Raw genomic sequence first — 110570 nt, forward strand, 5'->3', positions numbered from 1 at the left:
GCGACGGAAGCCGCCACGGTCACCACGGTCGTCACGGTTGAAGCCACCCGACGGACGCTCGTCCCGACGGAAACCACCCGACGGACGGTCATCGCGGCGGAAGCCACCCGACGGACGGTCATCGCGACGGAAGCCGCCACGGTCACCACGGTCGTCACGGTTGAAGCCACCCGACGGACGCTCGTCCCGACGGAAACCACCCGACGGACGGTCATCGCGACGGAACCCACCGGACGGACGGTCATCGCGACGGAAGCCGCCACGGTCACCACGGTCACCGCGGTCGCCCCGGTCGTCGCGGCGGTTGTCGCGACGCTCGAAGTTGCCCCGGTCGTCGCGGCGCTCGGAGGAGCGCTGCTCCTGGGCGGCGGCCTGCGCGGCCTGCTCGGCCACGGCGGCGGCCAGCTCGGCCTCGGCGGCCTCGACGACCTCGGCGACGGCGGCCTCCGGGTCCTCACCGCGCTCGCGGGCGGAGCGGGCGACGAGGCGGTCGGCCTCCTCGCGGAGCTCGGCGGCGCGACGGGTGGCGCGCTCCAGCTGCTTGGTCAGGTCGGCGACCTCGCGCTCGGCCTGCTTGGCGGCGTTGTTCGCGGAGTCGGCCTGGACCTCGGTGAGCGAGCGCGCACCGGTGATCTCGGCGACCTCCGGGTCGAAGGCGCCGGCGCCGCCGACGATGTGGCGCGAGGCGTCGACGCCCGCGTCCTCCATCAGGCGGAAGATCTGGCGGCGCTGGTGCGGCAGGGCGAGGGAGACCACGACGCCCGACTTGCCGGCGCGGGCGGTACGGCCCGAGCGGTGCAGGTAGTCCTTGTGGTCGCCGGCCGGGTCCACGTTGAGGACCAGGTCGATGCCGTCGACGTGGATGCCGCGGGCGGCGACGTCGGTGGCGACGAGCGCGTTGACGTAGCCGTCCTTGAAGTCGGCGAGGACGCGGGTACGGGCGCCCTGCGTCATGCCGCCGTGCAGCGCGTCGGCCTTCACGCCGGCCTCGACGAGCTGCTCGGCGATGCGGTCGGCGCCCAGCTGGGTGCGGACGAAGATGATGGTGCGGCCCTTGCGGGCGGCGATGGCGGCCGTGACCGGGGCCTTGTCCTTCGGCTTCACGACGAGGACGTGGTGGGTCATGGTCGTGACGTTGCCCTGGGCGCTGTCGACCTCGTGGCTGACCGGGTTCGACAGGTAGCGCTTGACCAGGGTGCCGATCTCGTTCTCCATCGTGGCGGAGAAGAGCATGCGCTGGCCGCCGGCCGGGACCTGGTCGAGCAGCTCGGTGACCTCGGGCAGGAAGCCCAGGTCGGCCATCTGGTCGGCCTCGTCGAGGACCGCGACCTCGACGTTCTCCAGGGAGCAGGCGCCGCGGTTGATGATGTCGCGCAGACGGCCGGGGGTGGCGACGAGGACGTCGACACCGCGCTCCAGGGCGTAGATCTGGTTGCCCATGGAGGTACCGCCGCAGACGACCTTCATCTTCAGGCCGAGGACGTCGCCGTAGGGCTGGAGGGCGTCCGCGACCTGCATCGCGAGCTCGCGGGTCGGGGTGAGGATGACGGCGCGGGGCTTCTTCTTCTCCGTGTGGCCGTCGGCCAGGCGGGCCAGGGTCGGCAGACCGAAGGAGAGGGTCTTGCCGGAGCCGGTGCGGCCGCGGCCGAGGATGTCCTTGCCGGCCAGGGCGTCCGGGATGGTCGCGGCCTGGATCGGGAACGGGGAGGTGACGCCGTTCTGCGCGAGCTTGCGCACGACGCCCTCGGGCAGACCGAGGTCCGCGAAGGTGACCGTGGGCTCGGCGTCGGCGGCGTCCTCGTCGGAGTCGACGTCGGCACCGGCCGTCACGTCGGCTTCGAGCGCCTCGATGATCTCGTTCGCCTCCGCGGCCTCCATGGCCTCGGTGACCACAAGGGCCTCTACGGCGTCGACGATCTCGTGGGAGTCGTTCTCGGGCATGACGGAACGGTCAGAACTGGAAATGGACATGCGAAATGCGAAACCTTCCGGAGTCTCGGCACGCGCCCAAACTCCGTGAATCGCAAATCGACCGCCTCAATGCGGTCAGCCACGGCTAGGGAGAGTACGCGCCACACGGCGCTCTTCGGATTCGGCGCCGGGCAATGGGATCAAACGATCTATAACCATACGCACCCTCCCGGGGGTCTGGCAAGTCGTTCCTGCAAAACCCCCTCCGACCTGCGACGACCCGCGACGGCCCGGGGCCGGGCGGCGACGCAGCCCCCGCGTCCGCCCTCAGGCGACGCTCGGCCCCGGGGACGCCGGGGGCGTCTCGCTCGGTGTGGGTTGCGTCACAGGGGGCGGGGTCTCCCCGCCGGGGGTCGACCCTCCGGATCCGCCCGCCCCGGACCCGCCGGAGCCGGACCCTCCGGACCCGGCGGCCCCACCCGCACCACCGGACCCCGACCCGGAACCGGACCCCCCGGCTCCCGACCCCGAGCCCGAACCGGACCCCGATCCGGAGCCGCCCGCCCCGGACCCCGAGCCCGACCCGGAGCCGCCCCCGGACGGCACCTGACCCCCTTGCCCGCCGGCCCCGCCCCCGGGGCCGGCCGACGGGGAGGGCTGGCCCGGCTTGCCGGCGGGCGCGCCAGGGCCGGGGGAGGCCCCGGTCGCCCCGGAGGCCTTCCCGGGCTCGCCCGACTTCCCGTCCGGGTGCGTGCCGTCCTTGACCCCGTGCCCGGCGCCGTGGGCCCCGGAGCCGTGCCCGGCGCCCGCGGCCGCACCGGCCCCGCCGGCCTCCTTGCCGCCCACCGAGGCGGCCGGCCCCGGCTTCGCGGCGTCCTCGCCGACGCTCATGCAGCCCGCCGTCGCCGCGACCGCGAGGGCGGAGACGGCCAGTCTGAGAGTGGTTGACAGGGAAGCGGGCAACGGGCGCACGGGGGCACCTCCGGGGCGCGGGACGGGGTCCGCGATGAGCGGGTCAATGAACCCAACTCCCTTTACCCCGTAAGAGACACGCCCCTTGCGCGAGTTGCGCCGACGGCCCGCGGTTCACACGAACAGCTGCCGCGCCACCTGCGAACCCAGCGTCACGGCCCCGAGGCCGACCAGCACCGAAGCCGCCACGTTCGCCGCGGCGAGGAACTTCCAGCCGCGCTCGGCCAGCCGCAGCGTCTCGTACGAGAACGTCGAGTACGTGCTCAGCGCCCCGCACAGCCCCGTCCCCAGCAGCAGCGTCAGCCGCGAGGAGCCCGCGCCGGCCAGGACGGCCCCGGTGAGCACCCCCAGCACCAGGCAGGCGCCCGCGTTGACCACGAAGGTCCCCCACGGGAAGACGGAGTCGTGCCGGGCCTGGACGAACCGGTCGGTCAGGTACCGCAGCGGCGCCCCGACGACCGCCCCCGCCACGACCAGCAGCCAGTTCACGCGGCCCCCCGCCCGCGCAGCGCCAGCCGCGTCAGCGCCGCCGCCGCCCACACCGCGCCCAGCGCACCCACGACGGTCACCCCGGCGTACGCCAGCGCGAGCCCGGCCCGGCCCGCGTCCAGCAGCCGGGAGAAGTCCACGGCGTAGGTCGAGAAGGTGGTGAACCCGCCGAGCACCCCGGTGCCCGCGAAGGGGCGCAGCAGCGGGTGCGGGGAACGCCGGCCGCCCTCGCTGATCAGCGCCATCAGCACGCCGATCAGCGCGCATCCGGAGACGTTGGTCCAGAAGGTCGCCCACGGGAAGCCCGCCGGCGGGACCGGCCACAGCAGGGCCAGCCCGTAGCGGGCCGTCGCTCCGAGGGCACCGCCCGCGGCCACCGCCGCGAGGACGCGGGCCTGCGGTTCGGCGCGCTGGGCGGGGACGTGGAGGTCGACGTCGGGGTCGATGGCCTCCGCGCCCGGCGCGGGCCGGGTCATCCGTAGCCCAGGGCGTGCAGGCGTTCGTCGTCGATCCCGAAGTGGTGGGCGATCTCGTGGACCACGGTCACCTCGGTCTCGGCGACCACGCTCTCCCGGTCCTCGCACATCCGCAGCGTGGGGTTCCGGTAGATCGTGATGCGGTCGGGGAGCACTCCGGCGTACCACTCGCCGCGCTCGGTGAGCGGGGTGCCCTCGTACAGGCCGAGCAGGTCGGGGTCCCCGGCCGGCGGCTCGTCCTCGACGAAGACCGCGACGTTGTCCATCAGCCGGGTCAGCTCCGGGGGGATCCGGTCCAGCGCCTCTGCGACGAGCTCCTCGAACTCCTCGCGCGTCATCTCCAGCACCCGGCCATTGTCGCCCGGCCGGAGGCGGTTCCCGCGCTCGGGTGGAAACCGTTTTGGCGATACCTCCTCCGATCCCATATGCTTCTCACGTCCCCGACGCGCTGAAAAGTGCCCGGCGGGCCTTTAGCCCTCATCGTCTAGTGGCCCAGGACGCCGCCCTTTCAAGGCGGTAGCACGGGTTCGAATCCCGTTGGGGGTACGCAACACCATGTGCAAGACTTGTTCTTGCACACACCAGGTCCTGTGGAGCAGTTGGTTAGCTCGCCACCCTGTCAAGGTGGAGGTCGCGGGTTCAAGTCCCGTCAGGATCGCTGAGGCTGGAAACAGTCTCGTGGCTGGGTAGCTCAGTTGGTACGAGCGATCGCCTGAAAAGCGATAGGTCGCCGGTTCGACCCCGGCCCCAGCCACAAAGAGAAGGCCCCGTCTCCGGACGGGGCCTTCCGCGTTTCACTCCTCCTCGGTCCGCCCGGCCTCCTCCTCGCGGACCGTCCGCCGCCGGCGCAGCAGCCCGTAGGCCACCGCCCCGGCGGCGACCACCCCGAGCAGCGCCCAGTCCGGGACGGCGTCCGCGACGGCGCCCACCTTCTCCTCGACCGCGTACGAGTCGTCCACGTCCAGCAGCCCGGGCAGCGCGCTCGCCCCGTCGTAGACCAGGAGCAGCGCGCCCAGGGTGATGAAGAACAGCCCGGACAGCAGCGAGGTCGTGTGCAGTTCGAGCCGGCCCGCCCGCAGGGCGCGGCCGCGCAGCCAGCGCCGCCGGCCCAGGTCGAAGCGCTCCCAGAGCAGGGCCAGCACGAACAGCGGTACGGCCATCCCCAGCGCGTACACCGCCAGCAGCAGACCGCCGTAGACCGGGCTGCCGCTGACCGCCGCCACCGTCAGGACGCTGCCCAGGATCGGGCCGGCGCAGAACCCGGCCAGCCCGTAGACCGCGCCGAGCGCGTACACGGACAGGGCGGTGGTCGGACGGATCCGGCCCGAGAGCTCGGAGAGCCGCCTGGGGGCGAAGCCGAGGCCGAGGATCTGCGCCAGGCCCAGGGCGATGATCAGCCAGCCGCCGGCCAGCACCAGCTGGTCGCGGTGGGAGTGGAAGAACCGGCCCGCGTACGAGCCGGCCGCGCCCAGCGGTACGAGGGTGGTGGCGAGGCCCGCGTAGAAGATCCCGGTGCGCGCGAGGAGCCGGGTGCGGGAGTCGATGGAGTAGGCGAAGAAGGCCGGCAGGAGCAGGGCGCTGCACGGGCTGAGCAGGGCGAGGAGACCGCCGAGCAGGGCGGCGGCGTAGCCGATGCCGGTCACCGGCCGGCCTTCCCCTTCGCCTGCGCCTTGGCCCGGTCGATGGCCGTGGTGAAGGCGTCGAGGGGCTGGGCGCCCGCGAGGGGCCGCCCGTTGACGAGGAAGGAGGGGGTGGACTGGACGCCGATGCGGTAGCCCTCCTCCTGGTCGCGGCGCAGGGCGGCGGCGGCCTGTTCGCCGGCCATGTCGGCCTTGAAGCGCTCCAGGTCGGGGACGCCGGCCTCGCGGGCCAGCTCGACCAGCCGGTCCTCGCCGAACCCCTTGGCCTTGGCGCCCTCGGCGTACGCGGCGGCGTGGAAGGCGGTGAAGCGGTCCTGCTGCCCGGCCGCCCAGGCGGCCTTCGCGGCGGCCTCGGACTCGGCGCCGAAGATCGGGAAGTTGCGCCACTCGATGCGCAGGGTGCCGTCCTGGACGTAGGTGCGCACCAGTTCGGGCTCGGTGTCGCGGGCGAACTTGGCGCAGTAGCCGCACTTGAAGTCGGAGTACTCGATGAGGACGACGGGGGCGTCGGTGCGGCCCACGGCGAGCTTGTCGCCGCCTTCGCGGCGGGCGAGCGCCTTCAGCTCGGCGAAGGCGCCGGTGTCGGAATCGGTGCCGGAATCGGTGTCGGGCGTGCCGGACGCGGAGGCGCTGGCGGCCGGGCGGCGGTGCTCCTCGTCCCGGGGCGCGGTGGCCTGCCAGGAGACGAGGCCGAGGGTGACCGCGGCGAGGGCGACGCCGACGGCGTACAGGAGGGGCTTGCGGGAGGTCTTGCGGGACGTGGACATACGGGTGCTCCAGAGCGGGACGAAGGGGGAACCGGCGGACCGGCTCCCCTACACCCGCATCACGTTCAGCTCCACCGGTCCGGGCGCCCGCCGGTCGGATCCGCGCACGGGGACCCGTACGCACTCGGCCCGGTACGGGCGCACCCCCTCGGGCACGGCCCGCGCGGCGAGGACGGAGCCGTGCTCGTGCCCGGCCCGCGCCGGCACGGCGGGCTCGGTCCCGGCCCCGCCGGACCCCGGCGCACAGGAGGGCCCCCGTTCGGGCGCGGCATCCACGACGCCCGCCCACGCGCCGGAACCGGCTCCCGGCCCGTACCCCGCGGCCACGGCCGGGACCGGGGCCGGGACCGGGGTGACGGCGACGGCCGGGGCCGGGGCGGCGGTCAGGGCGAGGCCCAGCAGGGCCGCCACCACCGCGAACACGGCGGCGGCCGACGGGCGGATGCGGCGGCGGCAGGACAAGGGTGGGCTGCCTCTCACACGCGGGACTGGGGGACTCGTCCCGAAATGGTACGGGGAGGGGCACAAATGCGTTCGCCACCCGCCGGGCCCAGGTGAGATCCTCGATCAGGTATGTCTACTTCCTTCGCCGCCCTGCAGACGCTTCTCGGTGAGATCTCCCTCCGGGACGCGCACCGCCTCGGCCGCCGCCTAGAGGGCGCCCGCCGCATCCGCAAGCCCGAGGCCCAGCAGGCCGTGCTCGACGAGATCGCCGCGGAGGCCGAGAAGGCCGCCGCGCGACTGGCCGGCCGCGCCTCGCGCATGCCGGAGGTCACGTATCCCGAAAACCTGCCCGTCAGCCAGAAGAAGGACGAGATCGCCGAGGCGATACGCGACCACCAGGTCGTGATCGTCGCGGGCGAGACCGGCTCCGGGAAGACCACGCAGATCCCCAAGATCTGCATGGAGCTGGGGCGCGGCGTCCGGGGCATGATCGGGCACACCCAGCCCCGCCGGATCGCCGCCCGCACGGTCGCGGAGCGCATCGCCGAGGAGCTGAAGTCCGAGATCGGGCAGACGGTCGGCTGGAAGGTCCGCTTCACCGACCAGGTGAACCCGGACGCGACCTTCGTGAAGCTGATGACGGACGGCATCCTGCTCGCCGAGATCCAGACGGACCGCGAGCTGCGCGCCTACGACACGATCATCATCGACGAGGCCCACGAGCGCAGCCTCAACATCGACTTCCTGCTCGGCTACCTGGCCCAGCTGCTCCCCAAGCGTCCCGACCTCAAGGTCGTGATCACCTCCGCGACCATCGACCCGGAGCGCTTCTCCCGCCACTTCGGCGACGCCCCGATCGTCGAGGTCAGTGGCCGTACGTACCCGGTCGAGGTCCGCTACCGGCCGCTGCTGGAGGAGGACAGCGAGGAGAGCGACCGCGACCAGATCACCGCGATCTGCGACGCCGTCGACGAGCTCCAGGGCGAGGGCCCGGGCGACATCCTGGTCTTCCTCTCCGGAGAGCGGGAGATCCGCGACACCGCCGACGCCCTGATCAAGAAGAAGCTCCGCTTCACCGAGGTCCTGCCCCTGTACGCCCGCCTCTCGCACGCCGAGCAGCACCGGGTGTTCCAGCAGCACACCGGCCGCCGGATCGTGCTGGCGACCAACGTCGCGGAGACCTCCCTGACGGTCCCCGGCATCAAGTACGTGATCGACCCGGGCACGGCCCGCATCTCCCGCTACAGCCACCGCACGAAGGTGCAGCGGCTGCCGATCGAGCGGATCAGCCAGGCCAGCGCCAACCAGCGCAAGGGCCGCTGCGGCCGTACCAGCGACGGCATCTGCATCCGGCTGTACTCCGAGGACGACTTCAACGCGCGCCCGGAGTTCACGGACGCGGAGATCCTGCGGACAAACCTGGCCTCCGTCATCCTGCAGATGACCGCCGCCGGCCTCGGCGAGATCGAGAAGTTCCCCTTCATCGACCCGCCGGACCACCGCAACATCCGCGACGGCGTGCAGCTACTCCAGGAGCTCGGCGCGCTCGACCCCGCCGAGAAGGACCCCAAGAAGCGGCTCACCCCGATGGGCCGCCAGCTCTCCCAGCTGCCGGTCGACCCGCGTCTGGCCCGCATGGTGGTGGAGGCGGACAAGAACAACTGCGTCCGCGAGGTCATGGTCATCGCGGCGGCCCTGTCGATCCAGGACCCGCGCGAGCGCCCGTCGGACAAGCAGACCCAGGCGGACCAGAACCACGCCCGGTTCAAGGACGAGACGAGCGACTTCCTCTCCTTCCTGAACATGTGGCGCTACGTCCGCGAGCAGCAGAAGGAGCGCGGCTCGTCCTCCTTCCGCCGGATGTGCAAGCAGGAGTACCTGAACTTCCTGCGGATCCGGGAGTGGCAGGACATCTACGCCCAGCTGCGCTCGGTCGCCAAGACGATGGGCATCCACGTCAACGAGGCCGACGCCGCCGAGACGAACATCCACGTGTCCCTGCTGGCCGGTCTGCTGTCGCACATCGGCCTGAAGGACACCGACAAGAACGAGTACCTGGGCGCGCGGTCGGCGAAGTTCGCGATCTTCCCCGGGTCGGCGCTGTTCAAGAAGCAGCCGAAGTTCGTGATGTCGGCGGAGCTGGTGGAGACCTCGCGGCTGTGGGCGCGGGTCAACGCCAAGGTGGAGCCCGAGTGGGTGGAGCCCCTCGCGCAGCACCTGATCAAGCGCACGTACAGCGAGCCGCATTGGGAGAAGGACCAGGCGGCGGTGATGGCCTACGAGAAGGTCACCCTGTACGGAGTGCCGATCGTCGCCCAGCGGAAGATCAACTACGGCCGGATCGACCCCGAGGTCTCGCGCGAGCTGTTCATCCGCAACGCGCTGGTCGAGGGCGACTGGCGCACCCACCACAAGTTCTACGCCGACAACCGCAAGCTGCTGACCGAGGTCGAGGAGCTGGAGAACCGGGCGCGGCGCCGCGACATCGTCGTGGACGACGAGACCCTGTTCGACTTCTACGACCAGCGGATCCCCGAGCACGTGGTGTCCGGCGCGCACTTCGACTCCTGGTGGAAGCACAAGCGGCGCGAGGAGCCCGAACTCCTCGACTTCGAGCGCGAGATGCTGCTGACGGAGAAGGCGGCCGGGGTCACCAAGGCCGACTATCCGGACTCCTGGCGGCAGGGGCAGCTGAAGTTCCGGGTGACGTACCAGTTCGAGCCGGGCGCGGACGCGGACGGCGTGACCGTGCACATCCCGCTCCAGGTGCTGAACCAGGTCACCGAGGAGGGCTTCGACTGGCAGATCCCGGGTCTGCGCGAGGAGGTCGTCACCGAGCTGATCCGTTCGCTGCCCAAGCCCATCCGCCGGCACTACGTGCCCGCGCCGAACTACGCGTCCCGCTTCCTGGAGAAGCAGCCGGTGCTCCAGGAGCCGCTGCCGGTGGTGCTGGCGCGCGAGCTCCAGCGGATGGTCGGGGTGCCGGTGTCGGCGGAGGACTTCGACCTCTCCCGGATCCCGGACCACCTGAAGATCACCTTCCGGATCGTGGACGAGCGGCGGCGCAAGCTCGCCGAGGCCAAGGACCTGGAGGCCCTGCGGCTCCAGCTGAAGCCCAAGGCCCGCCAGGCCCTCTCCAAGGCCGCGGCCGCCACCGCCGAGCGGGCGGGCGGGGAGTCGGTGGAGCGCACCGGGCTGACCGACTGGACGATCGGCTCCCTGGTGCGGGTCTTCGAGACCCGGCGGGCCGGCCAGCCGGTGAAGGCCTACCCGGCCCTGGTGGACGAGGGGACGAGCGTCTCGGTGCGCCTCTTCGACTCCGAGGCCGAGCAGCAGCGGGCGATGTGGCTGGGCACCCGGCGGCTGATCCTGCTCAACATCCCGGTGAACCCGGCGAAGTTCGCCTCGGACAAGCTGACCAACCAGCAGAAGCTGGCCCTCTCCCGCAATCCGCACGGCTCCATCCAGGCGCTGTTCGACGACTGCGCGACCGCGGCCACCGACAAGCTGATCGCCGACCACGGCGGTCCGGCCTGGGACGAGGCGGCCTTCCGGCGGCTCTTCGACGCGGTGCGGGCCGACCTGGTGGACACCACCGTGCGGACGGTGGGGCAGGTCCAGCAGGTCCTGGCGGCCTGGCAGGCCTGCGAGCGGCGGCTGAAGGCCACGAACAGCCTGGCCCTGATGGCGAACGTCGCGGACGTGAAGGCGCAGCTGGCGGCCCTGATGCCGGCCGGTTTCGTGACGCTGACAGGGCTGAAGCGGCTGCCGGACCTGATGCGCTACCTGGTGGCGATCGACCGGCGGCTCCAGCAGATGCCGACGGGCGCCCAGCGCGACACCACGCGCATGGAGAAGGTCCACGAGATGCGCGACGAGTACCTGTGGCTGCTGGAGCAGTTGCCGAAGGGCCGGCCCGTGCCGGAGGCGGTCACCGAGATCCGCTGGATGATCGAGGAACTGCGGGTCAGCTACTTCGCGCACGCGCTGGGGACGGCGTACCCGATCTCCGACAAGCGCATCGTGAAGGCGGTCGACGCCCTCGCCCCGTGATCCGGTTCGACCGCACCCCCTGACCTGCTGTACAGTCTGACTCGCAGCCGAGCGATCGGCAGCGATTCGAGGACCTGTGGAGCAGTTGGTTAGCTCGCCACCCTGTCAAGGTGGAGGTCGCGGGTTCAAGTCCCGTCAGGTTCGCAGAAACGTCAGGGCCCGTATCCCGCAAGGGATACGGGCCCTGACGCGTTGTCGGGCCCCGTGACCTGGCCGGCGTGGACGCGCTCCGCCACCTCATGATCACGCGGGGCTCACGAAGGCCCTGGAAGCCCCTCAGGGGGCCTCGTCCACCCACCCCGACCTCCTGGGGCCGCCCCCGCCGTCCACGGCCCCTCCGGGGCCCCTCCGCGGGCTCGCGGCGCGCATCGCCCAGAGGGGAGAAATCCCCCGTTCGCGAGAGGAGCTCTGCGCGGGACATCCCTATACGGGGTGCATTGCCGGATGTACAAGAGTCGTCAGCTGTGACGGGAGTCACCACATGAGTTTTTGAGACTCGCACATTTATCGGAGCCCTACGCCCGCTCGATTTAATATGTGCAATGGCACTTGCTGCGACCGACCGTCCCCGGGGACAAAAAAATCGCGCTGGACCCGGCGGAGTCCAGCGCGATCGACGGCAGTGCCTGTTGGGGCAGGCCCCGCCGCATGAAGCTGTGTGGGTTCATCGGATTGGGGGATCCGATACGCACCCTTTAAAGCGGTGGTGCTGCGGGACCTCAGGCCTCGCTGCGCTGCTGCGGAATTCCCGCGAGCAGTGCGCGGACCTCGGCCTCGCGGTAACGGCGGTGTCCACCCAGGGTGCGGATGGACGTGAGCTTGCCGGCCTTGGCCCAGCGGGTAACCGTCTTCGGGTCCACGCGGAACATGGTGGCAACCTCAGCCGGGGTCAGCAGCGGCTCGGCATCAGGGGTGCGAGCGGTCATGAGCGGCCTCCTCGGGAGAACCGAACCATCTCGGTTCTTTCCTCTAAATTCTGCACCTTGGCCCGCGTTGCCCGAAATGGACATACGCAGGCCGAGTCGGTTATAGGACGAACGGCTTGTCCTCGGCACTACAACTACACCATCCGTCCAGCCTCGACGGCCAAACCGATGGAATTGCCCTCCGAGGTGTTCATCAGCGGCGGAAGCCGATGGACCGCCCTATAACGGACAGTCACCCCACTGTGACGATCAGTCACAGAGCGATCGGGAGTCGTCAGACCCCCCATAGAGTGCAATACCGAGCATTCCGCCCGTAGTTGGGCGGAAGGAACCCTCCCCGGACTCCTTGTCCTATTTTGGCATGAGGATAGGGGATGGGCGCAAGGGTGTGGATAGTGCGGTCCGTCACGCTTGGGCCAATGGCCCGGATCGGGACGTAGGTCCTGGAACAAAGACCCTAATACCGTGATCAAGCCCCTGATCTGCGACTTGTGGGCCATTCGGCCGATCGTGACCGATACGGGCGATACGGGTGGCGTCCGAACGGGTTCCGAACAGGTACGTCCATGATCTACGCAGACCCCGGCCCCGGAAAGGGTCAAGGCTGCCTCTAGTTCGCGAAAAGTCTGTCCCTCACCGCCCTCCAGCGCCGGGCCAGTTCCTCGTGGACCGCCACGGCCCCCTCGTGGTCCCCCTCCCGCAGGGCCGCGATCCCCTCCGCGAGGTCGCGGGCCGAGCGGTCGGCGGCCAGTCCGTCAGCCGGGAGCGCGTGGAGCAGCCCGCCGTAGTCCAGTTCGACCATCGACCGCGGGTGGAACTCCTCCAGCCAGCGCCCGACCTCCGCCAGCCCCTCGGCGAGCGGCCCGTACCCCGGCCGCCCCCGCCCCTCCGCCTCCCGCAGGGTCCGCAGCCCCCGGGCCAGCCGGCGCCGGGCCTGCACCATCGGCGTCCGGTACCGCAGCCGCTCCCCCGGCAGGTACTCCCGCTCCTCGTCCGCCACCAGCACGAACCAGCGCAGCGGCACCTGCCACACCCCGGTGCGGATCCACGGCCGCGCGTCGGGGTTCCGCTCCCGCCAGGCCTCGTACTCGGCGGCGGCCCGCCGGCGCGCGGACGGGGGCAGCGCCGCGTCCAGCACCGGCGCCGGGAAGTTCGCCGCCAGCTCCTCCAGGGCCAGCCAGCCGCGCAGCCGCGTCCGCCACGGGCAGACCAGCAGCACCCCGTCCAGCTCCGCCGTGAAGGCGTCCCCGCTCTCGTGCGCCGGCACCCCGACGACGGGCACCCGGACCAAGTCGGACAGGGAGCGGCGCAGTTCGTCCTGGGCGGTCGGCGCGGGGGCGCGCCGGGCATACGCCGCCCAGTGCGTGCGCTCCGGCTCCGGGAAGGCGGTCAGGGGCTCGTAGATCCTCAGGTAGGAGGCGTACGGGACCATCGGCGCGGGCCGCGCGGACGGCGGCCGGAGGTCGGGGGATTCGCTCACCCCCTCGTCCTCCCCGCTTTCGGGGCCCGGTTCACCTCCAACTCGCGGACCGGAAAGGGAATCCGCCGGCCGGCCACGCGCCCGCTCCGGACCCCGTGGCGGTCCGATCCCCGGACAAGGACCACCCGCGCCCGCCTCAGGTCTTACTCTGCTCCCAGCGCGCCCTCCCCCACCCGCAGGGCGGGCGTCTTTCCGCCGCATCTCTTCCATGGGAGTCACCACCGTGACCGAAATGACCGACGGCGTCCTGCACACCCTGTTCCGCAGTGAGCAGGGCGGCCACGAGCAAGTCGTGCTGTGCCAGGACCGGGCCACCGGACTCAAGGCCGTCATCGCCATCCACTCCACCGCCCTGGGCCCCGCCCTCGGCGGCACGCGCTTCCACGCGTACGCCTCGGACGAGGAGGCCGTCCGTGACGCGCTGAACCTCTCGCGCGGCATGTCGTACAAGAACGCCCTCGCCGGTCTCGACCTCGGCGGCGGCAAGGCCGTGATCATCGGTGACCCCTCCGTCCTGAAGACCGAGGAACTGCTGCTGGCCTACGGCCGCTTCGTCGAGTCGCTGGGCGGCCGCTACGTCACCGCGTGCGACGTCGGCACGTACGTCGCCGACATGGACGTCGTCGCCCGTGAGACCCGCTGGGCCACCGGCCGCTCCCCCGAGAACGGCGGCGCCGGCGACTCCTCCGTCCTCACCGCGTTCGGTGTCTTCCAGGGCATGCGCGCCAGCGCCCAGCACCTGTGGGGCGACCCGACCCTGCGCGGCCGCAAGGTCGGCGTCGCGGGCGTCGGCAAGGTCGGCAAGCACCTGGTGCGGCACCTGCTGGAGGACGGTGCCGAGGTCGTGATCACGGACGTCCGCGAGGAGTCCGTGCGCGAGCTCCTCGACCTCCACCCGGACGCGAAGCTCACCGCCGTCGCCGACACCGAGGCCCTGATCCGCACCGAGGGGCTCGACATCTACGCCCCCTGCGCCCTGGGCGGCGCCCTCAACGACGCCTCCGTCCCGGTGCTCACGGCCTCGGTCGTGTGCGGCGCGGCCAACAACCAGCTGGCCCACCCGGGCGTGGAGAAGGACCTCGCGGACCGCGGGATCCTCTACGCCCCGGACTACGTGGTCAACGCGGGCGGCGTGATCCAGGTCGCCGACGAGCTGCACGGCTTCGACTTCGACCGCTGCAAGGCCAAGGCCTCGAAGATCTTCGACACCACCCTGGCCATATTCGCACGTGCGAAGGAGGACGGGATCCCGCCGGCCGCCGCGGCCGACCGGATCGCCGAGCAGCGGATGTCCGACGCCCTCGCCCAGCGCGCGGCGGCCCGCAAGGCATAGCACCGCCGGGGTCCGGGCAGACGCCTGCCGGACCCTGGCCGGTGACCCGCCGGAGCGCGGCGAGACGGAACTCACTGCGCTTCGGCGGGTCGGCGGCCAGGAAAGCGTTAATATCGCAGCTGACCAGCGAGTACGGGGTGTCCCGTTGGTTCTGTGGAGAGGCACGTCATGCGGGCGGCGTACCGTATGGCCGCGGAAGCAGGTACCGTTAAACCCCTACGGACGGTCTCTCCACGGAGAGCCCGCTCCGAACCATGAACGCGTGTCAGACTCTGGGGCCGTCGAGCCCCGTCACCGAGGGGGTCGAGCCATGGGGCGCGGCCGGGCCAAGGCCAAGCAGACAAAGGTCGCCCGCCAGCTGAAGTACAACAGCGGCGGGACTGACCTCTCGCGTCTGGCCAATGAGCTGGGCGCATCGCCGACAGAGCCGCTGCCTATCAGCGCGCCGGTCGAAGTCGATGACGATCTGGACGACGACGACCCGTACGCGAAGTACGCGGATCTGTACAACGACGACGACGAGGACGAGGACGAAGAGTCCGGTCCGACGTCGCACCGTCGCGGGGCTTGACGCACAGCACCTCTGCCGTGAGCGCCTGCACAGCCCGGCTCTCGCCGGCTGACATCTGAAGAACGCCGAAACCCGGTCCAGGGCCTCCGCCCCGGACCGGGTTTCCGTGCTGCTCAGACGGCGTAGTCGCCGGTCAGGGTCGCGCCTTCGGTGTGGTCGCCCCGCTCCAGGATCTCGCCGGCGACCCAGGCCTCGACGCCCCGGTCGGCCAGCGCGGTGAGCGCCACGTCCACGGACTCCTGCGGGACCACGGCCATCATGCCGACGCCCATGTTCAGGGTCTTCTCCAGCTCCAGCCGCTCCACGTTCCCGGCCTTGCCGACCAGGTCGAAGACCGCGCCCGGGGTCCAGGTCGAACGGTCGACCGTGGCGTGCAGGTGGTCGGGGATGACCCGGGCCAGGTTCGCGGCGAGGCCGCCGCCGGTGATGTGCGAGTACGCGTGGACCTCGGCCGTACGGGTGAGGGCCATGCAGTCCAGCGAGTAGATCTTGGTGGGCTCCAGCAGCTCCTCGCCGAGGGTCCGGCCGAGCTCCTCGACGTGCTGGTCGAGGGACATCCCGGCGCGGTCGAAGAGGACGTGCCGGACGAGCGAGTACCCGTTCGAGTGAAGGCCGGACGACGCCATGGCGATGACGGCGTCCCCCGTACGGATGCGATCGGCGCCCAGGAGGCGGTCGTACTCGACCACGCCGGTGCCGGCGCCCGCGACGTCGAAGTCGTCCGGTCCGAGGAGGCCCGGGTGCTCGGCGGTCTCGCCGCCGACGAGGGCGCAGCCGGCGAGGACGCAGCCTTCGGCGATGCCCTTGACGATGGCGGCGACGCGCTCGGGGTGGACCTTGCCGACGCAGATGTAGTCCGTCATGAAGAGCGGCTCGGCGCCGCAGACGACGATGTCGTCCATGACCATGGCGACCAGGTCGTGGCCGATGGTGTCGTACACGCCCATCTGGCGGGCGATGTCCACCTTGGTGCCGACGCCGTCCGTGGCCGAGGCCAGCAGGGGGCGCTCGTAGCGCTTGAGGGCGGAGGCGTCGAAGAGGCCGGCGAAGCCGCCCAGGCCGCCGAGGACCTCGGGGCGCTGCGTCTTCTTCACCCACTCCTTCATCAGCTCGACGGCGCGGTCGCCCGCTTCGATGTCGACGCCGGCGGCTGCGTAGCTGGCCCCGGTGGTCTTCTCTGTCATGACAGGCGAGAGCTTTCGTGTCGTTGCTGCGTGTGGTGCCGGGCCCCGGGAGAAGCCTCAAAGACAGGGCGCGGCGCAGGTGGAGCCGGGCCGGCCCGGAGGGGGGCCGGCCCACGGGCCCACGGGTCTACGGGCGGCGGAGCGCGTCGGCGGCGTCGGTGCCGCCCGCGAGCTCGTTCTCCAGGAGCTGCTTGCCCAGGAGCTGCGGGTCGGGCAGCTCCATGGGGTACTCGCCGTCGAAGCAGGCACGGCAGAGGTTGGGCTTCTGGATGGTCGTCGCCTCGATCATCGAGTCGAGCGAGATGTACGAGAGGGAGTCCGCGCCCAGCGACGTGGCGATCTCGTCGACCGTCATGCCGTTGGCGATCAGCTCGGCCCGGGTGGCGAAGTCGATGCCGAAGAAGCACGGCCACTTGACCGGCGGCGAGGAGATCCGGATGTGGACCTCGGCCGCGCCGGCCTCGCGGAGCATCTTCACGAGGGCGCGCTGGGTGTTGCCGCGGACGATCGAGTCGTCGACGACGACGAGGCGCTTGCCCCGGATGACTTCCTTGAGCGGGTTGAGCTTGAGGCGGATGCCGAGCTGGCGGATCGTCTGCGAGGGCTGGATGAAGGTCCGGCCGACGTAGGCGTTCTTGACCAGGCCGGAGCCGTACGGGATCCCGCTGGCCTCGGCGTAGCCGACGGCGGCGGGCGTGCCGGATTCCGGCGTCGCTATCACCAGGTCGGCGTCGACCGGGGCTTCCTTGGCGAGGCGCCGGCCCATCTCGACGCGCGAGAGGTAGACGTTGCGGCCGGCGATGTCGGTGTCCGGGCGCGCCAGGTAGACGTACTCGAACACACAGCCCTTGGGCTTCGCTTCCGCGAAGCGCGAGGTGCGCAGGCCGTTCTCGTCGATCGCGATGAGCTCGCCCGGCTCGACCTCGCGGACGAAGCTGGCGCCGCAGATGTCGAGGGCGGCGGTCTCGCTCGCGACCACCCAGCCGCGCTCCAGGCGGCCGAGGACCAGCGGGCGGATGCCCTGCGGGTCACGGGCGGTGTAGAGCGTTCCCTCGTCCATGAAGACCAGCGAGAAGGCGCCCTTGACCTGCGGGAGGACCTTGGCGGCCGACTCCTCGATGGTCAGGGGCTTGCCCTCGTCGTCGGTCTGGCCGGCGAGGAGGGCCGTCACCAGGTCGGTGTCGTTGGTGGCCGCCACCTGGGTGGCGCGGCCGTCCTGACGGGGGAGGTCGGCGACCATCTCGGCGAGCTCGGCGGTGTTCACCAGGTTGCCGTTGTGACCCAGGGCAATGGAGCCGTGGGCGGTCGCCCTGAAAGTGGGCTGAGCGTTCTCCCAGACGGAGGCTCCGGTGGTCGAATAGCGGGCGTGACCGACCGCGATATGACCCTGGAGCGAGCCGAGAGAGGTTTCGTCGAAGACTTGGGAAACGAGGCCCATGTCCTTGAAGACGAGGATCTGGGAACCGTTGCTCACAGCGATTCCCGCGGACTCTTGTCCACGGTGCTGCAGGGCATACAGTCCGAAGTAGGTGAGCTTGGCGACCTCTTCACCCGGAGCCCAGACACCGAAGACGCCGCAAGCGTCCTGGGGGCCCTTCTCGCCGGGGAGCAGGTCGTGGTTGAGTCGTCCATCACCACGAGGCACGTCCCCGAGTGTAGGCGAGATCGACCACTGGTCCGAATTGGGGATGGCCGGGAAATGTCACAGCACAGAGGGTGACGGGACGCTTCCGTCTCGCTCTTCGATCCTTTGTTGACATCTACGAGTCGACTCGTGGAGGCTCTCGCCCCATGCAGCCCCTCGGTGACCGTGCCGTCACCCTCGTCGAGCGCCGACACGTGGACCTGGTCCGTGTCGCGAGCGCCATGTGTCGTTGCTGCGCGTAGCCACAACTCTTCCTCCCTTTTCCTGATTTCGCTCCGCCGCGCCCAGCCCCGCCGTGTCGCGCGCCGTCCCGTGCGCGCCCGGGCCGAGGGCCGCCGAGCCGTGTCTTGGAGTATTCGTGTCTTCGTACAAGAGCAAGCTGTCCCGTCGTGCCTTCGGGGGTGCCGTCGGAGCGACCGCGGCGACCGCCGCCGTGGGGCTGGGCGCCGGTCCGGCGCAGGCCGCGGAGGGCCCCGGAGGGGGTCCGCGGGAGCGTGAGTTCCGGGCCGCGCGCGGCCGCGGCTCGCGCCGCCCGAACATCCTGTTCATCCTGGGCGACGACCTCGGCTGGGCCGACCTGTCCTCGTACGGCTCCCCGCACATCAAGACCCCGAACCTGGACCGGCTCGCCCGCCAGGGCGTCCGGTTCACCGACGCCTACTCGGGTTCGGCGACCTGCTCCCCGACCCGGTTCAGCCTCTACACCGGGCGCTACCCGGCCCGTACCAAGGGCGGGCTGGCCGAGCCGATCGCGGACCGTTCGGTGGGCCTGGACCCGACGCACCCGACGCTGGCCTCGCTGCTGCGGGAGGCCGGGTACGCCACCGCGCTGATCGGCAAGTGGCACGCGGGCTACCTGCCCGACTACAGCCCGACGAAGTCCGGCTGGGACACGTTCTTCGGGAACTTCGGCGGGGCCCTGGAGTACTACTCCAAGCTCGGCCTGGGCGGCGAGTACGACCTCTACGAGGGCGACGCCGAGTACAAGGACCTGCGCTACTACACGCGGATCATCACGGAGCGGGCGAGCGAGTACGTCTCCCGCGACCACCACGGCAAGCCGTGGCTGCTGAACCTGAACTTCACCACCCCGCACTGGCCGTGGATCGCCGACGGGGACACCGCGGAGAGCGCCGAGATCGTCCGGCGGATCAAGGCGGGCGACCCGCGGGCGCTGTGGCACCAGGACGGCGGCTCGGTGGAGAAGTACAAGCAGATGGTGGAGGACCTGGACCGCTCGGTCGGCCGGGTCCTGGACGCCCTGAAGCGCTCGGGCCAGGAGGAGGACACCCTGGTCGTCTTCGGCAGCGACAACGGCGGCGAGCGGTTCTCGTACAACTGGCCGCTGTCGGGCAACAAGGCCTCGCTCCAGGAGGGCGGCATCCGGGTGCCGAACATCCTGCGCTGGCCCGCCCGGATCGACGGCGGCCAGGTCAGCCGGGTCCCGGTGTTCAGCCCGGACTGGACGGCGACCCTGCTGGAGCTGGCCGGGACCCGGCCGCACCCGGCGTACCCGCTGGACGGCGTGAGCCTGGCCGGGTACCTGCTGCGGGGGGAGGAGCCGGCGGAGCGGGACCTGTTCTGGCGGGTGCGCGGGGAGCGGGCGCTGCGGCGGGGGAACTGGAAGTACTACCGGGGCAAGTCGGGCCGCGACCAGCTGTTCGACCTGGCCGGGGACCTGCGCGAGCAGGCCGACAGGGCGGCGGCCGAACCGGCCCGGCTGGCGGAGCTCCGGGCGGCCTGGGAGCGCACGGACGCGGGGCTGCTCCCGTACCCGTCCTGACCCCCCCCCTTCACTCGGCCGCCGAGCCGCCCTCGGCGGTCAGGGTCCGGCCGTCGGGGGCGGTGAGGGTGAGGGTCCGCCCCTGGACCTTCCAGGTGAGGGGTCCCGCGCCGAACAGCCCGGTGAGCGCCCGCTCGACCTCGCCGGCCGGGCCCTCGCAGGCCATGCGGGTGCTGGTGAGCGGGCCGAAGGTGACGGTGGCGCCCTCGACGGCGGCGGGGGCGCCGAACCGGTTGCAGCCGAGGCTGCCGCCGGCGGTGCCGTCCGGGGCCAGGGCGAACCGGGCCCGGCCGGCCGCGGCGGCGGGGACCGGGGCGCCGGACAGGGCGGTGACGGTCCACTCGGTCACGGTCAGCGGGGCGTCCGCTACCGGGGGCGTGGCGGAGGCCGGTACGGGCCTGGGGGTGTCGCTCCCGTGCGGGGTCCCGGCGCAGCCGGCCAGGGCCAGTACGAGGGCCAGTGCGCCGGCGGCGGGCCCCGGGGAGTGCCTGACGATACGCATGCCCTTGGGACGGCCCGGCCCCCCGTCGGGTTCCCCTCTGCCCCCTCAGCTCATCAGCGGGAGCAGCCCGGACAGGTCGGCCCGCTCCCCGCTGGCGCTGACCCGGGCGGCGTCCAGGGCCTCGGCCCAGCCGGTACGGCCGGTGGCCAGCCGGAGCCAGGTCAGCGGGTCGGTCTCCACCACGTTGGGCGGGGTGCCGCGGGTGTGCCGGGGCCCCTCCACGCACTGGACCACGGCGAACGGCGGGATCCGCACCTCCACGGACCCGCCGGGGGCCTTCACGGCGAGGGCGTCGGCGAGCAGCCGGGTGCAGACGGCGAGGGCCTGGCGCTCCAGGGGGATGTCCAGGCCGGTGGCGCGGTTGAGGTCGTCGGTGTGGACCACGAGCTCCACGGTCCGGGTGACCAGGAAGTCGGCGAGGGTCATGTCCCCGATCCACAGCTGCATCACCCGGCTTCCGGGGGTCGCCTCCAGGGCCGCGGCCATCCGCGCGCCCGCCCGCTCGAACAGCTCGGCGACCGGGGCGCCGGTGAGGGTCTCCCGGGCGGCCTCGGAGATCTTCCCGGCGAGGGAGGCGGTGGCGAAGGGCCACTCGACGGCGCTCAGCTCGGCAACGGCGGCCGGCGGCCGCGCCAGCCCGCCGGCCAGCGAGTCCGCGATCCAGGCGACGTGCGCGGCGAGCTCCCCGACGCTCCACTCCCCGACCCCACTGGGCCGCGCGAACTCCTCTTCCCCCAAGTCCCGCACGGCGGCGGCGACATGCCCGAACTGGGCGATGACGGCCGCACGGACCTTCGCATGGTCGTAGGTACGCGGCTTCTTCCTGACGGGCGGCATGGCCCGACCTTACTGGGGGACCGTCAGGGCCGCACGGTCCCACCGGGCGGTGGGAGCGCCGGACGGCGGGAACGCCGGACGGCGGGAACGCGACGGGGCCCCGTCCACATGCCGTGGACGGGGCCCCGTACAGCCGGAGGGCGGTCAGGCCAGGAGGGACGGGATCGTGGCCTCGTGGGCTTCGCGGAGTTCCGTCAGGGGGAGGGTGAACTCGCCCTGGACCTCGATCTCCTCGCCGTCCACCACGCCGATGCGGGTGGCCGGCAGGCCCCGCGCGCCGCACATGTCGGTGAAGCGGAGCTCCTCGCTGCGCGGGACCGCCACGATGGCGCGGCCCGCGGACTCGGAGAAGAGGAAGGTGAACGCGTCCAGGCCCTCGGGGACGACGACCCGGGCGCCGTTGCCGCCCTTGAGGCAGGACTCGGCGAGCGCCTGGATGACGCCGCCGTCCGAGAGGTCGTGCGCCGCGTCGATCATGCCGTCGCGGGAGGCGGAGATCAGGATCTCGCCGAGCAGCTTCTCCCGGCCCAGGTCCACCTTGGGCGGCAGGCCGCCGAGGTGGTTGTGGACGACCTGCGACCACGCCGAGCCGCCGAACTCCTCGGCGGTGTCGCCCAGCAGGTAGAGCAGCTGGCCGGCCTCGGTGAAGGCCATCGGCGTGCGGCGGTTGACGTCGTCGATGACGCCGAGGACCGCCACGACCGGCGTCGGGTGGATCGCGACGTCGCCCGTCTGGTTGTAGAGGGAGACGTTGCCGCCGGTCACCGGGGTGCCCAGCTCCAGGCAGCCGTCCGCGAGGCCGCGGCAGGCCTCCGCGAACTGCCACATGACGTCCGGGTCCTCGGGGGAGCCGAAGTTCAGGCAGTCGGAGATCGCGAGCGGCTTGGCGCCGGTCGCGGCCACGTTGCGGTAGGACTCCGCCAGCGCCAGCTGCGCGCCCGCGTACGGGTCGAGCTTGGCGTAGCGGCCGTTGCCGTCGGTGGACAGGGCGACGCCGAGGTTGGATTCCTCGTCGATGCGGACCATGCCCGCGTCCTCGGGCTGCGACAGGACGGTGTTGCCCTGCACGAAGCGGTCGTACTGGTCGGTGACCCAGGACTTCGAGGCCTGGTTCGGGGAGGAGACCAGGGCCAGGACCTGCGCGCGGAGCTCCTCGGAGGTCTGCGGGCGGGGCAGCAGGCCGGCGTCGTCGGCCTGGAGGGCGTCCTGCCAGGAGGGGCGGGCGTACGGGCGCTGGTAGACCGGGCCCTCGTGGGCGACGGTGCCCGGGGGCACGTCGACGATCTGCTCGCCGTGCCAGAAGATCTCCAGGCGCTCGCCCTCGGTCACCTCACCGATGACGGTGGCGATGACGTCCCACTTCTCGCAGATCTCCATGAAGCGGTCGACGTGCTGCGGCTCGACGATCGCGCACATGCGCTCCTGCGACTCGCTCATGAGGATCTCCTCGGGCGAGAGCGTCGCGTCGCGCAGCGGCACGGTGTCCAGCTCGACGCGCATGCCGCCGGAGCCGGCCGAGGCCAGCTCGGACGTGGCGCAGGAGAGCCCGGCGCCGCCGAGGTCCTGGATGCCGGCGACCAGCTTCTCCTTGAAGATCTCCAGGGTGCACTCGATGAGGAGCTTCTCCTGGAAGGGGTCGCCGACCTGGACCGCCGGACGCTTGGTCGGCTTGGTGTCGTCGAAGGTCTCGGACGCGAGGACCGAGACGCCGCCGATGCCGTCGCCGCCGGTGCGGGCGCCGTAGAGGATGACCTTGTTGCCGGGGCCGGAGGCCTTGGCGAGGTGGATGTCCTCGTGCTTCATCACGCCGATGCAGCCGGCGTTGACCAGCGGGTTGCCCTGGTAGCACGCGTCGAAGACGACCTCGCCGCCGATGTTCGGCAGGCCCAGGCAGTTGCCGTAGCCGCCGATGCCGGCGACGACGCCCGGCAGGACGCGCTTGGTGTCGGGGTGGTCGGCCGCGCCGAAGCGCAGCGGGTCCACGACCGCGACCGGGCGGGCACCCATGGCCAGGATGTCGCGGACGATGCCGCCGATACCGGTGGCCGCGCCCTGGTAGGGCTCGATGTACGAGGGGTGGTTGTGCGACTCGACCTTGAAGGTGACCGCGTAGCCCTGGCCGACGTCGACGACGCCGGCGTTCTCGCCGATGCCGACGAGCATGGCGTCGTTCTCCGGGACCTTCTCGCCGAACTGGCGCAGGTGGACCTTGCTGCTCTTGTACGAGCAGTGCTCGGACCACATGACGGAGTACATGGCGAGCTCGGCGCCGGTGGGGCGGCGGCCGAGGATCTCGCGGATCCGGGCGTACTCGTCCTCCTTGAGGCCGAGCTCCTTCCAGGGCTGGGAGGCGTCCGGCGTCTCGGTGGCGTTCTTTACGGTGTCGAGGCTCATGCGCTGACCAGCTTCTTCAGGACCGACGTGAAGAACGGGAGGCCGTCGGTGCCGCCGGTCCCGATCAGCGGCTCGACCGCGTGCTCGGGGTGCGGCATGAGGCCGACGACGTTGCCCGCGGCGTTGGTGATGCCGGCGATGTCGCGGAGCGAGCCGTTGGGGTTCACGTCCAGGTACCGGAAGGCCACGCGGCCTTCGGCCTCCAGTTCGTCGAGCGTGCGCTCGTCGGCGACGTACCGGCCGTCCATGTTCTTGAGCGGGACCGAGATCTCCTGGCCCTGCTCGTAGTCGCCGGTCCAGGCGGTCTGCGCGTTCTCCACGCGCAGCTTCTGGTCGCGGCAGATGAAGTGGAGGTGGTTGTTGCGGAGCATCGCCCCCGGCAGCAGGTGGGCCTCGGTGAGGACCTGGAAGCCGTTGCAGATGCCGAGGACCGGCATGCCGGCCCTGGCCTGCTCGATGATGGTCTCCATCACCGGCGAGAAGCGGGAGATGGCCCCGGCGCGCAGGTAGTCCCCGTAGGAGAAGCCGCCCGCGAGGACGACCGCGTCGACCTGGTGCAGGTCCTTGTCGCGGTGCCACAGCGAGACCGGCTCGGCCCCGGCGAGGCGCACGGCGCGCAGCGAGTCACGGTCGTCGAGCGTTCCGGGGAACGTGACGACACCGATGCGAGTGGTCACCGTCAGGCCTCGACCTTCACGGTGAAGTCTTCGATGACGGTGTTGGCGAGGAACGTTTCGGCCATCTTGTGGATGCGGTCGAGGGCGGCCTGGTCGACCGGTCCCTCCACTTCCAGTTCGAAGCGCTTCCCCTGGCGGACGTCGGCGATCCCCTCGAAGCCCAGGCGCGGCAGTGCACGCTGCACCGCCTGGCCCTGGGGGTCGAGGATCTCCGGCTTGAGCATGACGTCGACTACGACGCGTGCCACTGGCACTCCCGATGAGGTGGTTGGTGCAAGGCGGTTCCCTCAGCGTACCCGGCCGAAATTTCTACGCGGGTAGATATCGGGCGGTGGTGAGCGGCGCGCGGTTTCGGCTTCACCAACGCTTCGCAAAATCCACCGGAAAACCACTCGCCCGGGATTGCGGCGGGACACGCGGGAGGAATTAACTGGGCTTCGCAATTCAATGAGAATCGCGGTACAAAGGAATCAGCCGGGATTCCTACGGTTTGACGTATTCCACCGAAACATCCACACAGGCGACATCACCGCACGTCAGCACGCGCGGCGAGGCGCACGAAGGGACCGATATCCGTGGCGCAGCGCGTAGTAGTCACGATCTCCGACGACCTCGACGGCGGAGAAGCGGCGGAAACGGTCACGTTCGCCCTGGACGGGAAGTCCTACGAGATCGACCTCAATGTGGCGAACGCAAAGAAACTGCGGAAGGGCCTGGCCCCCTTCGTCGCCGCCGGCCGGCGCCAGTCCCGCTCGGGCAAGGTGTTCAAGCACACGGCCGTCGCCCCGGACCCGGCGGTCGTCCGGGCCTGGGCGCGCTCCAACGGGCACGACGTGCCTCCGCGCGGCCGCATCCCCAAGGCGGTCTACGCGGCCTACAACGAAGCCCACTGACCCCGGATTTGCCAGGCACCCCCTCCGATCGGCTAGTGTGTGGATCACGCCGAGGGGCCGGGCCGGAAGGCCGGGAACCGAAGTCGTGCGGGTGTAGTTCAGTAGCAGAACACCCCCCTTCCAGGGGGGAGGCGCAGTGTGCAATCCCTGTCACCCGCTCTGCAGCGCTTTACCGACCACGGTCGTGGATCAGGTAGAGTGAGGCACACAGTGAACGGCCCACAAGCCGTCGCTGGGTATGCGGACGTAGCTCAGTTGGTAGAGCACCACCTTGCCAAGGTGGATGTCGCGCGTTCGAGTCGCGTCGTCCGCTCAGATGACAAAGGCCCCGATCTCCGATCGGGGCCTTTGTCGTTGTGCCGCCGCCCGGCCGTTGTGTCGCAGCTCACTTTCCGATGACAAATGTCATCGGCGGTCATGACAGCGCGCACCGCTCCCCCGCCCCGCTGGCCCGGATCATGGTCACGGTGTTTGCTGACGTCGGCGGTTCCGCCGGGAACCGCGACGTCAGGCAGAGGGAAGCCGGGGGGACGGGCCGTGTCGAAGCTGACCGGGTGGTGGAAGAACCGCAGCAGTGCGGGCAAGGTCGAGGTGTACACGCGCTGGTCGTTCCACTTCTTCGTGCTCGTGGAGATCTTCTCCTTCGGGTCGATGAGCTTCACGGTCCGCGACCCGGCCGCCCCGAGGCCGTTGACCGGGGCGGTGACGGCGTTCCTGGTGGTCTGCGCGCACTCCGTGCTCGTCGGGTTCCTCTCCTCCCGCGCCCTGGACGGCGTGACCGGCCGCCGCGAACGGCCGGTGCGGCCGGCGGTGGTGACGGCCGCCGTCACCACCGCGGTCGTCCTGCTCTTCCTCTGCATGCGCCGCTTCGGCGCGCTCGACCCCGCCGCGACGCCCGGCCTGGTGATGGGGGTGAGCTGCTTCGGCTGCGGCTCCCTCGTGCTGACCATGGAGAAGGTCCGGCACATGAAGTACGTGCCGCCGGCCGCCGCGGCCGGGACCGCGGCGGCCGTCGCCGCGCTCGGCCTGTCGCCGAAGGAGGTCTTCGGATACTTCCTCGGGGTGCTGGTGACCTGCGCCTTCCTCGCCTTCACCTGCGGTTTCTCCGGCTGGCTGCTGCGGACCGTCTACGAGCTCGACCACGCCCGGGAGATCCAGGCCCGGCTGGCCGTCGCGGAGGAGCGGCTGCGGTTCGGGCGGGACCTGCACGACGTGATGGGCCGCAACCTGGCGGTCATCGCCCTCAAGAGCGAGCTGGCGGTGCAGCTGGCGCGGCGCGAACGCCCCGAGGCCGTCGACCAGATGATCGAGGTGCAGCGGATCGCGCGCGAGTCGCAGCGGGAGGTGCGCGACGTGGTGCGCGGCTACCGGGAGGCGGACCTCTCCGTGGAGCTGGAGGGTGCCCGCGGGGTACTGAGCGCGGCCGGGATGGACTGCCGGGTCGACTGCGTGACGGCCGCGCGGGAGCTGCCGGCCGAGGTGCAGTCGGCGCTCGGCTGGGTGGTCCGGGAGGCGACCACGAACGTCCTGCGGCACGGGGACGCCCGCAGTTGCCTGATCCGGCTGACGGACCGGGAGGCCCGGGGCACCCTGACCCTGCTGGTGGAGAACGACGGGGTGCCCGAGGTCCCCGCCGGGCCGCCCGGATCCGGGCTCGCGGGGCTGCGGGAGCGGCTCGCGGCCGTGGACGGGACCCTGCACGCGGGACCGGCCGGGGACGGCCGGTTCCGGCTGCGGGCCGAGATACCCCTGGAAGCACGACGAGTGGAGGTGCGGGCGTGAGCCCTGTACGGGTACTGCTGGCCGACGACGAACACCTGATCCGGGGCGCGCTGGCCGCCCTGCTGGGCCTGGAGGACGATCTGGTGGTCGTCGCCGAGGCGGCCTCCGGGCCGGAGGCGCTGGCCATGGCACGGGCGCACCGGCCCGACGTGGCGGTGCTGGACCTCCAGATGCCGGGGGCCGACGGTGTGAGCGTGGCCACATCGCTGCGGGCCGAACTGCCCGACTGCAAGGTCATGATCGTGACCAGTCACGGCCGTCCCGGACACCTGAAGCGGGCCCTCGCGGCGGGGGTGCGGGCCTTCGCGCCGAAGACGGTCTCGGCGCAGCGGCTGGCCGAGCTGATCCGGACCGTGCACGGCGGAGGCCGGTACGTGGACCCGGAATTGGCGGCCGACGCGATCAGCGCCGGGGACTCCCCGCTGACCGCCCGCGAGGCCGAGGTGCTGGAACTCGCGGCGGACGGGGCACCCATCGCGGAGATCGCGGAGCGGGCCTCGCTGTCGCAGGGGACCGTACGGAACTACCTGTCCTCGGCCGCGACGAAGCTGGGCGCCGAGAACCGGCACACGGCAGTGCGTCTCGCCCGGTCCCGGGGTTGGGTATAGTAGGTGTCGCGCCAAGGCGCACAGGCGGACATAGCTCAGTTGGTAGAGCACCACCTTGCCAAGGTGGATGTCGCGCGTTCGAGTCGCGTTGTCCGCTCAGCGAACGAAGGCCCCGATCGGTTGATCGGGGCCTTCGTCGTATCAGCTCCAGGTCTGGCCGGTCAGGCGCTCGTAGGCCTCGACGTACTTGGCGCGGGTCTGCGCCACGACCTCCTGCGGAAGGACCGGCGGCGGGAGCTCGCCCTTGGAGTCCCAGCCGGAGGCCGGGGAGGCCAGCCAGTCGCGGACGTACTGCTTGTCGAACGAGGGCTGCGTGCGGCCCGGCTGCCACTGGTCGGCGGGCCAGAAGCGGGAGGAGTCCGGGGTCAGGACCTCGTCGGCGGCGACGAGCGTGCCGTCCTTGTCGAAGCCGAACTCGAACTTGGTGTCCGCGAGGATGATGCCGCGCTCGCGGGCGATGTCGCGGGCCCGCCCGTACACGGCGAGGGTGGTCTGGCGCAGCAGCGCGGCCGTCTCGGCGCCGGTGGTGCGGGCGACCTCCTCGTAGGAGACGTTCTCGTCGTGGTCGCCGACCTCGGCCTTGGCGGCCGGGGTGAAGATCGGGGCGGGCAGCTCGGAGCCGTCCACCAGGCCCTCGGGGAGGGCGAGCCCGCAGACCGTGCGGGACTGGACGTACTCCTTGAGGCCGGAGCCGGTGAGGTAGCCGCGGGCCACGCACTCGACGGGCACCATGTCGAGGCTCTTGCAGACCAGCGTGCGGCCCTCCCAGTCGGCGGGGGCGCCGGCGGGCAGGTCCGTGCCGATGACGTGGTTCGGGACCAGGTCCTTGAGCTGCTCGAACCACCAGAGGGAGAGCTGCGTGAGGATGCGGCCCTTCTCCGGGATCTCGGTGGGCAGCACCCAGTCGGCGGCGGAGATGCGGTCGCTGGCGACCATGACGAGGTTGCCGTCCTCGTCGCGGTAGAGGTCGCGGACCTTGCCGGTGTGGAGGTGGACGAGGCCGGGCACCTGCACCGGCTCGGGCTTTTCGACGAATCCGGGCACGGGGTCTCCCTGTGGTTCTGTACGAGCGCGGGGCGCTGGACCATTCTCCCGCACGGGATGCCGTGCCCCGGGCAGGGGGTGCGCCGGTCCCGGCCGGGGGTGGCCCGGCTGCCTCAGTCGCGCTTGCAGATCCGGTCGAGGAGGTTGGCGGTCGCCCGCTGGATCCGTTCGTCCACGTGGCCGGGGCGGTCCAGGGCGGGGGACCAGGCGAAGGTGCCGGAGGCGAAGACGAGGGCCCCGCTGGGGGCGCGGTAGAGGGAGGTCTCCTGGTGGCGCTTGGCGCCCTCGCCGTCGAGGTAGGGGGAGTGGGCGAGCAGGATCCGGTCCTGGTGCTCGGGCAGCTGGGTGCGCGGGAAGTAGCGGTCGGCCTCGCCCGCCACCAGCCCGTCCAGCTCGTCGTTCTCGGCGGCGCCGGTGGAGTCCCAGAGCCAGTGCGTGGCGTTGCGGACGACCAGGGGCGCGGGCTCGGGGACGCGGCCCGCGTACTGGATGCCGAGCAGTTGCTGTTCCGGGCGGTCGACCTCCCGCCACAGGCTGGGGCGGCCGGGGCCGCGACGTTTTCGGCAGGTCAGGAGCCGGTCGGGGACTCCTGAGGCGGAGGGGGCCAGCTCGACCTGCCAGTACATGGTGTTGGCGGAGAGGAAGACGAGCGAGGTGCCGTGGTCCCGGGCGCGCTCGGCGGTGCGGCGCATGGGCAGGGACCAGTACTCGTCGTGGCCGGGGAAGACCAGGCCGCGGTAGCGGGTGGGGTCGACGCGGCCGGCGTGCAGGTCGCGGGTGTCGGCGTAGGCGAGGTCGTAGCCGTAGCGCTCGGCCCAGCGGATGAAGTCGTAGGCGTGGCCCACGTGCAGGGGGAGGCCGGCGCCGGCGTAGGGGCGGTCGAAGGAGACGGTGATGGCGGCGTCCTGCTCGCCGAGGAGCCGGCCCTCCTCGTCCCAGGCGTGGTAGAGGCTGGCGCCGGTGCGGCCGTCCTCGGGGTAGAGGTTGTAGGCCTGCCAGGTGATGTCCGGGAGCAGGAGCAGGAGGTCCGCGCGGTGGTCGTCGCGGACGGTGAAGGGGATGTGGGAGCGGTAGCCGTCGGCGGTGGTGAGGACGGCCACGTAGGCGCCGATGCTCCAGTACGAGGGGACCTGGAGCCGCCAGGACTGCCACCAGTGGTGGCAGGAGACCGTGCGGTCGGCGGTGAGCGGGGGCGGCTGGACGATGCCGGACAGCCGGGGGCTGGTGGTGATCTTGGAGGCGCCGTCGCCGCCGTAGTGGCCGATGCGGTAGACGTCGACCTGGAACTGCTGGGGCGGGTCGACGGTGATGTGGAAGTCGATGGCCTCGCCCGGGGCGACGGCTCCGGTGGAGGCGAAGCCCTTGATCTGCCGGTGGACGTCGTCGGCGGTGCGGGGGCCGCCCCCTCGGGTGGGGGAGGCCCGGCCGGGGGCCAGGGCCGGGTCCACGTACCAGGGGACGACCTGGCCCGTGTCGTCGAAGTAGACCTCGCTGCCCCGGAACCAGGGCAGCGGGCCCTGGCCGAAGGGGTCGTTCACGGCGTGCGCGAGCGCACCCGATTCCCACCGCCGGATCTGTTCCGGACCCATTGCGCTCCCCTCCCTCGCGCCCCCCGAACGCGTTCTCGACACGGTGGCGCGGCGGGATTCGGACACCCGCGTCGCGACCGGTCCCAGCACATCACATAACGCACGCACTCCGTCACCGTTCGTCGCGAATTGACGGGAACGGAACCCGACACGCCGCTTTGTGCGGCTGCGGGCGGGCCGCGCCGGGGGGGGTTCCCAGGGGCCGGGGGGCCGGGGGCCCGGGTCGGGGGCTCAGAGCAGGCGGACGGGCTTCTCCGGGCGGACGCCCAGTTCCGCCAGCCAGTCGCGGAGGGGGGCCGGGTCTCCGTCCTCGACGAGGGAGAGGACCCTGGGGGCCAGGTCCGCCCGGCGTTCGCCGCCGACCAGCAGGACCGGGCCGTCGAGCCAGTCCAGGCCGGGGTCGGCGCCCGCCGAGTCCACGGCCGCGCAGCAGACCAGGGCGGTCACGTGGTCGGCGAGCAGGTCCCGGCCGCTGCGCGGGGGCTGGAGCGGGAACAGCGGGAGGGTGTCGGCGCCCCTGCCGGGGCCGGCCCGGTGGGTGCCGGCGGTACGTTCCTCCCGCGCGAGGTCCCCGCTGAGCCGGCCCGCCAGGGCCTCCCCGGCGGCTCCGTCCCCGGCGGGGTCCGTGAGGTAGCCGAGCACCCGCTCCAGCGTCGGCCCGCCGAAGGCGTCGCAGAGGGGCAGGGGCCCGGGGTCGGCGGTGGCGACGCCCTGGGCGCCGGCGGATGCCACCGCGTGGGGGCCGCCCTGTACCGCCTGGGCGAGGGCGGCGGCCCGGGCGGTCGCTGCGCCGTGGGCGAGGGCGGGGGCGGCGGCCTGGGCCTCGGCGTCGGCCTGGCCGGTGGCCGTCGCCGCCGAGGCCGGGGACTGCGCGGCCGGGGAGGCGGGGGAGGCGGGGGGCTGTGCGGCCGGGGTGGTCGGCGGGTGGGCGGAGTCACCGGCTGCGGGGCGCTCCGGGGCGGCCGGGTGGGCGGAGTCACGGGCCGCGGGGTGTTCCGGGGCGGCCGGGGACGCGGTGGGCGGGAGGGCGCCGGAGGGGACGGAGAGGGCGTCGAGGGCCGTGTGGAGGCGGGCGGCCTCCACGCGCCACTTGCGGTCGACGACCTCCTCCGGGTAGGCCGCCCAGTCCACCGGGGACCACTCCGGCCCGGCCTCGGCGGGCCCGCCGTGGAACAGCCGGGCCGCCAGCAGCGAGGCGGCCTCGTCGATCAGTCCGGGCTGCTCCAGCAGATCGCAAGCGGGGCGCTCGCCGAGCCGGGAGGCGAAACCGTCCGCCAGCCGGTCGCGCCTGGACAGCTCGGTCAGGGCGGAGACGACCCCCGCGTCGAGGTGCGCGGGCCAGCGGCCCATCCGCCAGGCCGGCAGCGCGACCCGGGTCAGCAGCCGGTCCCAGCCGGCGTACGCCAAGCCGACCTGCTCCTGCGCGGCGGTGCGCAGCGCCCGGTCCACACCCTGTGCGCGCTCCGAGGCGGCCGCGGCCACTCCGCGCTCCATCTCGGCGGCGTCCGTCCCGCACAGCCGCAGCAGCAGCCGGGCGGGCCGGGCGACGAGCCAGCCCAGGCCTGGCCTGCCGCCCACGTCCACCGCGGCGTCCAGCCCCCGGACGAAACCGCGGGCGTCGGCTATGTCCGGGTGCGCGGAGGGCCCCGTACCGGCGACGACGGGCGCGAGGAGGGCCCGTAGCTCCGCGACCCGCATCCACCACAGGAACGGCGAGCCGATGACCAGCACCGGCGCCGCGCCGGCCGCCGACTCGGGGCCGCCCGGCCCGGCTATGCCGGCGGACGTGTACCCGCCGCCCCGGCGGTGCGCGGCGTGGCTGCGGTCCTCCAGCCAGCTGTCGCAGTCCGGGGTCAGGGCTATCGCGGAGGGCGCGGGCACGCCCATGCGGTCGGCCAGGTCCCGTACGAGCCGGTACAGGTCGGGCGCGGCGGCCTCGGGCAACGGCACGGTGGGCGTCACGGCGGGGCTCGCCCGCAGCACCACGGCACCGAAGATCCCGCCCGCCAGCAGCACCAGCGCGGCCACCGCGCAGACCGCCAGGGTCACGGCGGGCCAGGGGTCACCGGCCAGCCGGCCCGTCATCCGGGCGGCGACCAGCACCACCGCGAGGGCGGCGGGCAGCAGCACGGCGGCCAGCGCCCTGCTGCGGACCCGCAGCACGGCGAGGGCCCGGGAGCGCGCGGACGGCACGCCCACTTCTGCGATCGAACCGGTTCCGGACACGGCCGGACCTCACCCCCTCTGCCCTGCGGCGGCTTTGCTCACTCCCCCACTGTGACACCCGCCACTGACATCGCAATGCCGGTGGGCCATGTGCCGGAATGCTTGCGCCGCACCCTAGTTGGGGCGCACGCGGCCGTCAGGCGGACAAGGGGACCATCACCCGATGGAATGGCTTTGGGCAAAGGTGGGTGCGCCGGAGAGCCTCCGGAGGCAGGCGCACGCGGGCGCACGCGAGGGCCCGGTGCGCGCTGTCGCGCCCCGGGCCCCCGGTGGTCACATGCCTGCCGGTCAGCGGCCCTCGGCCGCCTTGGCGGCGATGTCCGTACGGTGCTGGGAACCGTCGAGCCGGATCCGCGCGACGGCCTTATACGCCCTCTCGCGGGCCTGCGCCAGGTCGGACCCGGTCGCCGTCACCGACAGCACGCGGCCGCCCGCGCTGACGACGGTGTCGCCCTCCTGCCGGGTCCCGGCGTGCAGCACGTACGCCTCGGGGCCGTCCTCGGCGGCCACCTCGGCGAGGCCCTCGATCGGGTCGCCGGTGCGCGGGGTGCCGGGGTAGTTGTGCGAGGCGACGACGACCGTGACGGCGGCCTCGTCGCTCCAGGTCAGCGGCGGGAGCGTGTCCAGCGTGCCGTTCGCCGCGCCCAGCAGCACCGCCGCGAGGGGGGTGCGCAGCCGGGCGAGGACGACCTGGGTCTCGGGGTCGCCGAAGCGGGCGTTGAACTCGATCACCCGGGTGCCGCGGCCGGTGAGGGCGAGACCGGCGTAGAGCAGGCCGGAGAAGGGGGTGCCGCGGTGGCGGAGCTCGTCCACGGTCGGCTGGAGGACGGTCTCCATGACCTCGTCGACCAGCTTCGGGTCGGCCCACGGGAGCGGGGAGTACGCGCCCATGCCGCCGGTGTTGGGGCCCTGGTCGCCGTCGAGCGCGCGCTTGAAGTCCTGGGCCGGCTGGAGCGGCAGCACGGTGACGCCGTCGGTGATGGCGAAGAGGGAGACCTCGGGGCCGTCGAGGTACTCCTCGATGACCACGCGCTCGCAGGCGGCGGCGTGCTCGCGGGCGGCCTCGCGGTCGTCGGTGACCACGACGCCCTTGCCGGCGGCGAGGCCGTCGTCCTTGACCACGTACGGGGCGCCGAACGCGTCGAGGGCCGCGTCGACCTCCTCGGCGGTGGTGCAGACGTAGCTGCGGGCGGTCGGGACGCCGGCGGCGGCCATCACGTCCTTGGCGAAGGCCTTGGAGCCCTCCAGCCGTGCCGCCTCGCCGGAGGGGCCGAAGACGGGGATGCCGGCCGCGCGGACGGCGTCGCCGACCCCGGCGACCAGCGGCGCCTCCGGGCCGACGACGACCAGGTCGGCGCCGAGTTCCGTGGCGAGCGCGGTGACCGCGGCGCCGTCGAGGGCGTCGACCGGGCGCAGCTCCGCCACCTCGGCGATGCCGGCGTTGCCGGGGGCGCAGTACAGCGCGGAGACGTCGGGGTCGAGGGACAGAGAGCGGCACAGGGCGTGTTCGCGGGCGCCGCCGCCGATGACGAGGACCTTCACGCCGCCCAGGGTAGCCCGGACGGGGTGGCCGGTTTCGTGCGGCCACCCCAATACCGGGCCCCTACTCGTTCGTGTATTCCTCCACAACGGTCGCTCCGAGCTCGCGCACGATCAGCTCGTGCCCGGTCAGGGCGCTGTCGACGAGGTCCGGATCGTCCGCCTCGGGCACGTCGTCCTCGGGGGCGACCGGCGGGGGCGCCTGCCGGACGGGGGGCTGCGGTGCGGCCGACGCCTGCGGGGCCGGCGGTTGCGACGACTGCTGTTGCGGGGCGGGGGCCTGCGGGGACGGCGGCGGGCTGTGGGCGGGCGCCGGGGGCGGGCTGTAGGCCGGGGCGGGCGGGGCCCCGTACGAGGGCGCCGAGGGAGCGGGGCCCCCTCCGCCCACGACGGCGTCGATCTTCCAGTGCACCTGGAACTGCTCGGCGAGCACCGCCTTGAGGACGTCCTCGCTGCCGCTGCTGGCGAAGTTGTCGCGGGCTCCGGGATTGGGGAAGCCGAGCTGGAGGGTGGTCCCGTCGAAGCCGGTGACCTGGGCGTTCTGGCTGAGCAGGATCCAGGTGAAGCGCCGGCGGTTCTTGACGGCCTCCAGCACGCCGGGCCACATCGCCTGTACCTGTCCGGCACCGGCCGCCATCTCGGCGGAGGGCGCGCCGGAGCCGGCCGCGGCGGGCGCGGCCTGCGCCGCCGGGGCGGGTGCCGGCGCGGGTGTCCGTACCGGGCCGCCGCTGCCGGGCGCGGCGGCGGTCGGCCAGGCCCCGGCGGCGGGAGCGGCCGGGGCACCGGCGCCGGCGCCCGGCCAGGCACCGGGAGCGGGCGCGGATGCGGGCGTCGAAGCGGCGGGTGCGCCGACGCCGGGCTGGGCCGCCCCGGGCCAGGCGCCGGGCGCCTGCGCGGGGGCCCCGCCGCCCGGCTGGGCGGCGCCGGGCCAGGCACCGGCGGCCTGCGCCGGCGCGGCCTGGGCCTGTACGGGAGCGGCGGTCTCGGCGGCAGCGGGGGCGGGCGCGGGAGCCTGGACGGGCTCGCCAACCGGCGCCGGCACCGCCACGGGAGCGGGAGCGGGCGCCTGCGCCGGTCCGGCATCCGCCGCGGGACCCCGTACGGCGGCACGCGCGGCGGCGACCCCGCCACCGGGCCCGGCCGGGGCCATGCCGTGCGCGTCGGGCGCGGGCACGTAGCCCATGGCGGGCGGGGCGGCGGCGAAGGCGGCACCGGCGGGCGGACCGCTGCGCTCCAGCCGGTCGAGCCGGGCCTGCAGGGAGCGCTCGTCGTCGAAGGCGGCCGGGAGCAGCACGCGGGCGCAGATCAGCTCCAGCTGGAGGCGCGGCGAGGTGGCGCCGCGCATCTCCGTCAGCCCGGTGTTGACCAGGTCGGCGGCGCGGCTGAGCTCGGCGGCGCCGAACACCGACGCCTGGGCCTGCATCCGCTCCACCACGTCGGCGGGGGCGTCGATGAGCCCCTTCTCCGCAGCGTCGGGCACCGCGGCGAGAATCACCAGGTCGCGGAGCCGCTCCAGCAGGTCGGCGACGAACCGGCGCGGGTCGTTCCCGCCCTCGACCACCCGGTCGACGACCTCGAAGGCGGCGGCGCCGTCCCCGGCGGCGAAGGCGTCCACGACGGAGTCGAGCAGCGACCCCTCCGTGTAGCCGAGGAGGGACGTGGCCATGGCATACGTCACACCCTCCTCACCGGCACCGGCGAGGAGCTGGTCCATGACGGACATGGAGTCACGCACGGACCCGGCGCCCGCGCGCACCACCAGCGGCAGCACCCCGTCCTCGACCTGGGCGCCCTCGCGGCCGCACACCTCGCCGAGGTAGTCGCGCAGGGTGCCGGGCGGCACGAGCCGGAAGGGGTAGTGGTGGGTGCGCGACCGGATGGTCCCGATGACCTTCTCGGGTTCGGTGGTCGCGAAGATGAACTTGAGGTGCTCCGGCGGCTCCTCGACCACCTTCAGCAGGGCGTTGAAGCCCGCCGAGGTGACCATGTGGGCCTCGTCGATGATGTAGATCTTGTAGCGGCTGGACGCGGGGCCGAAGAAGGCCTTCTCGCGCAGGTCGCGGGCGTCGTCGACACCGCCGTGCGAAGCGGCGTCGATCTCGATCACGTCGATGGAGCCGGGGCCGTTGCGCGCCAGGTCCCGGCAGGACTGGCACACGCCGCAGGGGTCGGGAGTGGGACCCTGCTCACAGTTGAGGCAGCGGGCCAGGATGCGCGCGCTGGTCGTCTTTCCACATCCGCGCGGCCCGCTGAACAGGTACGCGTGATTGACCCGGTTGTTCCGCAGGGCCTGCATCAGCGGGACAGTGACATGCTCCTGCCCGATGACCTCGGCGAACGACTCGGGGCGATAGCGGCGGTACAGCGCAAGGGACGACACGTCTACGAGGTTATCCGGGCCCACCGACAACAGCCGCCCGCCGCCGCCCCCGGAACGCAAAGCGCCCCTCACGCACCCGCCAGAGCCCACTTACCCTTGCTGCCTTCCGGCCCTGGGGGAGTTGGGTGAGATAGCGCCACGTGAGGGGCTGGGCCCCACCCTAGCGGATGGAACCCCCCGGAATCGACCCCGCCCCGGCCGCGCTCCCCCGCCCCGACCCCCGATCCGGATCGTGTTCGCGAGCACCCCTCAACGTCTTGTATTGTTTGCGGCGGAGGATTCGCCTAGAGGCCTAGGGCGCACGCTTGGAAAGCGTGTTGGGGGCAACCCCTCACGAGTTCGAATCTCGTATCCTCCGCCAGCCCAGAGGGCCGGACCGCATCAGCGGCCCGGCCCTCTGGCGTTTCCCCGTCTCGGATTCCGTCGCGGTTTCCGTCGCGGTTTCCGTCTCAGTTCGCGCCTCGGCCCGCTTCCCGCTTCGCGTCCCGTTCCTTCAGGAGGAGGCGGCGGGTCGTCCAGGCCGCCGCCGCCAGGGCGAAGCCGTAGACGGACACCAGGCCGTGGCCGTTGTCCTGGGCAAGCCACATCGCGAGGCCGAGCAGCGGGACGCCGGCCGCCAGGGCGATCTCCTTGGGCCGGCGGGCCCGGGTGAGGAACGCGAGGGCGAGGGTGGCGCCGAGGAAGTAGGTGGCGCCGGAGCTGCCGGCGAAGTTGCGCGGGTCGGTGGCGGGGCCGTCGCCGAGGCCGAGCAGGGCGTCGATCCGGCCGGGCAGCAGGATGCCGGCGAGGAAGAAGCCGAGGGTGAGCCCACCGCCCCAGTACCACTGGGCGAGCGCGGCGACGGCGGCGAGGGTGAGGAGGTTCCACAGGCCGCCGAACAGGCCGCCGTTCTGCATGAACACCGAGGTGAACTCACGCCACCAGCCGGACTTGGCGGGGTCGGCGTCCAGCGCGTCCATGGCGCCGGGCCACACCAGCTGGAGCAGGACGCCGCCGACGGCCAGCCCGGTCAGGCCGAGGGCCGCCCACGGGAGGCGCCGTCCGCGCAGGGTGTCGCGGCCGAGCACGCCCAGACCGCAGTTGACCATCATGACCATCAGCGCGGCCGTGGTCGCGTTGAAGACGATCGCCTCCATGCCCGACCCTCCCCCCAGCTCGTTTCCAACACCGTTGGAAAAATCCGACGACGCCAAGCTAGCACGTTTTCCAACGGTGTTGGAAAACCTTGTACGGTGGAACGCATGAAGCTCACCAAGGAGCGCATCGTCGCCGCGGGCATGGCCGTCTTCGCAGAGGTCGGCTACCAGAACCTGTCCATGCGCCAGGTCGCCGACCGCCTGGACACCCACGCGGGCAGCCTCTACTACCACGTGCGCGGGAAGGAGGAACTGCTCGCCCTGATGGCCGACCGGGTCTGCTGCCAGGCCTACGACGCCGGCACCGAGGCCCTCGCCGCCCTCCCGCCCACCGCCGGCTGGCAGGACCGCGTCGAAGCCCAGGCCGCCACCCTGCGCCGGGTCATCGCACAGCACCCCGGCGGCGCCCAGCTGCTCGCCGAGAGCCCCGGCACGCTCAGCACCGGCGCCCTGTCCCTGATGGAACGCCTGCTGCGCACCCTCCTCGACGCCGGCCTGCCCGCCGACCGCTGCGGCATCGCCGCCGACACCCTGCTCAGCCACGTCACCGGGTTCGTGCTCCAGGAGCAGAACCAGCCGGCGGCGCCGCCGGCCGTCACCGCCGAGCTGTACGCCGACCTGCTCGCCCGGTTCCCCCTGGTCATGGGGACCTCCGTACAACGCCTGGGCCAGGACGAGAAGTTCGTCCGCAGCGTCCGCCTGCTCTGCGCCGGCTTCGCCGCACCGGTCTAGGCGGCCCTCGGCGGTGCGGCCTCCAGCGATGCTCGACGAGGAGTCCGGCGCCGGCGCCTACCGTCGGGACGGGATCGCGGTGTCCGCCGCGTCCATCGCCCTCAGGCGTCTCTCAATTAGGAGTCCGACCATGACCGTTCGCGTCCTCGCCCTCGTCGGCAGCCTCCGGGCCGGCTCGCACAACCGACAGCTCGCCGAGGCGGCCGTCAAGCACGCCCCCGGTCACGTCTCCGTCGACATTCACGAGGGCCTCGCCGAGATCCCGTTCTACAACGAGGACATCGACGTCGAAGGTTCCGTGCCCGCTCCGGCGGTGGCCCTGCGGGAGGCCGTGTCCGGTGCGGACGCGCTCCTGCTCGTCTCCCCCGAGTACAACGGCACCATCCCCGCCGTGCTGAAGAACGCGATCGACTGGCTGTCCCGCCCGTACGGGACCGGCGCCATCACCGGCAAGCCGGTCGCCGTCATCGGCACCGCCTTCGGCAGCTACGGCGGCGTGTGGGCGCAGGACGAGGCCCGCAAGTCCGCCGGTGTCGCCGGTGGCGCGGTGCTGGAGGACGTCCGTCTCTCCGTCGCCGGTTCCGTCACCCGTTTCGCCACCACCCACCCCGCCGACGACGCCGAGATCGCCACCGCGGTCCTGGAGGTCCTGGAGCAGCTGGCCACCAAGGCGAACGCCTGACGCACCCGCGCCGAAGCTCCGTAGGACCGCCACGCTGCGGCCGGGCCACCGGCCGGAAAGGAACACCGCCATGCTCACCCTGACTCCCCGCGAGGGCGCGGCCCCGAAGGTCTTCGGCCCGGCCCCGCACGGCCAGGGCTCCCAGATCTCCCCGATCATGCTGCAGGAGGAGCTGTGGGGGCGGATGCGGGCGCTGCCGTACGTGTACATGGCGCCCACCCTCGTCTCGGTCCCGCACGCCCGGGCGCTCTTCCTGCCCGAGGGCGTCGGCACGGGCCCCGCGGAGGCCTTCCAGCGCGGGAGGGAGTGGGCGCACATCCACCCCCACCACGACGGCTCGCTCCACCTCACGCTCCCGAAGGAGGCGGAGGAGGACGTGATCACCGCGGGCTGGGGCGTGCACCACCCGGTCCAGGCGGTGACGCTCGTGTACGGGCCGCGGAGCTATGCGGAACTGGAGACGGTCTGGAAGATCGTCCACTTCTCGTACCGGTACGCCGTCGGCATGAAGTGACCCTTCGGGAACCTCCGCCACGAGAGGGCCGGACCGCGACCGCGGTCCGGCCCTCTCGCGTCGGAGGGCGGGGGCTGCCGTCGCCGCATGGGAGCGGCCGGGGGGAGCCCCGGTACGCCGCCTGCCCGCACTGCGCCGGCCGGGTTGAGCTGCTCACCGACGACTGGGACCCCGTCGAGCACGGTTCGCCCGCGCGCTGGGTGGCCACCGCCTCGTGGTGGTGGGCGGCAAGTTCTGACGGGCCGGGCAGGATCCGGACGTCCTAGCCGAGTTGGCCGGCCGCCCAGGCCGCCCACTCACGCTTCATCTCATTGAGGCGCAGGCCGTACTCCAGGGCGATGCGGCCGTACACCGACAGCCGGTCGTCGCCCCAGTCGACGGACCGCTCCAGCGCGCGGAGGTCCTCGTACTCGCGCGCGGCCGTCTCCATCAGCCCGGTGAGGTACGCGCCCGCCTGGTCCGCCGGGAGCACGCCGAGGAAGAAGACCCGTAGGAGGACGTCACTGCGGGTGGTGCGCTGGGGCGTGGTCTCGGTGAGCCAGTGGCGCAGTTCGGCCAGGCCCTCGTCGGTGAGGGTGTACTCCTTGCGGCCGCGCGGCCCTTCCGCCGAGACGCCGATCAGCCCGGCGGCGGCGAGTTTGGCCAGCTCGCCGTACATCTGGCTCTGGGTGGCGGGCCAGACGTTGGCCAGCGAGGTCTCGAAGCGCTTCAGCAGGTCGTAGCCGCTGGCGGGGCGTTCGGAGAGGAGACCGAGGAGGGCGTGTCGAAGGCTCATACCCCTCACCTTACATTCCATCCTTGACATGTCACTCTTGGAAGGTCTACTTTCGACCTGTCAAGACAGGAATGTCAGAGCAGTGACCGGGGGTCTTCGAAATGTCGTACGTGCGCACCTTCCTCCCGTGGATCGTCTTCGCGGTGGTCCCGTCCGCCCAGTGGCAGTGGGGTGCGCTCGCCGCACTGGCGGCGGCCGTGGCCGTGGCCGCCCAGCAGCGCCGCGAGGGGGCCGGGTTCGACGCGCTGATCATCGAGACCGGGTCGGCGGCCTTCTTCGCGGCCCTGGCGGCCATCGCCTTCGCCGACCCGCACTCGCCCGTGCACGGCTACTCGGCCGCGCTCTCCTCGGCCGCCCTGGCCCTGGTCGCAGCCGTCTCTCTGCTGATCCGCCGACCCTTCACCCTCGGCATCGCCAAGCGCACCACCCCCCGCGAGGTCTGGGGGCTGCGCCCCTTCATCCGGGCCAACACCGTGATCACCGGGGTCTGGACGGCCGCCTTCGCCCTGACCGCCGGGGCCCTCGCGCTGCTCGCCCACGCCGGCCAGGGCCACTCGACGGCCGCCACCGCCGTCCAGGCCGCCGGCTTCGTGCTCCCGATGCTCTTCACCTCCCGCTACGTCGCCTCCCTCCAGGCGAAGGCCGGCGCGGCAGGGGTGCGGTAGGCGCCGGGGTGCTACGCCCGGCGCAGGGCCTCCTGGGAGGCGACGTACTTCACCATCAGGCGGGCGAGCTCCAGCCGGTCGTGGTCGCTCCAGTCGGCGGTGATGTACTCGTACGCCGAGCGCTGGTGGCGGCGGAAACGGGCCATCAGCTCCTCGCCCCCGGGGCTGAGGTGCAGGACGGTGCGGCGGCCGTCGCGCTGGGAGGCGGCGCGGACCAGGTAGCCGGCGGAGATGCAGTCGGACACCATGCGGCTGGCCACCGAGGGGTCGACGCCCAGGTGGGAGCCGACGGCGCCGACGGTGACCTCGCGGGTGCCGTCCTGGGCGATCTCCAGGACGACGTTGAGGACGAGGGTCCGGCTGAGGTCCTTCGGGGAGATCGGGTGCTCGACCTCCAGGAGCGAGGAGCGGCGCAGCTTCCCGAAGGCGGGACCGACGGCGTTCAGCAGTTCTTCGGCCACGGCGGCCTCGACGGCCGTCTCCGCCTCGTGATTCTCCATGCCGCCATCGTATCCACGTGACGCACCGCAAGCATGTGTTGACATGAAAACGTGTGCGTGTCAGCATGCATATGTCTTCAGTCAATGAAAAAGCGAACGGGGCTGCTACTCATGACCACCCTCATCACCGGTGCGCGCGGCAAGGTCGGCCAGGGCGTCCTCGTCCGTCTGCACGCCGCCGGCCACCGCGTCCGCGCCGCCAGCGCCCGACCGGCCGAACTGACCGTCCCGGCCGGCGTCGAGACCTTCGAGCTCGCCCTCGACCGGCCCGAGACCTTCGCCGCCGCACTCGACGGGGTCCGCCGGGTCTTCCTCTACCCCGAGCCCTCCGGGATCCAGGCGCTGATCCGGGCCGCCGAGGCCGCCGGCGTCGAGCACGTCGTACTGCTGTCGTCCTCGTCGGTCCTCGGCCCGGACGCCGGGACGGACCCGCTCGCCCGTCACAGCCTCCTGGTCGAGCGCGCCCTCACGGCCTCTTCGCTGACCTGCACCTTCCTGCGCCCGGACGCCTTCGCGAGCAACTCCTTGGGCTGGGCGCACCCCATCGGCCGGTCGATGCCGGTCCAGCTCGCCCACCCCGACGCGCAGATCGCGCCCATCCACCCCGAGGACCTCGCCGACATCGCCTTCGAGGCCCTGACCGGCGACTCCCTCACGGGCCGCTCCGTCACCCTCACGGGCCCCGAGTCGCTCACCTTCCGCGCGCAGCTCGCCGCCCTCTCCGGCGCCATCGGCCGGGAGATTCCGGTCGAGCACATATCCCGGGAGGCCGCCGAGCGGCAGATGTCGGCCTTCATGCCGGCGCCGGTGGCCGCCTCGCTGCTCGACCTGTGGGCCGCCGCGAGCCACGGCCCCGCGACCATCGCCGACACCACCGAGACCCTCCTCGGCCGCCCCGCCCGCACCTACGCGCAGTGGGCCGCCGAGAACGCCCCCGCCTTCACCGGGCAGTGATCCCCAGGAGAACCCCATGAAGCCCCTCGGCTACTGGCTCAACCGCACCGACCGAGCCCTGACCGCCACGATGGACGCCCTGCTGGCCGAGTACGGGCTCACCCGCCTCGGCTGGCAGGTCCTCAACGTCATCGAGGACGACCCCGGGGCCACCGACACCGCCGTGCGGACCTTCCTCGCGGCCAACGCCGACGCCGGGGCCCTGACCGCCGCCATCGGGGCGGTCCTCGCCGACGGCTGGGCGCTGCGCCCGGAGCCGGGCCGGCTGGCCCTCACCGAGGGCGGCCGGGCCCGGCTGGCCGAGGCCGGCCTGCGCGTGGCGGCTTTCCGGGAGCGGGCGGCGGCCGGCATATCCCCGGAGGAGTACCGGACCGCGGTGGACGTGCTGGAGCGGATGACCCTCAATCTGGAAGGGGCGGCGCTCTGAGCGTTCCGGTCCCGGCCGGTGCGCGGGGGGCCGCCGCTAGGGTGGGCGGGTGCCCTCGTACTCCATCGGTCAGGCCGCCGGTCTGCTGCGCGTGAGTCCCGAGACCGTCCGCCGCTGGGCCGACTCCGGGCGGCTGCCCGCGCTGCGCGCGCCCGACGGCACGCGCGCCGTCGACGGGCCGGCGCTCGCCTCCTTCGCCAAGGAACGCGCCGCCGGGCTGCACCCGGTGCCCGACCGGGCCGCCGCCACCTCCGTGCACAACTCCTTCGCGGGGATCGTCACCGCGGTACGGGTGGACGAGGTGGCCGCCCAGGTGGAGATCCAGTCGGGCCCGCACCGGATCGTCTCCGTGGTGACCCGGGAGTCGGTGGAGCAGCTCGGGATCGCCGTCGGGGTCAGCGTCACCGCCCGGGTGAAGTCCACCGAGGTGTACGTGGACGTCCCCGGCGGGCCCGCCGGGCCCTGACACCCGGGCCCGGCGGACCGTGACCCGGCGGACCGCGGGTCGGTGGGGGCGGCGGGGGCGGCGGGGGCGGCGGGTCAGCGGCAGCGGAGGGCCGCGTACAGGTCCAGCTTGTGGTCCAGGCGGGACAGGTCGCGGCCCGTCAGGACCTGGACCCGCTCCATCCGGTAGTGGACGGTGTTGACGTGCAGGTGGAGCGCCTGCGCGGTCCGGGCCCAGGAGCAGTTGTGGGCCAGGAACACCTCCAGGGTCTCCCGCAGCATCCCGTCCCCGAGCGCGCCCAGCACCCGCTCGCCGAACACCGCCCGGACCTCCTCCGGCACCCCCGCCATCAGCCCTCCCAGACTGTCCAGCTGCTCGACGCCCCGCACGGGGGCGGCCGCGTCGGCGGCGGTCAGGGCGAAGCGGGCCTGGGTGAGGGAGGCCCGCAGGTCCTCCGGTCCGACCGCGACCGCGCCCGCGCCGAGGCGCAGGTCGGCCTCCGGGCCCCCGCAAGCCTGGAGCAGCGGCCACACCGCGCGCAGCCCGGCCGCGGTGTCGGTCTCCGCGCGCGTGCCCTCGTACAGGCGCGTGCCCTCGTGCACGACGGCCACGGCCTCGCCGCCGGGCGCCTCGCCCAGCGCCCACGGCAGCCCGTCGAGGTGCGCGAGGGCCTCGGCCAGGGCCGGGACCGAGGTGGCCACCACCGCCCGGTACGGCCCCTGGGCCGGGAGTCCGGCGGCGGTGAGGGCCTCCTCCAGCACGGCCGGTTCGCAGTCCCCCGCCAGCAGCCCCACGAGCTCCCGCCCGGCCGCCCGCGCGGCGGCGGCGTCGCGGTGGGCGGGCCCGTCGCGGTGCTGGGCCAGCACCTCGGCGATCTCGTGCAGCACGCGCGGCGGCGCCGCGTCGGCGTCCGGGACGTGCAGCTGCCAGGCGTCGTACGGGGAGCCGTCGGCCTCGATCCGCAGCGTGAGCCCGCCGCGCGAGGGGGACGCCGCCCGCTGCGCGGGGACGGCCGGCGCCGAGGGCGTACGGGCCACGGTGCGCCCGCTCGCGCTCAGCAGGTAGCAGTCGACCCGGCCCAGGTGCGCGCAGGCCCGCTCCAGCAGTTCGCCGGGCCCCGCGCCGTTCTCCAGCAGCCGGCTCAGCTCGGCGCGCACGTTCGACGGGAGGGCGAAGGTCCGGGTCGGCCGGCGGCTGAGGTCCCCCCAGTGCCGCAGGTAGACGGCCTCGGTGACGGCCCGGAAGCTGGTTCGCGCCGGGACGGCCACGATCGGCACGCGGTGCGCCCGGCAGGCGTCCACGAGCGCCTGCGGCACCCGCCCGTGGGTCTCCTCCCCGGCCAGCAGGGCGGTGGCGCCGGCGTCGGCCAGCGCGGAGACGAAGCGGTCCGCCTTGCCCAGGTCGCCGTCCGCCCACCACACCAGCCCGCTCAGCACGATTTCGCCGGGCCCCAGGAAACGGCCCGGGTCCTCCAGGTCCGTGGCGGTGACCCCGCTGACCTCCTGGCCGAGAAGGGCTTCCTCGCCCCAGAGCAGGGTGAGGCCGAGACTGTCGGACTGGAGCAGGTCGAGGACGTGCATGGCAGGGTCTCCTTGCGGTGGGGGTCGCCCACATTCGCCAGGCGAATACGAGAAACATCATCGTAAATGCAAGGTGATCACCCGCCCATGTCCCATCTGCGCCCCTTGGTGAATCGACCAGGACACCCCTCCCCGGACTGGCTGGATTCCGTGGCCTGGACCAGTCGTTCCGCCCCCTTCGCCGTTGCTTCACTGAAGCGGACGCCCGGACGGCAGAGAGGCTGGTGGCGCGAAATGGACCTCAACACGGTGCTCGACGTACGCGACGGCCGCCGCCGCGAACCCTGGCGCCCCGGCGATGCCTTCCTCGGCGGGGGCACGTACCTCTTCTCCGAGCCGCAGCCCCACATCCGCCGCCTCGTCGACCTCTCCCGCATGGGCTGGCCACCCCTGTCCTGGCAGCCCGACGGCTCCCTCGACATCGCCGCGACCTGCACCATCACCGAGCTGTCCCGCTTCGGCCGAAGCCTGTCCGCCACCGCCGCCCCGCTCTTCGAGCAGTGCTGCCGGGCCTTCCTGGCCAGCTTCAAGATCTGGAACATGGCCACCGTCGGCGGGAACCTCTGCAACGGCCTCCCGGCCGGCCCGGTCATCTCCCTGACCGCCGCCCTCGACGGCACCGTCCTGCTCCAGGGCCAGGACGGCACCACCCGCCGGATGCCCGTCACCGACTTCATCCGCGGCGCCGGCGTCAAGGACCTGCGCGACGGCGAGATGCTCCGCTCGGTTCGTCTCCCCGCCCGCGCCCTGGAGTCCCGTACGGCCTTCCGCCAGGCCTCCCTCTACGGGCTCGGCCGCTCCGGCTCCCTGGTGATCGGCGCCGCCGACCCCCGGGACGGCTCCCTCGCCGTCACCGTCTCCGCCGCGACCACCCGCCCGTTCCGCTTCTGGTTCGCCCTGGCGCCCACCGCCGCCGAGCTGCGCGCCGCCATCGACGACGCCGTCCGCCCCGACGAGTGGTTCGACGACATCCACGGACTGCCCGCATGGCGGCGGCACATGGCCCTGCTCCAGGCCGAGCAGATCCGCCGCGAACTCCGCCCCGCTCCGGAGGGACCCCGATGAGCTACGAGATCGAGATCAACGAGCAGCGCTTCGTGGACGAGCCCCGCGCCGGCCAGTGCCTGCGCACCTACCTCCGCGAACGCGGCTGGTTCGGCGTGAAGAAGGGCTGCGACCAGGGCGACTGCGGGGCCTGCACCGTCCACGTCGACGGGCAGGCCGTGCACAGCTGCCTCTACCCCGCCGTCCGCGCCGAGGGCCGCTCCGTCACCACCGTCGAGGGCCTCGCCTCCCCCTGCGGCGACCTCCACCCGGCGCAGCGGCAGTTCCTGGAGGCCCAGGGCTTCCAGTGCGGGTTCTGCACGGCCGGGTTCCTGATGACCACCTCCGCCCTCCAGGCCGAGCGGGGCACCGCCCACGACGACGGCAAGCTCGACGACCTCCCGCGCGCCTTCAAGGGCAACCTCTGCCGCTGCACCGGCTACCGCGCCATCGAGGACGCCGTCCGCGGGGTCAGGCACGTCGAGGAACCCGGGGCCGGCCGGGCCGTCGGCCGCAGCCCGGGCGCCCCGGCCGGCCCCCAGGTCGTCACCGGCACCGCCCGCTACACCTTCGACGTCGAGGTCCCGGGGCTGCTGCACATGAAGCTGCTGCGCTCCCCGCACCCGCACGCCCGCATCGTCGCCGTCGACACCCGCGAGGCCCTCCAGGTCCCGGGCGTGCACGCGGTCTTCACCCACCACGACGCGCCGGAGCAGCTCTACTCCTCCGCCCGCCACGAGCACCCCACCGAGGACCCGAGGGACACCCGGGTCCTGGACGACGTGGTCCGCTTCGTCGGCCAGCGCGTGGCGGCCGTGGTCGCCGACAGCGAGCAGGCGGCCGAGGAGGGCTGCCGGCGCGTGGTCGTCACGTACGAGGAACTGCCGTACGTCATCGACCCGGAGGAGGCGATGCTGCCGGGCGCGCCGGTCCTGCACCCCAAGGGCCCCGAGTCGGGGATCTTCCGCGCCGGGAACAACGTGTGCGGCGAGGTCCACGGCACGATCGGCGACATGGAGCAGGGGTTCGCGGAGGCGGACGTCGTCCACGAGGAGACCTTCCGGACCCAGCGCGTGCAGCACGCGAGCCTGGAGACCCACGGCTGCGTGGCGTACTTCGAGCCCAAGGAGGAAGGCGACGGCGAGCGCATCACCGTCCGCACCTCCAGCCAGGCCCCCTTCCTGACCCGGCGGGGACTGTGCGCGCTCTACGGCCTGAACGAGGACGAGGTCCGCGTGGTCGCGGGCCGTGTGGGCGGCGGCTTCGGCGGCAAGCAGGAGATGCTGACCGAGGACATCGTGGTCCTCGCCGCCCTGAAGCTGCGCCGCCCGGTGAAGCTGGAGTTCACCCGGGCCGAGCAGTTCCACGGGGCGACCACCCGGCACCCGTTCAAGACCACCATCAGGATCGGGGCGAAGAAGGACGGCATGCTCACCGCGCTGCGCATCCGCATCGTCTCCAACACGGGCGCCTACGGGAACCACGGCCCGGCCGTCATGTTCCACAGCGCCGGCGAGTCCTTCGCGGTGTACAAGGCACCGAACAAGGAGGTGGAGGCGTACTCGGTCTACACCAACACCGTGCCCGCGGGCGCCTTCCGCGGCTACGGCCTGGGCCAGGTCCTGTTCGCCCTCGAATCGGTGATGGACGAACTCGCCCTGCGCCTGGGCATGGACCCCCTCGCACTGCGCGAGAAGAACGTCATCGGCCCGGGCGACCCCATGGTGACCCCGATCGGCCACGAGGAGGACCTCTTCATCGCCTCCTACGGGATGAAGCAGTGCATGGACATCGTCCGCAGGGCGGAGGCCGAGGACCGCAGCCACGAGGACGTCCCCGAGGGCTGGCTCACCGGCACCGGCGCGGCGGTCGCCATGATCGCGACCGGACCGCCCGGCGGTCACTTCGCCGACGCCCGGGTCAGCCTGCTGCGCTACGGCACGTACGACATCGCGGTGGGCACGGCCGAGTTCGGCAACGGCACACCACCGTCCACCAGCAGATCACCGCGGGCGCGCTGAACACCACGGTCGACCGGATCACCATCCGCCAGTCCGACACCGACGTGGTCCGCCACGACACCGGCGCCTTCGGCTCGGCCGGCACGGTGGTGGCGGGCAAGGCGGTCATGCTGGCGGCCGACTCGCTCGCGGAGCGTCTGAAGACCCTCGCCGCCCGCCACACGGGCGTGGCCCGGCACCTGTGCCGACTGGAGGCCGAGGCCTTCGACTGCGCGGGCCGCGTCGTCACCCTCAAGGAGCTCTACGAGGCCGCGCACGACAAGGGCGCCCTGGACGAGGTCGCCGCGGACGGCCACTGGCGCGGCTCCCCGCGCTCGGTGGCCTTCAACGCCCAGTGGTTCCGCCTCGCCGTCGACCCGGATTCGGGCGAGATGAGGATCCTGCGCAGCGTGCACGCGGCCGACGCCGGCAAGGTCATGAACCCGATGCAGTGCCGGGGCCAGGTGGAGGGCGGGGTGGCCCAGGCCCTGGGCGCCACCCTCTTCGAGACGGTACGGGTGGACGAGCGCGGGGAGGTCACCACGGCCGCCTTCCGCCGCTACCGGCTCCCGCAGTACGCGGACGTCCCGCGCACGGAGGTCCACTTCATGGAGACCTCGGACGCGATCGGCCCGCTGGGCGCCAAGTCCATGAGCGAGAGCCCCTTCAACCCGGTGGCCCCGGCCTTCACGAACGCCCTGCGGAACGCCACCGGCATCCGTTTCACGGAACTGCCCGTGACACGTGATGTGGTGTGGCGGGAGATCAACAGGAGACTGCAAGGTGAAAAGGACGATTGAGCGCACAGCTGCGGCCCATAGACCCTCTCAACCTGGCAGATGAGGTCCCGCAGCCCCTCCTGTGGACCGCAGCCGCTACCTGCTGGCGGTCAGCGGCGGCGACGGCCACCACACCGTCCTGTCCTGGGCCGAGCTGGACGAGGACTTCTGCGGGAGCCCGGTCCTGCTGGCCACCCGCCTCGACGGCGAGGACCTCGACGGCTCGGGCAGCCAGCTGGTGGTCCCGTCCGACCGGTGCGGGGCCCGCTACGTCAGCGCGGTGACGCGCGTCTGGTTCGGGACCCCGGTCGTCCCGGCGCTGACCGGCGCCTGAAACACGCGCCCCTCCTCCACCGCCGCGCACGCCGTCACACTGAGCCACCACTCGCTACCATCAGCGACGACAACAGCGGGTCGGGCGGGCCGAGAGGTGGACGGACGATGAGGCGAACGGTACGGCGCACGGGCAAGGCCCTGGGAGCGTGCGCGGCGGCCGCGCTGCTGGCGCTGGCCACCCCGGCGGGCGCGGCACAGGCGGCGACGGGGACCCTGATCATCGACGGGACGGAGCACGAGGACCCGTCAGGCTGCTACCGGCTGGGCGACTTCGCCCCGCCGAAGGTCGCGAACCACACGGACGGGGCGGCGTGGGTGTGGTCAGGGACCGACTGCGACGGTGAGGTGACGCAGCAGGTCGACCCGGGCACGGAGGCCGTCGGGCGCGGCCGGAGCCTGTTCATCGAGTGAGGTCCCGGCGCGGTCCCGGCGGGCCCTACGCGGCCTGGAGGGAGACCTCGGTCGCCTTGATCAGGGCGACGACGGAGGCGCCGGCGGCCAGGCCGAGGGCGTCGACCGCGTCGGCGGTGATCGCGGCGGTCAGGCCGCCGCCGTCCACGTCCACCTTGACGGAGGCCATGGCCGGACCGGTGGCGACGTCCACGACGGTGCCGGCGATCCGGTTGCGGATGGACAGCCCCTCGACGGGCCCGGTCGCCAGGGCCACCTCGGTGGCCTTGACCAGGGCCTTCACGGAGGAACCGGCGGCCAGGCCCAGCTCCTTGACGGCGTCGGCGGTGATCGCGGCGGTGATGTCCTGACCGCCTGCGAGGCGGACCTTGACCGCCGCCATGGCCTCACCGGTGGTGATGGCGGTGACGGTTCCGGCGAGCTGGTTGCGGATGCTCAGGCTCATGGGTGGTTCGACCTCTTACGTAGTCGCTTCGCGCGCTCCGGGAAGAACCGCGCGCGATCGACCGTAGGCCCGTGTGGATCATCGCGCAGGGAGCCCCTCGCATCCACGAACCCGATCCACCCGTGCGCCTCGTCCCTGCCGTGATCGACGCGGGGCGTCTCACGGCCGGAGACCGCTCCCGGGGGACCGGTGGGCGACGGCGACGGCGACGGCGGGCCGGCGTCCGGCCATGCGGCAGCCGAGGCACTCGGCGTGGCCCTCGCGCGCGCTGTGGTCGCGCGCCGCCATGGGCCAGTGCGCCTTCGGACGCGGGCCGGGGCCCTTGCCCCAGCCCGCCAGGTGCAGGACCCAGGTGAGCACGCCGGCCGCGGCCATCACCGCCGCCCCGGCCCCTATCCCCGGCGTCCAGCCGCACACCCCCAGGCCGATCACCGCGGCCCCCGCGGCGGCGACGGCGGTTCCCGCCCAGCCCGCGACCGTGTGGCCCTCGTCGTATCCGTGCGCGCTCATACGTCACCCCTGTCGACCTATGATGTCTTAGCCAGTAAGCAATTTATCTTAGGCACTAAGGGATTTTCAATGGAGGGCACCCCCCGCCCAGACGCCTCCGTTCCGGCGGCGATCAGCGCGATGGACGACCTGATCGCGACGAGCATGGTGGCCCAGCAGGAGTTCGCCCGGAACCTGGGCCTGAGCCCCACGGACCTGATCTGCTTCGCGTACGTCCTCCAGGCCGGGGACGCCCCCGTCACCGCCGGCGACCTCGCCGCCCGCGCGCACGTCACCACGGGCGCCGTGACCGGCATCGTCAACCGGCTGGAGCGCGGCGGGTTCGTGACCCGGCAGCCCGACCCCGCCGACAAGCGCCGGGTGCGCGTGGTCGCCGTACCCGAGGCCGCGCAGCGCGTCCGCGCCGTCTACGAGCCCTACTACGCGCTCCTCGCGCAGCTCTTCGCGACGTACGGCCCGCAGGAGGTGGCGGTGCTGAACGACTGGTTCACCCGTGCGGGCGCCCTGGCCGCCTCCTACCTCGCGGAGTCCTGCGGACCCTGAGCCGCGGCGGCGTGGCGTTCACGTTCATCTCATTGCAATGGGCGGCAGGAGTTCGTTGCGTTAAATTGCAGGCTCACTGCAACGATTTCCCGGGCTTGAGCTGGGCATATACAGCTTTCACGCAACTCCTACGTTGCCAACCCCATGAACGCAACATAGCGTTTCTCATGTCGGAAACACCGATGAACGAACGTCGAGTACAGGAGCCCGCCATGCAGAAGTTCGCCGCCACCGCCCCCTTCTCCGCCGTCCTCGACATCCCGGCGGGACGCATCCAGCTCATCGCCGCCGACCGCGCCGACGCCACCGTCGAGGTCCGTCCCGCCAACCCGGCCAAGAGCCGCGACGTGAAGGCGGCCGAGCAGATCACCGTCGACTTCCGTGACGGCGTCCTGCGGATCGCGGCCGCCCACGCCAAGAACCGCCTGCTCGGCAACTCCGGCTCCGTCGAGGTGACCGTCCAGCTGCCGGCCGGCTCCCGCGTCGAGGCGAAGGCGGCCGCCGCCGACCTCAGGGGCGTCGGGCGGCTGGGCGACGTCGTCTTCGACGGCGCGCAGGCCCAGGTCAAGCTCGACGAGACCGCCTCCGCCCGGGTGACCGTCCAGGCCGGCGACGTCGCCCTCGGCCGGGTCGGGGACCGGGCCGAGATCAGCACCCAGAAGGGCGCCATCACCATCGCCGAGGCCGTCCGGGGCACGGTCACCCTCACCACGCAGCACGGCGACATCACCGTCGGCACCGCCCCCGGGGTCTCCGCCACCCTCGACGCCGGGACCTCCTACGGCCGCGTCCACAACGCCCTCACCAACACCGACGGCGCGGCCGCGGCCCTGAACATCCACGCGACCACCTCCTACGGCGACATCACCGCCCGCAGCGTCTGACCGCGCCCGGCCCCGCCCCGCCGCCCCGGGAGCCCGCCACCCCACCCGGGGCCACTCGGGCGCCGTGCGCCCGCGCCCCGGCCGGGGGCCACGGGCGCACGGGGCGGTCCCTCAGCCGAACTTCGGCATCTCCCCGACCCGGGTGTCCATGTCGATGACCGCGAACACGGCGCCCTGCGGGTCGCCCAGCGCGGCGAAGCGGCCGAACGGGCTGTCCATCGGGCCGAAGTAGAGCTGCCCGCCGCGCGCCTTCGTCTTCTCCACCGCCACATCACAGTCCGGGACGCCGAAGTAGACCTGGACGTAGGACGGGACCTGCGGCGGGAACTCGTCCCCCATCTTCATCCGGCCCAGCACCGGGTGGTCGGCGCCGCCCACGCTGAAGACCTTGAAGTCCACCCCCGCCGCCCCGGGGTCGTCGCACTCGGCGCCACCGGTCTCCATCTGCTGCGAGCCGTACGGGAAGACCCGCTCCAGGAACGGGTCGGCCTTGTCCGGCTCACGGGTGTAGACCTCGGCCCAGGCGTACGAACCCGGCTCGCCGAGCTTCTCGAAGCCCTTGTGCTCGCCGGGCTGCCAGACGCCGAACACCGCGCCGCTGGGCTCCTGGGCGATCGCCATCGTGCCGAACGTGCCGACCTGCATCGGCTCCATCATCAGCGTGCCGCCCGCCGCCTTGATCTTCTCGGCGGTGGCGGCGGCGTCGTCCGAGGCGAAGTAGAGGCACCACTGCGAGGGCGCGTCGGCGCCCGGCATCGGCGGGACGACCGCCGCGACCGCCTTTCCGCCGGAGTAGGCCTGGGTGTAGTCGCCGTACTCGCTGGTGGCCTCACCGAAGGTCCAGCCCAGCACGTCGGCGTAGAACTCCTTGGCGGCCTCCACGTCGGTGAACATCGCGTCCACCCAGCAGGGGGTGCCTTCCGGGAACTCGGCCATGGTCGATCGACTCCTGTGTCGTCTGTCGTCTGCCGTCTCGCGAACGTTCCTCCCACGCTAGGACGGGGGTCTGACAATCGCGCGCCGAACGGGCGCGGGGGCCGGTCCCGGGGGAGGCTGGGGGCATGGACGAGATCACCATCCGGCTCGCGCAGGAACCCGAGGCCGACGCCCTGCTCGGACGCAGCCCGCTGGCGGCGCTCACCGGGATGCTGCTGGACCAGCAGGTGCCGATGGAGTGGGCGTTCTCCGGGCCGTGGACGATCGCGCGCCGCCTGGGCGCCGACGACCTGGACGCGCACACGATCGCCGCGTACGACCCGGAGGCGTTCGCGGCGCTGCTGTCGCAGAAGCCGGCGGTGCACCGGTACCCGGGGTCGATGGCGAAGCGGATCCAGCAGCTGTGCGCGTACCTGGTGGAGCACTACGAGGGGGACGCGGAGGCGGTCTGGTCGGACGCGGGCACGGGCGCGGAGCTGCTGGAACGGCTGAAGGCGCTGCCGGGGTTCGGCCAGCAGAAGGCGCAGATCTTCCTGGCCCTGCTGGGCAAGCGGTACGGGGTCCGCCCCAAGGGCTGGCGGGAGGCGGCCGGGAACTACGGACCGGCGAACGTCCACCGCTCGGCGGCGGACATCACGGGGCCGGAGTCGCTGGCGAAGGTCCGTGAGTACAAGCAGGCGGCGAAGGCCGCCGCCAAGGCCGCCGGTGGCGCCCAGACCGCGTAGACCCGTGTCCGCCCCGGCACCGGAGGGGAGTTGACGGACCGTCCGGCCGGGTGGGGCCGCCGCGCGGGGCGACGCGTAAGGTCGGCCGGATGACCGAGAACCTCACCCGCGCCACCACCGCCGAGCGGATCTCCGACGGCCCCGGCAGCGTCATCACCCTGCTCACCGACACCGCCGAACTCACCTGCAACACCGCCAGCTTCGAGGTCGGCGCGGCCGGCGCCCCGGTGCACTTCCACACCAAGGCCACCGAGTTCTTCCACGTCACCGCCGGAAAGCTCGACGTGCTCGTCGGAGACGAGGTCCACACCCTCTCCCAGGGCGACTTCCTCACCGTCGCCCCCGGCGTGAAGCACGCCTTCGCCCCGGCCCCCGGCCACACCGCCGAGGTGTTCGTCGGGTTCACCCCCGGCATGGCCCGGTTCGACTACTACCGCCTGCTCGGCCGGGTGCGCGCGGGCGAGGCCACCGTGCAGGACATCATCGACAGCCAGCCCACGTACGACAACCACTACGCCGAGAGCGAGGCCTGGGCCGGCCGCCTGCTGCGCAGCGCCGAGGCGTAGACCTCGTCGGCGTCCAGGCGCCGCAGCTCCTCCGCGATCAGCTCCGCCGTGCTGCGGATCTTGAGCGCGACCTTCCGGTCGGGCCAGCCCGGCAGGACCAGGGTGGCCAGGGAGCCGGTGGGCCGGTCCACCACGATCTCCCCGGCGGAGGTCTCCAGCCGGACCCGGGTGATGACCGGCCCGTCGGTGGCCACCCGGGTCACCGGAACGCCGAGGCGGTCCTCCAGCCAGCGCGCCAGCAGCTCGGCGCTGGCGTTGTCGGGCTCGCTCTCCACCGCCGCCCCGGTCACCGGCAGGGGCTTCTGGTCGAAGGCGCAGGCCAGCAGCGAGCGCCACGGCGTGAGCCGGGTCCAGGCCAGGTCGGTGTCGCCCGGGGCGTACGCGGCCGCGCGTTCGCCCAGGACGCCGACCGGGTCCACCGCCGCCTGCGCGTCGGTGATCCGGCGCTGCGCCAGCGCGCCCAGGTCGTCGCGGGCGGGGTCGGCGGGGGCGTCGGCCGGCCACCAGGCGACCACCGGCGCGTCCGGCACCAGGAGCGGCAGCACGATCGAGCCGGCCTGGGTGGTGAGCTCCCCGTGCAGGCGCAGGATGACGATCTCCCCGGACCCGGCGTCCGAGCCCACGCGCAGCTCGGCGTCCAGTCGGGTGCGCCGGCGCCGCTCGGGGCCGCGGTGGGTCCGCTTGATCACCGCGATGATCCGGCAGGGGTGCTCGCGCGAGGCCTCGGAGGCCGCGCGTACGGCGTCGTAGGCGTTCTCCTCGTCGGTGACGACGACGAGGGTCAGCACGAGCCCCATGGTGGGGCTGCCGACGGCGCGCCGGGCCGCCAGCAGGGCCCGGTCTATCTTGCTGGACGTGGTGTCGGTGAGTTCGGTCCGCATACCCATGAGTCTGTCAGCGGCCGCCGTGGCGCGGGCACCCGGTTCGCTCGATTCATCCTGGAGGGGCGCCCCTCAGCGGCGCCGGCGGGCCGTGCCGAAGAGGGAGCGGGAGATCTCGCGCCCGACCTGGGTGCCGATCGAGCGCGCCAGCGAGCGGAACAGGCCGCTGCCGACGACCTGTTGGGCCAGCGAGGGCTCCGGCTTGGGGGCGCCGCGGGCGGCGCGCTCCTCGGCCTTGGCCTGCTTGTCGGCCTCCGCCGCCGCGGCGGCGGCCTCCGCCTCGGCCTCCGCGGCCGCCTGTTCGGCGGTGATCTTCTCGTACGCCGACTCGCGGTCGACGGGCTCGGCGTAACGGGGGTACAGGAGCGAGGCCTTGACCGCCGCGTCGAGGGCGGCCGCGTCGAGGGGGCCCATCAGCGACTGCGGGGCGCGCAGCCGGGTGGCGGCGACCGGGGTGGGGGCCCCGTTCTCGCTGAGGACGGTGACGACGGCCTCGCCGGTGCCCAGCCGTGTGAGCAACTCCTCCAGGTCGTAGGGGGAGTGGGGGAAGGTCCGTACGGTCGCCTTGAGGGCCTTGGCGTCGTCGGGGGTGAAGGCGCGCAGGGCGTGCTGGACGCGGTTGCCGAGCTGGGCCAGGACGTCGGCGGGGACGTCCTTGGGGGTCTGGGTGACGAAGAAGACGCCGATGCCCTTGGAGCGGATCAGCCGCACCGTCTGGGTGATGGATTCCAGGAAAGCCTTCGAGGCCCCGTTGAAGAGGAGGTGGGCCTCGTCGAAGAAGAAGACCAGTTTGGGCCGCTCCAGGTCGCCGACTTCGGGGAGATCGGCGTAGAGGTCGGCGAGCAGCCACATCAGAAATGTAGAGAAAAGCTGCGGTTTGTCCTGTACGGCCGGAAGTTCCAGTACGGAAACCAGCCCGCGCCCGTCCGGCGCCGTTCGCAGGAATTCGCTGGTGTCGAATTCCGGTTCGCCGAAGAATTCCGAGGCGCCCTGCTGCTCGAATGCGGTGAGCGCCCGCAGAATCACGCCGGCGGTCACCGTGGAGAGTCCACCGATCCCCTTCAGCTCCGGTTTCCCCTTCTCCGAGACGAGGAAGGCGACCACCGCCCGCAGGTCCTTGAGGTCGATCAGCTCCAGGCCCTTGGAGTCGGCGTAGTGGAAGATCAGGCCGAGCGACTGCTCCTGGGTCTGGTTCAGCTGGAGCACCTTCGACAGCAGGACCGGCCCGAACGCGGTCACGCTCGCCCGGACCGGGATCCCGGGGCCGATCCCGCCGAGGGAGTAGAACTCGGCCGGACAGCCGGCGGCCTCCCACGGCTGGCCGACCTCCCGCGCCCGTTCCGCGGTCCGGCCGCCCGGCACGCCGGGGGCGGAGATCCCGGAGACGTCGCCCTTGATGTCGGCGAGGAAGACGGGCACGCCGTTCGCGGAGAGCTGCTCGGCGATCAGCTGGAGGGTCTTGGTCTTCCCGGTGCCGGTGGCGCCCGCGACGAGCCCGTGGCGGTTGAGCATCGACAGCGGGACGCGGATCTGCCGGTCGGGCAGGCAGACGCCGTCCCAGAGCAGGGCCCCCAGCTCCAGCGCGGGACCGGTGAAGGCGTACCCGGCGGCGATGGCGGCGGCCGGACCGTCCGGGTCCGTTCCTCCCCCCGTGGCGGCGGCCGGCTCGGGCGGGTCGGTGCTCTGGCTCATGCGTCACTCCCGGAATAGCCCTGTGTGCCACTTTTGCACCGTCGGCGCGAGGCTGCGCCCGGAGGCACCGGCCCGGTAGGCTTTCCGTGTGATCTTCAAGCGCATCGGTAGCGGACGGCCGTACCCCGACCACGGCAGGGAAACCACCCGGCAGTGGGCGGACGTCGCCCCGCGCCCGGTCCGGCTGGACCAGCTCGTGACGACCAAGGGACAGCTGGACCTGGAGACGCTGCTCGCCGAGGACTCCACCTTCTACGGCGACCTCTTCGCGCACGTCGTGAAGTGGCAGGGCGACCTGTACCTGGAGGACGGGCTGCACCGCGCCGTGCGCGCGGCCCTCCAGCAGCGCCAGGTCCTGCACGCGCGTGTCCTCGAAATGGACTGACCCGCCACCGGCCGGGGCGGACCGGGCACCGGTTGCGCCTTTCGGGTCTGCCTGACCCGATCAACAGATCATTTAGTAGGCATCGTTCCGGTACGGCACTACGCTGCGCCCATGAGCATGCTCACTCCCCCCGGCATGGGCGGAAAGTACCGCGTCACGGGGACCGCCTACCCCCGTATGAGCCGGCCCCCGCGCCGCCGGAAGCTCGTGTTCGCCCTGCTCGGATCGGTTCTCGCGCTGGCCCTGCTCGGCTACGGGGCGCTGCAGCTCATCGACGTGTTCCGGGGCGGCGACAAGGGAACCGCCGCGGCCGCGAAGGACTGCCCGACGAAGGCCCCGGCCTCCGCCTCCCCCGCCGCCGCGCACCCCGGCCCGGCCGCTTCCGGCGCCCCCGCGGCGGTCCTGCCACAGCCCGGCCAGATCACCGTCAACGTCTACAACGCCACCCCGCGCGCGGGCCTCGCCAAGGCCGTCGGCGACGAGCTGAAGAAGCGCGGCTTCACCGTCGGCCGCGTCGGCAACGCCCCCGCCGACTTCGACAAAAAGGTCCCCGGGCCCGGGATACTGCTCGGCTCCCCGCGCACCGACAAGGCGGCGTACTCCGTCCTCGGCACCCAGCTCGCCGGCGTCACCCAGCAGACGGACACGCGCGAGGGCGCGGACATCGACCTGATCCTGGGCGACTCCTTCAAGGAGCTGAACACGAAGGAGGACGCGGACAAGGCGCTGGCCGTCCTGGCCAACCCCGCGCCCGCGCCCTCCCCGAAGAAGTGCTGACCGGCGGACCGGTGCGCTACTCGGCCGAGCCGTACATGCGGTCACCCGCGTCGCCGAGGCCCGGCACGATGTAGCCGTGCTCGTTGAGGCGCTCGTCCACGGCGGCCGTCACGACCGTCACCGGCGTCCCCGCGAGCTCGCGCTCCATGACCTCGACGCCCTCGGGCGCGGCCAGCAGCACCACGGCGGTCACGTCGTCGGCGCCGCGCTTGATGAGCTCCTGGATCGCGGCGACCAGCGTGCCGCCGGTGGCCAGCATCGGGTCCACGACGTAGACCTGGCGCCCGGAGAGGTCCTCGGGCATGCGCGTCGCGTACGTGGAGGCCTCCAGGGTCTCCTCGTTGCGGACCATGCCCAGGAAGCCCACCTCGGCGGTCGGCAGCAGCCGGACCATGCCGTCCAGCATGCCGAGGCCGGCGCGCAGGATCGGGACGACCAGCGGGCGCGGGTGCGACAGCTTGACGCCGGTGGTCGGGCCGACCGGGGTCATGATGTCGGACTGCTCGGTGCGCACGTCGCGGGTGGCCTCGTACGCGAGGAGCGTCACCAGCTCGTCCGCGAGCCGCCGGAACGTGGGGGAGTCGGTGCGCTTGTCGCGCAGCGTGGTGAGTTTGTGCGCCACCAAGGGGTGATCGACGACCTGCAAACGCACAACATCCTCCAAGACTCAGCCGGGCTTCGACCTGCGATCTGCGACCTGCGACCCTGCTACCTGCGAAAAACGGCCGCCTGTTCGCGACCTGCTGCCAAAAGGCTACGCGGTGGAAGGGGCGCGGCGCGTCCCGCGCGCGCCCCCGGCCCCCTCCGGATGCGGGCCGCCGCGCCGCCCGGCAGCCTGGACGGGTGAGCAACGGCCCCAGGAGCGGCGGAGTGGTGATCGCCGCCGTCGACGGTTCCGACCACAGCCTGCGCGCCCTGGAATGGGCACGGCTGGCCGCCCTGCGCCACGACGCCGGCCTGATGGTCGCGCACGTCCTGCCCGACACCTCCCAGCTGTACGCCGGCCGCCGCTCGGCCCTGCACCACCCGAACGAACCCGAGGAGTACGCCGACCCCGTCGGCGACCGGATCCGCGCCCTGCTGGAGTCGGGCCCCGAGCTCCCGCCGGAGGTCCGCTACGAGGCCCTGGAGGGCTCCGTACCCGAGGCGCTGCGGGCGGTCAGCGGCGAGCGGGAGACCCTGATGCTGGTGATGGGCTCCCGGGGGCGCGGCGGGTTCGCCGCCCTGCTGCTGGGGTCCAGCAGCCGCGCCGTGGCCACCACCGCGGCCTGCCCGGTGGTGGTCGTCCCGCACGAGGAGCGGGCCGTGCGGGACGCCGAGGGGGCTTCGGCCGGGCGGGTGGTGCTCGGGCTGCACGCCGCCGAGACGCCCGAGGACGTACTGGCCTTCGCGTTCGCGGAAGCCGCCGCCCGGGGGACCACCGTCCAGGTGGTCTCCGCGTACGCCCTGCCGCCCGGGCCGATGATGGTGATCGACAGCCCCTTCGCGGTGATCCCGCCCGAGGCCCTCGCCGACGGCGCGGACGGGGTGCCGGCCGAACGGGAGATGCTGCGGGCCCAGACGGAGCGGCTGGCTCCGCTGCGGGCCGGTCACCCCGACGTGCCGGTCGAGCAGGCCGCCGTGCCGGGGGACGCGGCCGGGCGGCTGGTGGAGGCGTCCCGGTCGGCCGCTCTGGTGGTGGTGGGCCGCCACCATCCGCGTCCGCGGTCGCTGCTGATCGGGTCGGTGGCGCACGCCGTCCTCACGCACGCGCACGGCCCGGTGGCCGTCGTACCGGCGCTCCACGACGACGGGGCGTGAGCTGACCCCTCAGCCTGCCCCTGCTCTGACCTGGGCCGATCCGGGAGGGGGTGGCATCAAACGCGCCGACGGGGGGAAGGTGGGAGCCGGGGGTCTGCTTCGCGCCGGCGGAGGAGGACGACCGGACCAGCCTGGGGTGGTGCCGATGCCCAAGACACAGCCCGTGAACGACGCCAAGGGGAGCGAGCCGGACGACCCGCCGGAAACGGCGGCGCAGCGCAGGGCGCGACGCGCGCAGTTCCTGCGCGACCTGATGGAGGCCCGGGCGCTGCGCGACCGGGTGCAGCCCCGGCGTGCCCGCGCGGCACGGATGCGCCAGCAGATGCGGATGCGTACGTTCCGTTGGTGACGGGCACGATGCCGACGGCAGCCACCGGCCCCTGACCGGTCCTCCGCCCGGCGCCGCGACACGGCCGCCGCGCGGAAGACCTCTCGCAAAGCCGCTGTTTCTGCCACGATGCCGATTGGGCGGGGTGCGAACAGCTTGTGTCACGACCGTTCACACCCCATCCTCCGGCCGGGGGGACCTCCAACCGGCACGCCTATGACCAGTGGGAGAGTCACGGTGTATTTCGCCGCACTGCTCGCGCGCACCGAAGACGGGTGGGAAGCGAGCGACCTGGAACTCGACGACGTCGAGTCCCTCAGTGATCTGATCGATCTCGCACGTTCCGCCGCTGTCGACGACGACACGGTGGTCGCCCTCATCGAGCAGGAGGACGCCTGGTTCGGCGTCGTCCGCGTGGACGGAGAGGAGGACCCCCGGTACTTCGTGTCGAACGCCTCCGCCGCCGACCGGAGCTCCTACGGATCGATGCTGACCAAGGAGCTGCTGGGCAGCGTCGACGAGGACGACGAACTCGACGAACTGGACCTGGACGGCACCGAGGACGGGGAGGACGAACCCGTCGCCGCCTACGCCGACGAGGAGGACGAGGACACGGACGACCGGAAGGGACCCGGCTCCGAGCCGGTGCCGGCCGGCCCGCTCGGCGACCCCCGGCTGCTGGACGACCTCGGGGTCGGCCACACGCAGCTGATGTCCCTCGACGGCGACGCGCTCACCGAGATCGCCGAGTCGCTCGGCGCCACCGAGGTGCTGGAGGCCGTCCGCTAGTGATCGCCGCGCACGACCTCACGCACGACCCGCACGACCCGCAGCACCCGCACGACCCGCACGAAGCACAGAACGCACAGAACGCACAGACCGCACGGGCCGCACAGAACGCCGGGGACCCCGTACGGGATCCCTGGCGGGAGCCCATGCGCCTGGCGCTCCGGGAGGCGGCCCTGGCCGTGCCGGCCGGTGACGTACCGGTCGGGGCCGTCCTCCTCGGACCGGACGGCGCCGTCCTCGCCACCGGGCACAACGAACGGGAGGCCGTCGCGGATCCCACGGCGCACGCCGAGGTACTGGCGCTGCGCCGGGCGGCCGCCCGGCTCGGGGAGTGGCGGCTCACGGGGTGCACCCTGGTGGTCACCCTGGAGCCGTGCGTGATGTGCGCGGGCGCGCTCGTCCAGTCCCGGGTGGCCCGGGTCGTCTTCGGCGCGGGTGACGAGAAGGCGGGCGCGGCGGGGTCGCTGTGGGACCTCGTACGGGACCGCAGGCTCAACCACCGGCCGGAGGTGATCCGCGGGGTGCTGGAGGAGGAGTGCGCGCGGCAGCTGACGGAGTTCTTCCGGGACCGGTGAGCACGGTGGCGGGCCGGGGGCGGCCAGTGAGCAGGGCCACTCGGCCGGAAGTTGCGAAGCACTCCCCACCATCGGCTAGGATCTCTCTCGGTGGTGTGTCCGAGTGGCCGAAGGAGCTCGCCTCGAAAGCGAGTATGGGGCAACCCATCGGGGGTTCAAATCCCTCCACCACCGCTCTGGAAACGAGAGCCCCGGTTCGTACGAACCGGGGCTCTCGTGCGTGCCCACCGTGACCGGGCGTCGGCTCGGCCGTTGGACACGGCATGACCAAGACCCAGCGCATCCTCGCCGCCTTCGCCCTCGCGGGGGCCGCCGCGGGCCTCGCCGCACCTGCCGCCTCCGCCGCGCCGCCCGCCCCGCTCACCCTCCCGGACCTGCCCACGGCCGCGCCGGGCATGCCCGCGGGCGCCACGCCGGCCTCCGTCCAGGACATCGGGGCGAAGGTCGCCGAGGGGGCCAACCAGCTCAACCAGCTCATGACCCTGCCGGACCAGCTCCAGCCCGCCATCGCCCCCGTGGCGCCCGTGGTCGACCTGCTCGGCGCCATCCAGTGACACGAAGAAGGCCCCGGCCGGAGCCGGGGCCTTCCACGTGGACGGGGGAAGTGACATCGGGGGGACACGTCACTTCCCCCGATGAGGACGGAACCCGCCGACCCGAGCCGCAGTCAGGGGGGAAGCTCGCGGCTCGGACCCCGCAGTGAGGTCCTGTCCCTCACCCACCGGTTTCCTGCCAGAACCGGTGGGCTCGTGTTCCATCCTCCGCCTCCCGCGACCGGACACCCAGCGGCAAAGGGCCCGTACGACAGGGCCATTGGTCCTTAAAGGACAGGTGAGTGTCCCTACCTGACCGGTTAGACTCACCCGACTTCGCAGTACCGGTTGGGGAGGCCGACACCGCACATGGACACCAAGAAGCTCATCACGGGCGCCCTCACGGTGTTCGTCCTCTTCGTGATCATCACCCAGCCCAAGCGGGCGGCCGAGATGGTCGGAATAGGCTTCCAGGGCATATCGGATGCCGCCTCCGGCATCGGCGAGTTCATCACCGAACTGGTGACCTGAACCCGTACGCTGAAGCGATTTCCGGACATCCAGGCCCCCCACTCCACGGGTGGGGGGCCTTTCGCGTTCGCGTTTCGCGTTCTCACCGGTAAAAAGAATACCCCTAAATGCCCAACTTGCCCTCAACACGGCTATATACGGTGCTTGCACACAGTGCACATCTCTTGTGATGCTATGACCGCTTTTGACGGATGAGACGGATGAGTTGATCGAAGGGGTGGCGTGACCGTGCCGGCCAGTACTGCGCCTCAGGTGCCTCCCCAGCAAGAGTTCCGCCAGGAACAGCCGCAGGAGCTTCCCCCCGAGCCCCCGGAACCCGCCGCGGTCGCACCGCGGCCGCAGGGCCGGGGCGCCGACACCCGGGCCCTGACCCAGGTCCTCTTCGGCCAGCTGAAGGGGCTGGAACCGGGCACCAGCGAGCACAACCGGGTGCGCGGGGCCCTGATCGAGGCCAACCTCCCGCTGGTGCGGTACGCGGCCGCCCGCTTCCGCAGCCGCAACGAGCCGATGGAGGACGTGGTCCAGGTCGGCACCATCGGGCTGATCAACGCGATCGACCGCTTCGACCCCGAGCGCGGGGTCCAGTTCCCCACCTTCGCCATGCCGACCGTCGTGGGCGAGATCAAACGATACTTCCGCGACAACGTCCGCACCGTCCACGTCCCGCGCCGCCTCCACGAGCTGTGGGTGCAGGTCAACGCCGCCACCGAGGACCTCACCACCCTCCACGGCCGCACCCCCACCACCCCCGAGATCGCCGAGCGGCTGCGGATCGGCGAGGACGAGGTGCTCTCCTGCATCGAGGCCGGCCGCAGCTACCACGCGACCTCCCTCGAAGCCGCCCAGGAGGGCGACGGGATGCCCGGGCTGCTCGACCGGCTCGGCTACGAGGACCCCGAGCTGGCCGGCGTCGAGCACCGCGACCTCGTCCGCCACCTGCTCGTCCAGCTGCCCGAACGCGAGCAGCGGATCCTCCTGCTGCGCTACTACAACAACCTGACGCAGTCGCAGATCAGCGCCGAGCTCGGGGTCTCCCAGATGCACGTCTCCCGGCTGCTCGCGCGCAGCTTCGCCCGTCTGAGATCCGCAAACAGGATCGAGGCTTAACCCCCTCGGGTGGAGCCCGGCCCGCGATTCCCTACAGAACCGGCTCATTCCGCTCGGTCGGCCGTCTGTCGCTGGAGATACTTGTCGACATGGCGCTACAGCGTGTTGCCGACATGTGACATTCTGCTGGAACCGCGTTTGCCGCAGCCCCGCCTCCGGTATTCAGGTGGAGGCTGCGTTCCTCCGACGGGACGCGCCGATACGCGACCGTCCGCGACCTCAAGGGGGTGGCATGTCCGTAGACCAGGGCAGCTCCAAGGTGCTCACGCTCGTCGAGCGTGAGCTGCCGGCAGTGGCCGACCGCTCGGAAGCCATCGACACCCGCACCCTCTCCCGCTCCCTCTTCCAGCGACTCGCCACCCTGGACCCGGACAGCCCCGAACGGGCGTACGTACGCGACACCCTGATCGAGCTGAACCTGCCGCTGGTGCGCTACGCGGCGGCCCGGTTCCGCAGCCGCAACGAGCCGATGGAGGACATCGTCCAGGTCGGCACCATCGGCCTGATCAAGGCGATCGACCGCTTCGACTGCGAACGCGGAGTCGAGTTCCCGACGTTCGCGATGCCGACCGTCGTGGGCGAGATCAAACGATTCTTTAGGGACACTTCCTGGTCCGTCCGCGTCCCGCGCCGGCTCCAGGAACTGCGCCTCGCGCTGACCAAGGCCAGCGACGAACTCGCCCAGCGCCTGGACCGGTCCCCGACCGTGCCGGAGCTGGCGGCCGTCCTCGGCGTCAGCGAGGAGGAGGTCGTCGACGGCCTCGCCGTCGGCAACGCCTACACCGCCTCCTCGCTCGACTCCCCCTCCCCGGAGGACGAGGGCGGCGAGGGCTCGCTCGCGGACCGGCTCGGGTACGAGGACACCGCCCTCGAAGGCGTCGAGTACCGCGAGTCGCTGAAGCCGCTGCTGGCCAAACTCCCGCCCCGGGAGCGGCAGATCATCATGCTGCGGTTCTTCGCGAACATGACCCAGTCGCAGATCGGCGAGGAGGTGGGCATCTCCCAGATGCACGTCTCCCGGCTGCTGACGCGGACTCTGGCACAGCTGCGCACCGGCCTGATCGGCGAGTAGCCGCCCGGACCGCCGCGGGGCGCGGGGTTCACATTTGACAGAGCGTCAGGAACACTGGCGCGATGCGAACGGGATCCCGCGCGGCGCGCAACCGCGCCCTGGCCCTGGCCCTGTGCTGCACGGCCGCCGCCGCCCTCACCGGCTGCGGCGGCCCGGCCCGCGACGGCTACGCCGCCGTGGGCGCCGCGGCCCCCGGGCCCGAGCGGGACGCGGGGGAGAACGTACCGCCGCGGGGGCGGGTGGAGTACGAGCCGATCGCGTCGGCCGGCTCGGCCCCTCCCGCGAGCGCTTCCGCCTCTACGACGCCCGGCGCGCCGGGGTCCCCGCCCGGCGGGGGCTCCGCTCAGGGCGGAGCGACGGCCACCGCCCGGCCCGGCTCCGACCCCGCACCCGGCACCCCGCCGCCCCCGGGCACCCCGGCAACCCCACCCGGCGCCGGGGGCGCGGGCAGCGGCACGGGCAGCCCAGGCGGCTCAGGCAGCACGGGCGGACCCGGCAGCCCAGGCGGCTCCGGAGGCACGGGCGGCTCGCAAGGCCCAGGCAGCTCAGGCGGCTCGGGAGGCACCACGCCCCCGCCCGCCACTCCGGCACGCCTCACGCTCGGCACCCCGGCCCGTACGGCCGCGTCCGACCGCTGGTGCGAGCACGTCACGGTGACCTTCACCAACACCGGCACCACCGCGGCCCGTTCCGGCACGGTCACCTTCGCGACGCACGTCATCGGCGCCCTCGGCATCGACTGGGCCACGGTCACCACGGCCCAGCCCCTGCCCGCCCCCCTCGCGGGCCGGAGCTCCGCGACCCGGACCTACACGGTGTGCGTCGACGCCTGGCGGGTGCCCCTCGGCATGCACGTGGAGACCCGCGAGGTCACCGCGACCTGGAGCTGAGCCGGCCTCGGCACCTCAGTGGAGCACCACCCACAGCGCGGCCCCCAGCATGAGCACGAGCGCCAGGACCAGGGCGATCCTGCCCCCGGACAGGGCACCCGACTCCTTGGGCTTGCGGCGCGAGCCCGGCACGGTCGGGGTGCGGGCCGCCTGGTCCTCGCCCTCCGCCACGAACGCGCGGAACATCTGAGTGCTGCCGGCGGGGTCGTAGGAGCCCTCGGCCTCGGGTGAGTCGTGCTGTGCGGACATGGCTGGACCCTAGCGGGTTTTCCGATTCCTTTACCGCCGCATCCCCGGAATTCATTTGCCTGTAGCAACCATGCTCTTCTATGGTTGCCCTAAGCAACAAGATGGGGGCGGTCCGGTGGTCACGCAGGCGGCGCAGAACACCCGGTACGAGGAGCTGGCCCGCCAGCTCACCGGCATCGGGGCGGTCAAGCGCGACCTGGCCCGGACCCTGCCCCCGCACTGCCCGCCCGGCGCCGCCGCCGTCCTCACCGTGCTCGACCGGCACGGCGAGATGCGGCTCAGCCGGCTCACCGAGTTCATGGCCGTCGACATCTCCGTCAGCAGCCGGCACGTCGCCCACGTGGCACAGCGCGGCTGGATCGACCGGGAGACCGACCCCGGAGACGGCCGCTGCCGGATCCTGCGCCTGACCGACGAGGGGCGTGCCGTGCTCGCCGAGCTCGGCGCCCGCTACACGGACGCGCTGGAGAAGGCCCTGGCCGACTGGTCGGCCGAGGACATCGACGCACTCAACACCCTGCTGGCCCGACTCCGATCGAGCTTCTAGGCAAAGGAAACACATGGCTACGACCACACCCTCCGGTGTGCGGGGAGGCGGCCAGTCGGAGACCACGTCCGACGGCGCGCCCATGACCCACTCCCAGATCATGAAGGCGCTGTCCGGGCTCATGCTCGGCATGTTCGTGGCGATCCTGTCCTCCACGATCGTCTCCAACGCGCTGCCCCAGATCATCAGCGACCTCGGCGGCACCCAGTCCTCCTACACCTGGGTCGTCACCGCCGCCCTGCTGTCGATGACGGCCGCGACCCCCCTGTGGGGCAAGCTGTCCGACCTCTTCAGCAAGAAGCTGCTCGTCCAGATATCCCTGGTGATCTACGTCCTCGGCTCCGTGGTCGCGGGCCTGTCCCAGAACACCGGCATGCTCATCGCCTGCCGCGTCGTCCAGGGCATCGGCGTCGGCGGTCTCTCCGCCCTCGCCCAGATCGTGATGGCCGCGATGATCTCCCCGCGCGAGCGGGGCCGCTACAGCGGCTACCTCGGCGCCGTCTTCGCCGTCGCCACCGTCGGCGGCCCGCTGCTCGGCGGCGTCATCACCGACACCTCCTGGCTCGGCTGGCGCTGGTGCTTCTACGTCGGCGTGCCCTTCGCGGTGATCGCCCTGATCGTGCTCCAGCGCACCCTGCACCTGCCGGTGGTCCGCCGGGACGTGAAGGTCGACTGGCTGGGCGCGTTCCTGATCAGCGGCGCCGTCTCACTGCTGCTGATCTGGGTGACGCAGGCCGGCGACTCGTACGACTGGATCTCCTGGACCACCCTGGCGATGACCGGCGGCGCCGTCGTGCTCGGCCTGCTGTTCCTCCTCGTGGAGTCCCGCGCGAGCGACCCGATCATCCCGCTGCGGCTCTTCCGCAACAAGACCATCAGCCTGGCCTCCGGCGCGTCGCTCTTCGTCGGCATCGCGATGTTCTCCGGCACGGTCTTCTTCAGCCAGTACTTCCAGCTGGCCCGCGGCGAGTCCCCCACCATGTCGGGCATCCTGACCATCCCGATGATCGGCGGCCTGTTCGTCTCCTCCACCGTCTCCGGCCAGATCATCACCAAGACCGGCAGGTGGAAGGCCTTCCTGGTCTCCGGCGGCGTACTGCTGACCGCGGGCCTCGGGCTGCTGGGCACCCTGCGCTACGACACCCCGTACTGGCGCATCGCCCTGTTCATGGCGCTGACCGGCCTCGGCCTCGGCATGATGATGCAGAACCTGGTCCTCGCCACCCAGAACCAGGTCGCCCCGCAGGACCTCGGTGCGGCCAGCTCCGTCGTCACCTTCTTCCGCTCCCTCGGCGGCGCCATGGGCGTCTCGGCGCTCGGCGCGGTCATGGCCAACCGGGTCACCCACTACGTCAAGGACGGGCTGGCCGCACTCGGCCCGAAGGCGGCGGCCCTGGGTCACGGCGGCACCGGGGGCGGGATCCCCGACCTCGACAAGCTGCCCGCGCCGCTGCGGCAGGTCATGGAGTCCGCGTACGGGCACGGCGTCGGCGACGTCTTCCTCTACGCCGCGCCGAGCGCGCTGCTCGGGCTGGTGCTGGTGGTCTTCATCAAGGAGGTCGCGCTGAAGTCGAAGCCGGCCGCCCACACCCCGAGCGCCGAGGGCACCACCGCCGGGAGCCCGGCGCGGTCCTCCGACGGGGCCCCGGAGACGGCCTCGGACCGGGCCCCGTCTCAGGCCTGAGCCCGTCGGACGGGCGCCTTGGCCTCGATGCCCGCGATGAGGACGTCGAGCGCCAGGGCGAAGTCCGCCTCGGGCACCGGCCGGACCGCGCCGCCGCAGCCGTGCAGGGCGCAGCCCCGCAGGAACTGAGACACGGCCAGGTGGGCGCCGGTACGGCCGGCGTCCGCCAGGCCGGCGGCCTCCAGCAGCCGGTGCAGGGCGGCGTCGAAGGCCCGCGCGTGCGGGCCGATGTTCGGGTAGAACGCGCTGAGCGGAGCCACCCAGGGGTGCTCCGCCAGCAGCCCGCGGTAGCCGCGGGCCAGCGCCTGCAGCCGGCTCGGCCAGGGCTCCTCCGGGGGCGGACCGGCCGGCAGGCGCAGCCGGCCCAGGGCACTGTCCAGGGCCAGTTCGAGCAGATCGTGCTTGGTGTCCACGTACCAGTACAGGGACATCGCGGTGACGCCCAGCTCGGCCGCGAGCCTGCGCATGGAGAAGCGGCCGAGCCCTTGCGCGTCCAGCAGCCGCACGGTGGCGTCCGTGATCCGGTCCCGGTCCAGGCCCGAGGGGGCCTCGGTACGGCGTCTGACGGGGGCGGCGGGCCTCACGGCCAACCACACACTGGTCCTGGCCCCGCCCGGATCGGCCTCGGTCACCATCGAGGTGCCCTCCTCGTCACAAGGGGATCAGCCCGGAATGCCCGGTCCGCCCTCTTGATGCTAGGGGGTGCCGCGTGGATCGGGGCCGGTTCAGGACGTGCCGACCGCAGGGGCCGTCAGGTCGTAGAAGGCGGCCCCGCCGATGGTGACCTCCTTGAACGTGGCCTTCACCCAGTTCTCCACCGCCGTACTGGTCGACCCGCCCGGACCTCCCGGTCCGCCCGCGCGGCCGCCTGTACGTGACTCCCCGCCGGCCGCGAGGCCGCCCTGGGCGATGAACCAGTGGATCTTCCCGGCCTTCACGTACGCCTTGAACTGCTCCAGGGTCGGGGACGGGTCGCTGCCGTTGAACCCGCCCAGCGGCATCACGGGCCGCCCTGAGGCCAGCTGGTAACCGGCGGCGTTCTGCGAGCCGATGGCCGCCGCGGCCCAGGTGTAGCGGCCGGCGTCGGCGCGCAGCGCCGCCTTGGCCCCGGCGGAGACCCGGGGCCCGTCGAGCAGCCCGCCGGCACCACCCTGCACGCCCCGGCCGCCGGCGCGGCCACCCCGGCCCGCCGCACCGGCCGCGCCACCCGCGCCTGCCGCACCGCCCGTACCGCCCGGGCCGCCCGTGCCGCCCGTGCCGCCCGCCTGGCCGAAGCCGGTCCCGGCGCCCGGCGGGAAGCCCTGCGGCACACCGCCCTGGGGGCCGCCCTGCGGCGCCCCTTGCGGGGCCCCTTGCGGCGCCCCGCCCCCCGGGCCGCCCCCCGGCAGGCCCGGGAGACCGCCCCGGAAGCCCTCCCCGGCCGGGCCGAAGCGCATCCCGCCGGGACCGCCCCGTCCGCCGGCCACCGCCGGACCCGCCGTCACGATCGACCCGGTGTGGCCGGTGCCGATGGTGGTCAGGCAGTACGCGAACGGGCCCGCCAGCGCCGCGCCCATCCCCAGGGCGGCCACCACGAGCAGCACCCGGCGGCCCAGCCTGGCGGCGAACGGCAGCGCGGCGGCGGCCGTCAGCCCGGCCGCCAGTACCGTCCAGCGCAGCCACGGCAGATAGCCGGACGAGCGGCCGAGCAGCACGAACGACCAGACGGCGGTCAGGGCGAGGGTCCCGGACAGGGTGAGCGCGGCGGCCCGGCCGCCCCGCTCCTCCCAGAGCACGGCCACGCCCATTCCCACCAGCGCGGCCACGAACGGGGCCAACGCGACCGTGTAGTACTCGTGGAAGATGCCCTGCATCCAGCTGAACACCACGGCGGTGATCAGCAGGCAGCCGCCCCAGGCCAGGAAGGCCGCACGGGCCATGCTCGGGAGGGAGTCGGTGGCCCGGCCGGCCCGCCAGGTCACCACCAGCCCGGCCACCAGCAGCACCAGGGCCGCGGGCAGCAGCCAGGAGATCTGGCCGCCGACGTTCGCGGAGAACAGCCGGCCCACGCCGGTCTCCCCCCAGCCCCCGCCGCGCGGGCCCGGCCCGCCCTCGGGCAGCCCGTACGCCCCGAACCCGCCGGCCGCCCCGCCGGTACGGCCGCCGCCCACGCTGCCGGTCTCGTTGCCGCTCAGCCGGCCGAGCCCGTTGTAGCCGAAGGTCAGCTCCAGGACGGAGTTGTGCTGGGAACCGCCGATGTACGGGCGGGAGGAGGCGGGCCACAGCTCCACGACGGCCACCCACCAGCCCCCGGCGACCACCATCGCGGCCCCGGCGAGCAGCAGCTGGCCGAGCCGGCGGCGCAGCCGGGTCGGCGCGCAGACGGCGTACAGCACGGCCAGCGGCGGCAGGATGACGAAGGCCTGGAGGGTCTTGGTCAGGAAGCCCAGGCCGATCGCCGTGCCGGCGGCCACCAGCCACCCGGTCCGCGCGCCGTCGAGGGCGCGCAGCACGCAGTACACGGTGGCGGTGAGCAGCAGCGTCAGCAGCGCGTCGGGGTTGTTGAAGCGGAACATCAGCGCGGCGACGGGCGTGAGCGCGAACGCGGCCCCGCCGGTCAGGGCGGCCGCGGGCCCGAACTGGCGGCGCACGGCCGCGTACAGGACGGCGGTGGTGGCGACGCCCATCAGGGCCTGCGGGACGAGGATCTGCCAGGAGCCGAGCCCGAACATCCGGACCGACAGCATCATCGGCCACAGCGCGGCCGGGGGCTTGTCGACGGTGATGGAGTTCCCGGCGTCCGAGGAGCCGAAGAAGAAGGCCTTCCAGCTCTCGGAGCCCGCCTGTACGGCGGCCGAGTAGAAGGAGTTGGCGTAGCCGGAGGCGCCGAGGTTCCACAGCAGGAGCACGGCGGTGGCGAGGAGCAGCACCGCGTACGCGGGCCGTTCCCAGCGGGGCCGGCCGGTGGCGGCCCGTCGCACGGCGCGGGCCGCGGCCCGGTCCGGGGCGGGGGCCCGCTCGGGGAACGGGGAGTCGAGGGGCGGGTGGGCCGTGGTCATCGGTGGTCGTCCTTCAGGGGAACGGATGCGGTGCGGCGCTCGGGGAAGACCCAGGCGCGGAAGAGCAGGAACCGCAGCACGGTGGCGGCGAGGTTGGCCGTGATCAGCACGGCCAGTTCGGTGCCGTGGGCGGGGTCGTCGGTGGCCGCGCCGAGGGCGGCGAGCGAGCCGCTGGTCAGGGCCAGTCCGATGGCGAACACCACCAGGCCCTGGGCCTGGTGGCGCAGGGCCCGGTCCCGTCCTCGCACGCCGAAGGTGAGCCGGCGGTTGGCGGCGGTGTTGGCCACGGCGGAGACGAGCAGGGCGGCGGCGTTGGCGGCCTGTGGTCCGGCGCCGAGCCGGAAGAGGGAGTACAGGGCGAGGTAGCAGAGCGTGGACAGCACGCCGACCGCGCAGAAGCCGAGCAACTGGCGGGCCAGCCCGCGCGGCAGCCCGGGCAGGGCCGTGCGGTCGCGCGGGTCGTCGCCGAAGGGGCGGGCGAGCCGGTCCAGGGGGAGCGCCCCCAGGGCCAGGGCCCGGCCCACCCGCCAGACGCCCTTGAGGTCCTCGGTGGCGGTCCTGACGAGGTGGACCGTGGAGTCGGGGTCGTCGACCCAGTCCACGGGCACCTCGTGGATGCGCAGCCCGGCCCGCTCGGCGAGGACCAGCATTTCGGTGTCGAAGAACCAGCCGGTGTCCTCGACGAGCGGCAGCAGCCGCTGCGCCACCTCCCGCCGGATCGCCTTGAACCCGCACTGGGCGTCGCTGAAGCGGGCGGCGAGCGAGGAGCGCAGCAGCAGGTTGTAGGCGCGGGAGACGAACTCCCGCTTCGCTCCGCGCACCACGCGTGAGGAGCGGGCGAGCCGGGTGCCGATGGCCAGGTCGGAGTGACCGGAGATCAGCGGGGCGACCAGCGGGAGCAGCGCGTTCAGGTCGGTGGAGAGGTCCACGTCCATGTAGGCGAGGACGGGTGCCTCCGAGCGGGTCCAGACGGTGCGCAGCGCCCGGCCGCGGCCCTTCTCCTCCAGCCGGACGCCGTGCACGCCGGGGACGGCGACGGCGAGTTCGGCCGCGATCTCGGGGGTGCGGTCGGTGCTGGCGTTGTCGGCGATGGTGATGCGGAAGGGGTACGGGAAGGTCCGGGTGAGGTGGGCGTGCAGCCTTCTCACGCAGGGGCCGAGGTCCTTTTCCTCGTTGTAGACCGGGATCACCACGTCGAGTACGGGCTCGCCGGGCGCGGGCGCGAGGGGCGCCCGGGCCGGGAGGGCGTCGGAGGAGGTGTCGGTTGGCATGCACCGACCCTCTCCGGGTGCCCTGTCACCTCGGTGTGCTGAGCCTGTGGCCCCTCTGTGAGTCCGCCCGCAGGACGGGAGTGGGGTCCGCGGCGAGGGGGAGGAGCACCTCGAAGCAGGTCCGGCCGGGCTCGCTGCGTACGTCGACCCGGCCGTCGTGCGCCGTGACCACGGCCTGGACGATGGCCAGGCCCAGGCCGGTGGAGCCCGCCGCGCGGGAGCGGGAGGCGTCGCCTCGGGCGAACCGCTCGAAGACGTGCGGCATCAGCTCGGCGGGGATGCCGGGGCCGTCGTCCTCCACCCGGAGCCGGACGGCGGATGTTTCTCCCCCGGCTACCGCCGGGGGTGCCCCCAGTTCCACACGGGCCGTGACGGTGGTCCCGGGAGGGGTGTGGGTGCGGGCGTTGGCGAGGAGGTTCACCAGGACCTGCTGGATCCGGGCCGGGTCGGCCAGGACGGGTGCGGGTTCGTCGGGCAGCGCCAGGCGCCAGTGGTGTGCCGGGCCGGCGGCCTGGGCGTCGCTGACGGCGTCGACGACGAGCGGGGCCAGGTCGGTGGCCTCGCGGGACAGCGGCCGGCCCGCGTCCAGCCGGGCCAGCAGCAGCAGGTCCTCGACCAGTCCCGTCATCCGGGTGGCCTCGGACTCGATCCGGGCCAGCGCGTGGCGGGTGTCGGGTCCGGGTTCCTCCCGGCCCCGGCGGGTGAGTTCGGCGTAGCCGCGGATGGACGCGAGGGGGGTGCGCAGCTCGTGGGAGGCGTCCGCGACGAACTGGCGGACCTGGGTCTCGCTCTGCTGGCGGGCCGTCAGGGCGGAGGAGACGTGCCCCAGCATCCGGTTGAGGGCGGCGCCGACCTGCCCGACCTCCGTACGGGGGTCCGCCTCGGCCTCCGGCACCCGCTCGTGCAGGGCCGGTTCACCGCTGTGCAGGGGCAGCTCGGAGACCCGGGTGGCGGTGGCGGCGACCCGGCGCAGCGGGCGCAGGGCGACCGCGACCAGGGCCTGTCCGGCGAGGGAGGCCGCGATCAGACCGGCCAGGGTGACGCAGACCTCCACGGCGATCAGGGTGTTCACGGTGGAGTCGACGCCCTTGACGGGGAAGGCCAGCACCAGACCGCCGTCGGGCGCGGCCGCCGCCCGGTAGGCGCCGAGCCCCGGCAGGTCCACGTCCACCGCGCGGTGCCGGCCCGGGGCGGCGGTCCGCACGACCCGCTCCAACACCGCCGTCTGCGCCTCGGTGAGGGCCTCCCGGTGGTCGAGTCCCGGGCCTTCCACGGGGGCGATCCGGGCCCCGCCGACCACTTTCCCGGCCGGGTCCAGCCGGATCCCGGCGGTGCCCATGGGGGAGCCGGGAGCGAAGATGAGGCCGAGGCCGCCCTCACGGGCCGCCTTGCCGGCCCCCGGCCCCCGGAGCCCCCGGGAGGCCATCTCCACGGAGGTGGTCAGCTGGTTGTCCAGCTCGCCCATCAGCCGGGAGCGCATGGTGAGGGTGGTAACGGTCCCGATGGCCGCGCCCACCACGGCGATCAGTGTCACCGCCGACACGACGAGCCGGGTCCGCAGGGACCACGGCCGGGACAGGCGGAGTGCCACTACTCGGCCGGCTTGATCAGGTAGCCGGCGCCGCGCCGCGTGTGGATCATCGGGGGCAGTCCGGTGCCGCCCTCCAGCTTGCGCCGCAGGTAGGAGATGTAGAGCTCGACCACGTTGGCCTGGCCGCCGAAGTCGTACGACCACACCCGGTCCAGGATCTGCGCCTTGCTCAGCACCCGGCGCGGATTGCGCATCAGGTAGCGCAGCAGCTCGAACTCGGTGGCGGTCAGGTGGATCTCCCGGCCGCCCCGGACCACCTCGTGGCTGTCCTCGTCGAGGCTCAGGTCGCCGACGGCGAGGACCGAGCCGCCGCGCGCCGCCTGCGCCGCGCCGGAGCGGCGGACCAGGCCGCGCAGCCGGGCCACGACCTCCTCCAGGCTGAACGGCTTGGTGACGTAGTCGTCGCCGCCCGCCGTCAGGCCGGCGATGCGGTCCTCGACGGAGTCCTTGGCGGTCAGGAACAGCACCGGGACCTGGGGGATCTCCCGGCGCAGCAGGCCCAGGACCGCCAGCCCGTCCATGTCCGGGAGCATGACGTCGAGGACGACCACGTCCGGCCGGAACTCGCGGGCCGCCCGTACGGCGCCCGCTCCGTCACCGGCGCTGCGGACCTCGCAGCCCTCGTACCGCAGGGCCATGGACAGCAGCTCGGAGAGCGAGGCCTCGTCGTCGACGACGAGGACGCGGCAGGGCCCGCCGTCGGGGCGCAGCAGCGCCGCCGGGTTGGCCGTGGACGTGGACGCGTGGGAGGTGGTCGTCGCTGTCATGCCCCCACGCTGTCCCGCGCCTCTGAGAGCCCCCTTGCCCCAACCTGTGAATTCCCTGAGAAAGGAACCCGGCGGTCCGGGCCGTCATCCGGCCAGGGAGAAGAGCCGGGCGCCGTTGTCGTGGCAGACCGCGCGCAGCCAGTCGTCCCCGAGTCCGAGCCGTTCCAGGGCCTCCAGCTGGTGCTCGTAGGGGTAGGGGATGTTCGGGAAGTCGGTACCCAGCAGGATCCGGTCCCCGAGGTCGGCGAGCCGTCCGAGGTCGCCGGGCGGGAAGCCCTTGAACTGCTCGGAGAAGTCGGTGAAGGCCATGGTGGTGTCGAGCCGCACCTCGGGGTACCGGTCGGCCAGGTCCAGGAAGTCGGCGTACTCGGGCATCCCCATGTGCGCGACGACCAGCGGCAGCCGGGGGTGGCGGGCCAGCAGCCGGGCGACCGGCCCGGGCCCGGTGTGGGCGGCCGCGACGGGCCCCGAGCCGCAGTGGACCACGACCGGGATCCGCGCCTCGGCCAGCAGCCCCCACACCGGTTCGAGCAGGGGGTCGTTCGGGTCGTACGCGCCGACCTGGATGTGGGCCTTGAACACCCGCGCGCCCCGCTCCACGGCCCGGGCCACGTAGGCCGCGGCGTCCTCCTCGGGGAAGAAGGTCGCGGTGTGCAGGCAGTCGGGGGTCCGGGCGGCGAAGTCCTCGGCCCACGCGTTGAGCCAGGCGGCCATCGCCGGTTTGTGCGGGTAGAGCATCGAGGTGAACGCCCGGACGCCGAACTCCCGCAGCAGCGCGACCCGCTGCTCCTCCGCGTGCCGGTAGGTGATGGGCCAGGTGACCCCGGTCAGCGGGCCGGCCGCGTCGAAGTACTCCCACACCTTCCGCATCACCCGGTCCGGCATGAAGTGCGTGTGCACGTCCACCAGACCGGGCAGGCCCAGCCGCTCCCGGAAGGCGCGGACGGTCTCAGCCGTTGCGGGCAAAGCCGTGGCTCCGCTCGACGGTGGCGACGTGCAGGGTGTAGCTCTCGTACCAGTCGGCGCGCCCCTGCTTCATGGCCGCCTGGTGCTCCAGGTTCGTGCGCCAGGCGCCCAGGGCCTCGTGGTCGCGGAAGTAGGCGACGGTGATGCCGAGGCCTCCGGGGGTCCGCGCGGAGTCGTATCCGAGGAACCCGGGGTTCTCCCGTACGAGCTCCTGCATCCGGGCGTTGAGCTCCGGATAGCCGCTGTCGTCATCGGTGCGGACATTGCTGAATACGGCCATGACGTAAGGCGGTTCGAACGCCTGCACGGGTTGAATGCTCATGGCCCCACCCTCCGTGCCGGCCCCCGGCCTGTCCACCGGATTGGCCTCCGGAAGCCCGAAGGGATCCAAGTTTTGACCTTGCGCCGAGGACGGGACCTGCGGGATCCGCGCCGCCCCGGAGAGGACCCGCGCGCTCGCGGGAGGCGCCCATGCCCTCAGAAGAGCCCGTCCTGGCCCGCCCGCCCGTCCGCCTCCGCGGGCGGGGCGACGACCGCCAGCGGGGCGTCGGTCACCGCGTCCGCGGGAGCGGCCGCCAGCTCCCAGCCGGCGAGGAGGCGGCTGTCGACCACGAGCCCGTCCGCGAAGTGCAGGTCGGGACCCGCGGCCCCCACGAGCCGCCCCACGACGGCCGCTCCCGGCAGCAGCTCCGCGACCACCCGCCCCGGCACGGGCAGCCCGGCCAGCCCGAACGGCCCGGCATGGTCGGTGACCTCGCACCCCAGCCGCTCCAGCGACTCCGGCCACCCCTGGAGCCCCGCCGCCCGGGCGTGCAGCTCGGCCACCTCCCGCGCCCGCTCCGGCTCCGCCGGCAGCCCGGCCCGCACCGCGCGCTTGCGGGCGTACGCGATCCGGTCGGGCACCCCGAGCGCGGCGCGCAGCAGCTCCTCGGTGCGACGCGCCGCCATCAGCGGCCCGCGCCCCAGCCAGGTCCAGGTCACCGCCCCCTGCTCCAGCAGCCGGACCGGTCCGCGCTCCTCGGCGGTGATGCCCACCTTGACCATCCCGGGCCCGAACCAGGCCAGGTACACCCGGTACGGCCGCGGATCGCCGGCGTTGGTGTCGGCCGCCACCGAGAAGGACCGGTCCAGCCGGGCGCATTCGGGACACTGGGCGCTCCCCGCCCGCCCCGGCACGCTCCGGCCCGCCGGACACGGGGTCCGCTTCCCGGCCCGCCACACCCCCAGGCAGTGCCGCTCGCCCACGGCGGTGAAGGCCAGCCCCTGCCCGTAGGAGAGCGGACTGCTGCGCTCCCCGCGCCCCGGCCCGAGCCATCCGACGGCGGGCCGCCCCGCGCTCCACCGGATCCCGGTGCACTGCCAGCCCCCGGCGGAGCCGGTCACAGCGGCAGCGGCCGCTCGAAGAAGGTGTCCAGGACCACGGTCGCCTGCGTCCCGCTGACCCCGTCGATGGCGTAGAGGCGGCGCAGCACGTCCTGGAGCTGCCCGGTCGTGGCCGTACGCACCTTCACCAGCACGGAGGCGCTGCCGGCGATGATGTGCGCTTCCTGGATCTCCGGGATCGCCTCGAAGGCCCCGGCCGACTCGCCCATCCACGCGCTGGAGTCGACCATCACGTAGGCCAGCACCCCGCTGCCGACGGCCGCCGGATCCACGTCGATCGTGGTCCGCCGGATCACCCCGCGCTCGCGCAGTTTGCGCACCCGCTCGTGGGTCGCCCCGGCCGAGAGCCCGACGGCCGTGCCGAGGGCGGCGTAGGACTGCCCCGCGTCCTCCTGGAGGCGCAGGAGCAGCGCCCGGTCGATGTCGTCCACGCGTTCTTCCTCCCAAGTGCCTGCCCACCCTTGCGAAGACGGTACCGGATCCTGCAATCTCACCATCACGCCGAATCAAATTCAGCGATCTACTCTCATGGGGGAATTATGTTGGGCATCGCCGACCTCACCTTGTACGAGATTCTGGACGAACGCTTCCGTACCGGCCGCTGCGCCAACGGCGACATGCGCCTGGAGCGGCTCCACGACGGCTGCCGCTGGGCCGAGGGCCCGCTCTACCTGCCGGCCTGGCGGCAGCTGCTGTGGAGCGACATCCCCAACGACCGGATGCTCCGCTGGGACGAGGCGACGGGCGCGGTGTCCGTCTTCCGCTCCCCGGCCGGCCACTCCAACGGCAACACCCTCGACCGCGAGGGCCGCCTGATCACCTGTGAGCAGGGCAACCGGCGTGTCACCCGCACCGAGCCGGACGGCACCCTCACCGTCATCGCCGACCGCTACGACGGCAAGCGGCTCAACAGTCCCAACGACGCGGTGGTGCGCTCCGACGGGTCGGTCTGGTTCGCCGACCCCGACTTCGGCATCACCAACGACTACGAGGGCGGCCGCGCGCCGAGCGAAATCGGAGCCTGCAACCTCTACCGGGCCGACCCCGCCACCGGCGAGGTCCGCCTCGTCGCCGACGGCTTCCTCGGACCGAACGGGCTCGTCTTCTCCCCCGACGAGAGCGAGCTGTACGCGGCCGACACCCGCGCGGGCCACATCCGCGCCTTCAAGGTCGGCGACGACGGCACGCTGAGCGGCGACCGGGTCTTCACGGCCTGCCCCTCCGTCGACAACATCCGCTTCGACGACGAGGGCCGGCTGTGGGCGGCCGCGATGGAGTCGGGCGTGCACTGCTACGCGGCGGACGGCGACCTCATCGGCCGCCTGCGCGTCCCGGAACCCGTCTCGAACATCGCCTTCGGCGGCCCGAAGAACAACCGCCTCTTCATCACCGCCACCACCTCGCTCTACTCGCTGGTGCTCTCGGTGACGGGCCTCCCCCGGGTCCTTCCCGGACGCCGCCCCTGAGGACTCCGGCTAGCGCGCGACGAACTGCGTCAGGACCGCCTGCATCTCGTAGATGTCCACACCCTTGGTGAAGGTCTTCTCGATCGGGGCCGCGCTGCCGGAGATCCATATCTTCAGCTCGGCGTCGAGGTCGAAATGCCCGGCGGTCTCCACCGAGAAGTGAGTGATGCTCCGGTAGGGGATGGAGTGATACTCGACCTTCTTGCCCGTCAGCCCCTGCTTGTCGACGAACACCAGCCGCCGGTCGGTGAACAGGATGGTGTCGCGCACCAGCAGGTACGCGGCGTAGACCTGCTCGCCGTGTCCCAGCAGCCGCGCGTAGTCCCGCTGCGCCGACATCGGATCAACGGTGTGCGCGTTCCCGAACAGTCCCATGAGAGTCCCCCGATCAAGCTTCGAACGATCTCCGAAAACCGTACCGGCCGGGCTCCGTCGTCCACGTCCCCCGCGGGAGCCATCCCGCCCCTGAGCTCTCCCGGGGGACACCTCCCCCTCAGGTACTGGTCACCCGGCCCTCCGCCCCCTGCCAGGGCATACGCAAGAGACCCTCAGGATTTCTCCTGAGGGCCTCTCCGGCTGTGCACTCGGCAGGATTCGAACCTGCAACCTTCTGATCCGTAGTCAGATGCTCTATCCGTTAAGCTACGAGTGCTTGGGCTTCCCGGGGTTTTTCGCCCCGTTGGCCTTGCGAGAACAACAATACATGGACCTCGCCGGGACGCGAAATCCATTGGCCGCACCGTCTCTGACCTGCGGAAACACCCCAGATGAAGATCGTCGGGCCCGAGCGGGCCCGTGCACCGAGGGCTCACCGGGTACCCCCGGAAGGGCGTTCCAAACCCCGGAGCCGCGTTTCAGGCCCCGAACGCACCGAAGCCCCGGTCCATACGGACCGGGGCTTCGGTGAGGTGCGGAGGCGGAGGGATTTGAACCCTCGATGGGGCGTAAACCCCAAACCGCATTAGCAGTGCGGCGCCATAGACCGGACTAGGCGACGCCTCCAGCACACCCCCCGTGATGAGGGTGCGTGCAGATGATGACACAGCCGCAGGGCCGGTCACCAATCCGCTCCCACGGTACAAGGAGCCGGGCCCACAGGGCAAAGGCTTAGACCCCCCGCTTCCCGCTCGTCGCAACGTCCGGGCGGCCGGGTCGTTGGTGAGGCGTACGACGTACGGACGACCTGGAGTGCCCCATGCTGCGTCTCGCCGCCTTCGCCGTCACCTCCGCGCTGGCCGCCGCGGCCGCCGGACCCCTGCCGCCGCTGCCCCTGGGCCGGCTGCTGGCTTCGCCCGACCGGCTCACGATCGACATCTCCAAGGCGGGCAGCCTCAACGGCCGCTACCGCCTCGACTGCCGGCCCGTCGGCGGCGACCACCCCAAGGCCGAGGAGGCCTGCGCCCGCCTCGACGAGCTGGCGAGGCAGGGCAAGGACCCGTTCGCCGCCGGGCCGAAGAACGTGATGTGCACCTTCCAGAGCGGCGGACCGGCCACCGCGCACATCACCGGAACGTGGCACGGACAGAAGGTGGACAGCTGGTTCGGACGGGAAAACGGGTGCGACATCGCCCGCTGGAACAACCTGGAACCTGTCCTTCCGAGTGCGGGTGCCTGACCTGGGAGGATGCGGCGGATGCGCGGTTTCCCCCGTTCATCCGCCTCCTCCCGCCGGGACGGTGCCCTTAGACTCCTCCCGTGACATGCCGGTAGTCGTGGTCAGGGAGGACGCTCGTCGTGAGCAGCAGGCCATCCCGAGGCGCTGCTCGCCTCGCAGCAATACTCGACGCGCTTCCGGACGCGCTGTTGCTCGTCAACGCCAACGGCACGGTCGTCAACGCGAATTCGATCGCCCTCGAAGTGATGGAGAGCCCCGGCACCGGTCTGGTCGGCCGCGGTGTGCTCGACCTCTTCCCGGAGTTCGACTCCAAACTGATCCCCGGTTCCATGCGCCGCCCCGGCGACGAGCTGACCGGCCGCTCCAAGCCGAAACGGATGACCGCGCGCCGCACCGACGGCACCGAATTCCCCGTCGAGGTCACCAGCGCCCACCTCGACGGCCGTGACGCCTACCGCGAGCCCCAGCCGTACACCGGCGACGAACTGCTGATGCTGGTCGTCCGGGACCTCACCGAGGCCGTGGACACCGAGGCCGAGCTGGCCCGCTCCCAGCGGCAGACCGAGATGATCCTGCGCGCGGCCGCCGAGGGCGTCGTCGGCACGGACACCGACGGCCGCGTGGTCCTGGTCAACCCGGCCGCCGCGCAGATCCTCGGCTACCGCGCCACCGACCTCGGCAACCGCGAGCTGCACGGACTGATCCAGCACTCGCGCGCCGACGGCTCCCCCTTCCCCTTCGACGAGTCCCCGCTCGCCGACACCCTGCGCAGCGGGCGCAAGCACCGGGTCCGCGGCCAGGTGCTGTGGAACAAGGCCGGCCAGGCCGTCGCCGTCGACCTGACCACCTCGCCCGTACGGGACGGGGACCTGCTCGTCGGCGCCGTCATGACCTTCACCGACCGGCGCCCCTACGACGCGCTCGCGGCCCGGCACGCCCAGCTGGTGGCCGTCCTCGGCGACTCGCTGCGCGGGCCGCTGGACGAGCTGCGCGGGGAGCTGGCCACGCTGGCCGCCGACGACGGCGGGCAGCTGTGGCCCGAGGCCAACCAGCTGCTGCACCACCTGGCCGCCGGCTACTCGCGGATGACCGCCCTGGTGGACAACGTGCTCGGCTACCAGCGCCTGGACGCGGGCAGCGAGAAACTCCAGAAGCGGAACGTCCTGATCAACGAGGTCGTCAAGAGCGGCATCGACGGCGCGGTCGAACTGATCGGCCCCGGCCGGGTCCAGTTCGCCGTCCACGCCCCGACCATCGAGGCCGAGGTGGACGCGGAGCGGGTCGCGACCGCGCTGGCGCACCTGGTCGCGGACGTCGCCGGGATGGACGCCACCGGCAAGACCCGCCAGGGCAGCGGGTACGGCGACTCCACGATCGTCGTGGCCGCGGCGCAGCGCGGCGAGGTCGTACGGATCGAGGTGCGCGGCCCCTACGAGGGCGGCCACCCCGTCCACGAGCCGATCGTGCGGGGCATCGTCACCGCGCACGGCGGGCTCCTGCAGACGGTGGAGGTGCCCGGGGCGCCGGGCGGGGCGTACGTGCTGGAGCTGCCGCTGGGCACGGGTGCCGGGACGGTGGAGCTGCCCGATCCCGAGCCGGAGTCCGCACCGGAGCCGGAGGCCGCCCCGGCCACCGTCTCCGGGGGCCGGCGGGGCCGGCGTGGAGTGGACGCCTTCCTGGAGGACGGCAACGGCGGGGCCCCGGACGCGGGGGCGCGCGAGGGCGGAGGCGCGCTGGCGCTGCCGTCCGGGCGGCGCCGCGCGGACGGCGAGGGCCCCGGCCAGGACGACCGGGCCCCCGGTTCGGGTCCGGCGGAGCTCGGTCAGTCCCCGGTGAACCCGGCGGGGCTCGGCACCGGGCGCCGACGGGGCCGTGACGGCGACGGCGGCGCGGACTCCGACCCGCCCGGTGCCGGCCGGCCCGTGCCCCCGCAGGGCACCGCCATGCCCGCACTGCCGCCCGTACCGGCCGTTCCCCCCGTTCCGTTGACCGAGCATCCGGCCGGGCGCCGGCGTGCGCTGGGTCCGGTGGCCGCGCCCGCGCAGCCGGGCGGCCCGGTGCCCGCGACCGGTCTCGCGGCGGCCGCCGCGCCCCGACCCGTCGCGCCCGAGGGCGGCTTCGCGCTGCCCGCCGGGCCGAGCACCGCCGCTGCCGCCGCCCAGGGCGCCCCGGCCGGTTCCGGCGACGCCGACGGCGACGGCCCGGGCGGACGCCGTGCCCGCCGGGTGCTCGGCGCGCCGGCCTCCTCCGCCTCTCCCGGTCCGCAGGTCCCGGACGCTCCCGGCGGCGTGGAGCCCGTGCTTCCCACCGGACGGCGCCGGGCGCTGCCCTCGACCCCCGCCTGGCCCGTCCCGGCGGCCCGGACCGCGCCCGAGGACGCGGAGGCCGCGGCGGCCTCCGTGCCCGGTGCCCGGCAGCCCGGGGACGCCCCGGCGGCCGGTCAGCCGATCAGCGTGCGCGCGCTCGGCACCCTGGGGCAGGGCATCTCCGTGGACGCGGGCGCGGCCGGCCCCGGCGGGTCCGGCTCCGGCCGGCGCCGTCGGCTCTCCGAACCGGCGCCCCAGGGGCGGGCCTTCGCCATAGGGGCCCCCGAGGCGGGCGCCGCCGAGGGCCCGGAGCCGCTCGACGGGCCCGGTGGAGCCGTCGAGGTGGTCAACCGTCCCGTGCCGCAGCCCGTGGACGACGAGCTTCCGCCCGAGCCGCTGGACAACCCGCGCCGACTGCTGGTGTGGCCGGCTCCGGACGCTCAGACGCAGCAGGCGCTGAGCGAGCGCGGCTACCGCCCGGTGATCGTGCACTCGCGCGAGGATGTGGACGCGCAGATCGCGGCCTTCCCGGCCGCCCTGTTCGTCGACCCGCTGACCGGGCCGATCACCCGGACCGCCCTGCAGTCCCTGCGCCAGGCCGCGGTTGCCGCCGAGGTCCCCGTCCTGGTCACGGCCGGGCTGGGGCACGCCACGCGCGAAGCGGCGTACGGCGCCGATCCGGCGGTCCTGCTCAAGGCGCTGGCGCCGCGCGACAGCGAACAGCACCCCTCCCGCGTGCTGCTGATCGAGGAGCACGACGAGGTCGCCACCGCGCTGACGGCCGCGTTGGAGCGGCGCGGCCTCCAGGTCGCGCGGGCGGGAGCGGACACCGACGCCGTGGAGCTGGCGACCCGGATGCGGCCCAACCTGGTGGTCATGGACCTCATGCAGGTGCGGCGCCGGCGGGCCGGGATCGTGGATTGGCTGCGCGCCAACGGGCAGCTGAACCGCACCCCGCTGGTCGTCTACACGGCCACCGGGATCGAGCCGGGCGACCGGCCGCGGCTGGCCTCCGGGGAGAGCGTGCTGTTCCTCGCGGAACGTGCCACGACCGCGGACGTACAGGGCCGCATCGTGGACCTCCTGGCCAAGATCGGCACCAACTAGCCATCCTGGTCCGATGGCCACCACCGACACGACCGAGCACAGCGTCCCCGCCGACAACGGAGAGGTGAGCCTGCTCATCGCGCGGCAGGTGGAGCCGGGCTACGAGGAGGCCTTCGAGAGCTGGGCGCGCGGCATCCTGGAGACCGCCGCGCGCTTCCCGGACCACTTGGGCTACGGACTGTTCCGGCCCGCGGCCGAGGGCGCCCCATGGTTCCTCGTCCACCGCTTCCGCGACCAGGAGGCGCTCGCGCGCTGGCAGGAGTCGCCGGAGCGGGCCGAGTGGTTCGCCCACTGCGAGGGCCATCACCACACCGAGATAGCCCGGCGTGAGCTGCACGGCATGGAGACCTGGTTCGCCAAGCCGGGTACGACCCGGCCCGCGCCGCCGCGGTGGAAGATGGCGATCAGCTCGGGGCTGGCCATCTTCCCCATTTCACTGATCGGCAACGCGGTGCTCGGGCCGTACCTGGTGGACGTGAACTTCGTGCTGCGGACGGCCGCCTTCGCGGCCGTCTTCAGCACCCTGATGACGTACGTGGCCATGCCCGCCGTCAGCCGGCTGCTGCGACCGTGGCTGACCCGCGGCTGACCCGCCGCCCGGGGCCGCCTAGGCGAGGGTGGTGACGTCCAGGTCGCCGTCGGCGTACTGCTTGCGGATCACCTTCTTGTCGAACTTGCCGACGCTGGTCTTCGGCACGGCCTCGACGGACGTCCAGCGCTCCGGCAGCTGCCACTTGGCGACCGACCGGGCGAGGAAGGCGCGCAGTGCCTCGTAGTCGGCCGTGGCGCCGTCCTTGAGGACGACCGTGGCCAGGGGGCGCTCGCCCCACTTCTCGTCGGGTACGGCGACGACCGCCGCCTCGGCGACCTCGGGGTGGGCCATCAGCGCGTTCTCCAGCTCGACGCTGGAGATCCACTCGCCGCCGGACTTGATGACGTCCTTGGCCCGGTCGGTGAGGGTGAGGAAGCCGGCGGAACTGATCACGCCGACGTCCCCGGTCTTGAGCCAGCCGTCGGCGCTGAACTTATCCTCGGGCCGCAGCGGTTCGCCGGAGGCGCCTCCGTAGTAGGCGCCCGCGATCCAGTTGCCGCGGACCTCCAGCTCACCCGCCGACTCGCCGTCCCACGGCAGGACGTCGCCGGTGGGCCCGATGAGGCGGGCCTCGACGCCGGCCGGGAAACGGCCCTGGGTGACGCGGTACGGCCACTCCTCCTCGGCGCTGAGCCCGGCCGGCGGGTGCGCCATGGTGCCGAGCGGGGAGGTCTCCGTCATGCCCCAGGCGTGGCAGAGGCGGACGCCGAGCTTGTCGTAGGCCTCCATCAGCGAAGGCGGACAGGCGGCGCCGCCGATGGTGACCTGCTTCATCGAGGTCAGGTCGCGGGGGCGGGCGGTGACCTCGGCGAGCAGCCCCTGCCAGATGGTGGGGACGGCCGCCGCGTGGGTGGGCTTCTCCCGCTCGATCATCTCGGCGAGCGGGGCGGGCTGGAGGAAGCGGTCCGGCATCAGCATGTTGATGCCGGTCATGAAGGTGGCGTGGGGCAGTCCCCAGGCGTTCACGTGGAACTGCGGGACCACGATCAGGCTGGTGTCGTGGTCGGTGAGGCCCATCGACTCGGTCATGTTGACCTGCATGGAGTGCAGGTAGACCGAGCGGTGGGAGTAGACGACGCCCTTGGGCTCCCCGGTGGTGCCGGAGGTGTAGCACATGGCCGCGGCCTGGCGCTCGTCCAGTTCGGGCCAGTCATAGTGGCCGGGGCGGCCTTCGAGGAGCTCCTCGTACTCGTGGACCCGTACGCCGAGCCCGTCGAGGGCGGAGCGGTCGCCGACGCCGGTGACCACGACGTGCTCGACGGTGGGCAGGTGCGGCAGCAGCGGCGCCAGCAGGGGCAGCAGGGTGCCGTTCACCAGCACCACCCGGTCGGCCGCGTGGTTGACGATGAAGACCAGCTGCTCCGGGGGCAGCCGCAGGTTGAGCGTGTGCAGGACCGCGCCCATGGAGGGGATCGCGAAGTACGCCTCGACATGCTCGGAGTTGTTCCACATGAGCGTCGCGACCCGTTCGTCCTGCTGGACTCCGAGCTCGTCACGCAGGGCGTGCGCGAGCCGCGCGGCGCGGACGCCGATCTCGGCGAAGCTGCGCCGGTGCGGCTCGGCCTCGCCGGTCCAGGTCGTGACCTGGGAGTCTCCGTGAATCGTCGACCCGTGGGCCAGGATCCGCGAGATCAGCAGCGGTACATCCTGCATGGTGCTCAGCAAAGCGTCCTCCCGGTGAGCGCTGCGGCGCTGCGGCGGCTGTCGGATGCTGCCGATTCTGCGCACGTACCGGTCGGCATGTCACTACCCGGGAGTACAAACAGGCTGGTCGATCACTGTTCGGGTCGGCGGTCTGGCCGATGTTTCACGTGAAACAGGGTTCGTGTTTCACGTGAAACGACGCTCGGCGCTCAGCGCACCGGGGTGAGCTCCGGGTCCTCGCGGAGCTTGACCAGGGCGCGGGAGACGGCGCTCTTGACGGTGCCCACCGAGACGCCGAGCAGTTCGGCGGTCTGCGCTTCGCTCAGGTCCTCGTAGTAGCGCAGGACGACCATGGCCCGCTGGCGGTCGGGCAGCCGGGTCACCGCCCGCCACATCGCGTCGCGCAGCACCTGGGTCTCCGCGGGGTCGGCGAAGGCCCGCTCCTCGTTCTCGGGGACCTCGTCGCAGATGAACTCGTCGACCTTGCGCTTGCGCCACTGCGAGGTGCGGGTGTTGACCAGGGCCCGCCGGACGTAGCCGTCGAGGGCGCGATGGTCCTCGATGCGGTCCCAGGCGACGTAGGTCTTGGCGAGGGCCGTCTGGAGCAGGTCCTCGGCGTCGCACGGGTTGGCCGTCAGGGAGCGCGCGGTGCGCATCAGGGCCGTGCCACGGGTCCGGACGTACGCCGAGAACGACGGGTACGGCGTCGGGTTCGAGGCGAGCGTGCACACAGGCGTGGTCATGGCTCCACGCTAGGAGCGGAGCGCGCTCCTGGGATCGCCCGCAGGTGCCGAAGCGGGGTCCCCCTCAGGTTGTACGGCCCGGCCGCGCCCCACCTCCTGTAGGTGGAGGAGGGGGCGCGCGACCAGTACCGGAGTCAGACGTCGGCCCCCAGGATCAGCCCGGAGGTCGGTACCCCCGTGCCGGCCGTGACGAGGACGCGCCCGGCACCGGGGACCTGGTTGACGGAGGTGCCGCGCAGCTGGCGGACGGCTTCGGCGATGCCGTTCATCCCGTGCAGGTAGGCCTCCCCGAGCTGGCCGCCGTGGGTGTTGAGGGGGAGCGCGCCGGCGGCCGTGAAGTCGGCGGCCTCACCCGGGCCGCAGAAGCCGAACTCCTCCAGCTGCATGAGGACGAAGGGCGTGAAGTGGTCGTAGAGGATGCCCACGTCGATGTCGGAGGGCCGCAGGCCGCTGGTCCGCCACAGCTGGCGGGCGACCACGTCCATCTCCGGGAGGCCGGTGAGGTCATCGCGGTAGAAGGAGGTCATCCCCTCCTGGCGCCGGCCCGCGCCCTGGGCGGCCGCGGTGATCACGGCGGGCTTCCGGCGCAGGTCGCGGGCCCGCTCGGCGGTGGTGACGACGAGGGCCTGGCCGCCGTCGGTCTCCTGGCAGCAGTCCAGCAGCCGCAGCGGTTCGACGATCCAGCGGGAGGCGGCGTGGTCGGCCAGGGTGATGGGCTTGCCGTAGAAGTACGCGGCGGGGTTGTTCGCGGCGTACTTGCGGCCGGTGACGGCGACGTGCCCGAAGGCCTCGGGGGTGAGGTGGTGGGTGTGCAGGTAGCGCTGGGCGGCCATGGCCACCCAGGAGGCGGGGGTGAGCAGCCCCCACGGGAGGGACCAGCCGAGGGCCGCCCCCTCCGCGGAGGGCTCGCGCTGCTGGACGCCGGAGCCGAAGCGGCGGCCGGAGCGCTCGTTGAAGGCGCGGTAGCAGACGACGACCTCGGCGACGCCGGTGGCGACGGCGAGGGCGGCCTGCTGGACGGTGGCGCAGGCCGCGCCGCCCCCGTAGTGGACGCGGGAGAAGAAGGAGAGCTCCCCGATGCCGGCGGCCTGGGCGACGGTGATCTCGGGGCTGGTGTCCATCGTGAAGGTGACCAGGCCGTCGACGTCGGCGGGGGTGAGTCCGGCGTCGTCGAGGGCGGCGTGCACGGCCTCGACGGCGAGTTTGAGCTCGCTGCGGCCGGAGTCCTTGGAGAACTCGGTCGCCCCGATGCCGGCGATGGCGGCGCGGCCGCCCAGGTCGTCGCGGAGGCGGACGCTCATGCGCGGGCCCCCAGGGTGACGGTCACGGTGCCCGTGACGTGGTGGCCGAGGCGGTTGGCGCCGACGACCCGGATCTCGGCGGTGTCCCCGTCGAGGGCGGTGACGGTGCCGGTGAGGGTCATGGTGTCGCCCGGGTAGTTGGGGGCGCCGAGACGGATGGCCACTTTGCGCAGGACGGCTTCCGGTCCGAGGTGGTCGGTGATGTACCGGCCGACGAGCCCGTTGGTGGTCAGGATGTTCATGAAGATGTCCGGGGAGCCCTTCTCGCGGGCGAGCCCCGCGTCGTGGTGGACGTCCTGGTAGTCGCGGGAGGCGAGGGCGCCCGCCACGATCAGGGTGCGGGTCACCGGGATCTCCAGCGGTGGCAGCGCGTCGCCGACGTTCATGCGTCCTCCCCTTCCGATATGAGCCCGCCCAGCTCCGACAGCAGCTCGCTGCCGCAGCCCAGGTAGGCGTCCAGCTGGCGCCCCCACAGGAAGTGGCGGTGGACGGGGTGGTCCAGGTCGGCGCCCATGCCGCCGTGCAGGTGCTGGCCCGCGTGGACGACCCGCTTGCCCGCCTCGGAGGCCCACCAGGCCGCCGTGAGCGCGTGCTCGCGGGCCGGGAGGCCCTCGTCGATGCGCCAGGCCGCCTCGTACGCGGTGACCCGGATGGCCTCGGTGTCCATGTGGGCGTCGGCCGCGCGGAGCATGACCCCCTGGTTGGTGGAGAGGGGACGGCCGAACTGCTCGCGGGTGGAGGTGTACTCGGCGGCGCGGGCGAGGGAGCCGGCGCAGACGCCGGCCTGGAGCCCGGCGAAGGCGGTCCGGGCGGCGGCCAGCACGGCGTCGTGGGCGTCCGGGCCGCCGAGCCGTTCCGCCGGGGCGCCGGTCAGGGTGAGGCTCCCCGCCGACCAGGGGGCGGTCGTCTCCACCGGCCGCGTGCCGACGCCGGGTGCGTCCGTCCGTACGAGCCACAGCGTCCGGTCCCGGTCCGGGACCAGCACGTGCGTGGCGTCGCGCAGCCAGGGGACGACGGCGGCGATGCCGGTGAGGCGTCCGTCGGAGTCGGCGGTGACCGTCCGGCGGGCGGGGAAGGCGCCGGTGGCGACGGCCTCGCCGGAGCCGAGGGCCGGCAGCAGGCGGGCGCGCTGCTCGGGGCTGCCGTGCGCGGCCACGGGGAGGATCCCGTAGGCGCAGGTGGCGGCGTACGGGACCTGGGCGGTGGTGCGGCCCTGCTCCTCCAGGAGGAGGACCAGGCCGAGGAGGCCGACCTCCTCGACGGCGGCGGTCAGGCCGGCGGCGGTGAGCGCCTTCCACAGTTCGGCGTCGCTGCAGGTGCCGGCCGCGGCGAGGCGCTCGTGGGTGGCGAGGTCATGGAAGATCCGGGCGGCCAGGGAGGCCGCGGCAGCCTGTTCCTCGGTGGGGTGGAAGTCCATGTCAGCCCGCCTCTCCGCGGAAGACGGGCAGTTCGAGGGTGTCGTCGACGCGGAGGAACTCCAGCCGGACGGGGAGGCCGATGCGCACCTTGTCGTAGGGGACCCCGGTGATGTTGCTGATCATCCGCACGCCTTCGGCCAGCTCGACGAGGGCCACCGCGTACGGGGGGTCGAAGGCCGGGAAGGGCGGGTGGTGCATGACGACGTACGAGAAGACGGTGCCGGCGCCGCTCGCCTCGACGGTGTCCCAGTCGGGCGAGGAGCAGGCGTTGCAGCCGGGCAGCCAGGGGAAGCGCAGGGTCGCGCAGGCGGTGCAGCGCTGGATCAGCAGCCTGTGGTCACGGACGCCGTCCCAGAAGCCCCGGTTGTCGCGGTTGACCACGGGCCGCGGGCGCTGTGCCTTCGGGGCGGCGCCGGCCTGGGCGGGGGGCGGTGCGGCCGCCGGCGCGTACTTGAGGATGCGGAAGCGGTGGGTGCCGGCGAGTTCGCCGTCGGCGTGGACGTCCATCCGGGTGGTCACGAAGTGGCCGGCGCCGAGTTTCGTCGTCTTGCGCGGAGACACCGACTCGATCACCGCGTCGAAGGTGACGGTGTCCCCGGGGCGCAGGGGGCGGAGGTACTCCTGCTCGCAGTCGGTGGCGACCACCGAGGTGCAGCCCGCGCCGTCGAGGAGCGCGAACAGCTCGTCGTAGGCGGTGGAGCGGCCGGTGTGGCCGGAGAGCCCGCCCATCGTCCAGGCCTGGAGCATGGTGGGCGGGGCGATGGCACCGGGACCGGTGTAGGCGGGGTTGGCGTCGCCCATGGCCTCGCACCAGTGGCGGATCATCGGCTCGTTCACCGGGTCCTTGCCCCGCCCGCCGGTGGCGGCGGGCCGTCCCTCGAAGGCCCTGAGCCGCCGGAGCAGTTCCGCATCCGCCGCGGCCGTCTCGTCGGCGCTCATCGCTTCCTTCCCTTCATGCCGAGCCGCATCATGGCGACGATCTCGCGCTGGACCTCGCTGACCCCGCCGCCGAAGGTGTTGATCTGGGCGGCGCGGTTCATCCGCTCCAGCTCGCCGCCGAGGAAGGCCTCCGGCCCGCGGACGAGGGCCTCCTCGCCGACCACCTCCTGGCAGATCCGGTACACCTCGACGGCGGACTCGGTGCCGAGGAACTTCACTCCGCTGGCGTCGCCGGGGGCCAGGGTGCCGGCGCCGACGTCCTGGACGAGGCGCCAGTTGAGGAGGCGTACGGCGGCCAGCCGGGCGTGCGCCTCGGCGAGGCGGGCCCGGACCCAGGGCCGGTCCGCCGGGCGTTCTCCGGTGGCGGGGTCGGGGGTGAGGGCGTGGGCGCGGGCGGCCTCGTAGAAGTCCTCGGCCTGCATGCCGATGGCGGCGAGGGCGACGCGCTCGTGGTTGAGCTGGTTGGTGATCAGGCCCCAGCCGCCGTGTTCGGGGCCGACGAGGTGGCCGGCGGGCACGCGGACGCCGTCGTAGTACGTCGCCGTCGTGGTGAGGCCGCCGACGGTGTCGATGGGGGTCCAGGAGAAGCCGGGGCTGTCGGTGGGCACCAGGATGATGGAGATGCCCTGGTGCTTGGGGGCCTGCGGGTCGGTGCGGCAGGCGAGCCAGATCCAGTCGGCGTTCTGGGCGTTGGAGGTGAAGATCTTCTGTCCGTCGACCACCCAGTCGCCGTTCCCGTCGCGGACGGCGCGCGTGCGCAGGGCGGCCAGGTCGGTGCCGGCCTCGGGCTCGGAGTAGCCGATGGCGAAGACGGTCTCGCCCCGCAGGATGCGCGGCAGGAAGTAGTCCTTCTGCTCGGGGGTCCCGTACTTCATGAGGGTGGGGCCCACGGTGTTGAGCGTGACCATGGAGACGGGGGCACCGGCCCGGTAGGCCTCGTCGAAGAACACGAACTGCTCGTCGGGGCCGCGGCCCCGGCCGCCGTACTCGACGGGCCAGCCCAGGCCGAGCAGCCCGTCTGCGCCGATGCGGCGCAGCAGGGCGCGCTGGGCCGCCGGGTCCGCGGGGACGCCGTCCGGCAGCAGGTCCCGGAAGTACTCGCGCAGTTCGGCGCGTAGCCGTGACTGCCCTTCTGACGGAGCGAGGTGCACGGCGCTGGCCTCCCGGCATCGCAGCGGACGAGTGGAACTGACTGTCCGTCAGATTTACTGGCGATGTCAAGGTCGGGGGCACGGCGACGGCCATGGGCCCCGGCACGCCCGGCACGCGGGAGGGCGCCCGCACTACCGGACCCCAGCCGGTCCGCTCGTACGGGCGCCCTCAGTGGTCCGCGCGGTTCAGGAGGCTCCTACCGCCACGGGAAGAAGTTCACCGCCACGTGGGAGTTGGCCTGGTGGATCGCCGTGTAGGCCGATCCGTTCACCTGGGCGGTGTTGTTCTGGTTCGACGCACCGGCGCCGGTGGCCACCTGCTGCGAGGTGGAGGAGTTGCCGTGGTTGTCGCCGCCCACACCACTGCCGATGACGCTGGCGACGCTCGCATTCGATCCGTCGTTCGCGAACGAGCCGTTGTCGGCCGACGCGACCCCGCCGAACAGGGCGGCGGCGAGGGGGAGCGAGGCGACGGCGGCGATGACGCGGGCGGTACGGATGCTTGCCATTCTGAGTCCTCCAGAAAACCGAAGTCGGGTTCTTCCCGAGCACTCTCGTCACGCACGGAACCCGCGTCGCACGGATGGTGAATCGTTCCGCCAAACTCGCTCGACCCGGACATGCCGAAAAGGGCCGCACCGTCCGGGAACCCCACCGTCTCCCGGCCCTGCGGCCCTGCTCTACCAGGCTTCGCGCCCCCTGTGCGCCCCCGCAATCCGCTGGAGCGAGCCCCCGCTACGCGGCGAGCGCGACCGATTCCCGGCCGGGCGGGGTGAGTGCGAGCGCCGCCGCGGTCGCGGAGCGGCGTACGGAGGGGCACTTGCCGTGGGCCTCCGCCCGGATCCGCTGCTTGATCGTCGGGGGCAGCGAGCCGCCGCGCATCATCGCCCGCCACGTCCGCCGCGCAACCTGAACCGGCCGGCCCACGACCGGGGCCGAAGGAGTGGCCGCCGCGGCCGGTGCGACCGCAGCCGAAGCCGAAGCCGGAGCCGCCTTGCCCCTCAGGCCGACAGCGGCCAGGAGCGCCACGAGCGCGGCGAGGAAGGAGGTCCAGAGCGACGTGATGCTGCTGCGGTGGGCCATGACGAACGCCTCGATTCCCGATGTTCCGACGGGCGGATCTGCATACATTCGTCATGATGCGACCGCAACCGCACCCTTTCGACCACGCACGCCGATCTTCCGACAAACACCACCCGGAAGGCCCAAGGCCCTGCGCGGCGCACCGCGGGACACGCAGAAGGGGCGCCCCTCGATGAGGGGCGCCCCTGTCTCGTCGGCGCCTGCGCCGACCTGTGGCGGTGGGTGTGGGATTTGAACCCACGGTGACTCGCGCCACGACGGTTTTCAAGACCGTTCCCTTAGGCCGCTCGGGCAACCCACCTGGCCCGTACAGAGTACCGGGATGTGGGGGCGGGTGGGGTGGGAGTCGGCGTGGCGCGGGTCAGGACGTCTGGGCCTTGTCGTAGGCCGCTTTGGCCTCGTTGCCGAAGTAGGGGCCGAACATCGTGTTCGGCAGGAAGTTGTAGCCGAAGCTGTTCACCGAGACCTGCGTGCCCAGGCCCGTCGACTCGTCGAAGTCCTGGAACCAGGGGCCGCCGCTGGAGCCGCCGGTCATGTTGCAGCCCATGCTGTGGTCCTTGGTGAGCAGGAAGTCCTTGCCCGTGTTGGCCGCGCAGTAGACGAGCTTGGTGCCGTCGTAGGGTGCGGCCGCGGGGAAGCCGAAGGAGTACATCCTCTTGTTGTAGCCGCCGTTGAACTGGATGCCCTGGGCGCCGACGGTCTGGCTGAGGGTCCGGCCGTTCTGCGGGGCGACGACGGCGAGGCCGACGTCCATGTTCATGTCCTCGCTCGCGGCCCACTGGTCGGTGGCGAGGGTCTTGGTGGCCACCCACTGGCCGTACGGGGCCTTGCCGTTGTCGTAGCCCGGCACGAAGATCCAATCGGTGTGCCAGGCCCCCTGGTACTTCACGCAGTGCCCGGCCGTGATGACCGTGCTGCCGTTCTGGCTGGTGATGGAGTCGCCCGAGCAGGAGGCGGTGCGGCCCTGGAAGGTGAAGAACACCCGGCCCGAGGTCCTCACGACCGCTCCGCCGCTCGTCCAGGCCGCGCCGGCCTGCGGGAACGCCGTGGGTGAGGTCGGGGCCACCCGGGTGGGCCGGCCCGCCGTCACGGGCGCCGTGCGGGTCCCGCCGGGGGACGCCGTCACGTCGAGCGGGGTGGCCTGGCGCATCCGCTCGGCCGTCCAGAAGCCCGGGGTCTGGCGCGGCCGGAACGAGGAGGGCGACTCCGCGGCCGCCGAGGGGGAGGCCGCCGTCAGGGCGCCCGCGAGCAGGGCGCCCGCGGCGAGGAGGACGGACGCCGCCGTGCGATGACGATTCACGCAGGACTCCTTCTGCCGTGCCCGGACCGGACGGAGCCGGGCAGGGTGGGGTGAAGAGCTGTCGGTGCGGATCGGCTGTTCGGCTTGCCGGGGCAGGGTCGCACGCGGCCCCCGAGATGTCAGGGGGCGGTCCGGACGTTCGGTCGGTTCCGGCCAGGGATTGGCCGACTTCATGGCGTCATGTGGTCACCAGGACGCCCACGTAGGAGACGCCCGCCACCACCGCCCAGGCCCCGAGGCCCAGGAGCGCGGCCCGTCCGCCCGTACGGGCGAGGCTCGGCAGGTGAACGGCGCTGCCCAGCCCGAACAGGGCCGCGGCCAGCAGGATCTCCTGGACGGTGTGCGCCCCGTCCAGAGCCGCGTGGGGCAGCAGGCCCGTCGCGCGCAGCGCGGCCGCCGCCAGGAACCCGACGACGAACAGCGGGACCGGGGCCGGGCGCTTCCCCGAGGAGGTGCGTACGCCGCGCCGCCGCGCCCGCATCGAGAAGGCCACGGCCGCCACCAGCGGGGCCAGCAGGGCCACCCGCATCAGCTTGACCAGCACCGCCTCGCCGAGCGCGGCGGGGCCTGCGGTCTGGGCCGTCGCCACGACCTGGCCGACGTCGTGGACGCTCGCGCCCACCCAGCGCCCGAAGGCCGGGTCCGAGAGACCCAAGGGGCCCTGGAGCAGGGGGAGTACGGCGATGGCGAGGGTGCCGCAGAGGGTGACCAGTGCCACCGAAGCGGCCACGTCCTCCTCGTCGCTCCCCGACACCTCGCTCACCGCGCCGATCGCCGAGGCACCGCAGATGGAGTAGCCGGTTGCGATCAGCAGGGGCTGGTCACCGGGGAGTCCGAGGCGGCGGCCCAGCCAGACCGTGCCGAAGAAGGTCGCCGCGACCACCGCGCTCACCATGGCCACCGTCGACCAGCCGAGCCGCAGCACCTGGTCCAGGCCGAGCCCGAGGCCCAGCAGGACGATGCCGATCCGCATCAGCCGCCGTCCGGCGAGGGACAGGCCCGGGCGGGCCGGTCCGCGTACGACACCCCGTATGCCGGGGAGGTGGGCCACCGCGATGCCCAGCACCACCGAGGCGGTCAGCATCGGTACGGCGGGGACCAGCCGGTGCACGCACCAGGCCACCAGGACGCCGGCGGCGGCCAGGCCCAAACCCGGCCAGGGAGTGGGTGTTTCACGTGAAACAACGGGGACCGCCTCGCTCTGCGGGCGGTGGAGGAGCGCCATCAGTCGACGGGGAGCGTGTAGACGCGGCGGATGCTGCTGCCCAGCCGGGAGACGTCGGCCCCGTAGATGTGGACCGATATCGCCTTGCCGGTACAGGAGTTGCGCACCTTGTGGATGTCCCCGGGCGGGGCGAACCCGCAGACCTCGCCCTGCGCGTTGACCACGTCCTCGGTGGCCACCAGGCGGGCGGCGTCCGTACCGGGCGCGAGCCGGTAGCGGCGCTCGCTCTCCTCGCCCTGATGCACGCCGGCCACGCACCACGAGACGTGGTCGTGGATACAGGTCTCCTGGCCGGGCATCCAGACCAGGGCCACGACCGAGAAGCTGCCGTCGGCCTCGGCGTGCAGGATGTGCTGCCGGTAGTGCTCCGGGTCGCCCTCCTGCTGCTCCGCGGTCAGCAGATCGGACGCGCCCAGGTGCGGGGCGAGGCGCTCGCCGACGAGGTAGGCGGTCAGATCGGGGGCCAGCCCCCGGTCGACGACCGTGCGGATCTCACTGACGAGGGCGGCCATCCTCGTGGTCGTACGGGCCGGCGTGGTGGTGGTCATACAAGCAGCGTCGGGCGGACGATCCATCACGTCCAACGACAGTTCTGACGTGAAATCCCAACTTCCGCTTATGGATCCGGGGCGGTCGGGGCCCGGCGCGGATCAGCAGCCGACCCGGTTCGACGCGACCCGCTTGAGCTCGTCGAGGACCACGGCCGTCGCCGGGATCCGCAGGTGGTCGCGGTAGACGTACGCGGCGATGTGACGGCGCGCGGCCGGCTCCAGCACCCGGCCGCAGACCTTGGTCAGCGAGAGCGAGGGCAGGACGAGGGCGGGCATCATCGCCACGCCCAGCCCCTGGGCGACCAGGCTCTGGACCACCAGGTTGTCGTCGGTGGCGAACCGGATGTCGGGGACGAAGCCCAGCTCGGCGCACTCGTGCAGCAGGTTCGCCCGGCAGCGCGGACAGCCGGCGATCCACTGCTCCTCGGCGAGGTCGGCCAGGTGCACGGCCCGGCGGCGGGCGAGCGGATGGCCGGTCGGCAGCAGCACCGTCAGCTGGTCCTCCAGCAGCCTGACCTCGGCCACCTCCGCCGGGACCTCCTCGTGCAGCCCGGGATAGGTGAACGCCAGGGTGATGTCGCACTCGCCGCGCAGGAGCCTGCGCAGGGACTCCGGGGGCTCGCCTTCGAGCAGTTCGACTTGCACGCCGGGATGGTCCTTGGCGAGGCCGCTGAGGGCCTCCGGGACCAGGGTGACGTTGGCGCTGGGGAACCCGCAGACCCGGACGCGCCCGGTGCGCAGCCGCGTGTAGGCCTTCAGCTGGGCCTCCGCCGCCGAGAGGCTGCCGAGGATGGACTCGGCGTGCCGGGCCAGGGACTCGCCCGCCTCGGTGAGCTTCATCTTCCGGCCCACACGGGTGAACAGCGGTGTTCCGACGGCGCGTTCGAGCGCCTTCATCTGCTGGGTGATCGCGGGCTGGGTGTAGCCCAGCGCACGGGCGGCGGCCGAGTACGAGCCCGCAGCGACCACTTCGTGGAATGTCCGTATGTGCCGTGAATCGAACACCAGCGAAGCATAAGCAGATATTGGGAGGGGCCGTAGCCGGATTCCCGGCCACGGCCCCTCCCATCAAGCCACCGTCGAGCGGGGCCCGCGTCCTTGTCGCGGCGGCTACTTGTCGCCGACGCGCGAGCCGAGCGTGATGTCGACCGTCGCCGGCTTGCCGCCGCGCAGGTAGGTCAGCTTCACGGTGTCGCCCGGCTTGTACGTCCAGATCAGGCTGATCAGGGTCGGGCCGCTGTCGACCTGCTTGCCGCCGAACTCCGTGATCACGTCGCCGGGCTTGAGGCCCGCCTTGCCGGCGGGACCGTTCGGGTCGACCAGTTCGTTGGCCGGGGCGCCCTGCTCGGAGATCTTGGCGCCGTCCGTCTTCGCCTGGAGGTCGACGGATACGGAGATCACCGGATAGACCGGCTTGCCCGTGCTGATCAGCGAGGTGGCGACGTTCTTGGCCTGGTTGATCGGGATGGCGAAGCCCAGGCCGATCGAGCCGGCCTGTCCGCCGCCGAAGCCGCCGTTGCCGGCGGACTGGATCGCCGAGTTGATGCCGATGACGGCGCCCCGGTTGTCCAGCAGCGGACCGCCGGAGTTGCCCGGGTTGATGGAGGCGTCCGTCTGCAGCGCGCTCATGTACGAGTTCTTGCCGCCGGAGCCGTCGCCGGAGGCCACCGGACGGTTCTTCGCGCTGATGATGCCGGTGGTGACCGTGTTCGAGAGGCCGAAGGGGGCGCCGATCGCGATGGTCGGGTCGCCGACGGCCACCTTGTCGGAGTCGCCGAGCGCCAGCGGCTTGAGGTTGGCCGGCGGGTTCTTCAGCTTGATGACGGCCACGTCGTAGCCCTGGGCCCGGCCCACGACCTCGGCCTCGTACTTCTTGCCGTCCGAGAAGGTGGCGGAGAGCTTGCCGCCGTTGGCGGCGGAGGCCACCACGTGGTTGTTGGTGAGGATGTGGCCCTGCTCGTCGTAGACGAACCCGGTGCCGGTGCCGCCCTCGCCGTCCCCGGCCGAGGCCTCGATGGTGACGACGCTGGGCAGCGCGGCGGCGGCCAGGCCCGCGACGGAGCCGGCGTCCCGCTTGAGGTCCTTGGGGGTGTTGGCCGCGCTGATCGTGGTCGAGCCGGAGCCGCTGTGGTCGCGCTGGGCCGCCCAGTAGCCGACTCCGCCGCCCACGCCGCCCGCGAGCAGGGCCGCCACCAGGACGGCCGCGATCAGACCGCCCCGGCCCTTCGGCTTGGGCTGCGGGGCGCCGTCGGCGGTGAGCGGCACGCCCCAGGTGCCGCCGCCCTGGCCGGCACCCGCGCCGCCCGCTCCGTACGCGGGGACCGCCGGCGGCGGCGGGGGCCAGGCCTCGGCGCCGTACGCGGTCTCGGCGTGGGCCGCCGGCGGGGCCGCCGGGGCCTGCTCGTGGCCGTACGCCGGGGGTGCGGCGGGGGGTGCCGCCGGGGTGGGCGGGAGCTGCTGGGTGTGCTCGGTGCCGGGCACCGGGGCGGGGGCCTCGGCCGGAGCCGGGGGCGCGGCGGGGGGTGCGGCCGGGGCCGGCGCCTCGTGGGGCGCCGGGGCGGCCAGCTCGGGTGTGGAGGCGGCCACCGGCACGGGGGGTGCGGACGGGGCCGCGGGGGGCGTCGGGGCCGCGGTGCCCTCGTTCTCGGTGCTCACAGCGATGTCTCCTCGTCACACACGGCTTACTCGGCCCATACGGCTGCTGGAAATATCAGGCATATCGACCCGACACCCTCCGGGCATCGGTCCGACTGAACGTTCGACGCGCCGCAGAAGTTCCAGGGTGAAGCCTTCCCCATGACCCGTCAGAGCACTGTAAGCCGGACCTGTGCGTCTACCGGCTTCCTTTATATCCGACATATCGGACGCACCCCCAGGAGTCACCCCGACGCGCGGGGGTTCCGCGGTGGCACCATGACCGGGTGACCCACGCAACGCCGCGCCCCATCCAGGTCGTCGCCCACCGCGGCGCCTCGGAGGACGCCCCCGAGCACACCCTGGCCGCCTACCGGAAGGCGATCGAGGACGGCGCCGACGCCCTCGAATGCGACATCCGGCTGACCGCAGACGGTCATCTGGTGCTGGTCCACGACCGCCGCGTCAACCGCACCTCCAACGGCCGGGGCGCCGTCTCGGCCCTGGAGCTGGCCGACCTGACCGCCCTGGACTTCGGGTCCTGGAAGGACCGCGAGGAGTCCCCCGACTGGGACGCGGACCCGGAGCGCACCTCCGTGCTCACCCTGGAGCGGCTGCTGGAGCTGGTCGCCGACGCGGGCCGGCCGGTCCAGCTGGCGGTCGAGACGAAACACCCCACCCGCTGGGCCGGACAGGTGGAGGAGCGCCTGCTCTTCCTCCTCAAGCGCTTCGGACTGGACGCCCCGCCGGCCGCCGGCCCCCACCCCGTCCGGGTCATGAGCTTCTCCGCCCGCTCCCTGCACCGGGTGCGCGCGGCCGCTCCGACGGTCCCGACCGTCTACCTGATGCAGTTCGTCTCACCCAGGATGCGCGACGGCCGCCTGCCCGCGGGCGTGCGGATCGCCGGGCCGTCCATGCGCATCGTCCGCAGCCACCCCGGCTTCATCCGCAAGCTCCAGGCCGCGGGGCACTCCGTCCACGTATGGACCGTGAACGATCCGGATGATGTTCAGCTATGCGCGGATCTGGGTGTAGAAGCGATCATCACGAACAGACCTCGACAGGTTCTGTCACAACTCGGCCGCTGACGTCCCGTTTTGCACACCGGCCCCAAACATCCCGGCAGTGACAGGGCGTGCCCCGGCGCATCCGGTCCGCATTCATTCGTCATGGATGCGTCAGAGCGGTGCGTGCGGGCGGTTTCCGGTCCAGGCCAGTGGGGCATCCAGACCATGGCGTGGGGCTAAGGAGGTTCCGGGGGTGGCGTTGGTGATGGCACAGGAAGTGCCCACGTCGTCGTGCATGGACATTCGCCATGGTCCTGCGGGCGTGGGCGAGGCGAGGCACCGGATGCGCGAACAGCTGCGCATCAGCGGAGTGTCCGAATCGGTCGTGGACGATGCCGTACTGATCCTTTCCGAGCTCCTCAGCAACGCCTGCCGACACGGCCGGCCGCTGGGCGCCCGGGACGTCGGCGACGGCGAGATACGTGCCGCGTGGCGCGTCGACAAGGCGGGACGGCTCACCGTCGAGGTCACGGACGGAGGCGGCCCGACCCGCCCCGTCCCGGCCACCCCCTCGGTCACCGCGCACGGGGGCCGCGGGCTGAACATCATCAGCGCGCTGGCCCAGGACTGGGGCGTCCGCGACGGTGCGGCGGGCGAGATCACCGTATGGGTGGTCGTCGCCCGGGGGCCGCGGCACGACGACTTCGCTACGCGCGTCGCTCCCCCCGCGATCGACTTCGCCTCCGCCTTCGACGATCTCGACGTCTGACGGCCCCGACCGGCACCACCGGCCCGTCGCGGCGCGGCCGTCCGGGAGCGCACGCCGACCGTGCTCCCGGCCGCACCCCACCGGTTCCGGCGGTACGAACGGCTAGGCTCGCGCCCAGAGACACCGCCGTACCGCCGCAACCGGGAGACACCCACGATGGCCAAGAAGCGCCCCGCCGCGAAGACCGCGAAGCCGCAGCTCGACAACGGGGAGATCCCGGTGGTGGGCGCGCGCGAGCCCTGCCCCTGCGGTTCCGGGCGCCGGTACAAGGCCTGTCACGGAGCGGCCGCCGCGCACGCCGTCACCGAGCACGTGCGGCGCCCCTTCGAGGGACTGCCGGGCGAGTGCGACTGGGTGGCGCTGCGCGAGCTCGTCCCCGCCGCGACCGTGCCGCTGACCCTCAAGGGCGGCCTGCCCGAGGGCGTCCCGTCCGTCACGCTGGTGACCGTCCTGCCCATGGCGTGGCCGGCCCTGCGCCGCGAGGACGGTTCCGTCCTGCTCGGCCTGCAGAACGAGTCCAGCTCCGGGGACCTGGCCCGCGACATGGCCGACACCCTGGAACGCGCGATCGCCTCCGAGCCCGGCAACCCGGTTCCGGCCCGCCGCGTACCGGCCGAGGGTCCCCGACTTCAGGATCTCCTCGACCCGGACGGCGTTTTCGAGCCGGTTGTGCACACGGGCTTCGAATTCTGGATTCCGGACGCGGAGAGCGCCCAGAACGCCTCCCCCGAGATCGCCGCCTCCCTGGAGCGCGCCAACGCCGCCGCCATCCCCACCGTCAAGCTGACGGGCGTGGACGCGGCCTACTGGTGCGAGACCCCGGAGAAGAACCACCTGCGCTGGGTCATGCCCCACCCGGAGGAGAAGCTGCTCGACGCGCTCGCCCGGCTGCACGCGGCGGGCACCTCCTCCCTCGGCGAGGGCACCAAGCTCGTCGGCTCCTTCCGCGCCCACGGCCTGATGGTCCCCGTCTGGGACCTGCCCACCGGAGTCACCGCCGCGGACGTGGAGAAGCCCGCCGCCGAACTCGCGGAGCGCCTGGCCACGGCCCTGGCCACCGACGCGCCGCTGACCGCGGAGGAGCGCCGGGCGCGTGGCGGGCTCACCAACCGCCAGGTGACGCTGAGCTGACGGCCGCCCCGCGGACGGGTGTCCCGCGGGCGGCGGACGGCCGCGCGCGGGACCGGTGACCGGTGTCACAACTCCCGCTAATCGCCTGCAAATCGATGTCTGAATATCAGAGATCGAATTTGCGAACAGGCGATCTCTTGTTACCGTTCTTGTAGCCCGGTCGCTGGTGCATCCCCCGTCGCCAGCGACCGGGCCTCTGTCTTTCGGCGGTGCTCAACCGCCCGACGGTGCCGGTGAGTTGCTCCCGGACCGCAGCAACAGCCGTCCTTCATCGTCCGGAACTGCAAACTCCGCCACGGCCGAGTACGCGTCCGGCGCCCCCGCCGACTCCCCGCGGGGCGTCTCGCACAGCCCCGGCTCGTCCCCCGCCGCCACCGCACAGCGGATCTGCACCGTCCGCCCGGCCGGCCCCATCACCGTCAGCACGGCGTCCAGCGCGCGGCCGCTGGTGTTGCGGTAGTAGCTCCGGCCCCAGGTCCGGCCTTCGCTCGCCAGCACGCACGTCTGCGCCTCCAGGCCCTGCGGCGCGGAGAGTTCGGGACCGCAGCGGGAGTCGGTCCGGGGCTGCTCGGGCGGACCGGGCTGCGCCGGGGCGGTGGCGGGCCGCGCCCGGTCGGCCGTACGGGAGGAGGGGGAAAGGCCGAGCGAGGAGAGCAACCCCCCGCCTTTTCCGTCGGCCTGACCGGCGAAATCCGGCCCGGCGATCGCTCCGGCCAGGGGAAGCGACAAGATGATCAGCACACCGGCGCCGATACCGATCAGGCGGAGATTCATTCGCCGAAGATAGCGACGCGGGAAAGGGGCGCGGAGATCCCCGCGCCCAATTCCCTTGGAAACCCGCCCTGCTGGCACCCGTACGAGTGATGGTCCGGACGCAGCGGGCCGCGTACCCGGACCGGCTCCGGGGGCATTCAGTACGCGAGCCGGCTGCCCCCGCCGGGCGCGCTGCTGCTCGCCTCGACGAGCGCGTCCACGACCGCCTCCACCTCCGGCAGCCACAGCTCCGGCGCACCGGGGTGCCGCGGTTCGGGCTCCCGCTCCCAGCGCACCTGCCCGCCGCCCGACGCCGGTGAGGGCGGCAGCAGCAGGTAACCGCCCTCGCCGTGGAAGCGCAGCGAGGAGGGGACATGGTCCTTGGCGTACAGGAGTTCGCCGAGCCGCTCCAGCGAGTAGGGCGCGACGAGCAGGGCCCAGCGGGTCGGCGTGGCGACGATCGGACCGAGCCGCAGGCCCTGCGCGTCCAGCCGTACGACGGCACGCGCGGCGGCCTTCGCCGGCAGGCTCACCGCGCACGGCGCCGCCCCGCCGGTGGCCAGCAGCAGCGGTGCGGCCGGCCGCCTGCCCCACCACCAGGCCACCATCCGGGCGTCGGTGGTGGCGGCGAGGAGCCCGGGGTCGAAGGGATGGGCGCCCGGCACCACGCAGTCGGGGTCGGGGCAGGCACAGCGCCCGCCGTCGGCGCCGGCCCGGCCCACGCCCGGCAGTACGGGCCACTGCCGGACGGTGGCGCAGGTCAGCGCCGCGTCGAGGAGGGACGGAGCCGCGCCGGCCCCCGCCTCCGCCGCGGGACGGGAGGCGGCGCGCGGGAACTTCAAGCGATCGCGGAGCCGCTGGAGACGCCTTCCGAGGATCTCGCGCATCAGCGCTCGTTCCTTTCCGTTGAACGTCGAGGGCCACATCACACCATGTGAGCGGTGTTTCACCACACGTACACGTTTCGCGTCACTGGTCCGCCAGAAGCAGGTTCACACGGTTCGTGCAGTCTTCTTACGGGTCCGACAAACGTCCGGCGGGGCCCCGGAACGAGCGGTCCGAGCGACCCGCACCGGTGGAGAGACCGGCTGCCGCCGCTTAGGACGACGGCCCGGGCCGGGCGGTTCCCGGCGGTGCCGGGGGCGTCAACTGGCCCCGGGCACTACGGACTAGGTACCCGGACCCCCCGGAGCGCCTGTCCAGTCGATCGCAAAAACCGCGCGGTTCCTGCTTTTTCCAGCCAAGTTTTAGCCTCGGCTGGACAGTGAGTTGCCGCCCCACGGACACCAGTATTCCCACTGGGACAATGCTGGACATCGATCCTCGGGTGCGTGTAGATGTGGATCCATTGATGGCGGCGCAGCACGATCTGGGGGTTTGCGATGCTTCATGGCGAATCGCACCAGGTGGAAAGGCGGACGCCATGAGCGCCCCGCATCTGCCGAAAGTGGCTGGAATCGATCCAGCAGTTACAGCGTCAGCGCAGACTGTCGCGCCCACGCCCGGTCCCCTGTCCGCCACCACGGCGGCCACCGCCGCCCGGACCGCCCCCGCCCAGGCCGCCCCGCCTGCCGCGAGCAGCGTCATCCAGGACCGGCTGGCCGGCATGGTCTCCGACCTCACCACCCTCCACGAGCTGACGGAGCGCCTCGCCCGGGCCGCCGACCTCGACTCCTCCCTCCGGGAGTTCCTGCGTGCCGGGGCCGCCCTCGTCGGCGCCCGCCGCGGTCTGATCGTCCTGGAGCCCTCCGACGGACTCGGCCCCGCCGCCACCGTCGGCCTGGGCCTGGGCCGCGCCGACCTCGGCCACATCGAGACGGTGCCGCGCAGCGCCACCTCGTACGGCCGCATCCTCGACGGGCTCCCCGACGCCCACGGCGGCTCCGAGGTCCTCCCCGAACCCGGCGCACCCGAGACGCCCGGCGCCGGGGGCTACGAGCCGCCCGTCGACCCCCGTCACCGCGAGGTCGCCGCCCGCCTCGGTTACGCCGCCAGCTACGCCCTGCCGCTGACCGCCGACGCCACCGGCCGGCTCGGCGCGGCCGTCTGGCTCTACGACGAACAGGCCGAGCCGAGCGACCGCCAGCGCGACCTCGTCGGCCTCTACGTCCGGCACGCGGCCGAACACCTCGCCCGGATGCTGGAGGTCGACCGCTCCCGTACCCGGCTGGCCACCGTCGCCGAGGAACTGCTGCCCAGCCGGCTCCCCCGGATCCCCGGCGTGCAGCTCGCCGCCCGGCACCGGACGGGCCCGCTCGGCGGCGGCGACTGGTACGACGCGCTGCCGCTGCCCGAGGGCGCCATGGGACTCGCCGTCGGATCGGTCACCGGATCCGGCCCGAGCGCCGTCGCCGCGATGGGCCGGCTGCGGGCGTCGCTGCGCGCGTACGCCGTCATGGAGGGGGAGGACCCCGTCGCGGTCCTGTCCGACCTGGAGCTGCTGCTGCGCCTGACCGAGCCCGCGCGCTCGGCCACCGCGCTCTTCGCGTACTGCGAGCCCGCCGCCCGCAAGATCATCCTGGCCGGGGCCGGGCACACGCCGCCGCTGCTCATCGGCGAACGGCGCACCGAGTACGTCGAGACCTCCCTCTCGGCCCCCCTGGGGATGCTGGCCTGCTGGGAAGCGCCCAGCGTGGAGATCGAGCCCGCACCCGGAGAAACGGTGCTGCTGTACACGGACGGGCTGCTGCGGCGTACCGGCGACCCCATGGACCGGGCCTACGCCCGGCTGCACGCGGCGGCCTCGGGTGTGCCGCGCAGCGCCCGGGAGGACCCGGCGGCCGTCTGCGACCACATCCTGCGCACGCTGCTCCCCGAGGACGGGCCCGGCTCGTCCGCCTCCGACCCGTACCGGGACTCCGAGGACATCGTCCTGCTCGCGGCCCGGTTCGACTGACCGGCCCGGTTCGACTGGCCGGCGCGGTTCGACCGGCCGGCCCGCACTCCCCGAAGGGCGCCCGTTTTGACTTGTATGTCACAGGACTGGCCGGGCGCCGCCTCCTCACACATACGATGAACGGGGTTCGCACCCGGACCCGTGCGTGTCGTAGCGGCTGAGGAGATGACGTGGCTGACGAGCTCACCCCGGAGACCCCGGAAGAAGAGCAGCCCCAGAAGAAGCACAAGCAGCGCAAGAACGGGCTGTACCCGGGCGTCAGCGAGGAACTCGCGGAGAGCATGCGCACCGGCTGGGCCGACACCGAGCTCCACGGCCTGGAGGCCATCGCCCAGGCCGGCCACACCGCCGACCGCCGCGCCGCGCTGTCCGCACGCTTCCCCGGCGAGCGCCTGGTGATCCCGGCGGGCCGGCTGAAGACCCGCTCGAACGACACCGAGTACCCCTTCCGCGCCTCGACCGAGTACGTCTACCTCACCGGCGACCAGACCGAGAACGGCGTCCTCGTCCTTGAGCCCACCGGGGAGACCGGCCACGAGGCCACCGTCTACCTGCTGCCGCGCTCGAACCGCGAGAACGGCGAGTTCTGGCTGTCGGGCCAGGGCGAGCTCTGGGTCGGCCGCCGCCACTCCCTCACCGAGGCCGAGCAGCTGCTGGGCATCCCGGCCAAGGACGTCCGCGAGCTGCCCGAGGCCCTGACCGAGGCCACCGGCCCGGTCCGCGCCGTCCGCGGCCACGACTCCGTCATCGAGGCCGCCCTCACCGACAAGGTGACCAAGGAGCGCGACGAGGAGCTGCGCGTCTACCTCTCCGAGGCCCGCGCGGTGAAGGACGCCTTCGAGGTCGGCGAGCTGCAGAAGGCCGTGGACTCCACCGTCCGCGGCTTCGAGGACGTCGTGAAGGTCCTCGACAAGGCCGAGGCCACGTCCGAGCGCTACATCGAGGGCACCTTCTTCCTGCGCGCCCGCGTCGAGGGCAACGACGTCGGCTACGGCACCATCGCCGCCGCCGGCGCGCACGCCTGCACCCTGCACTGGGTCCGCAACGACGGCGCCGTCCGCTCCGGCGACCTGCTGCTGCTCGACGCCGGCGTGGAGACCCACTCCCTCTACACCGCCGACGTCACGCGCACGCTGCCGATCAACGGCACGTACACCGACATCCAGCGCAAGGTCTACGACGCGGTCTACGAGGCCCAGGAAGCCGGCATCGCCGCCGTCAAGCCCGGCGCGAAGTACCGCGACTTCCACGACGCCGCCCAGCACGTGCTCGCCGAGAAGCTCGTCGAGTGGGGTCTGCTGGAGGGCCCGGTCGAGCGCGTCCTGGAGCTCGGGCTGCAGCGCCGCTGGACCCTGCACGGCACCGGCCACATGCTCGGCCTGGACGTCCACGACTGCGCGGCCGCGCGCACCGAGGCGTACGTCGACGGCACGCTGGAGCCGGGCATGTGCCTGACCGTCGAGCCGGGCCTGTACTTCCAGGCCGACGACCTGACCGTGCCCGAGGAGTACCGGGGCATCGGCGTCCGGATCGAGGACGACATCCTCGTCACCGAGGACGGCAACCGGAACCTGTCCGCCGGGCTGCCGCGCACCTCGGTCGAGGTCGAGGCCTGGATGGCGCGGCTCAAGGGCTGACGTCCGCTCGTCGCGGAGGGCGGGGAGCCGGTCCGGCTCCCCGCCCTCCGGCGTTCCTAGGACACCCTCAGCAGGGCGTCCTCACGCCACTTCAGCATCCGTTCGAAGCTCACGACCGCCCCGCGGCCCGGCCGGTTGCGCAGGCGGACGTGGTCGGCGAGCTCGGCGATCAGGTGCAGGCCCCGGCCGTGTTCGGCCAGGGAGGGCCGGCGGCGGGCCACCGCCGAGGGCGGGAAACCCGGACCCGAGTCGGCGACCTCGATGCGGCAGCGGTCCCCGTCCAGGTAGGCGGTGACGTGGTAGGCCTCGGTGCCGTCCAGGACCTCGTCGGCGGGACGGCCGGCCGGACCGCCCGCCGGACCGCCGCGGCCGCCGTGCTCCACGGCGTTCGCGCAGGCCTCGCTCAACGCGACCGAAAGCTCGTAGGAGATGTCCGGGTCCACCCCCGCGGTCTCCATCGTCCCCAGCAGCAGTCGCCGGGCGAGCGGGACGCTCGCGGCTTCGCGCCGCAAGTGGAGAGACCACCAGATGCTCATACCGTACCTATTGCCGCCCGCGGCGAGGCGTAAGCCCCCGGCGGCCGCCACAGCCCTCATTCGGCCGATGCGGCATGTGCGTCCGGCGTGTATCGGGGTGCGGGGGCACGCGGCCGCGCGGACGGGCCCCGCCGTCGGCGGAGCCCGTCCCACACCGGAACCATAGGGTCCCTCCAGTACCTGCCGTAGGCAGGGACGGGGCCCAGTGCGATGATGGCCCGGCCATGTCTGCCACCCACACGACACGCGCCGGAGCGGGCCTCCGGACAACCCGGGCCGCGGTGTTCACCGCGGTCTGCGTCGTGCTGTCCGCGGCCGGCCACGCCGTGGCCTCCTGCGCGACCGTGCCGTGGTGGGCACTGGCCCTGGCCTTCGTCGCCGTCTTCGCGATCGCGGCCCCGCTCGCGGGACGCCGCCGTTCGCGGCCCGGCATCGCCGCCGGACTGGCCGTGGGCCAGCTCGGGCTGCACGCCCTGTTCGGCCTGGGCCAGCACGGCGCCGCCGCGGCACAGGCACCGGCCGCGGGCTCCGACACCTCGCTCGCGGCGCTCGCCGCCCAGCTCGTGTGTGGGGGCAACTCCGTGCCCCTGAGCCCCGCCGACGCGCGGCGGATCCTGGAAGCGGCCGGTCTGGACCCGGCCGCCCTGGCCGCCTCGGGTCACATGGGTCACATGCACCTGGCCACGGCCCCCGCCGGAGCCCCCGAGACCGGGCTGTTCAGCCCCGGCATGCTGCTCGGCCACCTGCTGGCCGCGCTGACGCTCGGCTGGCTGCTGGGCCGGGGTGACGCCGCGCTGTTCCGGCTGGTCGAGCTCTCCCGCCTCTCCTCCGAAGCCGACCCGATACGTCCGCTGCGCGCCGCGCTGGCCTTCGTACGGGTGCTCACGGCCGGCCTCCTCGGGACTCCCGCGCACGGCCCCCGGGCCCGCCGGACCGCTTCGGCACCGGTGGCGTCGGCAGGCCGGGAGGCACTCCTGCACTCCGTGATCCGGCGCGGTCCGCCGGCTGCGCTCGTCCTCGCAGCCTGACGCGGCACCTCCACTCCCCGGGACACCCGGCCGGAGCACCGGTGCCGTGACCTCCGCGCGCCCGTGCCGCGTGCGGACCCACCGTTCACCCCTGCTCTGTGGAGTGTTTCTGCCATGAAGACCTCTCGCGTCTCCTTCGCCGCCGCCCTCGCCGCCGGCGCCGTCCTCGCCCTCTCCGGTACCGCCTTCGCGCACGTCAGCGTGCAGCCCGGCGACGCCCCCAAGGGCGGCTACGCGACGATCAACTTCAAGGTCCCGAACGAGCGCGACAACGCCTCGACCACCCAGCTGGAGGTCAACTTCCCGGTCGACCAGCCGCTGACCTCCGTCATGCCGCAGGACATCCCCGGCTGGACGTCCACCGTCGAGAAGACCAAGCTCGACAAGCCGCTCAGCGTGCACGGCAAGCAGGTCAACGAGGTCGTCACCAAGGTGACCTGGACCGGCGGCAAGATCGAGCCCGGCAAGTTCCAGCAGTTCCCGGTCTCCGTCGGCAAGCTCCCCGACAACGCCGACAAGATGGTCTTCAAGGCCATCCAGACGTACGACAACAACGAGGTCGTCCGCTGGATCGAGGAGTCCAAGGAGGGCGCCGCCGAGCCGCAGAACCCCGCGCCCACGCTGAAGCTGACGGCCGCCGCCGGGGCCGACGACCACGACGCCGCCAAGCCGGCCGACGCCAAGAACGCCGCCAAGGACGAAAAGCACGACGAGGCCTCCGCCCCGAGCGGCTCCGACACGACCGCGCGCGCCCTCGGCATCGCCGGCATCGTCCTCGGCCTCGGCGGGGTGGCCTTCGGCATCGCCTCGCGCCGCCGCTCCGCCTGATCCACCGGGCCCGCGGGTCCGTCGTCCACGGGCCCGCGCAGGGCCCGTGCACCGGCCCGCCCGGGCCCTTGCCACACATCCGCACCCTCCCCGATCCCAGGGACACCCCCATATGCGCACCACACGTGTGACGGTCGCCGCCCTCGCGGTGGCGGCCGCACTCACCCTCACCGCCTGCGGCGGTGAGCCGGCCAAGAACAACGGGTCGGTCACGCAGATCACCGGCGAGAAGAAGACCGGAGCCGCGACCGTCCTCGACCGCCCCTTCGACAAGCCGGAGCTCGTCCTCACGGACACGACCGGCAAGGCGTGGAACCTGCGCGAGCAGACCAAGGGCCGGCCGACGCTGATCTACTTCGGCTACACCAACTGCCCCGACGTGTGCCCCCTGACGATGAGCAACATCGCCGTCGCCAAGAAGGCGCTCCCCAAGGAGGACCAGGACAAGCTCCAGGTCGTCTTCGTCACCACCGACCCCGAACGGGACACCCCGGAGTCCCTCGGTGCGTGGCTCAGGGCGCAGGACCCGGCGTTCACCGGGCTGACCGGTGACTTCGGCACCATCCAGGCCGCCGCCCGTTCCCTCGGCATCGGGATCGAGGCCCCCAAGAAGGAGCCCGACGGCAGCATCGTCTCCATGCACGGGGCCCAGGTCATCGCGTTCTCGCCCAAGACCGACGAGGGCTACGTCCTCTACGGCGAGGGCACGACCGTCGAGGACTACACCAAGGACCTGCCGAAGCTCATCAAGGGACAGAACCCGTGAACACCCGCACCACCCGCACCCTCGCCGCCGCCCTCTCCCTGACGGCCGCGCTCGCCATATCCGGCTGCTCCTCCTCTTCCTCCTCTCCCTCCTCCTCCGGCTCGGACTCGTCGAAGGCGGGCGCGGGTGTGAAGGCCGAGGAGTCGGCCAAGCCGAAGATGACGGTCAGCGGGGCCTACATGCCCGAGCCGGTCAACGACAAGATGGCCGGCGCCTTCATGGTCATCAAGAACGACTCGAAGACCGCCGACAAGCTGCTCGGGGTCACCAGCCCGCTCTCGGACGACCTCCAGGTCCACGAGACCAAGGACCAGAAGATGCAGCAGGTGCAGTCCATGGACGTGCCCGCGGGCGGCGAGCTGAACCTGGAGCGCGGCGGCAGCCACATCATGTTCATGGGCCTCAAGAACAAGCCGAACGTCGGCGACAAGGTCACCGTCGAGCTGCGTTTCGAGAAGGCCGAGCCGGTCAAGGTCGAGCTGGACGTCAAGGAACGGACGTACAACCCCCAGAACTCCACCGCCCACTGACGGACCGAGGAACTGACACGCCATGACGGCCACCGCCCCCGCTCCCTCTCCTTTCCGCGTCCGCGCCACGGCATCGCTGCCGCGGCTGGCGCTGGTTCTCGCAGCCCTGCTGGCAGCCCTGTTCACCGCGGCCGCCCCGGCCACGGCGCATGCCGCACTCACCGCGAGCGACCCCAAGGACGGGGCGGTGGTCGCCACGGCGCCCGCCCAGGTGACCCTCTCCTTCTCGGAGGAGGTCGCCATGGGTGACGACTCGATCCGCGTCATGGACCCGCAGGGCAAGCGCGTCGACACCGGCGAGCTGCGGAACATGTGCAGCGGATCGGTCATCCGCTACGGGACCGCCCTGCACTCGGGGCTGCCCGACGGCACCTACACCGTCGCCTGGCAGGCCGTCTCCGCCGACAGTCACCCGGTCTCCGGCGCCTTCACCTTCTCCATCGGCGCCCCCTCGGCCACCGCCGTCACCCTGCCCTCCCAGGCGGTGGGCGGCGGCCCCGTCGGCATCGCGTACGGCATCGCCCGCTACGCCGCCTACGCCGGGTTCACCGTCCTCGTGGGCGGCTCCGCCTTCATCCTGCTGTGCTGGCGCCGGGGTTCCGCCGAGCGCTCGCTGCAGAAGCTGGTGGTGCGCGGCTGGGTCACGCTCACCGCCGCCACGCTGGCGATGCTGGTGCTCCGCACCCCGTATACCGGGTCGGGCAAGTTCGCGGACGCCTTCGACCTCGACGGGCTCCAGGCCGTCCTGGAGACCAAGACCGGCGCCTCCTTCGTGTCCCGGCTGCTGCTGCTCGGCGCGGCCGCGCTGTTCATCGCCGTGCTCTTCGGCGCCTACGCGCGCCGCCAGAAAGACGCCGACGCGCAGAGCGCCGAGGAGACCAAGGACACGAGCGACCTGGCCTTCGGGCTCGGCATCGGCGGCACGGTCGTGGCCGCCGGCATCGCCGCCACCTGGGCGCTCGCCGAGCACGCGTCCACCGGTATCCAGCCCGGCATCGCGATGCCGGTCGACATCCTGCACCTG

Annotated in this window: 106 protein-coding genes, 12 tRNA genes, 1 other RNA gene and 3 pseudogenes (1 of these 122 cut by a window edge); 59 read left to right on the forward strand and 63 right to left on the reverse strand. The window is 72.8% G+C overall.

The genetic code is table 11. The features are described from left to right. From ACZ5NJ_RS13510 to ACZ5NJ_RS13525, 4 genes are all read right to left on the reverse strand, one after another. The coding region (locus tag ACZ5NJ_RS13510) for a DEAD/DEAH box helicase (RefSeq protein WP_468764996.1) at nt 1-1971 on the reverse strand (1971 nt) is incomplete at its 3' end. Between the two features lie 1026 nt (nt 1972-2997). Next, nucleotides 2998-3372, reverse strand: a complete 375-nt coding sequence (locus ACZ5NJ_RS13515; RefSeq protein ID WP_468764997.1) for a fluoride efflux transporter FluC — start codon at nt 3370-3372, stop codon at nt 2998-3000. Beyond that, complete coding sequence (locus tag ACZ5NJ_RS13520) at nt 3369-3848, reverse strand: FluC/FEX family fluoride channel (RefSeq protein ID WP_468764998.1); 480 nt, start codon at nt 3846-3848, stop codon at nt 3369-3371. Before ACZ5NJ_RS13520 ends, ACZ5NJ_RS13515 begins: the two co-directional genes overlap by 4 nt. After that, nucleotides 3845-4195 (reverse strand): metallopeptidase family protein, encoded by a 351-nt coding sequence (locus ACZ5NJ_RS13525; protein ID WP_045946535.1) that lies wholly within the window; start codon nt 4193-4195, stop codon nt 3845-3847. Before ACZ5NJ_RS13525 ends, ACZ5NJ_RS13520 begins: the two co-directional genes overlap by 4 nt. Nucleotides 4196-4321: 126 nt before the next feature. Between ACZ5NJ_RS13525 and ACZ5NJ_RS13530 the strand changes: the two genes are divergently transcribed. From ACZ5NJ_RS13530 to ACZ5NJ_RS13540, 3 genes are all read left to right on the forward strand, one after another. After that, a tRNA-Glu gene (locus ACZ5NJ_RS13530) sits at nt 4322-4394 on the forward strand. Between the two features lie 38 nt (nt 4395-4432). Continuing rightward, nucleotides 4433-4506, forward strand: a tRNA-Asp gene (locus tag ACZ5NJ_RS13535). Between the two features lie 22 nt (nt 4507-4528). Continuing rightward, a tRNA-Phe gene (locus ACZ5NJ_RS13540) sits at nt 4529-4602 on the forward strand. A gap of 40 nt (nt 4603-4642) precedes the next feature. Here the strand turns inward: ACZ5NJ_RS13540 and ACZ5NJ_RS13545 are convergent. Genes ACZ5NJ_RS13545 through ACZ5NJ_RS13555 form a run of 3 tightly spaced genes read right to left on the reverse strand, consistent with a single transcriptional unit; the run spans nt 4643 to nt 6717 of the window. Next, nucleotides 4643-5491 (reverse strand): cytochrome c biogenesis CcdA family protein, encoded by an 849-nt coding sequence (locus ACZ5NJ_RS13545; RefSeq protein ID WP_468764999.1) that lies wholly within the window; start codon nt 5489-5491, stop codon nt 4643-4645. Continuing rightward, nucleotides 5488-6255: a DsbA family protein gene (locus tag ACZ5NJ_RS13550; protein WP_468765000.1), complete on the reverse strand. Its 768-nt coding sequence runs from the start codon at nt 6253-6255 to the stop codon at nt 5488-5490. Before ACZ5NJ_RS13550 ends, ACZ5NJ_RS13545 begins: the two co-directional genes overlap by 4 nt. Nucleotides 6256-6303: 48 nt before the next feature. Beyond that, nucleotides 6304-6717, reverse strand: coding sequence for a hypothetical protein (locus tag ACZ5NJ_RS13555; RefSeq protein ID WP_468765001.1), 414 nt, complete (start codon nt 6715-6717; stop codon nt 6304-6306). A gap of 111 nt (nt 6718-6828) precedes the next feature. Between ACZ5NJ_RS13555 and hrpA the strand changes: the two genes are divergently transcribed. Beyond that, nucleotides 6829-10752 (forward strand): ATP-dependent RNA helicase HrpA, encoded by a 3924-nt coding sequence (hrpA, locus tag ACZ5NJ_RS13560; RefSeq protein ID WP_468765002.1) that lies wholly within the window; start codon nt 6829-6831, stop codon nt 10750-10752. Nucleotides 10753-10822: 70 nt separating this feature from the next. Continuing rightward, a tRNA-Asp gene (locus ACZ5NJ_RS13565) sits at nt 10823-10896 on the forward strand. A 575-nt stretch (nt 10897-11471) separates the two neighbouring features. Here ACZ5NJ_RS13565 and bldC read toward each other — a convergent pair. Beyond that, nucleotides 11472-11678, reverse strand: a complete 207-nt coding sequence (gene bldC / locus ACZ5NJ_RS13570) for a developmental transcriptional regulator BldC (RefSeq protein ID WP_003949541.1) — start codon at nt 11676-11678, stop codon at nt 11472-11474. 610 nt (nt 11679-12288) lie between these two features. Beyond that, nucleotides 12289-13110 carry a DUF8083 family protein gene (locus ACZ5NJ_RS13575; RefSeq protein WP_468765245.1) on the reverse strand — a complete coding sequence of 274 codons (822 nt, stop codon included), beginning with the start codon at nt 13108-13110 and terminating at the stop codon, nt 12289-12291. Nucleotides 13111-13366: 256 nt separating this feature from the next. On the opposite strand from ACZ5NJ_RS13575, the gene ACZ5NJ_RS13580 reads away from it, so the two are divergent. Together ACZ5NJ_RS13580 and ACZ5NJ_RS13585 are read left to right on the forward strand one after the other, a co-directional pair. Beyond that, nucleotides 13367-14491 carry a Leu/Phe/Val dehydrogenase gene (locus tag ACZ5NJ_RS13580; protein WP_468765003.1) on the forward strand — a complete coding sequence of 375 codons (1125 nt, stop codon included), beginning with the start codon at nt 13367-13369 and terminating at the stop codon, nt 14489-14491. 310 nt (nt 14492-14801) lie between these two features. Beyond that, nucleotides 14802-15062, forward strand: coding sequence for a DUF3073 domain-containing protein (locus ACZ5NJ_RS13585; RefSeq protein ID WP_468765004.1), 261 nt, complete (start codon nt 14802-14804; stop codon nt 15060-15062). A 113-nt stretch (nt 15063-15175) separates the two neighbouring features. On the opposite strand, the gene purM is transcribed toward ACZ5NJ_RS13585, so the two are convergent. Beyond that, the gene (gene purM / locus ACZ5NJ_RS13590) at nt 15176-16246 is read right to left on the reverse strand and encodes a phosphoribosylformylglycinamidine cyclo-ligase (RefSeq protein ID WP_395511907.1); all 1071 of its coding nucleotides are present in this window, start codon (nt 16244-16246) and stop codon (nt 15176-15178) included. Between the two features lie 127 nt (nt 16247-16373). After that, the gene (purF, locus tag ACZ5NJ_RS13595; protein ID WP_385528184.1) at nt 16374-17891 is read right to left on the reverse strand and encodes an amidophosphoribosyltransferase; all 1518 of its coding nucleotides are present in this window, start codon (nt 17889-17891) and stop codon (nt 16374-16376) included. A 146-nt stretch (nt 17892-18037) separates the two neighbouring features. Here purF and ACZ5NJ_RS13600 point away from each other — a divergent pair, with 146 nt between their 5' ends. Together ACZ5NJ_RS13600 and ACZ5NJ_RS13605 are read left to right on the forward strand one after the other, a co-directional pair. Beyond that, a complete protein-coding gene (locus tag ACZ5NJ_RS13600) occupies nt 18038-18133 on the forward strand; it encodes a putative leader peptide (RefSeq protein ID WP_388955132.1) in 96 nt (31 codons plus the stop codon). A gap of 116 nt (nt 18134-18249) precedes the next feature. Next, nucleotides 18250-19674 (forward strand): sulfatase-like hydrolase/transferase, encoded by a 1425-nt coding sequence (locus ACZ5NJ_RS13605; protein WP_468765005.1) that lies wholly within the window; start codon nt 18250-18252, stop codon nt 19672-19674. Between the two features lie 10 nt (nt 19675-19684). On the opposite strand, the gene ACZ5NJ_RS13610 is transcribed toward ACZ5NJ_RS13605, so the two are convergent. The 5 genes from ACZ5NJ_RS13610 to purS all read right to left on the reverse strand — a co-directional run bounded on the left by ACZ5NJ_RS13610 (nt 19685) and on the right by purS (nt 24338). Then, on the reverse strand, nt 19685-20176 hold the full coding sequence (locus ACZ5NJ_RS13610) for an META domain-containing protein (protein WP_468765006.1): 492 nt from the start codon (nt 20174-20176) through the stop codon (nt 19685-19687). 45 nt (nt 20177-20221) lie between these two features. After that, nucleotides 20222-21013 carry a maleylpyruvate isomerase family mycothiol-dependent enzyme gene (locus ACZ5NJ_RS13615; RefSeq protein ID WP_468765007.1) on the reverse strand — a complete coding sequence of 264 codons (792 nt, stop codon included), beginning with the start codon at nt 21011-21013 and terminating at the stop codon, nt 20222-20224. Nucleotides 21014-21157: 144 nt separating this feature from the next. Further along, nucleotides 21158-23407: a phosphoribosylformylglycinamidine synthase subunit PurL gene (gene purL, locus ACZ5NJ_RS13620; protein WP_468765008.1), complete on the reverse strand. Its 2250-nt coding sequence runs from the start codon at nt 23405-23407 to the stop codon at nt 21158-21160. Then, the gene (purQ, locus tag ACZ5NJ_RS13625; protein WP_468765009.1) at nt 23404-24084 is read right to left on the reverse strand and encodes a phosphoribosylformylglycinamidine synthase subunit PurQ; all 681 of its coding nucleotides are present in this window, start codon (nt 24082-24084) and stop codon (nt 23404-23406) included. The genes purL and purQ overlap by 4 nt, the downstream gene beginning before the upstream one ends. Nucleotides 24085-24086: 2 nt before the next feature. Continuing rightward, nucleotides 24087-24338, reverse strand: coding sequence for a phosphoribosylformylglycinamidine synthase subunit PurS (purS, locus tag ACZ5NJ_RS13630; RefSeq protein ID WP_008740952.1), 252 nt, complete (start codon nt 24336-24338; stop codon nt 24087-24089). Nucleotides 24339-24659: 321 nt separating this feature from the next. Here purS and ACZ5NJ_RS13635 point away from each other — a divergent pair, with 321 nt between their 5' ends. From ACZ5NJ_RS13635 to ACZ5NJ_RS13660, 6 genes are all read left to right on the forward strand, one after another. Next, complete coding sequence (locus ACZ5NJ_RS13635) at nt 24660-24977, forward strand: histone-like nucleoid-structuring protein Lsr2 (protein WP_468765010.1); 318 nt, start codon at nt 24660-24662, stop codon at nt 24975-24977. A gap of 87 nt (nt 24978-25064) precedes the next feature. After that, nucleotides 25065-25136: transfer RNA gene (locus tag ACZ5NJ_RS13640), tRNA-Gly, on the forward strand. A gap of 81 nt (nt 25137-25217) precedes the next feature. After that, nucleotides 25218-25290 (forward strand) — tRNA-Gly (locus ACZ5NJ_RS13645). Between the two features lie 224 nt (nt 25291-25514). Further along, nucleotides 25515-26759 (forward strand): sensor histidine kinase, encoded by a 1245-nt coding sequence (locus tag ACZ5NJ_RS13650; protein ID WP_468765011.1) that lies wholly within the window; start codon nt 25515-25517, stop codon nt 26757-26759. Continuing rightward, a complete protein-coding gene (locus tag ACZ5NJ_RS13655) occupies nt 26756-27367 on the forward strand; it encodes a response regulator (protein WP_468765012.1) in 612 nt (203 codons plus the stop codon). The genes ACZ5NJ_RS13650 and ACZ5NJ_RS13655 overlap by 4 nt, the downstream gene beginning before the upstream one ends. Nucleotides 27368-27391: 24 nt before the next feature. Beyond that, nucleotides 27392-27464, forward strand: a tRNA-Gly gene (locus ACZ5NJ_RS13660). 44 nt (nt 27465-27508) lie between these two features. Here the strand turns inward: ACZ5NJ_RS13660 and ACZ5NJ_RS13665 are convergent. The 6 genes from ACZ5NJ_RS13665 to ffs form a co-directional block, all read right to left on the reverse strand. After that, entirely contained in the window at nt 27509-28411 is a 903-nt protein-coding gene (locus ACZ5NJ_RS13665; RefSeq protein ID WP_468765013.1) for a phosphoribosylaminoimidazolesuccinocarboxamide synthase, read from the reverse strand. A gap of 113 nt (nt 28412-28524) precedes the next feature. After that, a complete protein-coding gene (locus tag ACZ5NJ_RS13670; protein WP_468765014.1) occupies nt 28525-30000 on the reverse strand; it encodes a N,N-dimethylformamidase beta subunit family domain-containing protein in 1476 nt (491 codons plus the stop codon). 231 nt (nt 30001-30231) lie between these two features. After that, nucleotides 30232-32193, reverse strand: a complete 1962-nt coding sequence (locus ACZ5NJ_RS13675; protein WP_468765015.1) for a hypothetical protein — start codon at nt 32191-32193, stop codon at nt 30232-30234. Nucleotides 32194-32514: 321 nt separating this feature from the next. Continuing rightward, nucleotides 32515-33768 carry a phosphoribosylamine--glycine ligase gene (gene purD / locus ACZ5NJ_RS13680; RefSeq protein ID WP_468765016.1) on the reverse strand — a complete coding sequence of 418 codons (1254 nt, stop codon included), beginning with the start codon at nt 33766-33768 and terminating at the stop codon, nt 32515-32517. 61 nt (nt 33769-33829) lie between these two features. Next, nucleotides 33830-36145 carry a DNA polymerase III subunit gamma and tau gene (locus ACZ5NJ_RS13685; protein ID WP_468765017.1) on the reverse strand — a complete coding sequence of 772 codons (2316 nt, stop codon included), beginning with the start codon at nt 36143-36145 and terminating at the stop codon, nt 33830-33832. 54 nt (nt 36146-36199) lie between these two features. Next, nucleotides 36200-36298, reverse strand: an RNA gene (gene ffs / locus ACZ5NJ_RS13690) — signal recognition particle sRNA small type. A 120-nt stretch (nt 36299-36418) separates the two neighbouring features. Here ffs and ACZ5NJ_RS13695 point away from each other — a divergent pair. Further along, nucleotides 36419-36506 (forward strand) — tRNA-Ser (locus ACZ5NJ_RS13695). Nucleotides 36507-36594: 88 nt separating this feature from the next. On the opposite strand, the gene ACZ5NJ_RS13700 is transcribed toward ACZ5NJ_RS13695, so the two are convergent. Next, complete coding sequence (locus ACZ5NJ_RS13700) at nt 36595-37281, reverse strand: hypothetical protein (RefSeq protein ID WP_468765019.1); 687 nt, start codon at nt 37279-37281, stop codon at nt 36595-36597. A 105-nt stretch (nt 37282-37386) separates the two neighbouring features. Here ACZ5NJ_RS13700 and ACZ5NJ_RS13705 point away from each other — a divergent pair, with 105 nt between their 5' ends. From ACZ5NJ_RS13705 to ACZ5NJ_RS13715, 3 genes are all read left to right on the forward strand, one after another. Continuing rightward, entirely contained in the window at nt 37387-38013 is a 627-nt protein-coding gene (locus ACZ5NJ_RS13705) for a TetR/AcrR family transcriptional regulator (RefSeq protein WP_468765020.1), read from the forward strand. A 130-nt stretch (nt 38014-38143) separates the two neighbouring features. Further along, the gene (locus ACZ5NJ_RS13710; RefSeq protein WP_468765021.1) at nt 38144-38695 is read left to right on the forward strand and encodes an NADPH-dependent FMN reductase; all 552 of its coding nucleotides are present in this window, start codon (nt 38144-38146) and stop codon (nt 38693-38695) included. Nucleotides 38696-38765: 70 nt separating this feature from the next. Beyond that, complete coding sequence (locus ACZ5NJ_RS13715) at nt 38766-39209, forward strand: luciferase domain-containing protein (protein WP_468765022.1); 444 nt, start codon at nt 38766-38768, stop codon at nt 39207-39209. 262 nt (nt 39210-39471) lie between these two features. Here ACZ5NJ_RS13715 and ACZ5NJ_RS13720 read toward each other — a convergent pair whose 3' ends face one another. Then, complete coding sequence (locus tag ACZ5NJ_RS13720; protein WP_468765023.1) at nt 39472-39984, reverse strand: PadR family transcriptional regulator; 513 nt, start codon at nt 39982-39984, stop codon at nt 39472-39474. A gap of 101 nt (nt 39985-40085) precedes the next feature. Here ACZ5NJ_RS13720 and ACZ5NJ_RS13725 point away from each other — a divergent pair, with 101 nt between their 5' ends. Further along, entirely contained in the window at nt 40086-40649 is a 564-nt protein-coding gene (locus ACZ5NJ_RS13725; RefSeq protein ID WP_468765025.1) for a hypothetical protein, read from the forward strand. An 11-nt stretch (nt 40650-40660) separates the two neighbouring features. Here the strand turns inward: ACZ5NJ_RS13725 and ACZ5NJ_RS13730 are convergent, their stop codons facing one another. Then, nucleotides 40661-41149, reverse strand: a complete 489-nt coding sequence (locus ACZ5NJ_RS13730) for a MarR family winged helix-turn-helix transcriptional regulator (RefSeq protein WP_468765026.1) — start codon at nt 41147-41149, stop codon at nt 40661-40663. A gap of 111 nt (nt 41150-41260) precedes the next feature. Between ACZ5NJ_RS13730 and ACZ5NJ_RS13735 the strand changes: the two genes are divergently transcribed. From ACZ5NJ_RS13735 to ACZ5NJ_RS13745, 3 genes are read left to right on the forward strand one after another with little or no spacing between them, the layout of a single operon-like run. Further along, a complete protein-coding gene (locus ACZ5NJ_RS13735; protein WP_468765028.1) occupies nt 41261-42103 on the forward strand; it encodes an NAD(P)H-binding protein in 843 nt (280 codons plus the stop codon). A 16-nt stretch (nt 42104-42119) separates the two neighbouring features. Next, nucleotides 42120-42530: a MarR family winged helix-turn-helix transcriptional regulator gene (locus ACZ5NJ_RS13740; RefSeq protein ID WP_468765029.1), complete on the forward strand. Its 411-nt coding sequence runs from the start codon at nt 42120-42122 to the stop codon at nt 42528-42530. 49 nt (nt 42531-42579) lie between these two features. Next, nucleotides 42580-42996: a TOBE domain-containing protein gene (locus tag ACZ5NJ_RS13745; RefSeq protein ID WP_468765030.1), complete on the forward strand. Its 417-nt coding sequence runs from the start codon at nt 42580-42582 to the stop codon at nt 42994-42996. 74 nt (nt 42997-43070) lie between these two features. Here ACZ5NJ_RS13745 and ACZ5NJ_RS13750 read toward each other — a convergent pair whose 3' ends face one another. Further along, nucleotides 43071-44555, reverse strand: a complete 1485-nt coding sequence (locus ACZ5NJ_RS13750) for a PucR family transcriptional regulator (RefSeq protein WP_468765031.1) — start codon at nt 44553-44555, stop codon at nt 43071-43073. A 234-nt stretch (nt 44556-44789) separates the two neighbouring features. Between ACZ5NJ_RS13750 and ACZ5NJ_RS13755 the strand changes: the two genes are divergently transcribed. The 4 genes and pseudogenes from ACZ5NJ_RS13755 to ACZ5NJ_RS13770 all read left to right on the forward strand — a co-directional run bounded on the left by ACZ5NJ_RS13755 (nt 44790) and on the right by ACZ5NJ_RS13770 (nt 49125). Next, entirely contained in the window at nt 44790-45620 is an 831-nt protein-coding gene (locus tag ACZ5NJ_RS13755; protein WP_468765032.1) for an FAD binding domain-containing protein, read from the forward strand. Continuing rightward, nucleotides 45617-48399 (forward strand): annotated as a pseudogene (locus tag ACZ5NJ_RS13760) (molybdopterin-dependent oxidoreductase). The gene ACZ5NJ_RS13755 and the pseudogene ACZ5NJ_RS13760 overlap by 4 nt, the downstream one beginning before the upstream one ends. A 64-nt stretch (nt 48400-48463) precedes the next feature. Continuing rightward, nucleotides 48464-48712 (forward strand): annotated as a pseudogene (locus ACZ5NJ_RS13765) (molybdopterin-dependent oxidoreductase); the annotation flags it as partial. Between the two features lie 107 nt (nt 48713-48819). Then, entirely contained in the window at nt 48820-49125 is a 306-nt protein-coding gene (locus tag ACZ5NJ_RS13770; RefSeq protein WP_468765033.1) for a hypothetical protein, read from the forward strand. A 25-nt stretch (nt 49126-49150) separates the two neighbouring features. Here the strand turns inward: ACZ5NJ_RS13770 and ACZ5NJ_RS13775 are convergent, their stop codons facing one another. Continuing rightward, nucleotides 49151-49570 carry a TOBE domain-containing protein gene (locus ACZ5NJ_RS13775; protein ID WP_468765034.1) on the reverse strand — a complete coding sequence of 140 codons (420 nt, stop codon included), beginning with the start codon at nt 49568-49570 and terminating at the stop codon, nt 49151-49153. 159 nt (nt 49571-49729) lie between these two features. Beyond that, nucleotides 49730-50080 carry an HGxxPAAW family protein gene (locus ACZ5NJ_RS13780; RefSeq protein WP_468765035.1) on the reverse strand — a complete coding sequence of 117 codons (351 nt, stop codon included), beginning with the start codon at nt 50078-50080 and terminating at the stop codon, nt 49730-49732. A 69-nt stretch (nt 50081-50149) separates the two neighbouring features. Between ACZ5NJ_RS13780 and ACZ5NJ_RS13785 the strand changes: the two genes are divergently transcribed. Continuing rightward, nucleotides 50150-50623 (forward strand): MarR family winged helix-turn-helix transcriptional regulator, encoded by a 474-nt coding sequence (locus ACZ5NJ_RS13785; RefSeq protein ID WP_468765036.1) that lies wholly within the window; start codon nt 50150-50152, stop codon nt 50621-50623. Between the two features lie 212 nt (nt 50624-50835). After that, entirely contained in the window at nt 50836-51507 is a 672-nt protein-coding gene (locus ACZ5NJ_RS13790; RefSeq protein ID WP_468765037.1) for a DUF4097 family beta strand repeat-containing protein, read from the forward strand. A 111-nt stretch (nt 51508-51618) separates the two neighbouring features. Here the strand turns inward: ACZ5NJ_RS13790 and ACZ5NJ_RS13795 are convergent, their stop codons facing one another. Further along, complete coding sequence (locus ACZ5NJ_RS13795) at nt 51619-52443, reverse strand: VOC family protein (RefSeq protein ID WP_468765038.1); 825 nt, start codon at nt 52441-52443, stop codon at nt 51619-51621. Between the two features lie 125 nt (nt 52444-52568). On the opposite strand from ACZ5NJ_RS13795, the gene ACZ5NJ_RS13800 reads away from it, so the two are divergent. Further along, complete coding sequence (locus ACZ5NJ_RS13800) at nt 52569-53168, forward strand: HhH-GPD-type base excision DNA repair protein (RefSeq protein WP_468765040.1); 600 nt, start codon at nt 52569-52571, stop codon at nt 53166-53168. A gap of 89 nt (nt 53169-53257) precedes the next feature. Further along, nucleotides 53258-53734 (forward strand): cupin domain-containing protein, encoded by a 477-nt coding sequence (locus ACZ5NJ_RS13805; RefSeq protein ID WP_468765041.1) that lies wholly within the window; start codon nt 53258-53260, stop codon nt 53732-53734. Here the strand turns inward: ACZ5NJ_RS13805 and opcA are convergent. Next, entirely contained in the window at nt 53680-54615 is a 936-nt protein-coding gene (opcA, locus tag ACZ5NJ_RS13810) for a glucose-6-phosphate dehydrogenase assembly protein OpcA (RefSeq protein ID WP_468765042.1), read from the reverse strand. The two genes, ACZ5NJ_RS13805 and opcA, sit on opposite strands and share 55 nt — an antisense overlap. 72 nt (nt 54616-54687) lie before the next feature. Further along, entirely contained in the window at nt 54688-56307 is a 1620-nt protein-coding gene (locus tag ACZ5NJ_RS13815; protein ID WP_468765044.1) for a helicase HerA-like domain-containing protein, read from the reverse strand. An 88-nt stretch (nt 56308-56395) separates the two neighbouring features. Between ACZ5NJ_RS13815 and ACZ5NJ_RS13820 the strand changes: the two genes are divergently transcribed. After that, entirely contained in the window at nt 56396-56692 is a 297-nt protein-coding gene (locus ACZ5NJ_RS13820) for a type II toxin-antitoxin system VapB family antitoxin (RefSeq protein WP_008740979.1), read from the forward strand. Between the two features lie 111 nt (nt 56693-56803). After that, a complete protein-coding gene (locus ACZ5NJ_RS13825; protein WP_468765046.1) occupies nt 56804-57469 on the forward strand; it encodes a LytR C-terminal domain-containing protein in 666 nt (221 codons plus the stop codon). A gap of 16 nt (nt 57470-57485) precedes the next feature. Here ACZ5NJ_RS13825 and upp read toward each other — a convergent pair whose 3' ends face one another. Beyond that, a complete protein-coding gene (gene upp, locus ACZ5NJ_RS13830; protein ID WP_344160647.1) occupies nt 57486-58121 on the reverse strand; it encodes a uracil phosphoribosyltransferase in 636 nt (211 codons plus the stop codon). 191 nt (nt 58122-58312) lie between these two features. On the opposite strand from upp, the gene ACZ5NJ_RS13835 reads away from it, so the two are divergent. From ACZ5NJ_RS13835 to ACZ5NJ_RS13880, 10 genes are all read left to right on the forward strand, one after another. Continuing rightward, nucleotides 58313-59269: a universal stress protein gene (locus tag ACZ5NJ_RS13835; protein ID WP_468765047.1), complete on the forward strand. Its 957-nt coding sequence runs from the start codon at nt 58313-58315 to the stop codon at nt 59267-59269. Nucleotides 59270-59414: 145 nt separating this feature from the next. Next, on the forward strand, nt 59415-59618 hold the full coding sequence (locus ACZ5NJ_RS13840; RefSeq protein ID WP_468765048.1) for a hypothetical protein: 204 nt from the start codon (nt 59415-59417) through the stop codon (nt 59616-59618). Between the two features lie 216 nt (nt 59619-59834). Beyond that, entirely contained in the window at nt 59835-60386 is a 552-nt protein-coding gene (locus ACZ5NJ_RS13845; RefSeq protein WP_468765049.1) for a tRNA adenosine deaminase-associated protein, read from the forward strand. A 146-nt stretch (nt 60387-60532) separates the two neighbouring features. Next, the gene (tadA, locus tag ACZ5NJ_RS13850; RefSeq protein WP_468765246.1) at nt 60533-60961 is read left to right on the forward strand and encodes a tRNA adenosine(34) deaminase TadA; all 429 of its coding nucleotides are present in this window, start codon (nt 60533-60535) and stop codon (nt 60959-60961) included. 89 nt (nt 60962-61050) lie between these two features. Beyond that, nucleotides 61051-61135 (forward strand) — tRNA-Ser (locus ACZ5NJ_RS13855). Nucleotides 61136-61224: 89 nt separating this feature from the next. Then, nucleotides 61225-61515, forward strand: coding sequence for a hypothetical protein (locus tag ACZ5NJ_RS13860; RefSeq protein WP_468765050.1), 291 nt, complete (start codon nt 61225-61227; stop codon nt 61513-61515). A gap of 348 nt (nt 61516-61863) precedes the next feature. Then, nucleotides 61864-62025 carry a hypothetical protein gene (locus tag ACZ5NJ_RS13865; protein WP_167747595.1) on the forward strand — a complete coding sequence of 54 codons (162 nt, stop codon included), beginning with the start codon at nt 61864-61866 and terminating at the stop codon, nt 62023-62025. Between the two features lie 228 nt (nt 62026-62253). Next, nucleotides 62254-63132, forward strand: coding sequence for an RNA polymerase sigma factor SigF (locus ACZ5NJ_RS13870; RefSeq protein ID WP_468765051.1), 879 nt, complete (start codon nt 62254-62256; stop codon nt 63130-63132). Between the two features lie 232 nt (nt 63133-63364). Then, nucleotides 63365-64204, forward strand: a complete 840-nt coding sequence (locus ACZ5NJ_RS13875) for an RNA polymerase sigma factor SigF (RefSeq protein ID WP_395512098.1) — start codon at nt 63365-63367, stop codon at nt 64202-64204. Between the two features lie 62 nt (nt 64205-64266). Beyond that, the gene (locus ACZ5NJ_RS13880) at nt 64267-65094 is read left to right on the forward strand and encodes a hypothetical protein (protein WP_468765052.1); all 828 of its coding nucleotides are present in this window, start codon (nt 64267-64269) and stop codon (nt 65092-65094) included. 15 nt (nt 65095-65109) lie between these two features. Here ACZ5NJ_RS13880 and ACZ5NJ_RS13885 read toward each other — a convergent pair whose 3' ends face one another. After that, entirely contained in the window at nt 65110-65343 is a 234-nt protein-coding gene (locus tag ACZ5NJ_RS13885; protein ID WP_468765053.1) for a hypothetical protein, read from the reverse strand. 70 nt (nt 65344-65413) lie between these two features. Here ACZ5NJ_RS13885 and ACZ5NJ_RS13890 point away from each other — a divergent pair, with 70 nt between their 5' ends. Next, nucleotides 65414-65890, forward strand: coding sequence for a MarR family winged helix-turn-helix transcriptional regulator (locus ACZ5NJ_RS13890; RefSeq protein WP_468765054.1), 477 nt, complete (start codon nt 65414-65416; stop codon nt 65888-65890). Nucleotides 65891-65972: 82 nt separating this feature from the next. Further along, a pseudogene (locus ACZ5NJ_RS13895) lies at nt 65973-67547 on the forward strand (MDR family MFS transporter); the annotation flags it as partial. A 17-nt stretch (nt 67548-67564) separates the two neighbouring features. Here ACZ5NJ_RS13895 and ACZ5NJ_RS13900 read toward each other — a convergent pair. From ACZ5NJ_RS13900 to ACZ5NJ_RS13940, 9 genes are all read right to left on the reverse strand, one after another. Continuing rightward, the gene (locus ACZ5NJ_RS13900; RefSeq protein WP_468765247.1) at nt 67565-68170 is read right to left on the reverse strand and encodes a TetR/AcrR family transcriptional regulator; all 606 of its coding nucleotides are present in this window, start codon (nt 68168-68170) and stop codon (nt 67565-67567) included. A 129-nt stretch (nt 68171-68299) separates the two neighbouring features. Beyond that, complete coding sequence (locus ACZ5NJ_RS13905) at nt 68300-70612, reverse strand: ArnT family glycosyltransferase (RefSeq protein ID WP_468765055.1); 2313 nt, start codon at nt 70610-70612, stop codon at nt 68300-68302. Further along, nucleotides 70609-71883 (reverse strand): bifunctional glycosyltransferase family 2/GtrA family protein, encoded by a 1275-nt coding sequence (locus ACZ5NJ_RS13910; RefSeq protein ID WP_468765056.1) that lies wholly within the window; start codon nt 71881-71883, stop codon nt 70609-70611. The genes ACZ5NJ_RS13905 and ACZ5NJ_RS13910 overlap by 4 nt, the downstream gene beginning before the upstream one ends. Before the next feature lie 25 nt (nt 71884-71908). Then, a complete protein-coding gene (locus tag ACZ5NJ_RS13915) occupies nt 71909-73462 on the reverse strand; it encodes a sensor histidine kinase (RefSeq protein WP_468765248.1) in 1554 nt (517 codons plus the stop codon). Between the two features lie 11 nt (nt 73463-73473). Further along, nucleotides 73474-74241: a response regulator transcription factor gene (locus ACZ5NJ_RS13920; RefSeq protein WP_468765057.1), complete on the reverse strand. Its 768-nt coding sequence runs from the start codon at nt 74239-74241 to the stop codon at nt 73474-73476. An 84-nt stretch (nt 74242-74325) separates the two neighbouring features. After that, nucleotides 74326-75207 (reverse strand): amidohydrolase family protein, encoded by an 882-nt coding sequence (locus tag ACZ5NJ_RS13925; RefSeq protein WP_468765058.1) that lies wholly within the window; start codon nt 75205-75207, stop codon nt 74326-74328. Further along, nucleotides 75191-75529, reverse strand: coding sequence for an antibiotic biosynthesis monooxygenase family protein (locus tag ACZ5NJ_RS13930; RefSeq protein ID WP_468765059.1), 339 nt, complete (start codon nt 75527-75529; stop codon nt 75191-75193). Before ACZ5NJ_RS13930 ends, ACZ5NJ_RS13925 begins: the two co-directional genes overlap by 17 nt. Before the next feature lie 155 nt (nt 75530-75684). Continuing rightward, nucleotides 75685-76590 (reverse strand): DUF2797 domain-containing protein, encoded by a 906-nt coding sequence (locus ACZ5NJ_RS13935; RefSeq protein WP_468765061.1) that lies wholly within the window; start codon nt 76588-76590, stop codon nt 75685-75687. Further along, complete coding sequence (locus ACZ5NJ_RS13940) at nt 76587-77021, reverse strand: Lrp/AsnC family transcriptional regulator (protein WP_468765062.1); 435 nt, start codon at nt 77019-77021, stop codon at nt 76587-76589. The genes ACZ5NJ_RS13935 and ACZ5NJ_RS13940 overlap by 4 nt, the downstream gene beginning before the upstream one ends. Before the next feature lie 108 nt (nt 77022-77129). Here ACZ5NJ_RS13940 and ACZ5NJ_RS13945 point away from each other — a divergent pair, with 108 nt between their 5' ends. Continuing rightward, nucleotides 77130-78056 (forward strand): SMP-30/gluconolactonase/LRE family protein, encoded by a 927-nt coding sequence (locus tag ACZ5NJ_RS13945; protein ID WP_468765063.1) that lies wholly within the window; start codon nt 77130-77132, stop codon nt 78054-78056. Between the two features lie 9 nt (nt 78057-78065). Here ACZ5NJ_RS13945 and ACZ5NJ_RS13950 read toward each other — a convergent pair whose 3' ends face one another. The 3 genes from ACZ5NJ_RS13950 to ACZ5NJ_RS13960 all read right to left on the reverse strand — a co-directional run bounded on the left by ACZ5NJ_RS13950 (nt 78066) and on the right by ACZ5NJ_RS13960 (nt 79058). Continuing rightward, a complete protein-coding gene (locus ACZ5NJ_RS13950) occupies nt 78066-78431 on the reverse strand; it encodes a PH domain-containing protein (RefSeq protein WP_468765064.1) in 366 nt (121 codons plus the stop codon). Between the two features lie 204 nt (nt 78432-78635). Continuing rightward, nucleotides 78636-78708, reverse strand: a tRNA-Arg gene (locus ACZ5NJ_RS13955). A 259-nt stretch (nt 78709-78967) separates the two neighbouring features. Continuing rightward, nucleotides 78968-79058: transfer RNA gene (locus ACZ5NJ_RS13960), tRNA-Ser, on the reverse strand. Nucleotides 79059-79251: 193 nt separating this feature from the next. Between ACZ5NJ_RS13960 and ACZ5NJ_RS13965 the strand changes: the two genes are divergently transcribed. The 3 genes from ACZ5NJ_RS13965 to ACZ5NJ_RS13975 all read left to right on the forward strand — a co-directional run bounded on the left by ACZ5NJ_RS13965 (nt 79252) and on the right by ACZ5NJ_RS13975 (nt 83673). Further along, entirely contained in the window at nt 79252-79671 is a 420-nt protein-coding gene (locus tag ACZ5NJ_RS13965) for an SSI family serine proteinase inhibitor (RefSeq protein ID WP_468765065.1), read from the forward strand. A gap of 119 nt (nt 79672-79790) precedes the next feature. Beyond that, complete coding sequence (locus ACZ5NJ_RS13970) at nt 79791-83084, forward strand: response regulator (protein WP_468765066.1); 3294 nt, start codon at nt 79791-79793, stop codon at nt 83082-83084. A gap of 13 nt (nt 83085-83097) precedes the next feature. Next, complete coding sequence (locus tag ACZ5NJ_RS13975) at nt 83098-83673, forward strand: antibiotic biosynthesis monooxygenase (protein WP_468765067.1); 576 nt, start codon at nt 83098-83100, stop codon at nt 83671-83673. An 18-nt stretch (nt 83674-83691) separates the two neighbouring features. Here ACZ5NJ_RS13975 and ACZ5NJ_RS13980 read toward each other — a convergent pair whose 3' ends face one another. From ACZ5NJ_RS13980 to ACZ5NJ_RS14050, 15 genes are all read right to left on the reverse strand, one after another. Then, nucleotides 83692-85341 (reverse strand): long-chain fatty acid--CoA ligase, encoded by a 1650-nt coding sequence (locus ACZ5NJ_RS13980; protein ID WP_468765068.1) that lies wholly within the window; start codon nt 85339-85341, stop codon nt 83692-83694. A gap of 188 nt (nt 85342-85529) precedes the next feature. Next, nucleotides 85530-86063, reverse strand: coding sequence for a SigE family RNA polymerase sigma factor (locus ACZ5NJ_RS13985; RefSeq protein ID WP_468765069.1), 534 nt, complete (start codon nt 86061-86063; stop codon nt 85530-85532). A gap of 134 nt (nt 86064-86197) precedes the next feature. Then, a complete protein-coding gene (locus ACZ5NJ_RS13990; protein WP_468765070.1) occupies nt 86198-87364 on the reverse strand; it encodes a lipid-transfer protein in 1167 nt (388 codons plus the stop codon). Further along, entirely contained in the window at nt 87361-87750 is a 390-nt protein-coding gene (locus tag ACZ5NJ_RS13995; protein WP_468765071.1) for a MaoC family dehydratase, read from the reverse strand. The genes ACZ5NJ_RS13990 and ACZ5NJ_RS13995 overlap by 4 nt, the downstream gene beginning before the upstream one ends. Further along, nucleotides 87747-88781 carry an acyl-CoA dehydrogenase family protein gene (locus tag ACZ5NJ_RS14000; RefSeq protein ID WP_468765072.1) on the reverse strand — a complete coding sequence of 345 codons (1035 nt, stop codon included), beginning with the start codon at nt 88779-88781 and terminating at the stop codon, nt 87747-87749. Before ACZ5NJ_RS14000 ends, ACZ5NJ_RS13995 begins: the two co-directional genes overlap by 4 nt. A 1-nt stretch (nt 88782) precedes the next feature. Beyond that, nucleotides 88783-89721, reverse strand: coding sequence for a bifunctional MaoC family dehydratase N-terminal/OB-fold nucleic acid binding domain-containing protein (locus ACZ5NJ_RS14005; RefSeq protein ID WP_468765073.1), 939 nt, complete (start codon nt 89719-89721; stop codon nt 88783-88785). Then, nucleotides 89718-90872: an acyl-CoA dehydrogenase family protein gene (locus tag ACZ5NJ_RS14010; protein ID WP_468765074.1), complete on the reverse strand. Its 1155-nt coding sequence runs from the start codon at nt 90870-90872 to the stop codon at nt 89718-89720. The genes ACZ5NJ_RS14005 and ACZ5NJ_RS14010 overlap by 4 nt, the downstream gene beginning before the upstream one ends. Before the next feature lie 197 nt (nt 90873-91069). Continuing rightward, nucleotides 91070-91381, reverse strand: a complete 312-nt coding sequence (locus ACZ5NJ_RS14015) for a hypothetical protein (protein WP_468765075.1) — start codon at nt 91379-91381, stop codon at nt 91070-91072. A gap of 226 nt (nt 91382-91607) precedes the next feature. Beyond that, nucleotides 91608-91955, reverse strand: coding sequence for a DUF6344 domain-containing protein (locus ACZ5NJ_RS14020; protein WP_468765076.1), 348 nt, complete (start codon nt 91953-91955; stop codon nt 91608-91610). Nucleotides 91956-92168: 213 nt separating this feature from the next. Beyond that, nucleotides 92169-92256 (reverse strand) — tRNA-Ser (locus ACZ5NJ_RS14025). A 60-nt stretch (nt 92257-92316) separates the two neighbouring features. Continuing rightward, complete coding sequence (locus tag ACZ5NJ_RS14030) at nt 92317-93255, reverse strand: trypsin-like serine peptidase (RefSeq protein WP_468765077.1); 939 nt, start codon at nt 93253-93255, stop codon at nt 92317-92319. Nucleotides 93256-93433: 178 nt separating this feature from the next. Further along, nucleotides 93434-94480 (reverse strand): YeiH family protein, encoded by a 1047-nt coding sequence (locus ACZ5NJ_RS14035; RefSeq protein ID WP_468765079.1) that lies wholly within the window; start codon nt 94478-94480, stop codon nt 93434-93436. After that, a complete protein-coding gene (locus tag ACZ5NJ_RS14040) occupies nt 94480-95028 on the reverse strand; it encodes a cysteine dioxygenase family protein (protein ID WP_468765080.1) in 549 nt (182 codons plus the stop codon). The genes ACZ5NJ_RS14035 and ACZ5NJ_RS14040 overlap by 1 nt, the downstream gene beginning before the upstream one ends. Before the next feature lie 102 nt (nt 95029-95130). Further along, nucleotides 95131-96036: a LysR family transcriptional regulator gene (locus ACZ5NJ_RS14045; protein WP_468765081.1), complete on the reverse strand. Its 906-nt coding sequence runs from the start codon at nt 96034-96036 to the stop codon at nt 95131-95133. A 105-nt stretch (nt 96037-96141) separates the two neighbouring features. After that, the gene (locus ACZ5NJ_RS14050; RefSeq protein WP_468765082.1) at nt 96142-97686 is read right to left on the reverse strand and encodes a S1C family serine protease; all 1545 of its coding nucleotides are present in this window, start codon (nt 97684-97686) and stop codon (nt 96142-96144) included. A gap of 266 nt (nt 97687-97952) precedes the next feature. Between ACZ5NJ_RS14050 and ACZ5NJ_RS14055 the strand changes: the two genes are divergently transcribed. The 3 genes from ACZ5NJ_RS14055 (at nt 97953) to ACZ5NJ_RS14065 (ending at nt 100572) form a co-directional block, all read left to right on the forward strand. Next, nucleotides 97953-98753, forward strand: coding sequence for a glycerophosphodiester phosphodiesterase (locus ACZ5NJ_RS14055; RefSeq protein WP_468765083.1), 801 nt, complete (start codon nt 97953-97955; stop codon nt 98751-98753). An 85-nt stretch (nt 98754-98838) separates the two neighbouring features. Beyond that, nucleotides 98839-99441: an ATP-binding protein gene (locus ACZ5NJ_RS14060; protein ID WP_468765084.1), complete on the forward strand. Its 603-nt coding sequence runs from the start codon at nt 98839-98841 to the stop codon at nt 99439-99441. A 156-nt stretch (nt 99442-99597) separates the two neighbouring features. After that, complete coding sequence (locus ACZ5NJ_RS14065; RefSeq protein WP_468765085.1) at nt 99598-100572, forward strand: DUF5926 family protein; 975 nt, start codon at nt 99598-99600, stop codon at nt 100570-100572. A gap of 213 nt (nt 100573-100785) precedes the next feature. Here ACZ5NJ_RS14065 and ACZ5NJ_RS14070 read toward each other — a convergent pair whose 3' ends face one another. Both ACZ5NJ_RS14070 and ACZ5NJ_RS14075 read right to left on the reverse strand, forming a co-directional pair. After that, on the reverse strand, nt 100786-101346 hold the full coding sequence (locus ACZ5NJ_RS14070) for a hypothetical protein (protein WP_468765086.1): 561 nt from the start codon (nt 101344-101346) through the stop codon (nt 100786-100788). A 137-nt stretch (nt 101347-101483) separates the two neighbouring features. Continuing rightward, nucleotides 101484-102212: a bifunctional DNA primase/polymerase gene (locus tag ACZ5NJ_RS14075; RefSeq protein WP_468765087.1), complete on the reverse strand. Its 729-nt coding sequence runs from the start codon at nt 102210-102212 to the stop codon at nt 101484-101486. A 419-nt stretch (nt 102213-102631) separates the two neighbouring features. On the opposite strand from ACZ5NJ_RS14075, the gene ACZ5NJ_RS14080 reads away from it, so the two are divergent. Beyond that, complete coding sequence (locus ACZ5NJ_RS14080; protein ID WP_468765088.1) at nt 102632-104221, forward strand: PP2C family protein-serine/threonine phosphatase; 1590 nt, start codon at nt 102632-102634, stop codon at nt 104219-104221. 170 nt (nt 104222-104391) lie between these two features. Further along, nucleotides 104392-105858 carry an aminopeptidase P family protein gene (locus ACZ5NJ_RS14085; protein ID WP_468765089.1) on the forward strand — a complete coding sequence of 489 codons (1467 nt, stop codon included), beginning with the start codon at nt 104392-104394 and terminating at the stop codon, nt 105856-105858. 56 nt (nt 105859-105914) lie between these two features. On the opposite strand, the gene ACZ5NJ_RS14090 is transcribed toward ACZ5NJ_RS14085, so the two are convergent. After that, nucleotides 105915-106394, reverse strand: a complete 480-nt coding sequence (locus ACZ5NJ_RS14090) for an ATP-binding protein (protein ID WP_468765090.1) — start codon at nt 106392-106394, stop codon at nt 105915-105917. Nucleotides 106395-106618: 224 nt separating this feature from the next. Here ACZ5NJ_RS14090 and ACZ5NJ_RS14095 point away from each other — a divergent pair, with 224 nt between their 5' ends. The 5 genes from ACZ5NJ_RS14095 to ACZ5NJ_RS14115 form a co-directional block, all read left to right on the forward strand. Then, nucleotides 106619-107422, forward strand: a complete 804-nt coding sequence (locus tag ACZ5NJ_RS14095; RefSeq protein WP_468765091.1) for a hypothetical protein — start codon at nt 106619-106621, stop codon at nt 107420-107422. A 114-nt stretch (nt 107423-107536) separates the two neighbouring features. Beyond that, nucleotides 107537-108250, forward strand: a complete 714-nt coding sequence (locus ACZ5NJ_RS14100; RefSeq protein ID WP_468765092.1) for a YcnI family copper-binding membrane protein — start codon at nt 107537-107539, stop codon at nt 108248-108250. 112 nt (nt 108251-108362) lie between these two features. Then, the gene (locus tag ACZ5NJ_RS14105) at nt 108363-109016 is read left to right on the forward strand and encodes an SCO family protein (protein WP_468765094.1); all 654 of its coding nucleotides are present in this window, start codon (nt 108363-108365) and stop codon (nt 109014-109016) included. After that, nucleotides 109013-109546: a copper chaperone PCu(A)C gene (locus ACZ5NJ_RS14110; protein WP_468765096.1), complete on the forward strand. Its 534-nt coding sequence runs from the start codon at nt 109013-109015 to the stop codon at nt 109544-109546. Before ACZ5NJ_RS14105 ends, ACZ5NJ_RS14110 begins: the two co-directional genes overlap by 4 nt. Before the next feature lie 22 nt (nt 109547-109568). After that, nucleotides 109569-110570: the 5' portion of a copper resistance CopC/CopD family protein gene (locus tag ACZ5NJ_RS14115; protein ID WP_468765097.1), read on the forward strand. 987 nt of this gene lie beyond the right edge of the window; only the first 1002 of its 1989 coding nucleotides appear in the window; it begins with the start codon at nt 109569-109571; its stop codon lies beyond the right edge, outside the window.

It is taken from the genome of Streptomyces sp. NPDC032091, assembly GCF_055580265.1.

Coding starts and splice junctions, on each gene's coding strand:
- ACZ5NJ_RS13520 (WP_468764998.1), bottom strand. CDS start 3,848: ATGACCCGGCCCGCGCCGGGCGCGGAGGCCATCGACCCCGACGTCGAC.
- ACZ5NJ_RS13550 (WP_468765000.1), bottom strand. CDS start 6,255: ATGTCCACGTCCCGCAAGACCTCCCGCAAGCCCCTCCTGTACGCCGTC.
- hrpA (WP_468765002.1), top strand. CDS start 6,829: ATGTCTACTTCCTTCGCCGCCCTGCAGACGCTTCTCGGTGAGATCTCC.
- bldC (WP_003949541.1), bottom strand. CDS start 11,678: ATGACCGCTCGCACCCCTGATGCCGAGCCGCTGCTGACCCCGGCTGAG.
- ACZ5NJ_RS13575 (WP_468765245.1), bottom strand. CDS start 13,110: ATGGTCCCGTACGCCTCCTACCTGAGGATCTACGAGCCCCTGACCGCC.
- ACZ5NJ_RS13580 (WP_468765003.1), top strand. CDS start 13,367: ATGGGAGTCACCACCGTGACCGAAATGACCGACGGCGTCCTGCACACC.
- ACZ5NJ_RS13585 (WP_468765004.1), top strand. CDS start 14,802: ATGGGGCGCGGCCGGGCCAAGGCCAAGCAGACAAAGGTCGCCCGCCAG.
- purM (WP_395511907.1), bottom strand. CDS start 16,246: ATGACAGAGAAGACCACCGGGGCCAGCTACGCAGCCGCCGGCGTCGAC.
- ACZ5NJ_RS13600 (WP_388955132.1), top strand. CDS start 18,038: ATGCAGCCCCTCGGTGACCGTGCCGTCACCCTCGTCGAGCGCCGACAC.
- ACZ5NJ_RS13610 (WP_468765006.1), bottom strand. CDS start 20,176: ATGCGTATCGTCAGGCACTCCCCGGGGCCCGCCGCCGGCGCACTGGCC.
- ACZ5NJ_RS13615 (WP_468765007.1), bottom strand. CDS start 21,013: ATGCCGCCCGTCAGGAAGAAGCCGCGTACCTACGACCATGCGAAGGTC.
- purL (WP_468765008.1), bottom strand. CDS start 23,407: ATGAGCCTCGACACCGTAAAGAACGCCACCGAGACGCCGGACGCCTCC.
- ACZ5NJ_RS13670 (WP_468765014.1), bottom strand. CDS start 30,000: ATGGGTCCGGAACAGATCCGGCGGTGGGAATCGGGTGCGCTCGCGCAC.
- ACZ5NJ_RS13700 (WP_468765019.1), bottom strand. CDS start 37,281: ATGGAGGCGATCGTCTTCAACGCGACCACGGCCGCGCTGATGGTCATG.
- ACZ5NJ_RS13705 (WP_468765020.1), top strand. CDS start 37,387: ATGAAGCTCACCAAGGAGCGCATCGTCGCCGCGGGCATGGCCGTCTTC.
- ACZ5NJ_RS13710 (WP_468765021.1), top strand. CDS start 38,144: ATGACCGTTCGCGTCCTCGCCCTCGTCGGCAGCCTCCGGGCCGGCTCG.
- ACZ5NJ_RS13715 (WP_468765022.1), top strand. CDS start 38,766: ATGCTCACCCTGACTCCCCGCGAGGGCGCGGCCCCGAAGGTCTTCGGC.
- ACZ5NJ_RS13720 (WP_468765023.1), bottom strand. CDS start 39,984: ATGAGCCTTCGACACGCCCTCCTCGGTCTCCTCTCCGAACGCCCCGCC.
- ACZ5NJ_RS13725 (WP_468765025.1), top strand. CDS start 40,086: ATGTCGTACGTGCGCACCTTCCTCCCGTGGATCGTCTTCGCGGTGGTC.
- ACZ5NJ_RS13730 (WP_468765026.1), bottom strand. CDS start 41,149: ATGGAGAATCACGAGGCGGAGACGGCCGTCGAGGCCGCCGTGGCCGAA.
- ACZ5NJ_RS13735 (WP_468765028.1), top strand. CDS start 41,261: ATGACCACCCTCATCACCGGTGCGCGCGGCAAGGTCGGCCAGGGCGTC.
- ACZ5NJ_RS13740 (WP_468765029.1), top strand. CDS start 42,120: ATGAAGCCCCTCGGCTACTGGCTCAACCGCACCGACCGAGCCCTGACC.
- ACZ5NJ_RS13750 (WP_468765031.1), bottom strand. CDS start 44,555: ATGCACGTCCTCGACCTGCTCCAGTCCGACAGTCTCGGCCTCACCCTG.
- ACZ5NJ_RS13755 (WP_468765032.1), top strand. CDS start 44,790: ATGGACCTCAACACGGTGCTCGACGTACGCGACGGCCGCCGCCGCGAA.
- ACZ5NJ_RS13770 (WP_468765033.1), top strand. CDS start 48,820: ATGAGGCGAACGGTACGGCGCACGGGCAAGGCCCTGGGAGCGTGCGCG.
- ACZ5NJ_RS13775 (WP_468765034.1), bottom strand. CDS start 49,570: ATGAGCCTGAGCATCCGCAACCAGCTCGCCGGAACCGTCACCGCCATC.
- ACZ5NJ_RS13780 (WP_468765035.1), bottom strand. CDS start 50,080: ATGAGCGCGCACGGATACGACGAGGGCCACACGGTCGCGGGCTGGGCG.
- ACZ5NJ_RS13785 (WP_468765036.1), top strand. CDS start 50,150: ATGGAGGGCACCCCCCGCCCAGACGCCTCCGTTCCGGCGGCGATCAGC.
- ACZ5NJ_RS13790 (WP_468765037.1), top strand. CDS start 50,836: ATGCAGAAGTTCGCCGCCACCGCCCCCTTCTCCGCCGTCCTCGACATC.
- ACZ5NJ_RS13795 (WP_468765038.1), bottom strand. CDS start 52,443: ATGGCCGAGTTCCCGGAAGGCACCCCCTGCTGGGTGGACGCGATGTTC.
- ACZ5NJ_RS13800 (WP_468765040.1), top strand. CDS start 52,569: ATGGACGAGATCACCATCCGGCTCGCGCAGGAACCCGAGGCCGACGCC.
- ACZ5NJ_RS13805 (WP_468765041.1), top strand. CDS start 53,258: ATGACCGAGAACCTCACCCGCGCCACCACCGCCGAGCGGATCTCCGAC.
- opcA (WP_468765042.1), bottom strand. CDS start 54,615: ATGCGGACCGAACTCACCGACACCACGTCCAGCAAGATAGACCGGGCC.
- ACZ5NJ_RS13815 (WP_468765044.1), bottom strand. CDS start 56,307: ATGAGCCAGAGCACCGACCCGCCCGAGCCGGCCGCCGCCACGGGGGGA.
- ACZ5NJ_RS13825 (WP_468765046.1), top strand. CDS start 56,804: ATGAGCATGCTCACTCCCCCCGGCATGGGCGGAAAGTACCGCGTCACG.
- ACZ5NJ_RS13840 (WP_468765048.1), top strand. CDS start 59,415: ATGCCCAAGACACAGCCCGTGAACGACGCCAAGGGGAGCGAGCCGGAC.
- tadA (WP_468765246.1), top strand. CDS start 60,533: ATGCGCCTGGCGCTCCGGGAGGCGGCCCTGGCCGTGCCGGCCGGTGAC.
- ACZ5NJ_RS13860 (WP_468765050.1), top strand. CDS start 61,225: ATGACCAAGACCCAGCGCATCCTCGCCGCCTTCGCCCTCGCGGGGGCC.
- ACZ5NJ_RS13865 (WP_167747595.1), top strand. CDS start 61,864: ATGGACACCAAGAAGCTCATCACGGGCGCCCTCACGGTGTTCGTCCTC.
- ACZ5NJ_RS13875 (WP_395512098.1), top strand. CDS start 63,365: ATGTCCGTAGACCAGGGCAGCTCCAAGGTGCTCACGCTCGTCGAGCGT.
- ACZ5NJ_RS13880 (WP_468765052.1), top strand. CDS start 64,267: ATGCGAACGGGATCCCGCGCGGCGCGCAACCGCGCCCTGGCCCTGGCC.
- ACZ5NJ_RS13885 (WP_468765053.1), bottom strand. CDS start 65,343: ATGTCCGCACAGCACGACTCACCCGAGGCCGAGGGCTCCTACGACCCC.
- ACZ5NJ_RS13890 (WP_468765054.1), top strand. CDS start 65,414: ATGCTCTTCTATGGTTGCCCTAAGCAACAAGATGGGGGCGGTCCGGTG.
- ACZ5NJ_RS13905 (WP_468765055.1), bottom strand. CDS start 70,612: ATGACCACGGCCCACCCGCCCCTCGACTCCCCGTTCCCCGAGCGGGCC.
- ACZ5NJ_RS13910 (WP_468765056.1), bottom strand. CDS start 71,883: ATGCCAACCGACACCTCCTCCGACGCCCTCCCGGCCCGGGCGCCCCTC.
- ACZ5NJ_RS13920 (WP_468765057.1), bottom strand. CDS start 74,241: ATGACAGCGACGACCACCTCCCACGCGTCCACGTCCACGGCCAACCCG.
- ACZ5NJ_RS13930 (WP_468765059.1), bottom strand. CDS start 75,529: ATGAGCATTCAACCCGTGCAGGCGTTCGAACCGCCTTACGTCATGGCC.
- ACZ5NJ_RS13945 (WP_468765063.1), top strand. CDS start 77,130: ATGTTGGGCATCGCCGACCTCACCTTGTACGAGATTCTGGACGAACGC.
- ACZ5NJ_RS13950 (WP_468765064.1), bottom strand. CDS start 78,431: ATGGGACTGTTCGGGAACGCGCACACCGTTGATCCGATGTCGGCGCAG.
- ACZ5NJ_RS13965 (WP_468765065.1), top strand. CDS start 79,252: ATGCTGCGTCTCGCCGCCTTCGCCGTCACCTCCGCGCTGGCCGCCGCG.
- ACZ5NJ_RS13975 (WP_468765067.1), top strand. CDS start 83,098: ATGGCCACCACCGACACGACCGAGCACAGCGTCCCCGCCGACAACGGA.
- ACZ5NJ_RS13985 (WP_468765069.1), bottom strand. CDS start 86,063: ATGACCACGCCTGTGTGCACGCTCGCCTCGAACCCGACGCCGTACCCG.
- ACZ5NJ_RS13990 (WP_468765070.1), bottom strand. CDS start 87,364: ATGAGCGTCCGCCTCCGCGACGACCTGGGCGGCCGCGCCGCCATCGCC.
- ACZ5NJ_RS13995 (WP_468765071.1), bottom strand. CDS start 87,750: ATGAACGTCGGCGACGCGCTGCCACCGCTGGAGATCCCGGTGACCCGC.
- ACZ5NJ_RS14000 (WP_468765072.1), bottom strand. CDS start 88,781: ATGGACTTCCACCCCACCGAGGAACAGGCTGCCGCGGCCTCCCTGGCC.
- ACZ5NJ_RS14005 (WP_468765073.1), bottom strand. CDS start 89,721: ATGAGCGCCGACGAGACGGCCGCGGCGGATGCGGAACTGCTCCGGCGG.
- ACZ5NJ_RS14015 (WP_468765075.1), bottom strand. CDS start 91,381: ATGGCAAGCATCCGTACCGCCCGCGTCATCGCCGCCGTCGCCTCGCTC.
- ACZ5NJ_RS14020 (WP_468765076.1), bottom strand. CDS start 91,955: ATGGCCCACCGCAGCAGCATCACGTCGCTCTGGACCTCCTTCCTCGCC.
- ACZ5NJ_RS14035 (WP_468765079.1), bottom strand. CDS start 94,480: ATGGCGCTCCTCCACCGCCCGCAGAGCGAGGCGGTCCCCGTTGTTTCA.
- ACZ5NJ_RS14040 (WP_468765080.1), bottom strand. CDS start 95,028: ATGACCACCACCACGCCGGCCCGTACGACCACGAGGATGGCCGCCCTC.
- ACZ5NJ_RS14060 (WP_468765084.1), top strand. CDS start 98,839: ATGCGTCAGAGCGGTGCGTGCGGGCGGTTTCCGGTCCAGGCCAGTGGG.
- ACZ5NJ_RS14065 (WP_468765085.1), top strand. CDS start 99,598: ATGGCCAAGAAGCGCCCCGCCGCGAAGACCGCGAAGCCGCAGCTCGAC.
- ACZ5NJ_RS14070 (WP_468765086.1), bottom strand. CDS start 101,346: ATGAATCTCCGCCTGATCGGTATCGGCGCCGGTGTGCTGATCATCTTG.
- ACZ5NJ_RS14075 (WP_468765087.1), bottom strand. CDS start 102,212: ATGCGCGAGATCCTCGGAAGGCGTCTCCAGCGGCTCCGCGATCGCTTG.
- ACZ5NJ_RS14080 (WP_468765088.1), top strand. CDS start 102,632: ATGCTGGACATCGATCCTCGGGTGCGTGTAGATGTGGATCCATTGATG.
- ACZ5NJ_RS14090 (WP_468765090.1), bottom strand. CDS start 106,394: ATGAGCATCTGGTGGTCTCTCCACTTGCGGCGCGAAGCCGCGAGCGTC.
- ACZ5NJ_RS14095 (WP_468765091.1), top strand. CDS start 106,619: ATGTCTGCCACCCACACGACACGCGCCGGAGCGGGCCTCCGGACAACC.
- ACZ5NJ_RS14100 (WP_468765092.1), top strand. CDS start 107,537: ATGAAGACCTCTCGCGTCTCCTTCGCCGCCGCCCTCGCCGCCGGCGCC.
- ACZ5NJ_RS14105 (WP_468765094.1), top strand. CDS start 108,363: ATGCGCACCACACGTGTGACGGTCGCCGCCCTCGCGGTGGCGGCCGCA.